The following is an 88,220-nucleotide window of genomic DNA, read 5'->3' on the forward strand; positions in this document are numbered from 1 at the left end:
GCGGTTTTTTTTGCCGGTCGGCGTCGCTGTCGTTCGGAGCTACCGGCTTCGTATCGGCGTATCCGGTGGAGATCAGTTTTTTGTCGTCCAGCTTGGCATTGTAAATGAAGTAGCGGAGTACGGACAGCGACCGGGCGTTGGACAGTCCCCAGTTATCTTTGAGCGGATTGCCGGGAGCGAGCGGCAAATTGTCCGTATGGCCCTCGATGCTCACCTTGGTATTAAGCGTCGAGATAAAGCCGGCCAGCTTGTCGAGAACCGGGTAGGCGGCCGGCTTCAGATCGGCCTTGCCGAGATCGAACAGGAGCAGGTCGTTCAGGGTGATCGCGATGCCGCGTTCCGTATTGGCCGCTTGCACCTGCATTTCCAGTTGATTTTGCTGGACGTACGACTGCACCTGCTTGAGCAGCTCTTGCAAGCTTTGCTCTTTCTTATCTTTGTCGAACTGGTTGTTCGTCGTCTTGTCGAACTGCTTCGGCATGGTCGAATTGACGCCGGTTTTGGTGCTGTCTTGCTCGGGATTCAGCTTGTTTTTGTCCACGTCGGACATCGTTTTGCCGACTTGTCCCGCGACCCCTTTGCCTTTTTGCAGTATCGAGTCGGAGTTCTGGAATTGAAAATTGAGCGCTTGCGACAGAACGGCATATTTGTCTACGTCGATTTTGCTCATTGCGTACATGATGATGAAAAAGACGAGCAGCAGCGTGATCAGGTCGGCGTAGGTAATGAGCCAGCGTTCGTGATTTTCGTGCGCTTGGTGCCTATTCTTCCTCGCCATTGGCTGCGCCCTCCTCCTGGCCCGCTTTCTTGTCGTGCAGGAACGAGGTAAGCTTCTTTTTGATCAGCTGCGGGTTCTCGCCGGCTTGCAGCGCCAAGATGCCCTCCAGCATAAGCTCCATTTCGGAAACGGTTTCTTTCGTGCGGAACTTGATCTTGTTGCTGATCGGCAAATAGATCAGGTTGGCGCTCGCAACGCCGTACAGCGTCGCCGAGAAAGCGACGGCGATGGCCGGGCCGAGGGCGGAAGGGTCGGACAAATTGCCGAGCACGTGGATAAGCCCCATGACCGTACCGATAATCCCCATCGTCGGAGCGAAGCCGCCTGCGGCTTCGAACACTTTGGCGTACACATCGTTCTTATGCTCTACGGCATCCATTTCCAGCTCGAGGATTTGCCGGGTCAGTTCGGGATCGGTGCCGTCTACGACCATCATCAGGCCGTCGCGCAAAAATGGATTGGAGTGCTCCTGAGCGCGTTGTTCGAGCGCCAGCACGCCTTCGCGGCGGGCGATCGTAGCCATGTCCACAATTTCCTCGATGACGACGACGGGATCGCGCTTCTGCTGCTTGAATGCGATGGCAAGAGCTTTCGGGAGCTCCTTGAGCACCGATGTCGGGAAGCCGATGGCGGTTGCGCCGAATGTGCCGCCGAATACGATGAGCGCGGCGCTCGGGACAAGCAAAGCGGTAATATGGCCGCCGTCCCAGGCGTAACCGATAACGAGTGAAGCGAGTCCGAGCACGATGCCTAATACTGTAGTCAAATCCACGAATGTACCACTCCCGTTGAGATGATGAAGACGCCTCGCCCGATCGTTTTTTCCGCGCAGGAAAGCCGGACCGTTTGCATGCGGAGGCGAAAACAGCTATAATGAATAAGAACACACATTCCTATTCGCGGTTTTCTGGCGCAAAATGACACCTTTTGCATATATCTCTAAGCTATATCGGCAAAACAGCTGATAAAGTTTATAGGATCGACACATTCGATCCGGACTGGGGGCTCAGGAATGAAAGATATTGTCGTCAGCGACAAGAAATTCGAGCTTATTTCCGAATACGCCCCGCAGGGGGACCAGCCGCAAGCGATATTCGAGCTGGTCAAGGGCGTGCAGGAAGGCAAGAAACACCAGACTTTGCTTGGTGCGACGGGGACGGGCAAAACGTTTACGGCGGCGCAGGTCATCTCCAAGCTGAACCGTCCGACGCTCGTTATCGCCCACAACAAGACGCTGGCCGCGCAGCTGTGCAGCGAGTTCAAGGAATTTTTTCCAAACAATGTAGTGGAATACTTTGTCAGCTACTATGACTACTATCAACCGGAGGCGTACATTCCGTCTTCGGATACTTACATTGAAAAGGATTCCAGCATCAACGAAGAGATCGACAAGCTTCGCCACGCTGCGACAAGCGCGCTGTTCGAGCGCCGGGACGTCATCATCGTCGCCAGCGTGTCGTGCATTTACGGCTTGGGTTCGCCGATCGAGTACGGCTCGCTGCTGCTTTCGCTGCGCAAAGGGATGGAGAAGTCGCGGCAAGAAATTTTGCACCGGCTCGTGGACATTCAGTACCAGCGCAACGACATCAATTTCGTGCGCGGCACGTTCCGCGTGCGGGGCGACGTGATCGAAATTTTTCCGGCGTCGCAAAGCGAGCATGCGGTGCGTGTCGAGCTGTTCGGCGACGAGATCGAGCGCATTACCGAGATCGACGTGCTGACCGGCGAAATTCTCGGCGAACGCGACCACATCGCCATTTTCCCGGCGTCCCACTTCGTTACGCGCGAAGAAACGATGAAGCGGGCGATCGTGAACATCGAGCGGGAGCTGGAGGAGCGGCTTGCCGAGCTGCGCGGACAGGGCAAGCTGCTCGAAGCGCAGCGGCTGGAGCAGCGGACGCGCTACGACATCGAGATGATGCTCGAGATGGGATTCTGCTCCGGCATCGAGAACTACTCCGGACCGCTGACGTTCCGCGAGCGCGGGGCGACTCCGTATACGCTGTTTGATTATTTCCCCGAAGATCTGTTAATCATGATTGACGAGTCGCATCAGACGCTGCCGCAGATCAGGGCGATGTACAACGGCGACCGGGCGCGCAAGGAGGTGCTCGTCGATCACGGCTTCCGCCTGCCGTCGGCGCTGGACAACCGGCCGCTGAAGTTCGAGGAATTCGAGCAAAAAATCAACCAGATCGTTTATATTAGCGCCACGCCCGGTCCATACGAGCTGGAGCATTCGGAGAAGATCGTCGAACAGATCATCCGTCCGACGGGGCTGCTCGATCCGATCGTCGAGGTGCGCCCGACGAAAGGGCAGATCGACGATCTGATCGGCGAGATCAACGACCGCATCAAGAAGGACGAACGCGTGCTCGTTACGACGCTCACGAAGAAGATGGCCGAGGATTTGACCGATTATTTGAAGGAAATCGGCATCAAGGTGCGCTATATGCACTCGGACATCAAGACGCTGGAGCGGATGCAGATTTTGCGCGACTTGCGGCTCGGCGTGTTCCACGTGCTCGTCGGCATCAACCTGCTGCGCGAAGGCCTGGACTTGCCGGAAGTGTCGCTCGTCGCCATTCTCGACGCCGACAAGGAAGGCTTCCTGCGCGCGGAGCGCTCGCTCATTCAGACGATCGGCCGTGCGGCGCGTAATGCCGAAGGCCGGGTCATCATGTACGGCGACAAAATCACGGAATCGATGGATAAAGCCATCACCGAGACGAACCGCCGCCGCGCCATTCAGGAGGAGTTCAACAGGCGGCACGGCATTACGCCGCAGACTATTGCGAAGAAAGTGCGCGACGTCATCGAGGCGACCAAGGTCGCGGAGTCGAAGACGGAATATCTCGCCGAGATCAAGACGACGAAGATGTCGAAGAAAGAGCGCGTCAAGCTGATCGAACGTCTCGAGCAGGAGATGAAGGAGGCGGCCAAAGCGCTGCAGTTCGAGCGTGCCGCCGAATTGCGCGACGCTTTGCTCGAGCTCAAGGCCGAGGATTGAGGTTGCAGTTAGGTTGCGAAAAAAGGCTGCGTTGCGGATTGGAATATGGGGTCTCCGGCTTCGTTCAAATCGGGTTCCCTCATTCACTAAGCCATGGCACGGAGGAACCGATTTGAAAGGCGCACGTTCCGCTCTCCGACCCCATATTCCTTCCTCCGCTCCGCGGTTTTAGCTTTGAGGCGGCCGCAGCTCCTTTTCGCTGGACGGACGCAACCGCAACGCCCGGCGCCAATTTAACGTAAAGGCAGGGTCAACAGTGGCTAGAGATCAAATTGTGATCAAGGGAGCGAGAGCTCACAATCTGAAAAATATCGACGTTACGATCCCAAGAGATCGGTTCGTCGTACTGACGGGGCTCAGCGGTTCCGGCAAATCGTCGCTCGCCTTCGACACGATTTACGCCGAAGGCCAGCGCCGGTACGTGGAGTCGCTGTCCGCCTATGCGAGACAGTTCCTCGGCCAGATGGACAAGCCGGACGTCGATTCGATCGAAGGCTTGTCGCCTGCCATCTCTATCGACCAGAAGACGACAAGCCGCAACCCCCGTTCGACGGTGGGAACGGTAACGGAAATATACGATTACTTGCGTCTCTTGTTCGCGCGCGTCGGCCGGCCGCACTGTCCGGAGCACGGCATCGAGATCACGTCGCAAACCGTGGAACAGATGGTCGACCGCATTATGGAATATCCGGAGCGGACCAAGCTGCAAATTTTGGCGCCGCTCGTGTCGGGCCGCAAAGGCGAGCATACGAAGCTGCTGCAGGACATTCAAAAGCAAGGGTTCGTGCGCGTGCGAGTCAACGGCGAAGTGCGCGATCTGTCCGAGAACATTGAACTCGAGAAGCAAAAGAAGCATACGATCGAAGTCGTCGTCGACCGGATCGTCGTCAAGGACGACGTGAAGACGCGGCTGGCGGATTCCCTCGAGACGGCGCTGAAGCTGGCCGACGGGCGCGTCATCGTCGACGTGATCGATCAGGAGGAGCTGCTGTTCAGCTCCAATCTGGCGTGCCCCGAGTGCGGGTTCAGCATTCAGGAGCTGGCGCCGCGCATGTTCTCCTTCAACAGCCCGTTCGGAGCGTGTCCGGAGTGCGACGGCCTCGGCAGTCAAATGATCGTCGACCCCGAGCTGCTCGTGCCGGACAAGAAGCTGACGATCGAGGAAGGCGCGTTTGAAGCGTGGGCAGGAAGCACGTCCAACTACTACCCGCAGTTTTTGGCGGCGGTGTGCGAGCATTACGGCATTCCGCGGGGCGTCCCGGTCGGCGAGCTGTCCGCCGAGCAGATGAAGACGATTTTGTACGGCACGAACGGGGAGAAGATCCGTTTTCGCTACGAGAACGATTTTGGTCATACGAAAGAAGCGCTAGTGCCGTTCGAAGGCATCGTCCGCAACCTGGAACGCCGTTACCGGGAGACGTTCTCCGACGGCATCCGCGAGCATATCGAGTCGTACATGAGCTCCAAGCCGTGTCCGAAGTGCAAGGGGCTGCGCCTCAAGCCGGAAACGCTCGCGGTGACGATTAACGGCAGCAATATCGCCTACGTCACGTCGCTTTCGATCGGCGAAGCGCAGAGCTGGTTCCAGTCGCTCAAGCTGCCGCCGAAGGAAACGTCGATCGCGCATCTGATTTTGAAAGAAATCAACGCTCGCCTCGGCTTCCTCGTCAACGTCGGCCTCGATTATTTAACGCTGCACCGGTCGGCGGGCACGCTGTCCGGCGGCGAAGCGCAGCGCATCCGGCTGGCGACGCAGATCGGCTCGAGCTTGATGGGCGTCCTGTACATTCTGGACGAACCGAGCATCGGGCTGCATCAGCGCGACAACTCGCGGCTTATCCAGACGCTGGAGCATATGCGGGATCTCGGCAACACGCTCATCGTCGTCGAACACGACGAGGACACGATGATGGCCGCCGACTACATTATCGACATCGGTCCGGGCGCAGGGATCCACGGCGGGCAGGTGATGGCTGCGGGCACGCCGGAGCAAATTATGGAAAATCCGGCGTCGCTGACCGGGCAATATTTGAGCGGGCGCAAGTTCATCCCGATTCCGCCGGCGCGCCGCAAGCAGAACGGCAAATGGATCGAGATCAAGGGCGCGAAAGAGAACAACCTGAAGGGCGTGAGCGTCAAAATCCCGCTCGGCGTGTTCACCGCCGTCACGGGCGTGTCCGGAAGCGGCAAAAGTACGCTCATCAACGAGATTTTATACAAGTCGCTCGCACGTGAGCTGAACGGGGCCAAAGTGCGTCCGGGCGAGCATAAGGAAATGCGCGGCCTCGAGCATATCGAGAAAGTAATCGACATCGACCAATCGCCGATCGGCCGCACGCCTCGCTCCAACCCGGCAACGTACACCGGCGTGTTCGACGACATCCGCGACGTGTTCTCGGCTACGTCCGAAGCCAAGGTGCGCGGCTACAAGAAAGGGCGCTTCTCCTTCAACGTCAAGGGCGGGCGATGCGAAGCGTGCCGCGGCGACGGCATCATCAAGATCGAGATGCATTTCTTGCCGGACGTGTACGTGCCTTGCGACGTCTGCAAAGGCCAGCGCTACAACCGCGAGACGCTGGAAGTACGCTACAAGGGCAAGAACATTTCCGAGATTTTGGACATGACGATCGAGGACGCGTGCGAGTTTTTCAAAAACATTCCGCGCATCGAACGCAAGGTGCAGACGCTCATGGACGTCGGGCTAGGCTACATGAAGCTCGGCCAGCCGGCGACGACCCTGTCCGGCGGCGAAGCGCAGCGCGTGAAGCTCGCGGCCGAGTTATACCGCCGCAGCACCGGCAAGACGTTTTACATTCTCGACGAGCCGACGACAGGTCTGCATATCGACGATATCGACCGGCTGCTGAAAGTGCTGCAGCGTCTCGTCGACAACGGGGACACGGTGCTTGTGATCGAGCACAATCTCGACGTCATCAAGACAGCCGATTACATTATCGACCTCGGGCCGGAAGGCGGTACGCGCGGCGGCACGATCGTCGCCACCGGCACGCCGGAAGAGGTCGTGAAGGTGAAAGATTCGTATACCGGCCAATATTTGAAGCCGGTGCTGGAGCGCGACCGGAAGCGGACGGACGATATGGCAGCGCGCCTCAAGCAGATGGAAAATCCGGCGGCGGTATAAGCCGCTGCCGGCACGCAAGCAAAAAATAAGCCGGTTTCTTGCCTGACGGCAGGAAACGGCTTATTTTTTGATGGAATCAGGATTGAGGCTGGGTTTGGGAGGTGGCCCTGCTGTAAAGATCGCTATGCTCTATCGTAAGCTTCGATGCGGCAGCTTGCTTCTTTCTGTGATACAAAACGTAGGAACCGGCAATCAAAGCGAATCCGATAAGGAAAAGCATCGATCCGCTGACGGGACCGCCTACGGCTATGCCGGAATACATGGCACCCGCCAGGTCGAACGTCAAACCGGCGTAGGCCCACTCCTTAATGCGGGGGAAGCCGGGGACGAGGATCGCCACAATGCCCAACAGTTTGGCGGCCCCGAGAAAAGGGAGCAAGTAGGTAGGGTACCCCAATTGTTGGAACAATGCGACCGCTGCGGGGTCCGACAAAAGATCGGGAACGGCCCCCAAACCCATTAAACCGACAGCAAACCAGTAACCACCCAATACGATACATTCAGTTTTTTCATAATAATCAATTCCTCCTTTAGTATGATTTGATTTTCCTCACATTTTCGCCAATTGTTCTTCGAGACGATCAAGCGTCGATTTGGCGCCCTCAATGGCCCCGTATTCCCTAACCACTTTCTCCAGGTGCGCTGCCGACTTGAAGAGCATGCGCATCGTAAGCTCGGTCTTATCGCCTGCCTCGGCAAACGTCACAGTCACTTGAAAATAGTCATCGTCAGCGCTGTCGCCATGGGTATATGCGAGCCGTTCAGGGCGTACAACCTCGTGGTAAGCGATCTTGTTGTCATAATCGATTCCGTCGGGACCGTGCATGACGAAACGCCATATGCCGCCTGGCCTGATGTCAATTTCCTGCACCGTGATCGTAAATCCTCGCGGTCCCCACCAATGCGGCAAATGCTCGGGATCCGTCCAAGCTTGATACACCAGCTCGCGGGGCGCCCGGAAGACTCGGTTGATAATGAGCTCCCGATCTTGTACGGACGTAACGGTGTCGCTCGCTGCTTTGCTTTTGGCCATGATTGCATTCCTCCAAAAAGGTTTTTTCATCATCCGGTCGTTTCATACTCCAGCTATATTTCATGATTAGAATATACCCCATAAGGAATATTCCTGTCAAGGTATATTACAAAAATTTTAACCGCAACAAAGAAGGCCTCCGCCCGGAAAGGGTGAAGGCCTTCTTGTTGACCACTGCATGACGATGCCGTTATATCAGCTCGCGCCGTTCCAGAAATTCGAGCCGGTTGCCGAACGGGTCGACAGCATAAAAGCGCGTCGCATCCGGCAGTGAATTGTCGTCGATGACTTGCACTCCATGATCTTTCAGGTGCAGCTTGAGCAGAAGCACGTTCTCAACATGAAAGGCAGGATGCGCCTTCGGCGCGCCCTCGTGATCGTCCTGGATGCCGATGTGCAGCTGATGCTGTCCCGCTTGAAACCATACTCCGCCGCGCGCCCGGAGCGCACTCGGTTTGTCCACTTCCGTAAGTCCCAGCAATTCGCCGTAAAAACGGCGCGCTTCCGCCTCGCTGCCGGCAGGCGCCGCTAATTGAACGTGATCGATGCCGATGAATTGATAGCTCATTTTGCGTCATCTCCTTTTTCCGGGATTTCCGTCGAAATGAAATACCAACCCCCTACTTCTACCTTACACAGAAAATGACGCTCGGTCAAGGCAAAAAATGCCCGTAGCGCCAGCAGTTTGGCGTAAAGCGGAGCTACCTTGCGCTATAGCGGCGATAAATCGTGCAGTTGGCTTCAAATCAAGATATTTTAGCCAATATTTCGGTCAATTTTTCCTGAAACGCAGCAAGACCGACGCAGATGTAAAATGGGTGGAACGTTTTATCGCGGCGACGGTTTTCCTTATGAAACGTCATGAGCTGCGCCAGAATGGCCCGACCTTGTTGCTTGTTAAACGGCCCTTCATAGATACAGCGGGTTTCAGGGGTGCGACTGCGAAAGACAAAATGTCGGCCAGCAATGACATGAAGGGGCGACCACCTTCGCCTCATCGGCGTGATGGTTGAGGCAATTGTTTTCCGCATAGGTTATAAATGCTGGTGGAGATGGACATTTTAATTTGTGCGGCCTATTCAAGAATTAGCGGCTAATCTTTAAAGAAATCGGCTGTTTGCCGGCCGATGCCGCACATGTCGGACAATTTGACGGCGACGGGAACAGAAAGAAACCAGTTGAGCACGTAGAATGATTTTCCGCAGGGTTGGTTATACAGGCAAAAGTGGTGACAAACTTGTTACAAGTCGCAAAAGTACTTGCATCTCCGGGGATCACAAGCTAACATGTAAGTAATGAACAATTGGAAGGACCAGAAGGAGGTTCCTCATGATTCTGGCAGCTGAAGCCGCGGCAAATACGAGCAACTTCACGGGATTCGACCCGTTTGTTATTGTATTCACGATTTTGATTGCACTCGGTCTGTACCGCATTATTCGTTCGCCGAGACGCAATCCGTTCGCCATTGCCTTTGCAAGCGTGAGCTTGCTGGTGTTCCTGTTCATGGACGCCGTTATGATTTCGGGCTGGTAACGCTCGATTTGCCGAGGCCGCATGACATGCGGCACCACCGGCTCCATCATCCTAACCATCGCAAAAAGCCGTTCGTTCACCTCGGTCGTGAGCGGGCGGTTTTTTTTATTGCCGCTATGAAGTATAACCTGTCGTCAAGGAGGCTCGTGGCAAAATGGCCTCAGGTAGTTTTAGGGCATGTTAGCCGCTCTAGCGGCTTTCCGCCTATAAGCGAAACGGCCGCAAGTGGTGTACTGTCATGTTTAATTTCAATTTACATTCGGGGTGTAATCTCGTCGATGAAGCTTACATCGGCAAGGAGTGTTGCACGAATGAGAGATAGAGAAATAACGGGAACCGATACATCCAGGCAAAACGTTACGGAGACAGGAGCGCGGCCATCCGGCGGGTTAAAGCCGTTCCTTCGCCTGCTGGCACGCATTAGGCCGTCCAGGACGCTGCTGGCGGCAGCGCTTGGCCTCAGCCTCGTCAATACGCTGGCGTCGCTGGCGATTCCGCTTCTGACGAAGCGGCTTATCGACGGCTTCCATTTGTCGGCGCTCGGCAGCGGGCAAATAGCGATGATGGCCGGCGCTTTTTTGCTGCAGGCGGTCGCGGGGGGCGTATCCGTTTACTTGCTGGGGCGGATCGGCCAGCAGGTTGTCGCCCGGCTCCGCGAGTTGCTTTGGGGCAAGCTGCTGACGCTGCCGGTCGCATATTACGATGAGCGGCAGTCGGGGGAGACGGTCAGCCGCATGATGAACGACTCGGGAGTCGTCAAAGGCGTCATTACGGAGCATTTGGCCGGCTTCGTGTCCGGGATCATCTCCATGGCCGGTTCGATCGTCGTCATGTTTACCCTTGACTGGAAGCTGACGCTCTTGTTGCTGGCCGGTCTTCCGCTCGCTGCGGCGGTGCTGGTGCCGCTTGGGCGAAGCATGTATAAGGTGTCGAAAGGGCTGCAGGACGAGACGGCTTCCTTTACCGGATTTCTGAACGGCGTCGTGTCGGAAATTCGGCTGCTCAAAATATCCGGAGCCGAGCCGTACGCCGCGGAGCGCGGCAGCGGCGGCATTCGCGAGCTGTACCGGTATGGGCTGAAGGAGAGCCGCATCCAGGCACTCATTTTCCCGGTGATCGGCGCCGTCATCATGCTGCTGATGGTGCTCGTCATCGGCTACGGTGGCATTCGCGTCGCGGCAGGGACGTTCACGACCGGGTCGCTCATCGCCTTCATTTTGTATTTGTTCCAGATCGTCATGCCGATTCAGCAAATTACGGCGTTCTTTACGCAGTTGCAAAAAGCGATGGGGGCGACGGCAGAAATGCTGGCGACGCTTGACTACGAGGAGGAAAACAGAACGACGGGCCGATCCGCGGAGCGCGGGCAAAAGCCGATTGCGATAGAGCGCGTCACATACGGCTACAAGCCGGAGGAGCCGGTTCTCCGCGGCGTCAGCTTTACGATCGAACCGGGGCAAGTGACGGCAATCGTCGGTCCGAGCGGCAGCGGCAAGACGACGCTGTTCGCGCTGCTGGAGCGATTTTACCTGCCGACCGAGGGGGCAATCAAGTTTGGCGATGAACCGCTGGAGACGTATTCGCTTGAGTCGTGGCGGGAACGGATCGGATATGTCTCGCAGGAAAGCCCGATTTTGGCAGGTACGATAAGGGACAATTTATGCTACGGGGTCAGACGCGAAGTAAGTGAACAGGAGCTGAGAGCGGCTGCGAAGCTGGCTTATGCCGACGGCTTCATCGAAGCTTTGCCGGACGGGTACGATACGCAAGTCGGGGAGCGGGGCATGAAGCTGTCGGGCGGCCAGCGCCAGCGTCTCGCCATCGCCCGGGCGCTGCTGCGCGATCCGCAGCTGCTGCTTCTCGACGAAGCTACGTCGAGTCTGGACAGCCAGTCGGAGCGCGTCGTGCAGGAAGCGCTGGACAACGTCATGAAAGGCCGTACGACGGTCGTGATTGCGCATCGACTGGCTACTGTGAAGCATGCCGACCGGATCGTGTTTCTCGATAAAGGGGTTGTGACCGGCATCGGCACGCACGACGAGCTGTATCGCACGCACAGGCTGTACCGGCAATTCGCCGATCATCAGCTGCAAACGAAGGAAAATGCGCTCCCCGCCGCGAACTTGATGGCAATGACCGCAAAGGAGCTGGTGCTGGAATGACACGTCTGTTGGTCGTGGACGACGATCCCCATATTCGGGAGCTCATTTGCGTCGTGTTGCGGGAGGAAGGCTTCGAGACGGAAGCGGCGGCGAACGGCCGTGAGGCGCTCGACCTGCTGGAGCGGACGAAGATCGAGTTCGCCATTGTCGACGTGATGATGCCTCTAATGGACGGCTGGGAGCTAGTGCGGGAGATTAGGCGGCTCGGGGAGCTGCCGGTTCTGATGCTCACAGCCAAAGGTGAGACGGCGGACAAGGTGAAAGGGTTCCGGCTCGGAGCCGACGATTATCTCGTCAAGCCGTTCGATTCGGCGGAGCTCGTCGCCCGGGTGCAAGCGCTGCTCAAACGCTACCGCATCTCGGTATCGCAGCAGGTGCAGGTCGGCGGACTCAGGATGGACCGCAAAACGTTCGAGGTCAGCGCCGCCGGGGAAAAGGTGTCTTTGCCGCTTAAGGAATTTGAGGTGCTGTTCAAGTTGGCGGCGGGAGCAGGCCGGACGCTTACGCGAGAGCAGTTGATCGAGGATGTCTGGGGCTATGATTTTGACGGCAACGAGCGGACGCTGGACGTCCATATTAACCGGCTGCGGGACAGGTTCCCCGAGGAGCGGTACGGGTTCCGCATCCGCACGATGCGCGGTCTCGGGTACCGGCTGGAGGTGACGGCGCCGTGAGCCGGAAGCAGAAGCTGAAGCGAATATGGGCGTTTGCGTGGCGGCTGCTGTCCATGAGCGCTATGTCCGTTATGTGCTGGGCCATTATGCATTTCGGCACGAGGCTGCTTTATGGCGCCCTTCATGTGGATCCGTCGGAAAGCGTCGCTTCGCTGATCACATATATTACCGGTCAGTGGCTCACGATGGTGTCCTTCATCACGGTCGGCTTCTTGCTCCGCCATAAACGGAAACAAGCGTTCGCTCCTCTGATCGAAGCGATCCGCCGTATCGGCCGCGGCGAGTTTCACGAGCCGATTCCTCTGGATGACGTACGGAGAGGCCACCCGTTCGGCGATCTGATCGACAGCATTAATACGATGGCGAGCGAGCTGTCGCAAATGGAGCGGATGCGGCAGCAGTTCATCTCCAACGTATCGCACGAGTTTCAGTCGCCCCTCACTTCGATCGGCGGATTTGCCCGCGCGCTGCGGAACGAGGAGCTAGGGGCCGAAGAGCGACACCGCTACCTGCGCATTATCGAGAAAGAATGCAGCCGTCTCTCGCGGCTGAGCGATAATTTGCTGAAGCTGACGTCGCTGGAATCGGAGCATCAGCCCGTGCATATGAAGCTGTACCGGCTGGACCGCCAGCTGCGCGCCATCGTGCTGAACGCCGAACCGCAGTGGACGGAGAAGAGGTTAGACATTGAGGCTGAGCTGGAGGAACTGACGATTGAAGCCGATGAAGAGCTGCTCAGCCAAGTGTGGATCAATTTGCTGCACAACAGCATCAAGTTTACGCCGCAGGGCGGGGCGATCCGGATCAAAGCCGTGCCCGACGGGAAAGGGGGAGCCCGGGTCGATTTCAGCGATACCGGCATCGGCATGACGGCCGAGGAGCAGACGCACGTGTTCGAGCGGTTTTACAAAGCCGATCGGGCGCGCGGGCGCGAGGCGGGCGGCAGCGGTCTCGGCCTGGCGATCGTAAAGACGATCGTCGACTTGCACGGCGGAACGGTGACGGTCTGCAGCACCCCTGGGGAGGGATCGACGTTTACGGTGCTGCTTCCGGGGCCGCGACAGGCAAACGAGGCGCCGGAGGGCAAATCTGAGGGTATGCAATAAGGATAAACGGCTTTGCTTGACCCTGTCCTCCAGTGCGACATGTGGTTTACCGGCGTTAAGCTGGGTATGAGACGTCCGGCACATTGCTCTCGAATAGCTCAAGCTTAACGCCTAGCAGCGGAAGAAGCCTCGCCGGCTTAGCGCGATCCATGGCGAAGTGCGGTTTGCCGCAGCGGAAGCAGTCTCGTCGGCTTAGCCGCTACGGATGGGGATGACGCGGGCCGTCATGGCCGGCGATCGAAAGCGAGACGAACGGCAAGCCCGCTCAGGATGGTTGCCATGAGCCAGCGCTGCACTTTGAGCCACGTTGGCCGCGTGCCGAACCATGAGGCAACTTTGCTGGCGGCAAGCACGATGAGGAAATTGACCGTAAAGCTGACGAGCAATTGGGTGAACCCTAGAACTGCGCCTTGCTGGAGCAGCGACCCGCGCGCGGGATTTTCAAACTGCGGCAGCAGGGATACGTACAAGACGGCAATTTTCGGATTCAGCAAGCTTGTCATGAACCCCATGAGAAACAGCTTGCGCGGCCGTTCCACGGGCAAGGTTTGAGGCTCGAAAACAGACGCGCCGCCGGGTTTGACCGCTTTCCAGGCGAGCCAAAGCAAATAGGCGGCGCCAGCCCATTTTACTGCCTCGTAAATATACGGGACGGCCAGGAAAAGAGCTGAAAGCCCAAGCATGGTCAAAACGATATAAACCAGGAAGCCCAGTACAATTCCGAATAAGGATATGACTCCGGCTAGCCGCCCTTGCGTGATGGAGCGGGATACCAGGTAAATCATATTAGGACCGGGGGAACAAACCATTCCAAGCGAGACGAGCGCAAATGCCGTCCATGAGCCGATACTGATCAATATCCGTTCCTCCTTTTAAAAAAGTGGAAGCCCCGCGTTTAAGGGGACTTCCACTTTTTTGACATACGATAGTACTAGACCCACCACATTTCGCCGACCGGTTCTTTAATGAGCACTTGTTGGAGGTTTTGCACCGCTCTGCTGAACCCTTCGTCGACGGACATGAGGCCGTCCTCATGCTCGATGGAGACGACGTAATCATAGCCGACCAGGCGCAGTGCGCTGATGATGTCGGCCCAGGTCTTCACGTCGTGGCCGTAGCCGACGGAGCGGAACTGCCAAGCGCGGTCGAGCATCAGCGTGTACGACTGCATGTCGGTTACGCCGTGCTTGTTGACGTTAATCGGATCGATCGTCGTATCTTTCGCGTGGAAATGGTGAATCGCGCCGGCGCGGCCGAGAATGTGCACCGCTTGCACCGGATCGATGCCTTGCCACCACATGTGGCTTGGGTCGAGGTTGGCGCCGATCACTTCGCCGACGGCGTCGCGCAGACGCAGCAACGTTGCCGGCGTATGTACCGAGAAGCCGCCGTGCAGCTCGAGGCCGATCTTGATGCCGCGGTCCTCGGCGAATTTGCCGGTTTCTTTCCAGTACGGGATCACTTTGTTTTCCCATTGCCAAGCGAGAATTTCCTGGTAGTCGTTTGGCCAAGGCGCCACCGGCCAGTTCGGATACTTGGCGTCCTCGTGGTCGCCCGGGCAGCCGGAGAAGCCGACAACGACCGGTACCTCAAGGCGCTGCGCCAGTTCGACCGTTTTGATGAAATCGTCGTGGAAGCTTTTGGCGATCTGTTTTTGCGGGTGGAGCGGGTTGCCGTGGCAGCTGAGCGCACTGATCGTAAGGCCGCGGGAATCAAACGCTTTCTTGAACGCCTTCAGCCTGCCTTCGTCGGCGAGCAGCTCATCCGGTTTGCAGTGCGCGTTGCCGGGGTAGCCGCCGGTGCCGATCTCGACCGCTTCGAGCCCTTTGGCTGCGATGTAGTCGAGCGCCTCCTCGAGCGGCTTCTGAGCGAACAAAACAGCAAATACGCCTAACTTCATAATGACACCTCCAGCGAAATTGGACATGGTAAATGGCTATGCCTGACGTCCCTGATTATACCATTTTGCCTAATTAAAATGAAGGCAGACGCAGCAGCCCCTCATAAATACGAAGCACCGTGTGCGTGTCGCCGCTGTAGACGACGACGCCGAACATGACGAGCAGCTGCGTCAAGGCGACGCGGTACCAAAAATAAGCTTTGGACACTTTTTTCTTGTTGACGGTCGACCAGTCGAAATACGACTCGATCGCGATGACGATGCCGTGGTACAACCCGTACAGCACATATAGCCACGTGAAGCCGTGCCACAAGCCCATCAGCAGCATAATGAGCAGCGACAGGCCGGCGGCCGTCAGGCGGGTCGGCGTTTTGCGGCTGAAGAAAATGAAAATGTGGTCGCGGAACCAGTCCCCGAGCGTAGCGTGCCAATTGCGCCAAAACTGCGTCAGCGACGGCGACGTGAACGGCTTTTTGAAGTTTTCCGGGATCGTGTAGCCGAGCAGCCGCCCGAAGCCGATCGCGATATCCGAATAGCCGGAGAAGTCGATGTAAATCCACAAGTAGAACCAGGCCATCAAAAACAGCGTCTCATGCGTATGCAGCGGTCCGGGCCGGTCAAGCACCAGGTGGAACGTGTAGCTCATCCCGGGGATGAGCACCATTTTCTTGAATAGGCCCAGGATGATGCGCTTGACGCAGTCTTCGAAGAGAGGAGCGTCCACGCGGTACGGCTGCTTCGTATCGGCGATGAAGTCGCGGAACTTCAAAATCGGCCCGGACGTGAACGTCGGCACGAACAGGAGATAGTTGATGTAATCGAGCGGCTTCGCTTCGCCGTCGCGTTTCAGGAAGTAAGCGAAGTACAGCGCGTCGATTACCTTGAGCACGGTATAGATGAGGCCTAGCGTAATGACGACGTCGAACAGCGGCGACTGCAGCGCGCCCATGCCGTAGAAGCGCAACATGCTGACAGCGGCGACGTTGGCGGCGATCGCGCCGATGAACGCGGTGCGCCGGTACCGGGTCAAGCGGCAGAGCGCCAGGAAGGCGACGTAATTCAGCGCCACGTAGGCGAGATTGAACACGAACAGCTTCTTGCTGTACAGCAGCAGGAAGCCGAGGTTGAACACAAGCAGCAAGTAGCGTTTGTTGTGTGGCCAGCGCCGGGTCAGCATCAGCGCGGCGATCATGCCGGCGAGGCCGACGATGGCATTCATGTGCAGGTAGAACATGCTTTGAAAGTCCTCCATGCCGGCGTCGGCCGGCAGTATTTCGGGCGCGGCCCCGGGCCCCGGGCACGGCGGTGCCGTGCGGGGCAGCCCGCCCGAGCTGGTGCGGCGGTGCGGCGGTGCTGGGTGGGGTGGCCCGGCGGCTAGCCGGTGAGGCGGCGCGAACGCAGGGCAGCCTGGCCGCCAGCCGGCGGGGCGCTGCGTAAGGTGGCCCAGTGCTAGCCGGTGCGGCGGTACAATGGCGCGATGGAAAGGCGTCCCACGGTACGGTACGCGGCAGTGCGTCAGTGAGATAGCAGGATAAGCGGCATACTTCCACGCGGGAAAAAAGTCCCCTTGTCAGGCGCCGGGACCCTCGCTTTTCCTGTTCGCGCGGCGTATGCGCGGGCAAGGCGGCGCACATGCTACAGACGAGCAGGGCAATACCAATTTGAGTGGAGGAGTTAGCGATGAGAATCGGCGCGTTTGTGCTGGGCGGTTTGGTCGGTGCAGCGGCAGTCATTTATTTGAGCGATAAAAAGAACCGTTCCATGATGCTGAATATGTTTTCGTCCCCGGCCGACTCGCTCGGCAAAATGTTTGGCAAGCCGGCGGGCAAAGCCGCCGATACCGTCATGAACATGCTCGAGTTCGGCACCGGCATGGGCAAGTCCAGAGCCGGAGCAAGCACGGCGGGTGCGGCATCCGGCGCGGGCGGTTCTGCGAATGCGCAGGGCACAACGGGAGCAGCCGGAAGAACCGGCGCTGCCGCCACTGGGACTGCCGGCGCGAACACGGCTGCGGCATCCGGCCAGGACAGTCTGGCCCAGGTGGAGAAAATCGTGAACGCGGATCCGGAGCTAAAACGCACAGTGAACGAAATTTTGACGGACAGCGGCAAAGCAGGAGCCCAGCTGCAATAACAGCCGTCCGGCCGCAAACCAGAGGCCTAGCGCTTCTGGTTTTTTTGCGTGCATTATGATGAATTTAGTGATAACATAGAGGAAAGGCTAAGCATCCATACAAGCCTGCGCCCCAGTGGGATACACCTTTTCATTTCTCCCATCATACCTTGTAAGTTAAGAGGTGTCATGTAAAGGAGGATCCTATCATGAAGATTGAACGTTTAAGCCAGGATAAGATAAGGATTTTCCTTACCTTCGACGATTTGACGGAGCGTGGCATCCAGAAGGACGACATGTGGCGGGAAATTCCGAAAGTCCACGAGCTGTTTAGCGAAATGATGGACCAGGCGTATTCCGAGCTTGGCTTCGATCCGTCAGGCCCGCTTGCCGTCGAAGTGTTCGCTCTCCCGGCGCAAGGCATGGTCGTTATCGTCACCCGCGGCAAAATGGATCTGCAGTCGTACAGCCACGACGCTACGAGGACGAAGCCGAAGAGATGTACGAAATGGAAGTGACGATGGAGCAAAGCGACGAAATCGCCTACGCTTTCAGCGACTTCGAAGATTTGCTGCGCGTCGCCAAAATCGTTAACCCGCTGCTGATCGATGGCGGTACGTTGTATTCGTATAAGGGCCGGTACATTTTGCGGCTGGAGCCGATCGACATGGAAGAGCAGCGCTATCAGGCGCTCATCGCCGTGCTGTCGGAGTACGGGGAAGCGACTTCCGTCACCGACGCTGTACTGGACGAATATGGCAACAAAATTATTGCCGACGACGCCGTCAAGGTGCTTTGCCGGTATTTCACATAAAAGGCGCAGGCTCGGCGTCGGATAGGCCCGGGCTTTACAAAAGAAGCATCTGCAAAAACGTCACGTTTTTGAAGGATGCTTTCTTTTTGCTGTGTCCGAACTTGGCCGGGGCGCGAGCATAGAAACCGGCGCGCAAGCACACGCTAAAAAAACCTAATGCGTCCGGTAGTTGTTCCGATTAATTCCACGAGGTGGTCCTTTTGGCTAATCCAGTTGAAAATGTTAACGTGCTGCACGCCACGCAAGTTGTGATCGAAGAAGCGCTCAAGCGCCTCGGCTTTTCCGAAGAAATGTACGAGCTGCTGAAAGAGCCGCTGCGGCTGCTGACCGTTCGGATCCCGGTGCGGATGGACGACGGCAAGGTGAAAGTGTTCACCGGCTACCGGGCGCAGCATAACGATGCGGTCGGACCGACGAAGGGCGGCGTTCGCTTCCATCCGGACGTGAACGAAGACGAAGTGAAGGCTTTATCCATGTGGATGAGCATCAAATGCGGCATCGTGGATCTTCCGTACGGCGGCGGCAAAGGCGGGATTATTTGCGATCCGCGGCAAATGTCGTTCCGCGAGCTGGAGCGGCTGAGCCGCGGCTACGTCCGCGCCATTTCGCAGCTCGTGGGGCCGACGAAAGACATTCCGGCGCCGGACGTCATGACCAACTCGCAAATTATGGCGTGGATGATGGACGAGTACAGCCGCATTCGCGAATTCGACGCGCCCGGCTTCATTACCGGCAAGCCGCTCGTGCTCGGCGGCTCGCACGGGCGCGAGACGGCTACGGCCAAAGGCGTGACGATTGCGATCAATAAGGCGTTGGAGAAGCAAGGCATCCCCCTGGAAGGGGCGAAAGTGGTCATTCAAGGGTTCGGCAATGCCGGCAGCTACTTGTCCAAATTCATGCATGAGAGCGGCGCCAAAGTGGTCGGCATTTCCGACGTTCACGGCGGATTGTACGACCCGGACGGGCTCGATATCGAATATTTGCTCGACCGCCGCGATTCGTTCGGCGCTGTCACGAATTTGTTCCAGAACCGGCTGCCCGGCAAGGAGATTCTCGAGCAGGAATGCGATATTCTCGTGCCGGCGGCGGTTGAGAACCAAATCACAAGCGAAAACGCCGGCCGCATCCGCGCCAAAATTATCGTCGAAGCGGCGAACGGCCCGACGACGCTGGAAGCTACGAAAATATTGACGGAGCGCGGCGTGTTCCTCGTTCCGGACGTACTCGCCAACGCCGGCGGAGTCGTCGTCTCTTATTTCGAATGGGTGCAAAACAACCAGGGCTATTACTGGACGGAAGACGAAGTTCATGCCAAGCTGCAAGATGTCATGGAAATGGCGTTCGAGAACGTCTATAATGTTCATATTACCCGAAGCGTCGACATGCGCCTGGCGGCTTATATGATCGGCGTGCGCAAAATGGCGGAAGCCGCCCGTTTCCGCGGCTGGGTGTAATTATTTTTGGTTTCGTGGACGCCGATAAAACTACGGAAAGATGTTGGGAGGGCTCATGTTGACGATTGTACCTGTGTTGATGGCCGCCATCGCGCCGGGCATCGCTCTGCTCTCCTATTTTTATTTGAAAGACAAGTATGAGACGGAGCCGATTCATCTGGTGGCCAAAATGTTTTTGCTCGGCATGCTGCTCGTCTTGCCGGCGATGGTCATCCAGCACGGCGTCGGCTACGAATTCGGCAACGGAAACTTCGTGCTTTCGTTCGTCTCTTCGGCCGGGCTGGAGGAGAGCTTGAAATGGTTCGTGCTCGTCCAGCTCATTTACCGCCACGCTTCGTTCGACGAGCCGTACGACGGCATCGTGTACGCAACCGCCGTCAGCCTCGGCTTCGCCACGCTGGAGAACGTATTTTACGCTTTCCTCGGCTTGCCCTCGTTCGCCGCTTTGCTGTACCGCGCGTTCTTGCCCGTATCCGGGCACGCGCTGTTCGGGGTGATGATGGGCTACTATCTCGGCAAAGCCAAGTTCAAGCCGGAAAAAGCGGGCTTGTATTTGACGCTTTCGCTTGCGCTGCCGATCGTTTGGCACGGCGTGTTCGACTACATTTTGCTGCTGTCGAACTGGATATGGCTGATGGTTCCGCTCATGGGGTATTTGTGGATCCGCTCGCTCGGGCGCATATCCCGGGCCAACGATCGCTCGCCTCTGCGCGCTCTCGGTTCCGAAGAAGAGATTAAAGCGTAAAAGTTTTGTCCATACTAGGCGTTAAGCTGGCAGTGAGACGCCCTGCATATTGCTCGCCGTTACTCCCCCAGCTTAACGCCATGGCGTTAAGCTGGCAGTGAGACGCCCTGCATATTGTTCGCTGTTACTCCTCCAGCTTAACGCTTAATAGGCAGAAGAGCGACATGGAGGAGAGCATGGACAGCAACCGGGTCAAAGTTACCATTCGCTGCAAGCAGTGCGGCGAACGGTTCATTCTCAAGGGTCGGCGCGACAAGGGACGCATCGACACCGGCTTCAAGCAGTGCATTTGCAACAACGAGAACGATTTTGATATCGAAACCCAGGACTATTGACGAAGAGGCCTTTCCGCATAGGCGCGGAGAGGCCTCTTTTTCGCGGGCGGACGGTGCTGCCGGTGCATAAACGCACTGCCTCGGGCAGAAACTACTGGCAAGCATGGCTGACGAAAGGAGACTCGACCGAAACATGTACAGCAGACTAAGCATGGTGCTGATGCCAATATTGGCTGTAGCGCTCATAGGCGCGGGTTATTGGGGGTATCAGGAGCACAGGGAAAAGAACGCGATATTGATCAAAGCGGAAAATCAGTATCAGCGGGCGTTCCACGACTTATCGTTCCATATCGACAAGCTGCAGACCGAGCTCGGGAACACGTTGACCGCGAGTTCGACGTCGCACGACGTATACCGGCGGGGCCTGGCCAACGTATGGCGGCTGACGAGCCAGGCGCAGAGCGAGATAAACCAGCTGCCGCTGACGCTGATGCCGTTCAACCATACGGAACAGTTCCTTGCCAACCTGGCGAATTTCTCTTATCGCACCGCCGTCCGCGACATGACGAAGCAGCCGCTGTCCGAGCAGGAGATGACGACGCTGAGCCAGCTGTACACTCATGCGCAGGACATCCGCAATCAGCTGCGCGATACGCAAGGCAAAGTCATCGCCAACAATTTGCGCTGGATGGACGTGGAGACGGCGCTCGCGACACAGAAGGAGCCAAGGGACAACACGATCATCGACGGCTTCCAAACGGTGGACAAGAAGATCGGCAAATATTCGGAAGTGAACTGGGGACCGACGGCGCTGGCTGTCCACGACGAGCATAAGCGCGTGCAAATGCTGGCCGGACGCCCGGAGACGCCGCCCGATGAAATCAAGAAAAAAGCGGCCCGATTCGTTCCGTATGTCGACCCGAACGCGATGCAAGTGACCGACAACGGAAAAGGGACCGATTTTCCGACGTATTCGGTTCGCGTTGCGCGCGGGAAAAACGCGGAAGACATTCATATGGACTTCACGAAGCAGGGCGGTCACCTGCTGGCGTTTGCCGCGCCGCGGACCGTAGCTTCCGCCCGGCTCGGAGTGCGGGAAGCCCGCGACATCGCCGCGCAATATTTGGACGAGCACGGGTATCCGAACATGAACGCCGTCAGCTACGACCGGTACGACCACGTGGCTACGATTACATTTGCGCGCCGCCAGAACGACGTGCTCGTCTATCCGGAGAAGGCGGCGGTGCGGGTCGCGCTCGATAACGGCGAAGTGCTCGGTCTCGTTGCTTCAGACTACGTCTTCGAGCATAAGGACAGGCAGATTGCAGCTCCGAAGCTCAGCGCGGAGGAAGCGAAGAAGACGCTCAATCCGAAGCTCGATGTCGCGAGCCAGTCGCTGGCTCTCATTCGCAACGAGCTCGATCAGGAAGTGCTCTGCCATGAATTCATCGGCAAGCTGAACGGCTCGACATACCGGATATTCATCAACGCCGATAACGGAACGGAAGAGCGCATCGACACGGTGAAAGCGGAAGATCAGCAGGCGGAACAGAAAGCGTAGGCGGGCGGGCCGGCTTCCCGGGAGGAGCCGGCTTTTGCGCGCGCTGCGGCGGCGGACGCAGCTTGCCGCATTTGGGCTTCCTAATTTAGCAGGGCATGCTATAATCGGATAAGGTAACCCCGCAATCGGCTGCGATTGCACCGCCCAAAAGCTGGGAATACTCGCAAGTAGCGTGAAGATGGACAAGAATGGAGGGACGAAGAATCGCCTTTTTTTCTCGGCCGGGTTCACGCCAACCTTACGTAACAGATAAGGGGCGGAGCGTTATGTCGGAAGAACCGTATCGGGACGAATACGAGAAGCTTTTCGTTACGTTTTGCGGACGGGTCGAACGGTTATTGGTGCGAGGCATCGCGCTTGCGCTGGCGCTGCTGTTCGCCATGCAGGCACTGCTGCAAATACCGGCCGTGCGGAACTTGCTAACGCGCGTCGATGCGCTGGAGGGGGTGCCCTACCGGCACGGGGCCGAGGTCGCGAGCGCAGCGGGCGGGCAGGCGAAGCAGCCGCGGCCGCTCGAGCGAAAATAGCAAGCTACAAACTTTTGCATTTGCGTCTTGGCCTATGGTATAATTTAGACGAGAGCAGGCGCCTGCCTGCTTTTTTGTTCCTGCATCGGGAAGTATTAGCTCCGCCTATATCCACGCTATTCCGCTGCTAGGCGTTAAGCTGGAGGAGTAACGGCGAGCAACATGCAGGGCGTCGCACAAGCAAGCTTAACGCCGGGAAACGCGTTCGTCCTATCGGACGGCGCAAACCGTTTCTTCTTGCTGCGTCAGAGAGTATGCAAGGTTTGTTAGGAGGAGCACCGCTTGGAAAAGTACAACATCGCCATCGACGGACCAGCCGGAGCCGGGAAAAGCACGATCGCCAGACGCGTAGCCGATGCACTCGGCTTCGTTTATGTCGATACCGGAGCCATGTACCGGGCCGTGACGTGGCGGGTATTGCAGCAGGGCATTTCTCCAGCGGACACCGAACGCGTGGCCGACATTTCGCGCAATCTTCGGCTCGAGCTGCGGCCTGGACCGGAAGGACAGCAAGTATATGCGAATGGGGAAGACATAACCGGGCTCATTCGCACGCCGGAAGTCAACGCGAACGTATCCGATGTGGCCAAAATTCGCGAGGTGCGCGAGCAGCTGGTGCGCAAGCAGAAAGAGATGACGGCAGCCAAAGGCGTCGTTATGGACGGCCGCGATATCGGCACGCATGTGATCCCGGATGCGGAAGTAAAAGTGTTTTTGACGGCTTCGCCGCGGGTGCGCGCCGAGCGCCGTTTTCACGAAATGAAAGATAGCCAGCCCGGACTGACGATCGAACAGCTCGAGCAAGATATCGCCAGACGCGACAAAATCGACGAAGAACGCGAAGTGTCGCCGCTCATGCGGGCCCCCGACGCCGTGCTGATCGACAGCACGAACTTGACGATCCCGGAAGTGGTCGAGCGAATCTTGGAGCTTTGCAGGGCAAAAGCGCCGGGAGGGACATGACGATGTGGTTTTACCGGTTCGGGCAATTCGTTTGCGATACCGTCTTCAGTCTGGTGTTCCGGCTGCGAACCGTCGGGGTGGACAACATACCCAAGTCGGGGCCGGTCATGCTATGCTCCAATCATATCAGCAACCTGGATCCGCCTCTGATCGGCACCCGCGTGCCGCGCAAACTTCACTTCATGGCAAAGGCGGAGCTGTTCGACATCCCGCTCTTTGCCTCGCTCATTCGCGTGCTCGGCGCGTTTCCGGTCAAGCGCGGAGGCGTCAGCAAGGAGTCGATCCGCACCGCCATTCAGCTGCTGAAGGACGGCAACGTCATCTGCATTTTTCCGGAAGGAACGCGCAACAATTTGGAGGCGGTAGGCAAAAGAGGAGCAGCCGCCATCGCCCTCAAGGCGGGAGCCGTCGTCATACCGGTCGCGATTGTCGGCACATACCGGCCTTTTCGGCGCATGACGATCGTGTACGGCAAACCGCTCGATTTAAGCGATTTTGACGGCAGCACGTCGGAGCAGACGGAGCTTGCTACGGAGCGGATTATGAACGCCATCCGCACTTTGCTGGCAGAAGGCCCGGACAAAGCCAAATGAGGTATGGAATGGACAGCCCGGAATCATACTATGCGTAATGCCAATAGCAACGCTGCGTAATTCTTTATATGATTATGCAGATGAAATAAATAAGAGCAGTGGAACCAAGGAGGCCTAACCCAATGTCAGATGAAGTGAAAGTACAAGAAAACGAAGAACAGCAAGCCGCCGCCCAAGCAGCCAGCGACGAAGACGCGAAGCAGGCGATGGCGAACGTATCCGCGCTGAAAAAAGGCGACACCGTCCGCGGTAAAATCATCAAAGTGGACGCCGACCAAGCGATCGTTGATGTCGGCTATAAATACGATGGGGTCATCCCTGTGCGCGAGCTTTCCTCCGTATCGCTCGACAACGCCGCTCAAGCGGTCGAAGTTGGCCAGGAAGTGGAGCTGCGCGTCGTGAGCAACAACGATGCGAAAGAGCAGCTTATTTTGTCCAAACGCGCTATCGACAGCGAGAAAGCTTGGGAACGCCTGCAGAAAGCGATGGAAGACAAAGAAATTCTCGAAGCGACCGTCGCCGAAGTGGTGAAAGGCGGCCTGGTCGTCGACGTGGGCATGCGCGGCTTCGTTCCGGCATCGATGGTCGAGCGCCATTTTGTCGAGGACTTCAGCGACTATAAAGGGCGCGCGCTGCGCCTGCGCGTGAAGGAAATGGACCGCGAGAAAAACAAGGTCATCCTTTCGCAAAAAGACGTGCTGGACGAAGAATACGAGCAGAAGAAGCAAGAGATTATGGGCAATCTGCAAGTCGGGCAAGTGCTGGAAGGCACCGTGCAGCGCCTCACTCCGTTCGGCGCGTTCGTCGACATCGGCGGCATCGACGGTCTCGTGCACATTTCCGAAATGGCATGGCACCATGTGGAGAAAGCGTCGGACGTCGTCAAGGAAGGCGACAAAGTGAAAGTGCAAGTGCTGAAGCTCGATCCCGAGAAGGAAAAAATTTCGCTCAGCATTAAAGCGACGCAGGAAGGCCCGTGGGACCAAGCGGCCGCATCGTTCAAGAGCGGCGATATCGTGACCGGCACCGTGAAGCGCCTCGCTTCGTTCGGCGCCTTCGTCGAAATCGCGCCTGGCGTCGAAGGGCTCGTACACATTTCGCAAATTGCCCACCGCCATATCGGCACTCCGCATGAGGTGTTGAAGGAAGGCCAGCAGGTGAACGTCAAAATTCTCGACCTGAACGCGGCCGAGAAGCGCGCATCGCTCTCGATCAAGGAGACAGAAGAAGCTCCGGCGCAAGAAGCGAGAGCCGAGCGCGAACCGCGCGAGCGCAGATCCCGCGGCGACCGCGATCACGCGAATTTGGCGAAAGACATCGCCGGCAACGAGAACGTTTCGCTGAGCCGCGAAGGCCTTAGCATGACGCTCGGCGAACGGTTCGGAGATAAGCTGTCGAAATTCAAATAAACGGTTTGCGGCACTATGGAAGGAGGCGGCTCCGTGCGAATGTCGCGCAAAATGGAGCACGTCCGCTACGCCCTCGATTTGGGCGCCAGCGGCCGGAACGGGCTTAAAGATATACGTCTCGTTCACAATTGTTTGCCCGACGCCTCGACGGATTCCATCGCACTCTCGACTCGAATCGGCGATCTCAATTTGAGCTCGCCGATTTTTATTAATGCGATGACCGGAGGCGCTGCGGAAACCGAGGCGATCAACCGCGAGCTGGCGGTGGTGGCCCGCGAGAAGGGACTGGCGATGGCCGTCGGCTCGCAAATGTCGGCGCTCAAAAACAAAGAAGTGGCTCCCAGCTATAAAATCGTCCGCAAGATGAATCCGGACGGCATCGTTTTCGCCAACCTGGGCAGCGAGGCGACGGTCGACCAGGCGCGCGAAGCGGTGGACATGCTGGAGGCGAACGCGCTGCAAATTCACTTGAACGTTATGCAGGAGCTTATTATGCCGGAAGGCGACCGCGATTTCCGCCGCGCTTTGGAACGCATCGCGGCGATTGTCGAGCGGCTGGCCGTTCCCGTTATCGTCAAAGAGGTCGGCTTCGGCATTATGGCTGAAGGCGCGGCGAAGCTGAAAGCGGCCGGCGTGCCGATCGTCGACGTCGCGGGCTCCGGGGGGACGAACTTTGCTGCGATCGAGAACGCCCGCCGCGCTAGCAGCCTGGACTGGCTCAACGATTGGGGCCACCCGACAAGCGTCGCGCTGCTCGAGACGCTGACGGTGTACGAGCCCGGCAGCGTCATCGCCTCAGGCGGCATCGCCACAAGCGAGGACATCGTTCGCGCGCTATGCCTCGGCGCATCGGCCGTAGGCGTCGCCGGCGCGTTTTTGCGCGTGCTGCAAATGGACGGCACGGAGGCTGCTTTGCGCCGCGCCGATGAGCTGCATGATGGTCTGAAGCTCATGATGACGGCGCTCGGCGCAAGCACCGTGCCGGAGCTGTGGCGGCGGCCGGTTGTCGTCGGCGGCGAAACCGCGGCTTGGTGTGCGGCACGCGGCATCGATACCGCGGCGTACGCGAGAAGAGGACAGTAGCCGCACCGTCTGGGGCAATGGGCGAAAGAGCGGTTCACATGTACTAAAAATTAAAAATGCCGCCATACTAAGGGACAGCGACATAGTGCCGTAGTAGGGGGATGCGCCCATGAATCCCGGCTTTCTCTCGCTCATCCTTCTGGTCATTGCCCTTATACTCCTGTCAAGCGGCTGGAAGGACGTGCTTCTAAGAAGTATATCGCACAAGGGGATACTTCTTTTTTTTATCGCCTGGGTCGGGTTAAGCAAATGGACGGTTACGGTTCAGCATTTCAAACTGAGCGGGCCGTTCCTGCTCGTGTCCGCGCTTGCCGTCTGTTTATGGCTCGGCACCGAAGGGGCGGCGGCCAAGCTGCATGCGTTATCGATCGGGCTGCTCCTCGGCTCGTTTCACTTTTTGCTGCAGGAGCTGTTCGAGATCGATCCGATCTTGATCGTCTCCCGGGCCGACGTCGATATTGCCGTTCTGGTCGGTCTTATAACGCTTGTGCTGCAGCGCAGCGTGTCGCTGCAGCTGGCATGCCTTTCGATCGGTTTGGCGACGGGAACGCTATATGGTGTGCTGTTCCGCCATAAGACCGGCATAATGACGCTGGGCGGGCCTTCGTTCCAGGATCAATGGTGGACCGCTGTGTTCGTCTCTCGCTGCGCGACCGTTCTGATGCAGGAAGCGGCTAACGGCGTCAAAGTGCTTTCGCAGCTATGGGCCGACAAAAGAAAGGGGTGGCGCAAATAATGACCTGGCACTATTTGACGGAGAGCCATACGCTCGGAGTCATCATCGGCATTTTCTTCGGCGTCTTGGCCAGGATCATTATGCTGCAGACGGATTATCATCAATATCCGTCCTACCCGCACGGCACCATTATCCATATTTCGCTCGGCGTTATCGCCGCCGGCCTCGGGGCGGTCGCCGTACCGGCGCTGCTTGATAAAAACTATACCGCAGTGACGTTTCTCGGCGTTGCGGCGCAGCAATTTCGCGACGTGCGCAACATGGAGCGGCAAAGCTTGGCCAAAATCGACGAAATGGAGCTTGTTCCGCGCGGCGCGACGTACATCGAAGGGATAGCGATGGTGTTCGAGGGCCGCAACTATTTGGTTATTTTCGCAGCTTTCCTCTCCGCGTCGTTCGCGATCGTAGCCGCTTGGTATTGGGGAATCGCGGTAGGCCTCGTCACTCTGTTTATTTCGCTGCGCTTCAAATCGGGCAAGCATTTGGGCCAAATCGCCGACATCGAGCCGGCGGAAGTCAGGATTGACGGTCCGGACCTGTATGTAGGCGACATTTATATTATGAACGTCGGGCTCAAGTCGGACCGTGAAGCGATCGCGAAACACGGAGTCGGTCTCATGATCAAGCCGAAAAACCGCGGGGCGCGAATTACGATCGCCAATCCCGGACAGCGCCAGGCGCTGCTGCACGATATTTCGTCCGTCCTGGGCATTTACAAGGATGAAGGGGAGCCGGCGCTGCTTCCGATGGCGCGGCTCAATATGAACGACGGCCGGATGGGCGTGTTTTTGCTGCCGCAGCAGCACGATCCGCGCAAGGCGCAAATTGCCGCACAGCGTGTGCCGGTGCTGGAAAACGCCGTCCGGCTGCCGAAGGAATCGAAGGCGAATGGCGCAGAGGCGGGGGGACAGGCATGAGCAAGATCGTCGCGGTCATCACGGTCGACAAAGAACAAATTGCCGGCGGTGCGCCGATTTTTATTGTGCGGTCGCGAGAGGAGCAAGAGCAGGTGGCGTTCGCGCTCGAGAAAATTATGAACGCCAACGCTCACGATTTGAAGAACGGGCTCATGGTTATCATCGACCACGCCGCCAGCGGTTAAAGCCCTATAACGGGGAACGCCGTCTTTACGTGCGGGCGGCGAAACTGAAGCTGCGCGGCGGCGCGCCGGCGAATGCGATTCGCGATGGCGAAGCTGCCGTTTTTTTGCTATGATGGTCATTGTGCATCGTACGCACGTAGAAGGAAAGTTCGGGTTCGTACGCGGGAAAGCCGCGACAATTGAGCAGGGAGTGAGCTTTACGATGGGCAGACCTATCGTAGCTATCGTCGGTCGTCCGAATGTGGGAAAATCCACGATTTTCAACCGGATCATCGGCGACCGGTTGGCTATTGTTGAAGATAAGCCGGGAATTACGCGCGACCGGATATACGGCATCGGCGAATGGCTGGACCAAGAGTTCAGCATTATCGACACAGGAGGCATCGAAATCGACGGCGAAGACCAGATTATGCGTTCCGTGCGGATGCAGGCTGAACTCGCCATCGAAGAGGCGGATGTGATCATCTTTATGGTTGACGCCAAAGCCGGCGTCACCTCCGCCGATCAGGAAGTGGCGCAGCTGCTGTTCCGCTCGAAGAAGCCGGTCGTGCTTGCCGTAAACAAGGTTGACAATCTGCAGCGGCAAGACGAAATTTACGAATTTTACGCGCTTGGCTTCGGCGATCCGGTGCCTATTTCCGGCGCGCACGGGATCGGCATCGGCGACATGCTGGAAGCGGCGGCGCGCCATTTTCCCGACATCGAGGACGAGGAGTACGGCGAAGAAGTGATCAAGGTGGCGCTGATCGGCGCCCGAACGTCGGCAAGTCGTCGCTTGTCAACGCCATTCTCGGCGAGGAACGCGTCATCGTCAGCGAAGTGGCCGGCACGACGCGCGACGCGATCGACACGCCGTTCGAGAAAGACGGACAGAAATACGTCATTATCGATACGGCGGGGATGCGCAAGCGCGGCAAAGTGTACGAGACGACGGAAAAGTACAGCGTCATGCGGGCGATGAAAGCGATCGAACGGGCCGACGTCGTGCTTGTCGTCATCAATGGGGAAGAGGGCATTATCGAGCAGGACAAGCATATCGCCGGATACGCGCACGATGCCGGCAAGGCGTCGGTGTTCGTCGTCAACAAATGGGACGTCGTCGACAAAGACGACAAGACGATGCAGCAGTTCACGCGGAATATCCGGGACCATTTCCTGTTCATGTCTTATGCCCCGATCGTGTACGTATCGGCCAAAACGCATCAGAAGCTGCACCGGCTTCTTCCCGTCGTGTGTCAAGTCGCCGAGCAGCATGCGATGCGCGTGCAGACGCATCTGCTCAACGACGTCATCTCCGATGCCGTCGCCATGACGCCGCCGCCGACGGACCGCGGCAAGCGGCTGCGCATCAACTACGCGACGCAAGTATCGGTCAAGCCGCCGAGCTTCGTGTTCTTCGTCAATGAACCGGATTTGATGCATTTCTCCTACGAGCGGTATTTGGAGAACAAAATTCGTGCCGCCTTCGGCTTCGAAGGAACGCCGGTCCGACTGTTTACACGCCGCAAATCCGACGACGATTGATCGCTCGGAATCTGGATCAGGAGGCGCATACATATGTTCATTGCAATCAGCTTACTCGTTTCCTACTTGATCGGCGCCATCAATTTCAGCTTCCTGTACGGCAAGCTGGTGCGCGGCATCGACATTCGCGAGCACGGCAGCGGCAATGCCGGAGCGACTAATACGCTGCGCGTGCTGGGCAAAGGGCCGGGCATCATGGTGCTTGTGCTCGATGTGTTAAAAGGCGTAGCCGCCGTTGCCGTCGGCGATTGGGCGGCTTCGCCGCAGCAAGGGTGGGTGCCGGTGGCGTGCGGGCTCTTGGCGATCGTCGGCCATAACTGGCCGGTCTATTTCGGCTTTCGCGGCGGCAAGGGAGTGGCGACTACGATCGGCGCGATGGCCATGCTCGCTTTCGTGCCGACGCTGATCGCCTGCGCGATCGCCGTCGCCGCCATCGCCATATCGCGCTTCGTCTCGCTCGGCTCGCTGCTCATCGTGCTGGCGTTGCCGGTTTTGCTGCTCATCATGCACCGCCCGCCGGAAATTTTTTGGGCCAGCGTCGTTCTTTGCCTGTTCGTCTTCATCCGCCATCGTTCCAACATCGTAAAATTATGGAACGGCAAAGAAAACAAGCTCGGTGCCAAAAAGCGGCAAAGTTCATAACGTCATGATCGGAGGTGCCGCAATGTCCAAATCGGTCGCTGTGCTCGTCGCCGGCTCTTGGGGCACGGCGCTCGCCACCGTGCTGGCGCATAACGGCCACCGCGTCAAGCTGTGGACGCGGAACCCGGAGCAGGCTGCGGAAATGAGAGAACGCCGCCGCAACCCCCGCTTCCTGCCGGAAGTAGAACTGCCGGACGGCATCGAGCCGACGGCGTCGCTCGCGGATGCCGCCGGCGGCGCAGACGCTATCGTTGTGGTTGCGCCGTCTTCCGGCATGCGCGAGGTCGCCCGGCTGCTGCGCCCGCATCTGCGGCCTGAAGCTTTGGTCGTGCATGCGACGAAAGGATTCGAAACGGGAACTTTGCAGCGCATGACCGATGTGCTCGCCGAAGAGCTCCCGCAGGCCGACCCGGCGCGCCTCGTCGTGCTGTCGGGACCGAGCCATGCCGAAGAGGTGGTGCAGCGTTGCCCGACGACCGTCGTCGTCGCCGCGCAGCAGCTGGAAGCCGCGGAAATGGCGCAAGATTTGTTCATGAACTCGTTCTTCCGCGTATATACGAATCCCGACGTGGTCGGCGTTGAGGTCGGCGGGGCGCTCAAAAACATTATCGCTCTCGGCGCAGGCTTGTCCGACGGCCTCGGTTTCGGCGACAACGCCAAAGCGGCTTTGCTGACGAGAGGGCTGGCGGAGATCGCCCGGCTCGGCGTCGCTATGGGGGCCAATCCGCTCACGTTCTCCGGTCTGGCGGGGATCGGCGACCTGGTCGTCACCTGCACGAGCCGGCACAGCCGCAATTGGCGCGCGGGCTCGATGCTGGCGCAAGGCTTGTCGCCGGACGAAGTGCTGGCCAAAATGGGAATGGTCGTCGAAGGCGTGCGCACGACGCAAGCGGCCGTGCTGCTGGCGCAGCGCTACAGCGTCACGATGCCGATTGCCGAGCAGCTCAACGCCGTTTTGTTCGAAGGAAAAACGCCGCAAGCCGCGGTGCTCGATCTGATGGGGCGCGTCCGCACCCACGAGATCGAGGAGCTGGCGCTGGCTCCATGGACGCCCGGCGGTGCCGAACATGGGCGTAACTAGCCCGCACCGCTTGCCGCAGCCGTACATACGATACCTTAGTTAGGGTGTACAACAACCTAAGTAAGGAGGCTGCATAATGGCGAACAAGGATTTGACCAAAGACGTGCTGAATACAGTCAAAAATCGAACCGGCAAAACCGTTACGCCGAAAGACATCCAGAAGCTGGCAAGCGGTGTGAATCCGTCAACGATGCAAAACGAAGCGCAGCTGCGGCAGCTGATCAAGCAAGTATCGTCGCTGGTCGGCGTAAACGTGTCTGAGCAGACGATTAAGGACATCGTAAATGCGGTCAAGAGCAGCAAATTGGACGCAAACAATATGCAGCAGCTCATGAGCGCAATGCTCGGCAAAAAATAGTCGCATCCGTGTCGTAACGGCAAGGCGGAAGCGTCCGGAACGCGGGCTTCCGTCTTTTTGTTGCACCGCGCAGCCCGTTTGGCAACGGCAAGGGCGGGTGGTATAATGTCGATAATGCATTCCTCGAAAAGTGACGCGGCTATAGACCGAATACCAACCGGGGATACCGTATACCTCGCCTAGGAGAATTGAGACAATGAGCAGCTTGGATAAAATGTGGGCGTCGTTCGTGGCGATGGGCCTCATGGCCGTTGCCTCCCTGCTAATTACGTTCGCCCGTGCGAAAACGACCGGGTGGCTGCGGGCCGTGCTGTCTGCGGTCGCCTTTTTGCTGTTTGTGCCGATTTTGATTTATATGTTATTCTCGATGATTTGATTTTTGCAAAGGAAGGTACCGGAACAGTGCTGGAGCTGAAAGGACGCAAAGTACATAAAACGATGGAGCCCGAAACGGGACTTACGATTCTGGATCATGCGCTGAAAGCGGAGGCCGATTGGGGCTTCTCCTGTACGCGAGGCACGTGCGCGCGCTGCCGCTCGCTCGTCACGGAAGGGATGGAGCTGCTGGCGCCGCCGACGGAGGCGGAAGAGCTGCGGCTCGAGCCGGAGGAGCTGGAGCGCGGCTTTCGGCTTGCCTGTCAGGCAAAAGTAAAACAAGCCGGCACAATCGTCGTGCTGCATCGGCCTTATTTTTAGAAGCGGAGAAGGGGAGCCAAATGAACGTAGCGCTAAGCGCATCGCTGCGCCAAGCTCTGCTTCTGCTGCAGAAGCAGCTTGACGGCTGCAGCCGGCCGTGGCTCGTCGGCGGCAGCTGCGGCTTGCTGCTGCAAGGCGTTTCCGTGGCGAACCCGCCCCGCGATATCGACATGTATGCGGATAGCGACGACGCCGACGAGTTGCATCAGAGGCTGCAGCTTTACACGGTCGATGAACCGGCCTACAGCGAGACGCCGATTTACCGCTCAACGCTGAGCCATTACGACCTTCACGGCCATACGCTGGAGCTGGTAGGCGGATTTGTCGTCGAGGCGCTCGGCTGCAAGTACGCCGTCGACGTCGCGCTGCTGCAGCCTTATGCGGCTTCCGCTGCCGTCGGGGCCGGCGGCGCAATACGGCTCATGCCGCTTGCCCATGAGCTTTTGTTCAACGTGCTGCGCGGTCGTCCCGACCGCTACGAGGCGGTCGCCGCAGCGATGCGGCGCGAGCCTGAGCGCCACCTGCCGGTTTTGCGCCAGCTGCTCGCGCGCGGCAGCTGGTCCGCTGAAGTGAGCGCCACCGTTCGGGAGCTTCTGAAGGAGTGAACAGCTTGGGACCGAAAGTTACGTTTGCACCGAGCGGCCGCACGATTGCCGTGCGCCCCGGCACGTCGCTGCTCGACGCTGCCGGCCGCGCCAAAGTGCCGATTCGCGTGCGCTGCGGCGGGAAAGCGTCTTGCCTTATGTGCAAAGTGAAAGTGCCGGATCAAAGCGGCCTGGCGCCGATGAATCACAACGAGCGTCTCAAGCTCGGGACGCTGGCTGACGAGGGCATCCGGCTCGCCTGCCAAGCGAGAGTCAAAGGAGACGTGACCGCCATCATCCCGGAAGACCCGCTGAAAGCGGCGATTCGGGCTCAGCTCGCCAAGCAGCGCGAGGAAGAATAGTAGCATGGACGTACGACAACATGACGGAGGGGGATGGAAGATGCGGAGCGGTCGAATCGGCAAATCGCTCTACGCCGCAGCCGTGCTCGCCCTGCTGACGGTGCTGGCAGCCGGCTGCATGTACCCGAACGAGCTGCGCAAGCAAAATACGGCGAACCCGGCCGAATTTATCCCGGTTGTGCAAGGTGCGGTGGACCGGTTCCACGCGAAAACCGGCGTGCTTCCGATCAAGAACAGCGAGGAAGATACGCCGATTTACGAGAAATATATGATCGACTTCAAAAAGCTGCAGGAGCACGGGCTTATTTCGACTCCCCCGGTCAATTCGTTTGAGAGCGGGGGGCTCTTCCTGTATGTGCTCGTCCATCCGGAGACGAAGCCGGAGGTCAAGCTGCTGGAGCTGTCCACATATCAGAGCGCGGGCGACGTGCAAAACTGGGTGAACGATTATAAGAAGAAAAACGGCGGCCAGCTCCCGAAGGGCGAGCAGATCGCGCCGTATTTTTACTACGTCGACTTCGGCAAGCTCGGCAAAAAGCCGCCGCAGGTGAAGAGCGTCTATAACCGCAACTCTTTCATCAATTATATCGTTCACGAATCGGGCCAGGTGGCGATCGACTATGCGCCGGATCTGATGCTCTATATCAAGGCCAAAGGCGGAGAAGGCGCCCTGAAGCCGGACGAAGATTTGCGAGAGTTGCTCGTGCAAGATTCGCTGTTCGTGCCGGGCAAATCGTTCCCGTACCGCTGGGAGAACGGGCAGCCGATCCCGTATTTGCCGGGGACTTAGGCTCCGCCTTCTAGCAGTATGAACTTAAAGCTAGAATTCGAAAGACCGCAGCAGCGGTCTTTTTTCGTTTTTCCGAATATCGCTGCAGGCGGTCTCATATATTGCTAAAGGCTGCGGGTGTGCCCGGCCATATGCGCACGCATTGCGGGGACGAAGGGGGATGCTGGCGGTGAACGCAAACTAAATAAACCCGCTGACATATTTCTAGCAAAGCCACATATATTCTTACTAGTCCAAAAGGAATGTACGAGTTCTGACCTGGGAGGGATTACGCTTGGAGAAAGTGGATATTTTTAAAGACATTGCCGAGCGCACCGGCGGCGACATTTACCTGGGGGTCGTGGGTGCGGTCCGGACCGGAAAATCGACCTTTATCAAACGTTTTATGGAATCCGTCGTGCTGCCCAACATCCAAAACGAGTCGGATCGCATCCGCGCTACGGATGAGCTGCCGCAAAGCGCCGCGGGCAGGACGATCATGACGACCGAGCCGAAATTCGTGCCGAACCATGCGGTGCAAATTTCCGTGGCCGAAGGGCTCAATGTGAACGTCCGTCTCGTCGACTGCGTCGGCTATGCCGTCGAAGGAGCCAAAGGCTACGAGGACGAGAACGGTCCGCGCATGATCAATACGCCTTGGTTCGACGAGCCGATTCCGTTCCAGGAAGCGGCCGAAATCGGCACGCGCAAAGTGATCCAGGAGCATTCGACACTCGGCATCGTCGTCACAACCGACGGTTCGATTTCGGACATTCCGCGTTCCTCGTACGTACAGGCCGAAGAGCGTGTCATTGAAGAGCTGAAAGAGGTCGGCAAGCCGTTCGTCGTCATCATCAATACGATGAAGCCGGCCAGCGAGCCGGCGCAGGAGCTGCGCTCCGAGCTGCAGGCGAAGTACGACGTGCCCGTCGTGGCGATGAGCGTCGCGTCGATGGGCGAGGACGAAATGACGCAAGTGCTGCGCGAGGTGCTTTACGAGTTCCCCGTGCACGAAGTGAACGTCAATTTGCCGAGCTGGGTTATGGTGATGGACGAGAAGCATTGGCTGCGCAGCCAATTCGAAACTTCGGTGCGCGATACGGTGCAAAACATTCGCCGCCTGCGCGACATCGAGCGCGTCGTCGGCGCTTTCGGCGAGTACGAGTTCATCGAGCGCGCGGCGCTGGCCGGCATGGACATGGGCCACGGCATCGCCGAAATCGATCTGCATGCGCCTGACGAGCTGTACGACAAAATTTTGATGGAAGTCGTCGGCGTGGAAATTCGCGGCAAAGACCATTTGCTGCAGCTCATGCAGGAGTTTACGCATGCGAAGCGCGAGTACGACCAGTTTGCCGAAGCGCTCGAAATGGTGAAGACGACCGGCTACGGCATCGCTGCGCCGACGCTGGCCGAAATGTCGCTCGACGAGCCGGAGCTCATCCGCCAAGGCTCCCGCTTCGGCGTGAGGCTGAAGGCGACGGCGCCGTCCATCCATATGATCCGCGTCGACGTCGAGTCCGAGTTTTCGCCGATCATCGGCACGGAGAAGCAGAGCGAAGAGCTGATGCGCTATCTGATGCAAGATTTCGAAGACAATCCGCAAAAAATTTGGGAGTCCGACATATTCGGACGCTCGCTGCACTCGATCGTCCGCGAGGGCATTCAGGGCAAGCTTGCGATGATGCCCGACAACGCCCGCTACAAGCTGCAGGAAACGCTCGGGCGCATTATAAACGAAGGCTCGGGCGGCTTGATCGCAATCATCTTGTAGGCAAAGATGCTGCGGGGCGGCACGGAACGAGACCGAAAAAACACTCGGGAGAGTGTTTTTTCGCGTCATCAGAAAGTATAGGCCGCGCTTATGCCTGGCTGACTCCGTGCGAGAACCGGGGGCACGCCTAGAGACGCTGCGGCCGCCGTCCCGGACGAATTTGTTTGTTTTGCCGCCGCTTACGTATAAAATGCGGGGAAACGGTAAAAACAGGAAGTAGAAGCGCTGCGCACTCCAGTTCAGAGGGAGGTGAAATGGCATGAACAAATCCGATCTGATCAATAAAGTGGCGGAAGTGTCCGAACTGTCCAAGAAGGATGCGACCAAGGCGGTGGATGCCGTTTTCGATGCAATTTCCGAGGCGCTGCAAAGCGGCGACAAGGTACAGCTGGTGGGCTTCGGCAACTTTGAAGTGCGGGAGCGTTCCGCCCGCAAAGGCCGCAACCCGCAAACCGGCGAAGAAATCGACATTCCGGCAAGCAAAATCCCGGCGTTCAAACCGGGCAAGTCGCTTCGCGATCTGTGCACGAAATAATGCATAGGTAGTCAGCCATACAACCGCTCTCCAATGTACAAGGGTTTATCGAAGCATGCGAAAACGTCCGAACGTTCAGTTCGGGCGTTTTTCGCTATGAAAGCAAGCTCTGCATCAAGTTATTCGCAAATATGTTTTGTCATATTTATGTCATCAATCTCTGGTATAATTGTGTAAAACCTTGGAGGAGGGAGGCTATCCATTTTTCCTTGCCTTATATTCTCGGTAAAAATGCGTGGGAGCATGGAGACATTGAAGAAACGAAGCCGGACCCCGGATTTGCCCGTTACCTGGCCATGTCGGGGCCGCACGATACGGAAATAAACGTAAAAGAAGTGATGGACCGTTTGCTGCAAAACCAAAATGGGAAGAGCGCTTAGCCAAATAACGACAGATGCGATGGCAGAGCAGTGGTAACATGGAGTTGTAACAAAAAGGAGCGATATGATGGCGAAAAAACACCCGTTTTATGGCCACACTTTGACGAACGATCCGCTGCCGCAGCAAAATCATCCGTTATCACTTCGCGGGCCGGTAGTTCATGTAAAGGCTGTCATCAAAAGAGTAGAAGAAGATGCTGAAGGTGCCGGCGCAATGCACCAACACTTCCTGATCGATCAAATCCAGGTGCTTGATATCCGCGGCGCTGATCCTTCCATTGTAACGGGAGAGGCGTTCGTTGCTATTCGCTATGGAGACGGTGAAGGACTGGAGCAGCCGATCCCGTATTTAGCCGAAGGGGAGCCTATTGAATTGCAAGGCGAATATATCGATGTTAACCACGCGTACCCGACGGTCGGAAACCCGGGTGATCCTGTTATTCATTTTACTCATCATCCTATCGGGTTTGTTGTCTATCAAGGAGTTCGATACGATTAAAGTCGGATTAACAGCAGCTTTTATTCTTTGAGTTTAAGGGAATGCCGATTAGCAAACATCTCCGGCAATTAAAATGGCTTTTTGATGTTTGATTATTAAAAAGAAAACACCTCTAATTGAGATGTTTTATATCTTGATATCTAAATTACCGCCTAGATAGGGTTGGACGCTTTGTTGCATCATTTGAATAAGAACTTGATTCTGTTCGGTGGCTGCATCCATTGATTGTTTAAGGATACTGATTCCAACAGATTGTTGTAGGCCAGATTGAGATAGAGAAGTGGAAACTGCTGCAATGTCCATAAGATAGCTCCCCATGTGGTATAGAGATAGTGTAGCATGGAATTTAAGGGAATGTCACTCTCAAATGGAGTGGCTTTTTTTTGCGTGAAAATTCTCATTTCAAGTTAAATCAAAAGGCCGCACCAAATTTGAAAAATGGTGCGGGCTCTTCTGATTCTCATATTGTTTTCTCATTGAAAATCGTATTGAACAGTTACGTTTGTAGTGATTTTTAACTCTCCTGGTGAGATAGAGGTCGCAGCACTAGACGCTGTTGCTTGGTTCATTGCCTTAACTCCTACATTATCAATTCGAATTGGTACACTGGAATTGCCTGTTTGAGTAACATTAATTATACCGTTTAACCGTTTACCCGCATCTTTAGCAATCGCTTTTGCTTTGTTTTCTGCATTGTTCATGGCCGCATCGATTGCTAAAATTTCATAGTCTTGACGCTTCTCCGTATCAAATTGAACACCATTAATTTGATTTACACCTGCACCTGATGCGGCATCCAATAGCGCACCTATCTTATCCAAATCTCTATAAGTTACTTGTACTGTTTGTGTAGCCGTATAACCGGTTATTTTGGGTTCTTTATCTGCGTAAGAATAGACAGGTTGAACTTGAAATCCAGTTGTCTTCACGTCTTTTTTATCTAATTTGTAATTGTCGTAAAGTACTTTTTCAAGATTAGCGTAGCTTTGAGCGTTTTGGGTTTGGGCACTATTGGCACTATCCGCTCTTGTGACGATTCCCAGTGTTACATAAGCAACATCCGGAGATGCCATAAGTTCACCTACACCATTAACCGTTATGGCGTGTTTGTTGGCGGCGTTGGATTGATCCGCTGCGTATACCGTACTTGGCTTGGAGGAATTGGAAAATGTGTAAGCCGAGATTGTCAATAATGCGACGGCGGTTATTCCTCCTAAAAGCCAGTTCTTTGCACTGAGCTTCATAAACAGATCGTCTCCTTTGATCATTTACCATTATGACGATAATGTGAGGCGTAATGTTGCTGCTAAGGCTGACAATTGGGTAAGACGACAATGGTTCAATTTAGAAAAAACGTTATATGGAATCATTAAATGCCGCTGAAGAAAGTCGGAGATTGCTTGTCCAAAGGTTAACGCATATAATGACCGTATCTGAGTAGGTTTTTGTAATAATGTATTTTGTGTAAACCACAAGCAGAACGTAGAGCATTCATGAGGTTATGATTGAAATATCAAACATATTATTTATCGGAGGAAGCATTAGATGATTTACATAGGAGCAAGTGCAACAAACGAACATGCCAAAAACGTACTCAATAGTTATAAAAAGTGGACTGGTAGAAAGTTGATTGATATCAATGAAAAAGATGACTGTTTTGATCAACTTTTTCAGGCACCAATCGTTGTTCTATCTCATGGATTAGAGATCGATCCCATTTTAAATTTTGGCAATCAACAAGCACTAAAATTGTGGGAGATGGACTGGGACACCTTTATTCAGACACCTTCAAGATTAACTGCTGAGCCAATGGAGCGGGAAGAACGCGATAGATTTTTTAAGATAGTTACGGAAAAAGGTTTTGTAGATAACTACACGGGGATTCGTATATCAAGTAAAGGTACAAGATTTTATATCATAAATGCGACTGTCTGGAATATTGTCGACGACGAAGGGCAATATCGGGGGCAGGCAGCAGCATTTAATGAGTACAAATTTATTGGACATTAAGCGGAGTGATCTACGAAGAAATAGTAATGGCTCGCAAATGGCTTATAAACGGGAGGGCAATACATTGGATAATCAAGTGCGAGACGATAATTTAAAGGGTAAGGACTATGAAAGTCGAATCAACCAACTAGTCGATGATTTTCAAAAACAAATTCATAATCATATTGAAGAAGAGTATGTAAGGAAGACAAAATGGTCTGATAAATTAGCCGATAAAATTGCTGAGTTTGGTGGCAGTTGGAAATTTATTAACCTCTTTTTTGCCTTATTGGTGTTATGGATTTTATTTAATAGTTTGTCATTTACAAAAATTATTCATTTTGATGAACCGCCATTTATTCTTTTAAATTTGGTTTTGTCATTTATAGCAGGATTTCAAGCTCCTATCATTATGATGAGCCAGAACCGTCAAGCGGCTAGAGATAAGCAAGAGGCCGTTATCGATTTTGCTATTAATTATAAAGCTGAACAAGAAGTAGATGATATGCAAGGACATTTGCACCGAATTGAAGATGATTTTGCGAATTTTAGAAATGAAGTAAGGGAAGAATTAGCAGTGATAAAGAAGTTGTTATTGAATAGGTAAAAGCAAATAATGTTCGCATTAAATGTTAATAGCTGCAATTACAAGTGAATGAAGTTTATCTTAGGGGCTTGAAACGCACGTTAAAAAGCAAAATGTGGACGTTTGGGAGGACGGAGGAGTGTGCTCATATGTTTTGCATGGATGCACTCCTATACAGATAATTACACCCGTACCGGACAAGAGGTACATGAAATGATGCGTTTAACATCCGTCATCCCTGATCTCAAAATCTCCCCTTGCATCGTTACCTGCCATTCGCTATAATAACAAACGTCCCCTTTTTTTCGGGGCGCCGTGCAAGCGGCTTGTCGGGGTATAGCGCAGTTGGTAGCGCGCATCCTTGGGGTGGATGAGGTCGTGGGTTCAAATCCCGCTACTCCGATCAATAGCAAACCGTGCTTCAAACCCAAAACCACTTCCTTTGTCGTATGCAAATGCGCTGGGGGAAGTGGTTTTGCATATATATTGGAACAGGAGCGTGACACCGCAATGAAACTGCAAACCGCCCGACTTGAGATCAGGGATTTTGTGCCGAATGACGCCGCGGATGTGCATCGCTACGCATCCGATCCGCAGGTGACCGCCTATATGATCTGGGGGCCGAACACGGAGCAGGAGACGGCGGATTTCATCGTGCGGGCAATCGGCATGCAGCGGCGGCAGCCCCGCCTCGACTATGAGCTGGCCTTAACGTTAAGGGAAAGCGGCCGCTTGATCGGCGGGTGCGGCATTCACGTCTCCGAACCGGAGCAAGGCGAGATCGGTTACTGCATAGACCGGGCGCATTGGCGGCAAGGCTATGCATCAGAAGCGGCTGCGGCGTTGCTTCGTTTCGGCTTCGAGGAGCTCGGCTTGCACCGCATATATGCTACCTGCCGCCCTGGCAACATCGGCTCCGCAGCCGTCATGAAAAAAATCGGAATGACGTACGAGGGCCATATGAGAGAGCACATGCGGCATAAAGGCGGATGGCACGATTCGTACCAATATTCGATCTTGCGGCGCGAATATATGAAAGGTCAGATGAAGTAGGCCCCGGCATAGTCCGAAGGCTTCGCGCGGTTGTGTATGAGGCTAACGAAATAGTCGGTTTTTTGTTAAAAAAATGTGAAGCGCAAGCGGCGCTTTTTTGCTATACTAGCGATGGCGTAAAATCCGTTTACTAGACTTACAGCATAGATCAAGGGGGAGCTTGTTTGAACCGCAATCGCCTGCAACAAATAATACAGGGCCAAGACTGGACGATGTACGGCATCATCGTTTCGATTTTTCTTGTCTGGCGCATCGGCACTGTCGGCGGCTGGACGAAGGAATGCTGGATTCTGCTGCTTATTTGCCTGATGGGCGTGCGCCGCGATCAGGTCGATGTGGAGTGGAAACGATTTTTCCTGTTCGCTATTCCGCTGCTCGGCGTCTTTTATTACTTTTACGGCTCGGGCAACGGCTTCTGGTGGAAAATCGCCAACTGGATGTTCGAGAACAACCGCCACGTGCTGCGCTGGGACGATATGATGAATTCGATTCCGCTCAATTCCGCCGGCTGGGTGCGGACGATCAAGACGCCCGGACTCGACAAGGCGATGATGTGGATTTACAACTACGGCTTCGTCCTATCGCTGTGGATTTGCATTTTGCGCGCGTTTTGGACGCGAAGCATCAAAAAGATGCTGTCCTACGCCTTATCCGGCCATTTGCTGCAATTTCCGCTCATTTTGCCGTTTTACAACTTGATTTTGCTTCATGAGGTATGGTATGTGAAGCATCAGCCCGATCTGCTGCACCGTACGTTCGCCAGCGAGAACGAGCTGCTCGTGAACGTCATGAACTGCTTCCCGAGCATGCATACGTCGATCTCGTTCGCGATGCTGCTGCTCGCCTTGCGCGAGAAGGACCGCATTTTCAAGACGATCATGGTGACGTACTGCGCCTCGATTATTTTCTCCACGATGTACTTGCAAATTCACTGGGTTCTCGACGTGATCGCCGGCCTGCTGTTCGCATGGGGCGTCGTCAAGCTGGCCGACCTGATTTTGTATCTCGGGAGCACGAAGCTGCTGCCGTCCAAGTTCAAGATGTTTTACCGCGGCAGCAAGCAAAAGCTCGCGTCGGACACAATAACCGCGTAAGGCAAAATGGTACCGCCCCCACGCGTTGACAACAGAACCATTTTGCCGCATCATAATGGTACAACAAACGCACAGGGGGATTCCCGCAATGTCGGATGCGACGCAAGGCGAATATTTTGTCATCAAGGCGAAGGAGAACGGCGTGCATGTGATCGGCCTTACCCGCGGCCAGGACACTCGCTTTCATCATACGGAGAAGCTCGATAAAGGCGAGGTTATGATCGCGCAATTTACGGAGCATACGTCGGCTATCAAGGTACGGGGCAAAGCGACGATTATGACGAAGCACGGTTCGATCGATACGGATGCATAGCCGGCCGCTAGCAATTCGGAAAAGCAGGCATAGCCTGCTTTTTTCTTATGTACAATGGTGGTAAGCCGTCCCTCGGACGAATTCCCAGGAGGTGCGATCCCACCGTGGCTGCCATCCCCCGGTTGCTGTTAGTCGGCGTTCTGTCAGCTGCCATAGCTTTGACGCTCGCCCTTGTTCCGCAGCTGCAAGAAGCTTGGCTCAGTTCCAAGGAAACTTCCTCCGCGTTCGGCTCCGCAGGCGGCCGGCAGCTGACCGAAAGCAACGTCGTCGATGTGCTGGTGCAGGTGCCGCTGCAGCTGCGCATCCGCAAAGTGGAGCTGACGAGCTCGACGCTCTCGGTCGATCTCAATTTGCCGCGCAGCGCCGACGAAGAGGTAGTCATTCGCGATCTGTACACGATCGCGCAGCGGCTGTTCGCTTCGACTTCGAACGTCGGCGAAGTGTTCGTACGGGTTATGGATTACAGCGCGACGTCGCGCAGTTCGGGAGGCAAGCTGCTGCTCGCATTGGATGCGGTGCGCGAGCGGGGGAAAGATATGGCTGCGCCGGGCGAACATGAAAGCGTCGCTGTGCTCGAACAATATTTGCGGCAGCATTTTCAAATGACGTACACGGATAAGTGGCGCGAACGATATCCGTTCTAGCCTGCAAGGATGGCCGCATGGCATGCGGCGGGCGGCCCTGCGCTGGCCAGCTGCAAGTTGTCGTGCGAGCCGCCCCGAGATATGCTATACTTAGTAGGATGAAGCGTTGTCCCAGGTTAATGCACGGAGGCTCCCATGAATTACCGAATTCCGGAAATCGCCAAGAAATATACCGAATACGATATGATCCAGAAGCATACCGAGCTTCCCGACTTCCCGGATTTTCGGACACGGCTTCTGTTCGCTTTCCTGAACCGGCACGACCGGCTGAAAGCGACGAGCGAGCTGTATGCGCTCGTCACTTCGCTCGTGCAGCTTGGCCTCGATACGCACGATATGGTGGCGGACACGAACGATGCCAAGGAGAAGAAGGCGGCCCGCTCGCGGCAACTGAAAGTGCTGGCGGGGGACTATTTTTCCTCGCGCTTTTACCATCTGCTGTCGCAGGCGGGGCAAATCGAGCTGATCCGGGTGCTCTCCGGCGCGATTTGCGAAGTGAACCGGCTGAAGATGAATCTGTACATGATGATGAAACAGCTGAAGGTGACCGCGGAGGATTATATTCAGCAGTCCGTGGCGATCCGGTCGCGGCTGTTTTTGTCGTTCGGGTCGATGATGGAGGAAGTGTACCAAAGCGTGTGGCCGGAAGTGCTGAGCTGCTTTACGCGCTGCGAAGTGCTGTTCGAGGAGCTGTTCAAGGCGGAGTCGGTGGAGCGTTTCCGCGGCAGCTGGGGCTACTGGCACATTATGCAGCACGGGACGAAAGAAGACCGCAAGGCGCTGCAGTCGGGCGACGTCGACGCTGGCAAGCTGCGCATGCTCGTACTCAAACACAACGTTCCCGTTCATTTGCACCAGCTGCTCGAGGCGGCGCTGGCGCAGCTGCATGCGAAGGTAGGCTTGATCGACTCGGACAAACTGACGGACGAACTGTTCTCGTGCAGCGAACCGTTCGTACGGCTGTTGAACAAGCCGAAGGTACTGGAAGAAATTTGAGGTGACAGGCAGCATGACGACGCGCGAGGCGAAGACGAAGGAGCAGTTCGTGCACGAGGTGTTCGAAAGCATTGCTCCCAAATACGATAAAATGAACGACATCTTGAGCTTTCGCCGCCATAAGGCGTGGCGCAAATTCACGATGAACAAAATGAGCGTGAAGCCGGGAACGGCCGCGATCGACGTATGCTGCGGCATCTTGCGATTGGGCTATCGCTTGGCCGAAGCGAGCGGCAGCGGGCGCATCGTCGGGCTCGACTTCAGCCAAAACATGCTGGACTACGGGGCGGCCAAAATCGGGCGGCTCGGCCTGGAGGGCCAAATCGAACTGGTGCGCGGCAACGCGATGAGCCTGCCGTACGAAGACAACACGTTCGATTACGCCACGATCGGATTTGCGCTCCGCAACGTGCCCGACCTCGTCAAAGTAATCGAGGAGATGCGGCGCGTCGTGAAGCCGGGTGGAATGGTCGTTTCGCTCGAATTGTCCAAGCCTACGTGGCAGCCGTTCAAAGGACTTTATTATTTTTACTTCAGGCAAGTGCTGCCGTTTCTGGGCAAGCTGCTTGCAGGCCGTTACGAACAGTACAAATGGCTGCCGGAATCGCTCGTGCAATTTCCCGATCATAAGCAGCTCGCCGAAATTTTCCGCAGGACGGGGCTGCGGGACGTGAAGGCGTACCCGCTCACCGGCGGCATCGCGGCGCTGCATATCGGCGTCAAACCGCATAACGATGAGGGAGTGAACCGCCTTGTTTAACAAAATTCGCATCTTCCTCGAAATGATCAAATTCGAGCATACGTTGTTTGCGTTGCCGTTCGCCTTTATGGGAGCGATCCTCGGTTCCGTCGTGCTGAACGACCGGCTGCCGACATGGCCGCAGATCGGCTGGATCGTGCTGGCGATGGTCGGCGCCCGGACGGCGGCCATGTCGCTGAACCGGCTCATCGACCGGGCCATCGACAAAAAAAATCCGCGCACGGCCGGCCGCGCCATTCCGGCCGGACTGCTGTCCGTCGGCGAAGTGTACGTGTATATTGCGATTTCGTTCGGACTTTTGTTATGGGCAACGGCTAATTTGAACAGACTGGCTATGGAGCTGCTTCCGATTGCTGTCTTCTTCCTTGTATTTTATTCGTACACGAAGCGGTTTACATGGGCTTGCCACATCGTGCTCGGCATCACGCTCGGCCTTGCGCCGCTCGGCGGCTGGGTGGCAATTACGGGCAGCGTGACGTGGGCGTCGCTCGTCTTTTTCGCCACGATCGTTTTCTGGTCGGCCGGCTTCGATATTATTTACGCATGCCAGGATATCGAGTTCGACCGCAAGGAAGGGCTCCATTCCATCCCGAGCCGATTCGGCCTTGCCGGCGCCCTCTGGACGGCGCGCGTGTTCCACATGCTGACGGCGGTAGGACTGGTCGCGCTGTTTTTCATGACGCATTTGAGCTGGATGTATTTGATCGGCCTTGCGATCGCTTATTTGATTTTGTTTTATGAGCATCGTCTCGTATCGCCTAACGATTTGTCGAAGCTGAATACCGCCTTTTTCACGATGAACGGCATCTTAAGCTGCGTCATGTTCGCCTTCACGTTCGTTGACATATGGATTAGCCGGTTTTAAACAGCTTGAAGCGATGGAAGGCAGCGCAATTCTGTATCTCTGACGGGGAGAACTTGCAATGACAAATATAGACAACAATGGCATAATCCGTATAGGGAAAATTAAGTTTACGAACGTCTGGCCGCTATTTTATTATTTTCCGCTGCAGCGTCCGGAATTTCATAACAAGGTTTCTTTCGAAGAACAGGTGCCGACGCAGCTGAACCGCGCCATCGCGGAAGGCTCGATCGATATGGGGCCGATTTCCTCGTTCGAGTACGGAGCCAACTTCCGGGATTATTTGCTCTATCCCGATATGTCGGTCAGCGCGCACGGCACGGTTCGTTCGCTGCTGCTGTTTCACCGTGAGCCGCTGGACAAAGTTGCGAACGGCAGCGTGTCGCTGCCGACGACGTCGGCGACGACGGTCAATTTGCTGAAAATTATTTTGGAGAAGTTTTACGGCGGCAAGCCGGCTTACACGTATGCCGCTCCTTCCCTGGGCGACATGATGAATCAGACGGATGCTGCGCTGCTCATCGGAGACGATGCGATTCGGGCTTCCTGGGAGAAGCACGGGTACTTGGTCACCGATCTCGGCGAGGAATGGCTGCGCCAGACGGGCAAATGGATGTCGTTCGCCGTATGGGCGGTCCGGAAGCAAACGGTAGAGCGCTATCCGGAGCTGGTCAAGCGAGTTTTTGACGGATTTATGGAGAGTAAAAGCAAATCGCTGGCCGACCCGAGCGGCATGATCGGCGAAGCGGTGGCTGCCATCGGCGGCGAGGAAAGCTATTGGCGCACTTATTTCGGCGGCCTGTGCTACGACTTCGGAAGGGTGCAGTGGGAAGGGCTGCAGCTGTATTACGATTACGCCTGGGAGATGGGCTTTTTGCCGGAGCGGGTTCCTTTGCAAATATGGAGCGAATCCGGCGCATATCGGCCCGATCTGTCGGCGGCGCGGGTGAACGAATGAAATTACAAGATATTTACGCTCGAAAAAAGAAAGATATATCGGCCATCGAGAAGGAGCTGGAGCGCAGCGTCTATATCGATCACGCGATGCTTCGCGAGACGTCGGTGCATTTGCTCAAAGCCGGGGGGAAACGGATCCGCCCGGTGTTCGTGCTGCTGGCCGGCGAATTTGGCACGTACGATCTGGAACGGATGAAGCATGTCGCTGTGCCGATGGAGCTCATTCATATGTCGTCGCTCGTGCATGACGATGTGATCGATGACGCGAATACGCGCCGCGGGCAATTGACCGTCCGGTCGAAATGGGACAACCGGGTGGCGATGTATACGGGCGACTACATTTTTGCGCGTGCGCTGGAAATTATTACGAAAATTTCCAACCCAACCGTTCATCAAATCATGTCAAAAGCGATCGTGCAAATGGTCGTCGGCGAGATGGAACAAATTCGCTTCTTCTTCCAGACGGAGCAGACGATCCGCGATTACATGCTGCGCATCAAGCGCAAAACGGCGCTGCTCATCGCCATTTCCTGCCAGCTCGGAGCTCTCGCCGCAGGCGCGCCGGAGCCGCTCGCGAACCGGCTGTACGCGTTCGGCTACAACGTCGGCATGGCGTTCCAGATCCGCGACGACATCCTTGATCTGCGCGGCACCGAGAAGGAGCTCGGCAAGCCGCCGGGCAGCGACGTGAAGCAGGGCAACATTACGCTGCCGGTCATTTACGCGCTGCAGCAGGCTGAGCTGCGGGACCGCATCTTGCAGGAGCTGGCCCGCATCCAGGCGTCGGACGGCCAGACGGACGCGACGCCGCTGATCGAAACGATTCGCCGCAGCGGCGGCATCGAGCGGGCGGAAGAGCTGTCCGGCCGCTACATCGACAAGGCGATAGCCGCGCTGCGCCAGCTGCCGGACGTACAGGCGAAGCAGGATTTGATCGACATCGCGTACTTTATCGGCGACCGCAATTATTGACAGGCCCGGCATGAACCGGGGCGCCAAGCCCGCCGCTTGAGAACGGCTGCGCAAATCGGGTACAATGGTAGGGCTACCATTTACTCGGAAAGCGGGGCATATACATATGGAGAGAACGTTCCTGATGGTTAAGCCGGACGGCGTCCAACGCGGTCTCATCGGAGAAATCGTGAGACGGCTGGAACGCAAAGGGTTCCAGCTCGCGGCTGCGAAGCTGATGCGCATCACACCGGAGCTGGCGGAAATTCATTACGCCGAACATAAAGGCAAAGATTTTTACGCTCCTCTTGTCGAGTTCATCACCTCCGGGCCGGTATTCGCCATGGTGTGGGAGGGCGACCAAGTGATTGCGCTGTCGCGCGCGCTCATGGGCAAGACGAACTGCCTCGAGGCGATCCCGGGCACGATCCGCGGCGATTTCGCCTCGCATACGCGCTTCAATCTCATACACGGCTCCGATTCGCCGGAAAGCGCCGAACGCGAAATCGGCATCTTCTTCAAACCTGAAGAGTTCGTAGTCTACGATCGCGCCATACAGACCTGGATTTAATGCGAATACGCGCAAAACGCGCAGAAAAAAAGCGATGAGGCCCGAGGGTATTGGGCGTCATCGCTTTTTTTGGTCGGCAGCATCCGATGATCGCTCAGTGCCGAGTTGGGCGATCTTTCGTTAAGGCTGTTACAAATTGTTTCGCCTCCAAAACGAGGGCAGGCCAGTCTTCCTGAAAGCCCGGTCCGACTGCAACCCATTCTTTCATCCTACGGCCGCGTCCCATCTCGCAATGTTCGCCTCGTCCCGCGGATACCAACATATCCACACGCTGTTTTGGAAGTTTGACGATAATCCGGCCTTTAGCGAGAAAGGCGAACAATTTTCCCGCAAGCTTCAATCCGCCGTTCATGCCGAATCGTCTTATTGCAGAAGCCGGATCCGAGCTGACTTCCGGATCTTGGGCAAGCATCACTAAAGAATCGTATTGTGCTTATGATCGAGAAAATTGGAGTTCATCTGATCTAACGAACTCCAGCGTCGTTAATGAGTCAAAATGCAGAGAAAATGCAACCACGCGTCGGAAATAACGCTCCTTGAGTTCGCAAACCAATCAAAACCACTATTTTTGATCAATTAACGATTACTGAGTTCGTAAGACGTACGTTCGATAGCGCTGTTTGCCGCTAGCAACAAACAGAAGCTTAAGGTCAACTAATTTGTGTAGAATTCGCCTGGCATGCTGATCCGTGATTCGAAGGTGGATTGCCAATTCCGATGGTGCAAAAGGACGAAATCGTCGTCTCGCATATCGGATGGTCTCGGCTTCAAGCCAACCCAAATGCTTGGGTACATCCGTAGTAATGAACTTGCCGATAAAGGAAAGAACAAGCTGCTGGCAGCGTTTGGGCTCATCAGCAATGGAAAGATAAGCAATCGGCAGAAAGATCCAATCATCCAGCGCTAATAAGCAATGCCGCCAACATAAGTCCTTAAAACGTCTCACATCGAGATCTCTTGCGTGAGGCCCGTATCCCTGAATTTCGATTCCGCCCTTTACATCGCCGCCAGGCATATAAGCCAGATCCAGATAGCGATAGCTATTGTTGAAATCACGCACTTCCCATTCAGGGTAAAGATAGTCGAAGTTTCTTACAACGGGAAACCAAACGGTACGCAAAAATTCACGTGTGCCGTGGCCGAGCCCTTTTTCGAGCAATTCACGCCTTCTTTGATTTTGTTCTTGGGCAATGGCAGTCTTTAACCACTCCTCATAAGCCAGATCAAATTTTAAAATAGCTCTTCACATCCTTGGTTTGCATAATTGGTTGTGTAAAATAAAAGGCCGCCTCGACACCAGGCCCTCTACAGCGGGGCAGCGTGTGTCAAAGCGGCGTGTGCTTCACGACCGATAGTATATCGCTAGTATAACAGGAATGGAAAATATTTCAACAGCCCACAAACGCGTATTCTCGGTGTATCAGATGAAAGCCCAACTTCCCTGGGCCGCAATTCGACAAAATTCTTCACCCCGCTCCGACTTTGGAAGGATTTTGCGCTTCGGCATGGAATGTATCCTATAGAATGGCTTAGACGATTTAGTTTGCAAAAGGGGTTTGAAGTAATGTCCGACGATCAGGATTACGCGCTGTTTATCAAAAAAGTAAAGGACTATTCGTCGATCGATTTGTCCCAATACAAAGAGGCGCAGATGAAGCGGCGCCTGACGACGCTTTGGTCGAAAAAAGGCTTCACTTCGTTCGTTTCCTTTTTTGACGGCTTGATGAAGGACAAGGCGCTGTTCCACGAGTTTCTCGACCGGATGACGATCAACGTCTCGGAGTTTTGGCGCAATCCGAACCGGTGGGAGCTGGTGGAGCAAAAATATATCCCCGAGATGCTGCGCAAAAACCGCAAGCTCAAAATATGGAGCGCCGCCTGCTCCACAGGCGAGGAACCGTACACGATCGCCATGATTTTGTCCAAGCAAGGAGCGCTCGAGGGCACGCAGTTGCTGGCCACCGACATTGACGACGGGGCGCTCGAGAAAGCGAGGAAGGGCGTTTATGTGGACCGCTCCTTGCGCGACGTGCCGGACAGCTATATTAAAACGTACTTCCGCCAGGACGGCGTCACCTACCACGTTGCCGACGAGCTGAAGCGGGCCGTCAAGTTTCAGAAAGGGAACTTGCTGCTCGACAAATTCGATACCGGCTTCGATCTGATCGTGTGCCGCAACGTCATCATTTATTTTACGGAAGAAGCGAAGCACCTGCTTTACCAAAAGTTTGCGAACGCGCTAAAGCCCGGCGGCCTGCTGTTCGTCGGCAGCACCGAGCAAATATTTTCCCCGGCCCAATACGGGCTCGAGCCTGCCGAGACGTTTTTCTACCGCAAAAAAGCGTAAACGTTCGAAGTATAACTGCTGGCAAAAGTTCCTATACTATGGATACCGCATAGAGATTCCAGGTAAGGAAGGGTGCCTATGGATAAACGCAAAGTCATTTCCGCGTACCGCCGCGGCTTCATTACAATCCAGGAATGCGCGCAAATATTGGGGATCGACTCGGTGCAAATTATGGGCCTCATGAATGACCCGCAGCTTGCCGAGCCGCCGCGCGCGCTGAAGCCGACCTCGGCGCACGGATAACGGCGCGAGGTCAAGGCGGTTCCATAGCAGGGCGAACGAAACACGCTTTGCCGCAGCAGCGGCGGGGGCGTGTTTTTTGCGCTTCGCGGTTGTCAAACCGGAGGAGCTATACTATAATGAGCAGAAGAATAATTAGCACTTGAAAGCGCTAAAGCGTTTGGAAGGATTGTGACCAGATGAGATATTTGACCGCAGGGGAAACGCACGGACCGCAGCTTACGGCCATTATTGAAGGTTTTCCGAGCAATGTGACGATCGACGCAGACGCCGTCAATTTTCAGCTGGCGCGCCGGCAAAAAGGGCACGGCCGCGGACGCCGGATGCAGATCGAGAAAGATACGGCCCGTTTCGTCGGCGGCGTGCGCCACGGCAAAACGACGGGCGCTCCGATCGCGCTCGTCGTCGATAACAACGACTGGAAAAACTGGACGAAAATTATGGGGATCGAGCCGGTAGAGGAAGAGGAAGCGAAACGCCGCGTCAACCGCCCCCGTCCGGGACATGCCGACTTGAACGGCGGCCTCAAATACAACCAGCGCGATTTGCGCAACATTTTGGAGCGGTCCAGCGCCCGCGAGACGACGGTGCGCGTCGCTATCGGCGGTGTCGCCCGCGAGCTGTTGAAGCAGTTCGGCATTACGGTGGCCGGGCAAGTGCTGCGCATCGGCGACGTGGAAGCGCAGCGCGCGGATTTGCCGCTTGACGAACTGATTCGCATTACGGAGGAGTCCCCGGTGCGTGTCGTAGACAAGGATGCGGAAGCGCGCATGATCGCTGCGATCGACGCGGCGAAGGAAGACGGCGACACGCTCGGCGGCGTCGTCGAAGTGATCGTCGAGGGCGTGCCGGTAGGCCTCGGCAGCCATGTGCAGTGGGACCGCAAGCTGGACGGGCGCATTGCGCAAGCGGTGCTGTCGATTCAAGCGTTCAAGGGCGTGGAGTTCGGCATCGGCTTTGAGGCGGCGCGTCTGCGCGGCTCGAAGGTGCACGACGAGATTTTGTATGAGGACGGCAGCTTCAGCCGCGCCACGAACCGGGCCGGCGGCTTCGAAGGCGGCATGACGACCGGCGCCCCGATCGTCGTGCGCGGCGTCATGAAGCCGATCTCGACGCTCTACAAGCCGCTGCAAAGCGTCGACATCGACACGAAGGAAGCGTTCACCGCCCAGGTGGAGCGTTCCGATACGTGCGCGGTTCCGGCGGCAAGCGTCATTATGGAGAACGTCATCGCCTGGGAAGTGGCGAATGCGTTTCTGGATAAGTTCGGCGGCGATTCGCTGGAGGAAATTCGCCGCAATTACGAGGGCTATTTGCAGCAAGTGCGCGACTATTAATACGCGTCTCGGGCGGGAGAGGAGCGGCATTCGATGAAACAATTGACGGTGGAGCTTGGCGAACGCTCTTATCCGATTTACATCGGCGACGGCCTGCTCGCGCAAGCGGCCGAGCTGTTCGCGCAGCGCGGCATCAGCGCAAAGTCGCCGCTGCTGATCGTCACCGATACGGCGGTCGGACCGCATTACCTAGAGCCGCTGGCGGCCGCGCTGCGCGCAGGCGGCTATACGGTTGCCGCGCACACGGTCGAGTCGGGGGAGAAGTCCAAATCGCTCGCCGTGCTGCAAGATATCGTCGCCACCGCGCTGGAGGCCGGCCTTGACCGCAAATCGGCGATCGTCGCCCTCGGCGGCGGCGTCGTCGGCGATGTGGCCGGTTTTGCCGCCGCCTCGTATATGCGGGGCGTCAAGTTCGTGCAGGTGCCGACGACGATTCTCGCCCACGACAGTGCGGTCGGCGGCAAAGTAGCCGTCAACCACCCGCTGGCCAAAAACATTATCGGCGCCTTCCATCAGCCGGAGCTGGTGCTGTACGATACCGCCACGCTGCGCACGCTGCCGCCGCGCGAAGTGCGGGCTGGGCTCGCCGAGATGGTCAAGCACGGCCTTATTTGGGACGCCTCGTTCGTCGCTTGGCTGGACGAGAACGCTCAGCGCCTGCTCGCACTCGAGCCGGAAGCGCTTCAATACGGGCTGTTCGAAGGCTGCAAAGTGAAAGCGCACGTCGTCTCTGCCGACGAGCGCGAGGACGATCTGCGCGCCATCCTCAATCTCGGCCATACGATCGGCCACGCGCTGGAAGCGGTCGCCGGCTACGGCGAGCTGCTGCACGGGGAAGCGATTTCGATCGGCATGATCGGCGCGGCGAAGTTGGCTTTGCGGCTCGGCTGCGATCCGGAGATTTATACAGTCACCAAGAGGCTCCTGCAGCATTTCGAGCTGCCGACGCGGATGCCGCCGCATCTCGACACGGATGCGATCATGACGGCTATGAGCCATGACAAGAAGTTCAAGGAAGGCCGCATGGTGTACATCGTCCCGACCGCCATCGGCCGGGTCGAGATCAACAAATCGGTGCAGGCCGAGCTGGTGCGGGATATTGTGAACGAACTGAAGGAGGAGGCGTAAGCCATGTACGTACGCGGCATTCGCGGCGCCACGACGGTGGAAGCGAACGAAGAGAACCAAATTTTGGACGCCACACTCGAATTGCTGACGGAGATCGTCGCCCAAAACGAGTTCCGGCCTGAAGATATCGCCAGCTTGTTCATCACGGTGACGCACGATTTGACGGCGACGTTCCCGGCGAAAGTGATCCGGCAAATGTCCGGCTGGGAGCTCGTGCCGCTGATGTGCTCGGTGGAGATTCCGGTCGAAGGCAGCTTGCCGATGTGCATTCGCCTGATGCTGCAGGTGAATACCGACAAGCGGCAGGACGAGGTGCGGCACGTATACTTGAAACGTGCGATGAGCCTTCGTCCGGATATTGTGAAATTGACAAACGCTTAAGAATGGCTTTATACTGGTAAGTAGATGAGTGAGTTTTAGTTTTAGCGAGTAGAGCATGAGCAAGAGATGAGCCTAGTGGAGACGAGTCGAGAAGAGAGGTCCGTTAGCGGCGTATTTGCCTGTAATTTGCAGGCCGGAATCGCTGCAGCGAGGCGCTGTCTTTGTTCGAATTCGGAATGATCCATATGCTGTCTGTCATGCCTCTACGCGACGTAGAGGCTTTTTTATTTGCTCACGTGCCTACCAATCGAGAGGAGAGTGCGGTTAGATGGCGAACCCCGAGCTTGAGCAGGTCATTCGGCTGGCCCGCGAGTACAATTTGATCCCGATCGTGCGCCACGTTCTGGCCGATATGGAGACACCGATCCGCGTGTTCCAGCAGTTTTACGAGGAGAAGCGGGCGTTCCTGCTGGAAAGCGTCGAGGGCGGAGTCAAATGGGCCCGGTACTCGTTCATCGGCACCGACCCGTTCTTGCAAATCCGCGCCAAAAACGGCATCGTCAGCATCGAAACGGGGCAGGAAACGATCACCTCGCGCGAGAAGCCGGTCGAACTGCTGAAGGCGTACCTGCGCTCCTACTCGAGCCCGGCGCTGTCGGATTTGCCGCGCTTCACCGGCGGGGCGGTCGGATTTTTCGGCTACGATCTGCTGCAATATTACGAGAAGCTGCCGAAGCACCGGGTCGACGACTTGCAGATGGACGACGTCAAATTCATGTTTTGCGACCAGGTCATCGCCTTCGATCACGTCAAGCAGCAGCTGAAGGTGATCGCCAACGTGCACATCGCGCCGCAGGCAACGGACCGCGACATCGAACGGGCCTACCTGGCCACATGCGCGAAGATCGAAGCGACGATCGAGCGGCTGAAGCGGCCGCTGCCGATCGAGGTCATGCGCGGGACGCCTGCAGCTGAGGCGGATATCGGCGAGCTGCGCTCGAACTTGACAAAGGAGCAGTATATGGCGAATGTCGAGGCGGCGAAGGCATACATTCGCGCCGGAGACGTTTTCCAGGTGGTGCTGTCGCAGCGGTTCGAGGTCGAGACGGACGTATCTCCGCTTCACGTGTACCGCGTGCTGCGGACGCTTAACCCGTCGCCGTACATGTACGTGCTGAAAATGGACGACGAGGTCATCGTCGGCACGTCGCCGGAGCTGCTCGTGCGCGTCGAAGATTTAAAAGTAGAGACGAGGCCGATCGCAGGTACGCGGCCGCGCGGCAAGACGGAGGCGGAGGACGCGGCGCTGGAAGCGGAGCTGCTCGCCGACGAAAAGGAGCGGGCGGAGCATCTGATGCTCGTCGATCTCGGCCGCAACGATCTCGGGCGCGTGTCGGAGTTCGGCACCGTCAAATGCGACACGTTCATGCAGGTGGAACGGTATTCGCACGTCATGCACATCGTGTCTAACGTTTCGGGGCAGCTGGCGCACGATAAAGATTTTTTTCGACGCGTTTCTGTCGTGCTTGCCGGCCGGCACCGTATCCGGGGCGCCGAAGCTGCGGGCGATGGAAATTATCGCCGAGCTGGAAAACGAAGCGCGCGCCGCTTACGCCGGGGCGATCGGCTATCTCGGCTTCTCGGGAAACCTCGATACGTGCATTACGATCCGCACGATCATTTTCAAGCGGGGCAAGGCGTACGTGCAGGCGGGGCGGCATTGTGTGGATTCGGTACCGGAGAAGGAATACGAAGAAACGGTCAACAAAGCGAAAGGGATGCTGAAAGCGATCCGCATGGCGGAGCAAATGTTCGGCGTGCGGGAGAAAGCGGCAGCTTCGGTCATTAATCAAGATTATTATTTGAATCCGCAGCCGTAAGGCCGATTCGATTGGGGGAGGGGACGAAAATGACAACGGCGATTACGATACAGCAGGCTATAGGCAAACTGCTCGGCGGTCAGGCGCTTGACCGGCAGGAGGCGCGCAGCGTCATGACGGAAGTGATGGAAGGGGCGGCGACTCCGGCGCAAATCGGCTCGCTGCTGACGGCTTTGCGAATAAAGGGCGAGACCGAAGAGGAGATTACCGGCTTCGCGGAAATTATGCGGCAAATGGCGACGCCCGTGCGCACCGAGAGCACGAATCTGCTTGATACGTGCGGTACGGGAGCCGACGGAGCGGACACGATCAACGTTTCGACGGCGGCGGCGATCGTCGCCGCCGCCGGCGGGGTGCGTGTCGCCAAGCACGGCAATCGCGCCGCCTCAAGCAAATGCGGCAGCGCCGACGTTCTGGAGGCGCTCGGCGTAACGATCGCACTGTCGCCGGAGCAGGCAAGGGAATGTCTGGAACGGATCGGCATCTGCTTCATGTTCGCTCAAGTTTACCATCAATCGATGAAGCATGCGGCCGGGCCGCGCCGCGACCTCGGTTTCCGCACCGTTTTCAACCTGCTCGGGCCGCTGACGAACCCGGCCGGTGCCGACAGGCAGCTGCTCGGCGTGTTTGACCGCGCCAAGACGGAGACGCTGGCCGCCGTGCTGCGCGAGCTGAACGTGAAGCGCGCGCTTGTCGTGGCGAGTCTCGACGGACTGGACGAAATTAGCGTATCGGCTCCGACGAAAGTAACTGAGCTGAAAAACGGCGACATTCGCACGTTCGAGCTGACGCCGGCCGATCTCGGCCTGGCCGAGTCGCCGCTCGCCGCCGTAAAAGGCGGCGACGCCGCGCACAATGCGGCGGTCATCCGCCGCGTGCTGCAAGGGGAGAAAGGGGCGTGCCGCGACATCGTCGTCGCCAACTCCGCCGCCAGCTTTTACGTAACCGGCAAAACGGACACCATGCGCGAAGGAGCCGAGCTGGCGGCGCGCGTTATCGATTCGGGCGAGGCGCTGGCGAAGCTGGAGCAGCTTATACAAGTGACGGGAGAGCTGAATCATGTTTTTAGATAAAATCGTTGCCACGAAGCAGCGTGAAGTTGCCGCGCTGAAAGAGCGGCTCACGCTCGCTGCGGCGGAGCGGGACATCGCCGGAATGGCGCCTTGCCTCGGCTTCGAGCGGGCTTTGACGGAGCGCCGGCGGCGGCCGGTAGGGCTGATCGCCGAGGTGAAGAAGGCGTCGCCTTCCAAAGGTTTGATCCGCGCCGACTTCGACCCGGTTGCGCTGGCCGAGGCTTATGAGCGGGCGCAGGCCGACTGCGTGTCGGTGCTGACCGATACGGATTATTTTCAGGGCAGCAACGAGTACTTGAAGGCGGTGCGCGAGGCGGTGTCGCTGCCGCTATTGCGCAAAGATTTTACGATCGACGTGCATCAAATCTATGAAGCGCGCCTGATCGGGGCTGACGCGATACTGCTCATCGCGGCGATTTTGACGACTGCGCAGATGAAGGAATTTTTGCGCGAGGCGCGCGCGCTCGGCATGGACGCGCTCGTCGAAGTGCACGACCGCGCGGAGCTGGAGCGCGCGCTGGAGCTGGATGCGACGCTGATCGGCATCAACAACCGTAACCTGCATACGTTCGTCACCGACCTCGATACGACGCGGCAGCTGATCGAGCACGTGCCGGCGGGACGCACGGTCGTGAGCGAGAGCGGCATTTCGTCGCCGGCGCATATGGCCGAGCTGCAGGCAGCGGGAGCGAAGGCGGTGCTCATCGGCGAACACTTTATGCGCCAGCCTTCCGTCGAGCAGGCGGTGCGCGATTTGATGGACGGACTGCGGGGGTGAACGGGAGCGTGAACGTACGGGAGAGCGGTTCAGGCCCGCTGACGGCCGTTAAAATTTGTGGAGTGCGCACATCGGACGTGATACAATCGTTGAAGCCGCTATCGGTAACGCACGTCGGCTTCGTATTTGCGAAGAGCAAGCGCCAGGTGACGCCGCAGCAGGCGGGACAGCTCATTCGCGAGCTGCGCGCCGGCGCTGACGCAGCCGGGCGCCCCGCACCGCTTGCTGTCGGCGTATTCGTCGATCCGTCTTTGGACGAGCTGGCTGCCGTGCTGGCGGAAGCTCCGCTCGACGTTGTGCAGCTGCATGGCAAGGAATCGCCGGAGCTGTGCGCGGCTGTCCGCGAGCGGTTCGGCGTGCAGCTGTTTAAGGCCGTTTCGATCGCCCGCGATTCGGATGCTGTGCCTGCCGATGCCGATGTCGCCGCCCAGTTGGACCGCTATCGCGGCACAGTGGACGCGATCCTGCTCGATACGCACGATCCCGTGTATGGCGGCGGGTCGGGTACGACGTTCGCCTGGGATTGCATCCCGCCTTACCGGCGCTGGGCGCGCGAGGCGGGGGTGCAGCTGCTCGTCGCCGGCGGGCTGACGGCGGACAACGTCGCATCGCTCGTAGCGGACTATCGCCCCGACGGCGTGGACGTATCGAGCGGCGTCGAAACGGACGGCATGAAGGACATCGCCAAAATTCAAGCTTTTGTCGAAAGGGTGGCTTCAGTTGACCATACAAGTGCCTGACATACACGGAAGGTTCGGCAAGTTCGGCGGCCGGTACGTGCCGGAGACGCTCATGAACGCGCTGATCGAGCTGGAGGAAGCGTATCGCCGCTACTCGCAGGACCCCGAATTTATCGCCGAAGTCCAATATTTGCTCAAACAGTACAGCGGCCGTCCGACGCCGCTTTATTACGCGGAGCGTCTGACCGAAAAGCTCGGCGGCGCGAAAATATACTTGAAGCGCGAAGATTTGAACCATACCGGCGCGCACAAAATCAACAACACGATCGGCCAAGCGGTGCTGGCAAAGCGGATGGGCAAAAAGAAGGTAATCGCGGAAACCGGCGCCGGCCAGCACGGCGTCGCGACCGCCACGGTGGCGGCATTGCTCGGGCTCGAATGCAAAGTGTTCATGGGCGAAATCGATACGCAGCGCCAGCAGCTCAACGTATTCCGCATGAAGCTGCTCGGCTCCGAAGTCGTGCCTGTCGTCTCCGGCTCGCGCACGCTCAAGGACGCCGGCAACGAGGCGCTGCGCTACTGGGTCAGCCATGTTGACGACACGTTTTACATTCTCGGCTCCGTCGTCGGCCCGCATCCGTATCCGATGATGGTGCGCGACTTCCAGCGCGTCATCGGCGACGAAGCGCGGGCGCAAATGCTGGAGGCGGAAGGCCGGCTCCCGGACGCGGTCATTGCCTGCGTCGGGGGCGCAGCAACGCGATGGGCATTTTTTACCCGTTCGTGCGCGACGAAGCCGTACGTTTGATCGGCGTCGAAGCGGCAGGGAAGGGAGTCGATACGGAGGAGCATGCGGCCTCGATTACGAAAGGCAGCATCGGCGTGTTCCAAGGCTCGATGAGCTATTTGCTGCAGGACGAGTACGGCCAAGTGCAGGAGGCGCACTCGATTTCGGCGGGCCTCGATTATCCCGGCATCGGGCCGGAGCATTCGTATTTGCACGAGACGAAGCGGGCCGAGTACGTGCCGATTAGCGACGCCGAAGCGCTGGAGGCGTTGCAGCTGCTCAGCCGCACCGAAGGCATCATTCCGGCGCTGGAAAGCGCGCACGCCATCGCGCAGGCGATGAAAGTGGCGCCGGCGATGAGCCGCGACCAGATTATCGTCGTCAACTTGTCCGGACGCGGCGACAAAGACGTTGAAGCGATCATGAAATATTTGGGGATGGGGGGCGCTGACGCATGAATCTCATCGACCAGAAATTCGCCGAACTGAAGTCGTCCGGCCAAACGGCGCTCATCCCGTTCCTGACTGTAGGCGACCCAAGCCTCGAGCTTACCGTGCACATTTTGAAGGAGCTGGAAGCTGGCGGCGCCGATATCGTCGAGCTCGGCGTGCCGTATTCCGATCCGCTCGCCGATGGCCCGGTCATCCAAAGCTCGTCGCAGCGGGCGCTGCGGCGCCAGATTACGATCCGGAGCTGCATCGAAGTCGCCCGCGAAGCGCGCAATGCCGGCGTTACGCTGCCGTTCATCCTGTTTACGTACTATAACCCCGTTTTGCAGCTCGGTTTGGAGCGGACGTTCGCTTTGCTGAACGAAAACGGCATCAGCGGACTGATCGTCCCGGATTTGCCGATGGAGGAAAACGAAGAAGTGCGCCGCCTCGCCGAGCGGCACGGCGTGCATTTGATCCCGCTCGTGGCGCCGACGTCGAACGCGCGCATCCGCAGCATCGTTACCCAGGCCAAAGGCTTCGTATATTGCGTCTCCTCGCTCGGGGTAACCGGCGTCAGATCGGAGTTCCACTCCGGCATCGACGAGTTTCTGCATACGGTCAAATCCGCCGCCGACGTGCCGATCGCCATCGGCTTCGGCATCTCAAGCCGCGAGCAAGTGGCCAAGTTCGAATCCGTCTGCGACGGCGTCGTCGTCGGCTCGGCGCTCGTGCGCCGCATCGAGGAAGCGGAAGCGCTGCTGGAAAACGAAGCGACGCGGGAGCAGGGGCTGCGGCAAATTCGCGAGTTCATCCGGCAATTGAAGGGGAACTGATCTGACTGCCCGAGAGAGAGTGGGGCGGCACTGCGGACCTAAGCATGTGGGTCGCCGGCTTCATTGAACTCGCGTTCCTATGAATTTGCAAGCAAGGTTGGAACGCGAGTTCAATGGCTTATGCTTACGAAGCGAGTTTTGCTACGCAAAACTTGTAGCTCCAAGGCTTACATTCCCATCCTCCGTTCCGCCTGTCCCGGGCAGCATGAACCGATCCATTGAAAAGATAAGCCTCCGTCAGGCGGCAGCCTGGCGGGGGCTCGCGTCATCGCGGCGAAAAAAACGCATGGAAATCGGCGACTTTCTGATATACAATAGGGAAAGCGTCGATAAATTGCTGCTTTAACGCTGTAACGAACATGAAGAGGTGTATTCGCTCATGCAGCCGAAACGTACGATTGTCCATTTGCCGGTATATCAGCCGGGCAAACCGATTGAAGAAGTGAAGCGCGAGCTTGGCCTTACGGAAGTCATTAAGCTGGCCTCGAACGAAAATCCGTTCGGCTGCTCGCCGAAAGTGAAAGAAGCGATCGTCAAAGAGCTCGAGAACATTTCGCTCTACCCGGACGGCGGCAGCGTCGAGCTGTCGGGCGTATTGGCCAAATTTCTCGGCGTAGAGACGGACCAGCTCATTTACGGCGCCGGTTCGGACGAAATTATTCTCATGATCGCGCGCGCCTATCTGGTTCCTGGCGACGAGACGGTTATGGCGACGCATACGTTCCCGCAATACAAGCACAACTGCGAGATCGAAGGCGCCGTATGCATCGAAGTGCCGCTAAAGGAAGGAACGCACGATTTGCCGGCGATGCTGGCGGTCGTCAACGAACGGACGAAAGTGATCTGGCTGTGCAATCCGAACAACCCGACGGGCACAATGGTGACCCACGACGAGGTCGAGCGCTTCCTTGAGGCCGTTCCGTCCTCGGTGCTGGTCGTTTTGGACGAGGCTTATTGCGAGTACAACACGACCGGCAAATATCCGCGCAGCCTGGAGCTGCTGAAGCAATACCCGAACGTCATCATTTTGCGTACTTTTTCCAAAATTTACGGTCTTGCCGCGCTGCGCGAAGGCTACGGCGTCGGCCATCCCGACGTCATCCGCACGATCAATCAGGTGCGCGAGCCGTTCAATACGAGCCGGTTCGGCCAGTCGGCGGCGATCGCCGCCATTCAGGACCAGGAGTTCATCGCCATGTGCCGCGACCGCAACGCCGAAGGCATCGCCTACATCAGCGGCGAGCTCGATCGTCTCGGCTTGAGCGCTTATCCGGCGCACGGCAACTTCATGCTTATCGATGTGGGTCGTCCCGCGAAGCTCGTGTTCGAAGCGCTGCTGCGCAAAGGCATTATCGTCCGCGGCGGACATGCGCTCGGTTTTCCGACGTCAATCCGCGTTACGATCGGCAGCCGCGAACAGAACGAGAAGTTCGTCGCCGCCCTCGAGCAAGTGCTCGGCGAAGTGGGAGCCGGCGCATAACGCGCCGGCTTTTTCTTCATCGTTTCCAGATTTTACAGTAAAGGTTGAATGCAATTGACAACTATCGCCATTTTCGGCGTCGGCCTGATCGGCGGCTCGCTCGCCCTATGCTTCAAGGGCAAGCCCGGCATTCGGGTCATCGGCCATTCGAACCGTCCCGAATCTGTGGACAAATATGTGAAGCGGGGCGTCGTCGACGACGCGACGACTTCGATGCAGGAGGCGGCGGAGGCGGCGGACGTCATTTTCGTCTGCGTTCCCGTAGGGCTGCTGGAATCGTATTTGGCGCAGCTGCAGCAATATAAGCTGAAGCCCGGCTGCATCATTACGGACGTCGGCAGCACCAAAGCGTCCGTCGTGGCCGCTGCAGGCAAGCTGATGGGCAGCGATATCTATTTCATCGGCGGCCATCCGATGGCCGGCTCCGAGCGTTCCGGCGTCGAAGCCGCGTCTTCGCATTTGTTCGAGAACGCCTATTACGTGCTGACGCCGCAGCCCGGTACGCCGCCCGAAATCGTGCAAAAGCTCGAAGCGCTGCTCAAGCATACGAAAGCCCACATCGTGAAAATGGACTCCCGTCAGCACGACGACATTGTCGGCGCCATCAGCCATTTGCCGCACGTGATCGCCGTCGCGCTCGTCAATCAAATTCGCCGCTACAACGACGGCAATGCGATGTATCAGCAGCTGGCGGCGGGGGGGTTCCGCGACATTACCCGCATCGCTTCCAGCGAGCCGACGATATGGCGCGACATCCTGATCAATAACCGCGATGTGCTGTTGCGGCTGCTCGCCGACTGGAACGGCGAGATCGAGCGGTTTATCTCCATGCTGCAGGACGGCGACGCCGCCGGCATCGAGCGGGAGTTCGCCGAAGCGGGGCAATTCCGCAAGGAGCTGCCCGAGCGGCGGAAAGGGATCATTACGCCGCTGTACGATTTGTACGTCGACGTGCCGGACCATCCCGGCGTCATCGGCCATATCGCTTCGCTGCTGGGCGGCGAACGCATCAACTTGAGCAACATCCAGATTATCGAGAGCCGCGAGGACGTGCCCGGCGTACTTCGGCTGTCGTTTCGCAACGAGCGGGACGTGGACATGGCGGCGCAGCTGCTGCGCGCTCACCATTACGCCGTGAACGTGTAGCCGGACAAAAAAAGGGGGGATCCCCCGAAACAACCGCTTTCAAAATCCGATAAAACGTTTTCAAAAAGTTGTTGACAAAATGAAAACGGATTCATATAATAAAAGTACAGTATGGTTTCTCTCCACTCCTATCCGATATTGCACTATGTGCGGCCGCTGATACGTCGGGCGGTATTTTTTTTGGATTCCGGGCCGATGTAGCCGAGATCAGCAGAGGGGAGGGCGCGGCGTGTACAAAATCATCATCGTCGACGACGACGAAGAAGTACGAGAAGGCATTATCGAGTGTATCGATTGGAATTCCCACGGCTTTGAAGTCGCAGCGGAGTGCTCCGACGGTTCGGAAGCGCTGGCGGCAGCCCGGAAGCATAAACCCGACTTGATTTTGTCCGATATTTGCATGCCGTATATGGACGGGATCGAGCTTGCGCGGCAAATCCAGACCGTTTCTCCTCATACGAAAGTGATCATTTTGACGGGATATGACGATTTTGACTATGCCCAGCAGGCGCTGCGGCTCAAAGTGTACGACTTTATCGTCAAACCGATGACCGCCGGCGAGCTTAGAGCAATGCTCGATAAAGTGAAGCTGGATATGGACCGCGAGGCCGCTAGCCGCCTCAGCTTGCAGCAGCTCAGCGCGAAGCTTCACCAGAGCATGCCGCTGCTCAAGGAACGGTTTCTCGAGCGGCTCATGAACGAACCGGTAAGCGAGGACGAGGTCCTAAGCAACCTGCACGATTTCGGGCTTCCGCCGGTTTGCCCGCCTTGCCTCGTGCTGACGGTCCATATCGACGATTTGGACAAGCTGCGGCAGGAAAGGTGGCGCAGCGGCCTGGACCTGCCCTGCTTCGCCGCCTACAACGTGGCGCTCGATGTTGCGGAAGAAAAGCAGGCGGTCGTTTTCCGGACGAGAGAAGAAACGATCGCCGTTCTGCTCTTCGGGATGGAGGAGACGCCGCTCTATGAGATGGCCTTTCACGTAGCCGAGGAGCTGCGCCGCTGCACGGAAACGTTCCTCAAATTCACCGTCACCATAGGGATCGGCGAAGTTTGCGCCAAGCTCGGCGATTTGCCCCGTTCCTACCAAAGCTCCGCCGCTGCCGCCGGTTACCGTTTCGTGCTCGGCAAAAACCGCATCATCAGCATCCGCGACATGGAAGGCGCGAGCACCGCGCCGAAGCAGCCGAATCAGGATTGGGGCAACAAGTTTGCCGCGTTGTTAAAAACAGGCACGTCCGAGGAAGCCGAAGCTCTTGTCGGGCAATTTATCGCCGATCTGAGAAGCACTTTGCTTCCTGCCGACGGATGCTGCCTCCACATTCAAGCCGTCATCATTGCCATGATGAACATCATGCGCGAGCTTTGCCAAAGCGACACCCCGTTGTTCGCACACCTCGAACAGACTCTCGCCGACATTCATCGTTTCACGACACTTCACGATACGGAGCTCTGGCTAAAGGATCTATGCTGTGAAGCGGTCTCGCAGCTCTCCGGGCAGCGGGGCGATTTTGCCCAGGCCGGGGTGCGCAGCGCCATCGCCTACATCGAAGAGCATTTTGCAGACGAGCATTTTTCGGTGCGGCAAGTGTGCCGTCACGTTCATTTGAGCAAAAGCTACTTGAGCACCATTTTCAAACAGCAAACGGATCAAACGATTATGGAATTTGCGACGCGGCTTAGGATGGAGAAGGCGAAAGAGCTTTTGCTCGCCCCGCTCAAGTCGTATGAGGTTGCCGCCAAAGTAGGCTACAGCGATCCGCAATATTTCAGCGTGCAGTTCAAGAAGCAAACCGGCCTGAGCCCGACCGAATTCCGCGACAGGCTGACGAAGGCAAGGCGGTGATGGCCATCGACCGCAAAGCTCTTCCCGGTTTGTTCAAATTCAAGAGCATTCAGTCGAGCATTTCCGTCTCGTTCTCCTGCCTCATTTTGCTGTCGATTACGGTCATCAGCTTCATCTCCTACCGGTTGTCGGCGGATGCGGTGGAAACGAACTCGGAGCGCTACATTTCGGAAATTATCCAGCAGGTTGGGATGAACATTCAGTCGTACGTAACGAACATGGAGAACATCTCTACGCTGGCGCTGACGAACAAAGACGTGAAATATTACATATCCGGCACCAGCTTCGTCAGCGAGACGGACCGGAGGCCGTACGAAAAGCGTATTTCCGATCTGTTTCAGTCGATTCTCATTACGCGTACCGACATTGCCTCCATCATGGTGTTCGGCTATAACGGCCGCTTCGTCTCCGACCGGAGAATTACAAGCTTGAATCCGAATGCAAAGCTCGAAGATCAGCCGTGGTACAAAAATGCGCGGAAAGAGAGCGGCAAATCGGTCATCTCCGCGCCCCACGTGCAAAATATCATCCAGAACGAATACCGCTGGGTCGTTTCGCTAAGCCGCGAGCTGAAAAGCGCGGACGGCATTGCGGGCGAAGGGATTTTGCTAGTCGACTTGAACTTGAAGGTCATCAACGACATTTGCAGCCATATCAAGCTCGGCAAGCGCGGCTACGTGTTCATCGTCGACCGCGACGGGAATATCGTTTACCATCCGCGGCAGCAGCTCATCTACAGCAATCTCGAGACCGAATCGATCGAATGGCTGCAGAACAAAAGCAGCGGCAGCTTCATTACGAGCGACGGAGGAGAGAAGCGGATCTACACGTTCCGGGACACTCCGTTCGGCTGGAAAATCGTCGGCGTCGCCTATGCGAGCGAGCTGATCGCGAATCAGACGCAGTTTAAGCTGTCCTATTTATTTTGGTGCGTGCTCGGGGTGGCGGTCGCGCTGCTGCTTTCCTTTACGCTGTCGCGGCGCCTTTCCATGCCGATCAGGCAGCTGCAGGGCAGCATGAAGCAGCTCGAGAAGGGGAACCTCGACATCCGCTCGGACATTCACAGCACCGACGAAATCGGGCAGCTCGGCCGCACGTTCAACATTATGGTCGGCAAAATCAGAGAGCTGATGGAGCAAATTATCGCCGGCGAGGAGCTGAAGCGCAGAAGCGAGATGAAGCTGCTGCAGGCGCAAATCAACCCGCATTTTCTGTACAACACGCTGGACTCGATCATTTGGATGGCGGAGCGGCAAAAGAGCGCCGAGGTCGTGCAAATGACGTCGTCGTTATCCAAGCTGTTTCGCGCCATCATCAACAAGAGCGAGGACATGATCCCGATTCGCCTCGAGCTCGAGCACGTGTCCAACTATTTGCTCATCCAGAAGATGCGGTACAAAAACAAGCTCGACTACCGGATCGATGTGGATCCGCGCATATGGCATTGCAAAGTTTCGAAAATTGTGCTGCAGCCGCTCGTCGAAAACGCCATTTACCACGGCATCAAAAACAAGCCCGGCCTCGGCGAAATCACCATCAGCGGCCACGAGGCGGAAGGGGTTATCGTGCTGAAAGTAACCGATAACGGCATCGGTATTCCCCCGGACAAGCTGGAGCAAATGGGCAAGCGGCAGGCGAACCCGAGCGGCGGCATCGGCGTGCCGAACGTAGGCGAGCGAATCAGGCTGCTCGGAGACGATTACGGCGTCGCGGTCAAGAGCGAGGCGGGAATAGGGACCGAAGTGACGCTCGTGCTCCCCAAGTGCGAATAGAAAGGAGCTTCGGGCATGCACAAAAGAACATTGCTCATCTCCGTGCTGCTCGTCCTCGCGGCGGGACTGTTTGCCGTATACGGCGTAGAAACGCTGCGCATGTCGGGTGGCAAAACGCGGCAAATTGCCGTCATTATGAAATCGGGCGACATCCGGTCGGAGTTTTGGCAAACGTTCGGCGAAGGGGTGAAAGCCGCAGCGAAACGGTTCGATGTGAACGCCGAAATCGCTGGCCCGCTGTCGGAGAGCGATGCCGACGGGCAAATCAAAGCCGTGAACGAAGCGATTGCCAAAAAGCCCGACGCCATCGTCCTCGCCGCAACCGACGAAGCGAAGCTGAAGCCGTCCGTGGACAAAATCAAAAAAGCCGGAATCAAGCTCGTCTCGGTCGATACGGCGTCGAACGCCGGTGCAACCGAGAGCGTTATCGCCACCGATCAGACCGAAGCCGGCAAACGAGCCGGGCTCCATCTGGCCGGGCAACTGACGGCAAACGCCTCGAAAGCGTTCATTTTGAAAAGCGCGAACGGTGCCGCAGAAGCGGCGGAGCGGGAAGAAGGCGTTAGAGCCGCCCTCAGCGGCTCGCCGCAAGCCGAGTACATCGGCACCTTCACGAGCGAAGGAACGGAAGACCGTGCGTACGAGACGGCCAAGCTGCTTCTGGCATCGCACTCCGACGTCAAAGGCATCGTTTGCTTGAACGAGAAAATGACTTTGGGGGCAGCACGGGCGATCAAGGAAAAAGCTTTGACGGGCGAAATCAAGCTCATCGGCTTCGACAGCTCCATCTATATCGTCAAGCTGCTGGAAGAGGGAGTCGTGCAGGCAACGGTCGTACAGAAGCCCTTTAATATGGGGTTCCTGTCGATCAAGTCGGCCGTGCAGCTGCTGAGCGGGATCAAGGCGAATCCGAAGCAGTACGTCGAATCTCTCGTCATTACGAAAGACAACATGTACTCGCAGCAAAACCAGCAGCTGCTCTTTCCGATTGTCGAAAGGTAAGCGGGGGGGAGACTGATCATATGAACAAGGGCAAGCTGGCGCTTGGCATCGCGGCGCTTCTCCTCTTGGCCGCTCAGCTCGGCGGATGCATCGGGGTTCAGGAGCAAGATGGACCCCCTCGCGATGCCGCCAAACGGGTCATTTCGTTCGTCGTGCCGGAATACAGTACGGCGACCAAGCCGCAGTTCGAAAGCTTGGTGAAAGATTTCGAGGCCATTCATCCCGATGTGGAAATCGCGCTGCAGGTCATCAACTGGGACTTTCTCGACAGCGCTTATAACACGATGATCAGCAAAAATCAGCCGCCGGACTTGCTGATCACGAACGTGTACGCTCATTTTGCGAGAGACGGCTTGCTGAGCAGCATGGAGGATATCGTGTCGCCGGCGCTCAAAAGCCGCTTTTATCCCGTTCTGCTGAATAACGGGACGATGGGCGGAGTGTTGTATGCGCTCCCGTACGTAGCCTCCACCCGGGAAATGTATTACAACAAAGATATTTTCGACGAGCTGGGCATTGCGGAGCCGCCGCGGACGTGGACCGAGCTGGAGGAAACCGCGCGGAAAATTAAAGAGCTGAAGCGCGAGGACGGCTTCGGGCTCGATTTTACGGACAACGAAATTTGGGCTTATTTGTCCTACTTTTTTATCGGCGCGGGCGGCGGGTGGATGAAGGACGGCAAATGGACGATCAATTCCCCGGAAAACGTCGAAGGCCTCACTTTCCTCCTGAATCTGTACGAGAAAGGGCTGACGGACGCGGAGCCGACGGTGACGACGCGCGACGAGAAGCAGCGCATTCTCGGCAACGGCAAGCTCGGCATGATGATATCCGGCAACTATTTTACCGCGGTCGTTCCGCGCGAATTTCCCGGCTTAAAATGGCGCCTCGGGCCGATTCCCGTGAAAAAAGGGATACCTCCGTTCGTATTCGGCGTTCAGGACATGCTGATGGCGTTCAAGACCGATCATACGGACAAGAAGGCGCTGTCCCAGTTTCTCGATTTTTTGTACGAGGACGGCCGCTACGAGGACGTTATTTTGCGGGAAGGGCTTCTTCCGGTTACCCGCACGGTCGGCGGGAAGCTGGCGGCCCAGGATAGCTCTCTGAAGCAAACGCTGGACTCGCTGCAGACCGCCAAGTTTTATCCGTACAGCGTCCCGGCGTGGTCCGCCGTGCTGGATGCGACGCGGAATATGGGGCAATCCGTCCTGCTCGGCCAGCTGACGCCGCAGCAGGCGCTCGATCAGCTGCAGCAAATCGCCGTCGCCAAAAGCCGCTGAGCTGGAAGTCCCAGGTTGCCGGAGAAAGGCGGAGCGGAGGATGGGAATGTGGGGCGGAGAACGTAGCGTGCGCCTTTGAAATCGTGTTCCCACCATGGTTTCGAACTCAAAGGAACACGATTTCAACGAAGCCGGAGACCCGCATTCTTAGGTCCGCAGCGCAGCCATACTTTCTCGGGCAGCCTGAAGTTGCGGTTCAAATTCAGAACTTTTTTCAACATTTGCAGTACCATATTCCATGTTCGCTTGCGGACCGAATCGCTATGATGGGGATGGGTGACATAACCATTATTTGGGAGGGGCCGCAATGGCACGAGTGTCCAGAACATGGATGACATGGAGTATGGTGCTGTTTGTAATTTTTGCGCTGGCGGGCTGCGGAGGCGGCGCGGATAAACCGGCCGCGGGAGGGACGCCCGCGAAGCAGGGAGATGCGTCCAAGCCGGCGGACGCGAAGCCTGCGGACTCGAAACCGGCGGACACGAAGCCCGCCGACGCGAAGCCGGCCGAAGAGCCGAAGCTGAGCGGCGACTTCGAGATTCAATATTTTGTCGGCGGCTACGGCGATACGTGGTGGAAGCAGGTCATTTCCGAGTTCCAGAAGCTGCACCCGGATTTGAAAATCAAAGAATCCGCAGGCCCGAAAATTAACGACCAGATGAAGCCGCGCTGGATCCAGGGCAATCCGCCCGACTTCGTCTATATCGACGGAGCGGGCTCAAACACGAGACAAATGGTTATCGACGATCAGCTGATGGACATTACGGATTGGCTGAAAGGCGCGAAGAACGTCGACGGCAAACCGATTCTCGACCTGCTGATCGCGAAGCCGGAAGAATACCAAGCGGGCAAGTATCACGCCGTGCCGCTCGTCTTCGGCTCGTGGGGCACATTTTACGACAAGGCGCTGTTTGCGAAGAACGGCTGGGACGCGCCGAAGGATTGGGACAGCTTCCTCGCGGTAGGCGATAAAATTAAAGCCGCAGGCGGCATGAGCGTCTACATTCATACGGGCGTATATCCGTACTATATAAACGGCGCCCTGCTCGATCCGGCGACGGTAGCGTTCAACAACTACGACGGCTCGATCATTAAACGGATCAATGCGCTGGAAAAAGGCGTATTCAAGAGCGAGCCGGTCATGAAGGCGCTGGGCGAAATTGTGCAGATGCGCGATAAAGGGTTTATCGACAAAGCTTCGCCGGCGCTGAACCATACCGATTCCCAGTCGCAATGGCTGCAGCATAAAGCGGCGTTCATTCCGACCGGCATCTGGGTCGAGGGCGAGATGGCGAAAGACATACCGCAAGGCTTCGAGTTCGGCTTCGTTCCTTCGATCGGCCAGCCGAGCGGCGGCAAATTTGTCGCCAATCCGTACACGTCGACGGTCGCCGTTGCGAAGAAAGCGAAAAATCCGGCAGCGGCCAAAGCGTTCCTGCAATACATCTTTACGGAAAAACAAGCGAAGCAATGGGCCGAAATGTCCAAAGCGCCGTCCAACATCAAGGCGGATCTGGCCGGCACGAAAGCGACCGCTCTGACGATCGAAGCGGCCAAATACTACAGTTCGCCGAACACGGTCGTCGCTCCCGAAGTGACGATTCCGGAAGACCTTGTCAAAGTGAGGAACGACGCGACGCTCGCGCTGACCAAGGGCGAGATTACCCCGGAGCAATGGGCGGACCGCATGGAGACGGCAGCCGATAAGGCTCGCGCCAAAGTAAATAAGTAAGCTGCCGAACAGGCGGCGGGACAATAGGGGAATGGACAATTCCCCTATTGCGTTCTCTACATTTTATAGGCTGGAAGGACGCTGTGCCATGAAAGGAAACGACTTTGCCGGAAAGAGCCGCATGAAGCGCAACCTCTTCATCGCTTCCTTCATCGTTCCGACGCTTGCGCTTTATGCGGTTTTTGCCGTTTACCCGATGTTCAAAGGTATTTACCTCAGCCTGTTCGACTGGTCGGGCGGCTCGGAATCGTACAATTTTATCGGACTCGGCAATTTTAAAGAGATGCTGCACGACGACGTGCTGCCGAAAGCGATACGCAACGATTACATTTTGGTTGCCGGGAAAGTTATCGGCTTCATGATTTTGTCTCTCTTCTTCGCGGTGGCGTTAACCCGGTTGAACGTAAAAGGTTCGGGCTTTTACCGCACCGTCTTTTTCTTTCCGAACGTTCTGTCGGTCGTCGTCGTCGGGGTGCTGTGGCGGTATGTGTACAATCCGAACGTCGGCTTTTTGAATTCGTTTATTTCGCTGTTTACGAAGCAGCCTTTCGATTACGCCTGGCTGGGCGGCAAATGGTCCATCTTCGCCTTGCTGCCGCCTTCCATCTGGGCCGGAATCGGATTTTCCGTCATTTTGCTGGTGGCAGGCATAATGAGCGTTCCGGAGTCGCTGTACGAATCGGCCCATCTTGACGGCGCGACGCAGTGGCAGCAATTTTGGAAAGTTACGCTGCCTCTCGTATGGGAGCAAGTGCAGACGTCGGTCATCTGGATCGTCGTAACGACGTTGAACGGCTCGTTCGTCATCGTCACGATCATGACGTTCGAAGGCGGCGCGGACAATGCGACGCAGGTGATGGGCTCCTATCTGTATTTCAACGCCTTCAAATACGGAAAGTTCAGCTACGGTTCGGCCATCGGCGTCCTCATCCTCGTGCTGTCGCTCATTACGACGGTTGCCTTGCAGCGTCTTATGAAGCGCGACGCGATAGAACTTTCGTAGAAGGGGAATGCGTATGATGCGCGGCGTAAAAAATCCGTTTTGGCGGTTGTTTGTGAACGTTTCTTTGGTCGGATGGGCGATCTGCGTCATTTATCCGCTTGTATGGACCGTGCTTGACTCGCTGAAGGACAATCAGCAGTTTTTGCTCGGGAAGCCGTGGGATGCGCCGAAGCTTCCGCTCCTTTGGTCGAATTTTTCCAGTGTATGGATGAAGTACCATTTCGGCAGCTATTTCGTCAATTCGTTCGTTGTGACGGCGGCCAGCACCGTTCTTGCTGTTTTATTGTCGGCGATGACCGCTTATATCATTGCCCGCTTTGCGTTTGCGGGGCGAGGCTTGCTGTACTATTCCTATTTGATGTATTTAATGATTCCGACGTTTCTCGGCATAATCCCGCTGTTCTTTTTGCTGAACGATTTTCATTTGACGAACAGCTTGCTCGGACTCGTTATCGTGTACACGGTTGCGGCCGTGCCGTTTAACGTCTTTGTGCTCGTCGGCTTCTTCCGGACGCTGCCCGGCGAGCTGCAGGAAGCGGCGGCGATCGACGGCGCGTCCCACTACGCTGTATTTTTCCGCGTCATGCTGCCGCTCGCCCGACCGGGTCTCATTTCCGTCGCAATCGTGACGGTGCTGAACATATGGAACGAATATATTTTTGCGCTCGTGCTCGTAAACGATCCCGCGAAATATACGATACCGGTGGCGGTCGCCGTCATGCAGGGGGAGATGCAGTACAGGACGGAGTGGGGGCCGCTGTTCGCCGCGCTGCTTGTTTCCATGGGACCGGTGCTCGTCTTTTACACGTTGTTCCAGAAACGGATTACGGGCGGCCTTACGGCTGGTGCAGTGAAAGGGTAAACGGCCAAAAAAGGCTATATACAAGAAAAAATCAAGCATAATCGCGCTTCGGCGGCATTATGCTTGATTTTTTTTGCGCATCGTGACCCATTAAGCGATTGCTGTGCTACAATATAGGCGTCGGTTCCAAATTTAACCAAACGAACGCCATCAGATGACATAGTCGAGTACTGCAAGCTCTTCAGGGACGTAAATCTTCATGCCGGCTATAGGCGGCGCATACAGATGAAGCGAAACGGTGCGCCCGTTCCCGCTGCTTCGCATTTGGTGAATTTGGCCATGCGGCGCAAAAACGTGCTTGCCGGCAGCGACGGTCACCGCTCCCGTCTCGGCAGCCATGCCATAATCCGATTTCCGATAAATCGCGTTGCAAAGCTCGCCTTCCACAACTTTGGCGCAGCCGACGGAATCCCCGTGATCGTGAACCGATGTTGCAGCCCCGGGCGGCAGATGAACGACGATAGCTTCAACATGATTCGATCTGTACAGCACGTTGCGTCCGTACGCACGTCCCGCCTCCGGTTCCGTAACGAAGGCAGCGAGGTCCTCCTTCGTGCAGGGTGCCGCTTGCAGCGCGGCGAACAGCTCGGCTGCCGTCGGTGCGCGCAGCGCATCCAGTTCTTTTTGTAGCCGATTGAGCCATTGCATTGGACATTCTCCTTTGCGCGGTGCAGACGGACAGCCATGACAGCGAATCCGCGCTGCCGCATTTTATTAATAAAACTTGGCTGATGAATAAGAAATTCTGATAAATAGTACGGCGAAACGATACGTCTATCGGTATAGTATGTGACGAATGCCTACCCGGTGCTTGTGCTTTTGCTCCAAAAACGGTGTCGAAAAAAGAGGATTTTCGCGGCTTGCACCGAATCTTTAAATCTGGATATGATGCGCGAAAGCGATTTCGGACGAGTACCGGCAACGTTTTCGACGGGCCGGCGCAAAAAATCGGAAAATGAGCCGCAACTTTTTCCTCCTGGCGAAGTAAAACTTGTGTAGCTGGGAGGCAGACCTTGCGTCAAGGAGGGTCGCCTCGTAATGACCGATTCCCAGTTGATCCGCGAAATCAAGGATGGCAACGTTCAAGCCTATAACGAGCTCATGCGTCGTTACGAACGGAAGATCCTTGCTTTCATATACCATATGCTGAAAAGCTCGCAGCTTGAGGCGATTGCGGAAGATCTGTGCAATGAGACGTTCTATAAAGCGTATCGCAGCCTGGGCTCGTTCCGCGAAGTGGAGGCGTCGTTCTCGACATGGCTCTACACGATCGCGCGCAATACGGTGCTGAGCGAGCTGCGCAAGCATAAAAGCCAGCAAGTATCGCTCGACCAGAGCGGCCACACGCCGCTGGCGCCGGACGGCGCCATGCCGGAGCAAACCGTGCTGCGCAACGAGAAAGTGAGCAAAGTTCGCGACGCGATCAACGGCTTGCCGGAGAAGCAGCGGTCGGCGCTCATTTTGCGCGAATACGATCAGCTCGATTACCAGGAAATCGCCAACATTTTGGGACAGACGGTGAGTTCGGTCAAGTCGCTTCTGTTCCGGGCCCGGGCGAGCGTGAAGCTGCAGCTCGAGCCTTATTTCGAGGAACCGATATTGCAAGAGTACGAAGGGATGAAGCGATGATGAAGTGCAGCGAAATTCAGGAGTTATTTGGTCTCTATTGGGATCTTCCAAATGATGACCTGAGGCGGCAGGCGGTCGACAAGCATATCGATCACTGCAGCGCATGCGCGGAGGAGTTTCAATTCTGGAAAGAAACGGGGGACCTGATCCGGATGGCGACGACAGACGACGTACCGGAAGAGCCGTACCCGATTTCCCGCAAAGTGATGGACCGGATTTACGAAGATGAAACGTGGCGCATACCGGTTGCCGAGCGGATGTATGCGATATCGTTCAAAATGCGCCGCAATTTGACGGCGGTAATCGCCTTTTGCCTCGCGTTGTTCATGTTCAGCTTCCTGTTCTCGCTCGTCTACGAGGACCGCTCGGCGCCGCAAGCGGGCGATACGCCCGTATTCGGCTTGCAGGCGCCGCAGGTCATATCGGCCAGCGCCAAGTCGAGCTCGATGGACGGCCATACGATGACGGCGATGGCGAGCATCGGCCAGCCGATGATCGAACCGCTCAAATATCACGTCGGCCCGATCGATTCGTACTCGCACTACTTGCTGGCGCTGTCCATACTCGGCATCATCTGCACGATGCTGATCATGAACTGGTTTTCGCGTACGAAAGCGTAATACTGTGATGCAACGCTTGCGAAGAAGCCGCCCCGACCGAGGGGCGTCTTTCTTTTCTGCGGGCAAACTGCCACCGAAGGAGTCGAACGCACATGATATTGGGATTCGTCAGACACGGCACAACCGAATGGAACAAGGCCGGAAGAATGCAGGGCCAGCTCGATACCGATTTGACGGACGAAGGGCGCGAGCAGGCGGCCAGGCTGGGGAAGGCGCTGCGCGGCACGCCTTGGACAGGCATCGTCAGCAGCGATTTGCGGCGCGCGCGGGAGACGGCCGAGCTGATCGCCGCGCATGCCGGCATACCGCTGCTCACAACAGACGCCAGACTGCGGGAAAAAAGCTTCGGCGAGCTCGAGGGCACGACCGTCGCCGAGCGTCTGGAGCGCTGGGGCGAGAATTGGCGCGCGCTGGCGCCGGGGCAGGAGAGCGATGAAGCGGTGTGGCGCGTTGGCTCGATTTTTACGAGCACGTTATTTTGCGGCAACATGCCGGGCGGCAGCTGCTTGTCGTCTCCCACGGCGCGTTCATCGGCCGCGTGCTGCAATTCAAAGGGCTGGAGCAGGCGCACGATCCGCTCGTAAACGGTTCGCTCACGGTGCTGCGGCATAGCGGGGAGCGGTGGGAGACGGTCGTGTACAACGACGTCGGCCATTTGCAGTTGTAGCTGCGGCCGGCCGGGTATAATCGCTTCCTCATTTTCCCATAATGGGAAGTGAGGTGACCTACGATGAATCTCGCCGATATGCTGAGCTACGCCGACATCGGCCAGCTGAGCCGCATCGCCAGAACGTACGACTGCGAATGCAACGGGCATTCCAAGCACGAGCTGATCCAATCGATTTTGTCCAAGGTCGGGCGCCGCGACGTGTTCGAAGAGCAGGTGGAATCGCTGTCTGTGGAAGATATCCGCTTCCTCAATTCGCTGCTGTTCGACGCGCGCAGCTCGTTCAGCCTGGAGGAGCTCGTCGCCCGCGTGCAGCAAACGAAGTTTGTGCGCGGCGAAGAAGAGGACGGCTGGAATCCGCGCGACATGATTACCCGCTTCAAGCAGCTGGGCTGGCTGTTCAACGGGTACTCGCAGCAGACGAAATATTTGTTTCAGGTGCCCTCCGATTTGAAAAAACGGTTCAGCGACGTGCTGGCCAAAAAGTTTCAGACCGGCCTGGACGCAATCGACGGCGAACCGGGCGTGTACCGCGACGAACAAAAGCTGATCGTGGAAGACATCGTGCACTTTTTGCGCTTTGTGCGCGAGCGGGACGTGCCGCTCACGGACGCGGGCAGCATGTACAAGCGTACGCTCGGGCAAGTGCTCGACAGCATGTCGGTGCGCGAAGAGCCGCTCGGCAAGACGGCGTTTCGTTTCGGCTACGGCCGCATGTTCAAGGAATACCCGAACCGGTTTTCGCTCATTTACGACTATTGCTATTATAACGGGCTCATCGCCGAGGACGGAGGCCTATTGACGCTCACCGAAACCGGCAGCGGGCAGGCGGAAAGCGGCATGCCAGGCGAGCTTCCGGCGGTATACCGGTTCTGGCTGCGGCTGTACAAAAATCCGATTCCCAATATCCAATCGATCGTGCAATGGGTCGAACGGCTCGCCCGCGCCTGGGTCACGGCCGATTCGCTCGGCAATACGCTCTGTCCGCTCATTCGGCCGTTTTATTTCGACTCTTCCGAGTCGATCTTCGAGCAGCGCATCGTGCAGATGATGATGCATCTGGGCCTGCTGCGCATCGGGGAAGACGACCGCCGCGGGCGGGTCGTACAAATGACGAAGCTCGGCTCTTCCATTATACAGGGCACGTATGTCGACGAGGAAGACCGCATCCCGCTCTCGGTTGAGCCGTAGCGGGCAGCCGGCGTGCGTGCATGCGCCATGCGGCGCCGCAATCCCGACCGATGCGCTGGGTGAATGCACATTCGCATGGCAACGGGCGGGTGTCGCGCGCGCCGCTGCCGCTGCTGAATATGTTTGTAGTAAAGAAACCTCGCCACTCGCCGGAGTGCAAGGTGTAGCGAAGCTTGGAGCCATGCGGAGGTAAATCCTATGGGAAAATCGAACGCCACGAGTGACGCGCTGCTCAGTCTTTACGCGGAAATGATTTGGGATGAGGCCATTCGAAAATACAAAGAACAGCATCTTTATCAGGAGATCGACAGCGCTTTAGCGAAGGGAGACCAACTGACGTTCCTAGCGTTGACGAACGAACTGAAATCGCTCCAATCCCCGGGCATATGAACGCATGTTTCATATGTCTTTTTTTTATGGTACAGTGGGGCGTGGGAGGTCGAGATACCGATGAAATTTAGCGAAATCGCCAAAGACCAGTGGGCGGAGCTGCAGCCTTACCTGGATACGTGCCTGCTGCCGATCACCGGCTTGACCGGATCGGAATCGCCGTGGGAAGCGGGGGACCGGCTGGAGGAGCTGCGCGACGCGCTCGATCTTATCGAGATTCCGTACCGCGGCAGAGTCGTGACGTACCCTGCGGTTCAATATGTGCCCGGACAAGCCGGCGAGCGCATTCTCGACGACGTCTGCCACGCATTGAAGGAAGCCGGGTTCCGGTACGTGGTGGCGATCACAGCCGCAGCCCGCGTAAGCGGCATGCTGCCGGCGGCGGCCGATTTGCAGCTGTACGTCGATCCCGCATCGCTGCAAGCTTCGCCGGACGATGCGAGGCGCTCTGTCACGGCGCAAATCCAGTCGCTGTGGACGAGGGAAAACGGCGCGTAATTCGGCGTATGTTTGCCAAGGCAATTGCTCACTATAATACATAGCTGCTGGCAAAATGGAATGTGACAATTTCGTTAAAATTTGCGAAGCGCCGGCGTTTTCGCCGCATGAGCGGACGGGCGCTATCCTTGACGCCCCTATAGCCGTAGCTATTATATTAATGTCCTAGTAACAGTGTAACGTATTGTCGAATGCGACGTGAACATAGGTGTGCCTAGGGGGGTAGAACGCGAAATGAGTGACCACAACAAGCAGGCTGGGCAGCACGGCGAGAAGCCGGTGAAGCGGGAAATGTCCCGGCGCCAATTCCTCTCTTACACCCTCGGCGGGGCGGGCGGTTTCATGGCGGCCGGCATCATTATTCCGATGCTGCGCTTTGCTATCGATCCGGTGCTGGAGCCGAAGGCGAAGGCGGACTGGATCAAGGTTGTCGAGGAAGCACAGATCGGCACCGAGCCGAAAGCTTTCCAATTCAAAATGCATCAGGTGGACGGCTGGTACGAGAGCGATGTCGAGCTGACCGCCTGGATCGCCAAGGACAGCAAAGGCCAAGTATTTGCGCTGAATCCGACCTGTAAGCATTTAGGCTGTACGGTAAGCTTCGATGCGCCTTCGCACGAGTATCATTGTCCTTGCCACGGGGCCAAATATACGGCCGACGGCAAAAACCTCGTCGTTGCGCCGCTGCCGCTGGACGAATATTCCGTTAAAGTGGAGCAGGGCTTCGTGTACGTTGGCCAGCTGCATCCTAACTCGAGAGTGAAATAAGGAGGCGTCACGGTCGGATGTTTAAATCGATGTACAATTGGATCGACGAACGTCTGGATATTACGCCGATGTGGCGGGATGTAGCCGACCACGAAGTTCCGGAGCACGTCAACCCGGCTCACCACTTTTCGGCGTTCGTCTACTGTTTCGGCGGTCTGACGTTTTTCATTACCGTCATTCAAATTTTGTCCGGCATGTTTTTGACGATGTATTACACGCCGGATATCATTAACGCTTACGCGAGCGTCGATTACTTGTCCCACAAAGTCGCGTTCGGGGTTATCGTGCGCGGTATGCATCACTGGGGCGCAAGTCTCGTTATCGTGATGATGTTCCTGCACACGCTGCGCGTCTTCTTTACAGGCTCTTACAAGGCGCCGCGCGAAATGAACTGGGTCGTCGGGATGATGATTTTCGGCGTCATGCTCGGCCTCGGCTTTACCGGTTATTTGCTGCCGTGGGACAACAAGGCGTATTTCGCAACGCAAGTAGGGATCAAGATTGCGGCATCGGTGCCGTTCATTGGCGACTACATAAAGACGCTGCTGCAAGGCGGCGAGGTGGTAGGCGCAGTAACCCTTACCCGGTTTTTCGCGATCCACGTTTTCTTCTTGCCGGCGGTTCTGCTTGCCCTGCTTGCAGGACACTTCTTCATGATCCGTAAGCAAGGCATTTCCGGACCGCTATAATCGAAAGGAGGACCTAGACGTGGCGCATGATCGCAAGCCAGGTGAAAAAGTAGTATTCGTCGGGGATTCCCGCGTTCGGCTTAAGACCGAAAGGTTGAAGCAGCCCGATTATTCCGCTTACCCGGGCAAATCGGAGGCGTTCATTCCGAACTTCCTGCTGAAAGAATGGATGGTTGGGGTCGTCGTGCTCGTCGGCATCCTAGCCTTGGTCATGTCCGAACCGGCTCCGCTCGGCTATCCGGCTGATCCGACCAATACGGCATTCATTCCGATGCCGGACTGGTATTTCTTGTTCCTTTATCAGTTCCTGAAATACCCGTATACGTCCGATCATTATGTCGTTTTCGGTACGGTGCTCGTCCCGGGGCTCGCGTTCCTCGGCCTGATGCTCGTGCCGTTCCTTGATCTGAGCCCGGAACGTCGGTTCTACCGTCGTCCGGTTACTTCGGCGCTAATGATCGTGACGCTGCTTGCAATGGGATACTTGACCTATACGTCTTGGCACCATTACAAAGAAGAGCTGAAAGAAAAGAATATTATACCCGAAGACGTGAAACGGGAAGAAGAATTGAGAGCGGCCAAAGGGGCAGGCAAAGCAGCGCCTTCTCCGAGCGCCGGTGCAGCTAAAAAAGTGGCGATGGTCGCTCCTGACGATCCGGGGGCCGCAGTTTTCAAAAAGGCCACTTGCGTCGCTTGCCACGGCGGCGAGCTGAAGGGCATGCCGTCTTCCGGAATCCCGGCGCTGCTTGGCATCGGCGATACACTTTCGAAGGACGACATCCTCGGCATTATTAAAAACGGCAAAGGCAACATGCCGGCTCAGTACAAAGACAACATCGGCAAAGGCTTGACGGATGCCGACATCGATAAGCTGGCGAACTGGCTCTCGATGCAGAAATCGAAGTAAGATGAGCAGCGCGAACATCCCGGTCGGAAGGCCGGGATGTTTGCTTTTTTGGCCGTTTTCCCTATACTGAGAATAGATTTTGACGCTTGGGAGGAGCCGTATTTGCGAAGCGCCGTATCACTGTCCTTTTTCTGGAGTCGTTCTTTCCTCATGAATCGCTTTTTGCTGTGGAGCTTGTTCTGGATCAACTTGCTCGGCACGATTTACGGCTATTTTTGGTATGGCGATCAGTTGAAATTGACGCTGCACACCGAGCCGCTCTGGTATTTGCCGTTCGTGCCCGACAGCCCGACGGCCAGCCTGTTTTTTACGATGTCCACCCTGTACTTGTTATACGAAGGGAAATTCGGCTGGTCGGCGGGAAAGGCGGCTAGCCGCATTCGCGGCTTTATCGAGGCGTTTGCCTTGATCACATCGTTCAAATACGGCATCTGGGCCGTATCGATGATCGGCGCTTCGGCGGCGCTCGGCAATGCGCTGGACTGGCAAGACTATATGCTTTCCACGTCCCATCTCGGCATGGCGGCGGAAGCGCTGTTGTTCGCTCGGCTATACCGGTTCAGGCTTGTCGATATCGCCCTGGTCGCATGCTGGTCGTTCGCCAACGACTATATGGATTATGGAAAATTGACGTATCCTTGGCTGCCTGACGTGCTCAATGAACGGCTGCACGGGGTTGAGGAGTTCACTGTCGGCCTCAGCGTCGCCAGCATATTGACCGCGCTGCTGTGTTTGCCGTTCAACCGCGCGTCGCGGGAGCGGAAGAACGGGTAATGCGCCGCCGGCTAAACGGTTCTAAAACGGGACAGCCCTCCATAAGTTAGGAGCAGGAGGGATGTCCCATGTTTTCGCTTAAGGCAAGGGCTTCGGTGCTGGTTGCGATCGCGATCGGCCTGCTTGCTGTGCTCGCCGCGGCTTGCGGGGAATCGCAGCAGCGGGCCGGCGCGGAAATGAAGCCGCAACCGCCGCAGACAACTCCGGCGGCTCCGGCCGACGCTCCGAAGCTGGAACAGCTCGGCCGGCTTGCCGACGACATGTATAAGCTGACGATGAGCGGAAGCTACCTGGAGGCGAGGGCGCGGCTGCTCGACATGAGCGCGCTCGCAACACATATTTCGTATGCCGGCGTAACGACGGTCGAAGGGATGCAAGCGTTCGCCGAGACGATGACGGAAGCGAAGCGCGCGTTCAACGCGGTGAAGCTCGATATGGAACAAACAAAGCTGAGTGCGGCGAAAGTGAAGCTTGCTGTCGATGCAATAACGCATAAGAACGACCCGATGTGGCTGCAATACGAGCGCTTGCTTCAGGAAGACGCGCAGGCGCTCGATAAAGGAATACGAACGAAGGATGCGAAGGCGGTGCAATACGCGGTGGCCGGCCTTAAAGCGCATTACGCCATCATCCGCCCGGCTGTGCTCATTTCGCGCGAGCCGCAGCTAAACGAAAAGATGGAATCGCTGCTCGCGTTTTTGGCGGGCCAGAGCCGCGCAACCCCGCTGCCGGCGGGCAATCTGGAGCAGGGCGCGAGCCATTTGCGCGATATGCTGAACGAGCTGTTCGGACGGGAAGACAAAAGCGCTTACGCGCCTATCGTCGATAATCGCCGGCCGATCATATGGACGATCGTGATCGGCTCGGTCATCACCGCAATATTGGCCTATGCCGCGTGGCAAATGTTCCGCGACGGACGCGGCGCTGTGCCGATACGGAAAAAAGAACAAGGGTGAAGCTGCGGCTTCCCCCTTGTTCTTTTTTTTAAGGCGGCGCTATTCCTCGCGGAATCCTTCGCCGAGCACGTCGTGAACGTCGCTGATTATGATGAAGGCGCGGGGATCGATGGAGCGGATGAGCTGCTTCAGACGCCGCACTTCGCTGCGCGAGACGACGCAGTAGACGATGTTTTTCGCTTGCTTGGAGTAAGCGCCTCGCGCCGGAACGAGGGTGACGCCGCGGTCGAGCTCATGCGTAATCGCATCGGCCATCGGTTCGGCGTAGTCGGTCATGACCTGGAAGGCGATCGCCGACTGGGCGCCTTCGATAATGTAATCGACAATCCGGGAAGTGATGTATACCGCAACGAGCGTATACAGCACTTTTTCTTTCGGGATATACAGCAGCGAAGTACCGATGACGGCGACGTCGATGAACAGGATGACCTGGCCCATCCTCCAGCCGCGGTGCTTGTAGCCGATGCGGGCGACGATATCCGAACCGCCGGTCGTGCCGCCAAAGCGGAATACGAGACCGAGCCCTGCGCCCGACGTAACTCCTGCGTACAAGGTGGCCAGAATGAAATCGTGGGTCGTGCGGAACGGCACGATCCAGCCGAGCCGAATAAGCGCTTCCACCACCCACAGGAAGAAGGAAAGCGAGACGGTGCCGAAAATCGTGTAAGCCATGCCGCGTCCACCGAAAGCCCGCCAACCGATAATAAACAGCGGAACGTTCAGAACAAGCGTCGTCACCGACGGGGAGATGCCCAGCGCATAGTTGAGCAGCAGGGCGATGCCGGTAATGCCGCCTTCCATCAGCTCGTTGGAGATGACGAAATAATGCAGGCCGAAGGCGTAAATCGCCGTGCCCAATGCGATCATGAGCAGATTGCGGGCTTCGCCGAGACGAGACGTGAACGGCATAAAAACGAATCCCTCCTAAGCGGTAAAAAACGTCGTTGGGCAGACGAGAGTTGTCCAATATAAGGTAGTGTAACCTCTGCAAAAAAATTTGTCATCCGGTGCGCTTTGGTTTAACATGGAATGGATGGACATGCAGAATTATGCGCAAAGGGGCGAAAGGAAGGGTCGAAATGTCGCAACGTTCGCTGCAGCACATTCAAGCGGAGGTTCATGACTATATTTCGCAGTTCAAGGAAGGGTATTTCAGCCCGATGGAGCTGCTTGCCCGGTTGACGGAAGAGGTCGGCGAGCTGGCGAGGGAAGTGATGCACGAATACGGTCCGAAAAAGAAAAAGAAAAGCGAAGCGGAAAGTTCGATCGAGCTGGAGCTTGGCGATATTATGTATGTGACGATATGTCTCGCCAATTCGCTCGGCATCGATTTGACGGAAGCGCATGACAAAGTGATGCACAAGTTCAAGACGCGGGACGCGAACCGTTGGACGAAAATCAACACCGAACCGTCTTGACGTTCATATGCTGTACCAACCCGGTGGCCGCTTACAGGCAGGCGCGGTCCTGCCGGTTGTCGGAAACCCGGCGGCTCAGCAGGCAGGCGCGGTCCTGCCGGTTGCCCGGAACCCGATGGCCGCTGACAAGAAGCCACGGGGCGGGAGGGGGACAGGTATGATGGACGGCAAAACGCAGCTGCAAAAGGCGTACAAGGCGATACTCAACAACGATTTCGAGCGGGCTGCGGAATGGTTCGAGCGGGCGATCGACGCCGAGCCGAACAACGCGGACTATCATTACCGGCTGTCCATTACGTATGCCCGCAGCAACAAGCTGCCGAAGGCGGTAGAGCATGCCGAGACGGCGGTTCGGCTCGCGCCGGACGCCAAGCAATATCGGTTCCATCTGTCGACGCTGCAGGCGCGGGAGCTGCTCGTCCGCGCGGGACGGGCTATCGACGGCACGGAGACGAACCCGTACCTCGCAATAGCGCTGCTGCAGCAGGCGATTGCGCTCGATCCGCTCAGCGTCGAGGCGCATTTGCTGCTTGCTGTTGCGGCCGACGCCGTCGGCGATGCGGCGCAGGCGATGCAAGCCGTCAACGATGCGCTCCGGCTTGCTCCGGAGAGCGACATGGTGCTGTCGCTGCTGCCGTCGTACGAGCAAAAGCTGAAACGTTTTTTGGGGACGGACGCCGCGCGGAAGCCGCTGTAAACATAGATCGCAGGACTACAACGTACAAGGGCAGGTGCTACAACATATGACTGAACGAATTCGCGTCGCGGTGGCGGGAGCGAGCGGCCGCATGGGCAGGGAAGTCGTCAAGCTGGTGCTGACCGATCCCGAGCTGGAGCTGGCGGCTGCGGTCGCCCGCTCGGCGGGTCCGGTAGACGCCGGCAAAATGGTTGGGCTGGAGGAATGCGGCGTACGCGTCGCAGCCGAGCTGGAGGAGGCGCTCGCCGCCGCGAAGCCGGACGTGCTTGTCGATTTTACGACGCCGCAAACGGCGGTCCGGCATACGGAGCTATCGATTTTGTACGGCGCGCGGCCGGTCATCGGCACAACCGGCTTCACGCCGGAGCAGATCGCCGAGCTGGACAAGCAGTGCCGGCAGCGGGGCATCGGCGGCCTCATCGCTCCCAACTTCTCGATCGGGGCGATTTTGATGATGCGCTTTGCGGCGCAGGCGGCGAAATATTTTCCGCATGTGGAGATTATCGAGTATCATGGCGACCAGAAGCTGGACGCCCCGTCCGGAACGTCGATCAAAACGGCCGAGCTCATTGCCCAAAACCGGCAGGAGCTGAAGCAGGGCAACCCGAACGAGCACGAGACGCTGCAAGGAGCGCGCGGCGGCTACTACGACGGCTTCCGCATCCACAGCGTGCGGCTGCCCGGCGTGTTTGCGCAGCAGGAAGTCATTTTCGGTGCGTTCGGACAAACGCTCAAAATCCGCCACGACTCGTATGAACGGGCCGGCTACATGCCCGGAGTAAAGGTCGCCATCCGCAAAGTGATGGAGACGTCGGGCCTCGTATACGGTTTCGAGCATTTTCTCGACTAGGACAAGGAGTAGGTGACTCTCATGAGCATACATATCGCATTGATTGCCCACGACCGCAAAAAGGAAGAAATGGTCGATTTCGTCATCGCTTACGAGCATGTGCTTGCCGGCAACCAGCTGTACGCCACCGGTACGACAGGCCAGCGGATCATGGATAATACGAGCCTCAAGGTGCATCGTTTCATGTCCGGACCGATGGGCGGCGACCAGCAAATCGGCGCGCTCATCGCCGTCAATCAGATGGATCTGATCGTCTTCCTTCGCGACCCGCTTATGGCCCAGCCGCACGAGCCGGACATTACCGCGCTGCTCCGTCTGGCCGACGTGCACGGCATACCGGTGGCAACGAATTTGGCGACGGCCGAGCTGCTGATCAAAGCGCTGGAGCGGGGCGATTTCGGCTGGCGCGAACTCGTCGAAAAGCATAAGCCCGATCTCGGACCGGCGTAACGGAATACGAAGCGAAAGACGCTCGGAAGGAGGAAGCTGTCATGAACGGTAGCGAAACGCTGGACGTGCTGGCGTTCGGAGCGCATCCGGACGATGTCGAAATCGGCATGGGCGGCACGGTGGCGAAGCATGCGGCGGCAGGAGATAAAGTCGGCATTTGCGATCTCACTTATGCGGAGCTGTCTTCGAACGGGACGCCGCTGCTGCGCCAGCAAGAGGCGGCAGCGGCCGCGGAAGTGCTAGGCATTGCGGTGCGGTCGAACTTGGGAATGCCAGACAGGGGACTGACCGGAGAGGCGGCGCAGGTGAGCGCGATCGTGAGAGAGCTGCGCCTTCGGCGGCCGCGGATCGTTTTTGCGCCGTATTGGCACGACCGGCATCCCGACCATGTGCGCTGCTCGCAGCTTGTGCAGGAGGCGCTGTTCAACGCCAAGCTGCGCAAATATTTGCCGGAGCTGCCGGCATGGAACGTTGAACATGTGTATTATTATTTTATCAACGATGTGTACGAGGCTGACGTGATGGTCGACGTTTCGGCTGTGTACGAGCAAAAGCTCGCCTCACTGCGCGCGTACCGCTCGCAGTTCGACGCGACGGGCCCGGATTCGGTGCGGACGCCGCTCAATCAAGGTTACGTGGAGCGGGTGGAGGCGAGGGACCGGCTGCTCGGACAAAAGCGGCTTGTGCCGTACGCCGAAGGCTTCGTCTCCAAGCTGCCGCTGCTCGTCGAGAAGTTTTAGCGGCGTCGGCACGTTGACGGATGCAAGGCCGGGGAAGGGGGAAGCAGCGTTGGGAGACAGATTGAAAATCGGAATTACGTGCTATCCGACGCTCGGAGGATCGGGGGTCGTCGCGACCGAGCTCGGCAAAATACTTGCCGAACGCGGCCACGAAGTACATTTCATTACGCATAGCATGCCGTTTCGGCTCGGCAGGTTTGATAAAAACATTTTTTACCACGAGGTGGAAGTCAGCGACTATTACGTATTCCGCTACCCGCCTTACGACTTGTCGCTGGCGAGCAAGCAAGCGCAGGTGGCGCAAATGCAAAATCTCGACCTGCTCCACGTCCATTACGCGATTCCGCATGCCGTATGCGCTCTGCTCGCCAAGCAGATGGTCGGCGACCATCTCAAGGTGGTCACGACGCTGCACGGCACCGACATTACGGTGCTGGCGCAGGACGAGTCGATCAGCGATCTGATCCGCTACGCGATTAACCGCAGCGATGCGGTGACAGCGGTTTCGCAAGATTTGATCAACGAAACGGTGCGCTCGCTCGGCATTACGAGGCCGATCGATCTGGCGTACAATTTCGTCGACAAAAGAGTATACTATCCGCGCGAGTCGGCGGCGCTGCGGCTCGATTACGCACGGCCGGACGAAAAGCTGCTCATTCACATTTCCAATTTTCGTCCGGTGAAGCGGGTCACGGATGTCGTCGACGTGTTTGCGCGCGTGAAGCAGGCGATGCCGGCCAAGCTGCTGTTCGTCGGCGAAGGGCCGGAGCTGTCCAAAGTGATGATGAAGGTGCGCGAGATGGGGCTGGCGGACAGCGTCATTTTTGCCGGCAAGCAGGACGACGTGGCGCAAGTTATTTCCATGGCCGACCTGATGGTGCTGCCGTCGGAGAAAGAAAGCTTCGGCCTCGTCGCGCTGGAGGCGATGGCGTGCGGCGTGCCTACGGTCGCTTCGAACGCCGGCGGCATACCGGAGCTTGTGACGCACGGCGAGACGGGATATTTGGCGGATGTCGGCAATACGGCGGCCATGGCCGAGCACGCCATCGCGCTGCTGAGCGATGAAGTGCTGTATCGGCGCGTACGGGAAGCTTGCTTGCACCGGGCCCGGTTTACGTTTTGCAACGATGCGATCACGAGGCAGTATGAGGAAATTTATTACCGGGTGCTGAATCGTGAGCTGCCCGACTCGATCCGGGAGCGGCAAATTGAGTGCTAGGTCTTGGGGATGGAACGGCGAGCGCTGTGACAAACGTCTCGCAGGCAGGTTACCGCTGGGAGTTTGAGAGCGGTATTGAGAGCGAAATGGAGCGAGAAGCCCGAGCGGTGCTGCGAACGTTGACCGAGGCCGGTTACGAAGCGTACTTTGTCGGCGGCTGCGTGCGAGACCGGCTGCTCGGCGTTCCGGTAAAAGATATGGACATCGCGACATCCGCTCTGCCGGCGCAGGTGATGTCGCTTTTTGTCCGTACGGTGCCGACGGGGCTGCAGCACGGGACGGTTACGGTCATTTTGGAAGGGCATACGTTCGAGGTGACAACGTTCCGCACCGAGTCCGGCTACGTGGATTACCGGCGGCCGCAAACGGTGGAGTATGTGACGAGCCTGGAGGAGGATCTCCGGCGCCGCGATTTCACAATGAACGCGATGGCGATGGATGCTGAAGGGAATGTTTGCGATCCGTTCGGGGGCCGTGAAGATTTGGCGCGCGGCGTGCTGCGCTGCGTCGGCGAGGCGGAGCAGCGCTTCGGCGAAGACGCGCTGCGCATGCTGCGCTGCATCCGGTTCGCGGCCGCGTACGGCCTCGAGGTCGAGGCAGGGACGTGGGCCGCGTTGCGTGAGCAGGCGCCGCTGCTGCGCCACATCGCGATGGAGCGGTGCCGCGCCGAGCTCGAGCGGATGGTGGAAGGCCCGGCCCCGGTGCGGGCGTTGCGGCTGCTCGCGGACAGCGGCCTATGGCGGCACTTCAAGGTGCGACCGGTGTCGATTGGGGCCGCTGGAGCGAGATTGCCGGCGAGGCGGCGGCGCTGGAGCCGCGCTGGACGGCGCTGTGGGAGCCCGAGCTGCGCTGGGCTCTGCTGTGGACGCTGCTTGGCGTGGACGAGTCCGCCGCGCTCGGCGCGATGCGGGGCGCTCGTCTTCGCCAAGAGGCGCATGGGGGGATGTCGCAGCCGTGCTCGGCTGCGACGCCTGGCTCGCGCAGCGAGCAGCCGCCGGCGGCGGCGAGGCGCGGCGTCAAGCGGCGGCAGCGGCGGAACGAACACGGTGATCGTCCATTCCGGCGGAGGCGGCGGGATCGGCTGGGACGACCTGCTGCTGTACC

Annotated in this window: 94 protein-coding genes, 1 tRNA gene and 5 pseudogenes (1 of these 100 cut by a window edge); 85 read left to right on the plus strand and 15 right to left on the minus strand. The window is 57.1% G+C overall.

The window, feature by feature from the left end:
- A protein-coding gene (locus SD70_RS06430; protein WP_231571072.1) for a flagellar motor protein MotB crosses the window boundary here: on the minus strand, positions 1 to 778 show its 5' portion. It extends 74 nt beyond the left edge of the window; only the first 778 of its 852 coding nucleotides appear in the window; its start codon is at positions 776 to 778; the stop codon falls past the left edge of the window.
- Entirely contained in the window at positions 762 to 1,550 is a 789-nt protein-coding gene (locus SD70_RS06435; RefSeq protein ID WP_041046796.1) for a flagellar motor protein, read from the minus strand. The genes SD70_RS06430 and SD70_RS06435 overlap by 17 nt, the downstream gene beginning before the upstream one ends.
- A 240-nt stretch (positions 1,551 to 1,790) precedes the next feature.
- On the opposite strand from SD70_RS06435, the gene uvrB reads away from it, so the two are divergent.
- Positions 1,791 to 3,788 (plus strand): excinuclease ABC subunit UvrB, encoded by a 1,998-nt coding sequence (gene uvrB, locus SD70_RS06440; RefSeq protein WP_041046797.1) that lies wholly within the window; start codon positions 1,791 to 1,793, stop codon positions 3,786 to 3,788.
- A gap of 256 nt (positions 3,789 to 4,044) precedes the next feature.
- Entirely contained in the window at positions 4,045 to 6,930 is a 2,886-nt protein-coding gene (gene uvrA, locus SD70_RS06445) for an excinuclease ABC subunit UvrA (RefSeq protein ID WP_041046798.1), read from the plus strand.
- Between the two features lie 76 nt (positions 6,931 to 7,006).
- Here uvrA and SD70_RS06450 read toward each other — a convergent pair whose 3' ends face one another.
- The 4 genes from SD70_RS06450 to SD70_RS35820 form a co-directional block, all read right to left on the minus strand.
- The gene (locus tag SD70_RS06450; protein ID WP_231571073.1) at positions 7,007 to 7,339 is read right to left on the minus strand and encodes a DoxX family protein; all 333 of its coding nucleotides are present in this window, start codon (positions 7,337 to 7,339) and stop codon (positions 7,007 to 7,009) included.
- Between the two features lie 141 nt (positions 7,340 to 7,480).
- Positions 7,481 to 7,963, minus strand: coding sequence for an SRPBCC family protein (locus SD70_RS06455; protein ID WP_041046799.1), 483 nt, complete (start codon positions 7,961 to 7,963; stop codon positions 7,481 to 7,483).
- Positions 7,964 to 8,153: 190 nt separating this feature from the next.
- A complete protein-coding gene (locus SD70_RS06460) occupies positions 8,154 to 8,531 on the minus strand; it encodes a VOC family protein (RefSeq protein WP_041046800.1) in 378 nt (125 codons plus the stop codon).
- 178 nt (positions 8,532 to 8,709) lie between these two features.
- Positions 8,710 to 8,994 carry a hypothetical protein gene (locus SD70_RS35820; RefSeq protein WP_156157912.1) on the minus strand — a complete coding sequence of 95 codons (285 nt, stop codon included), beginning with the start codon at positions 8,992 to 8,994 and terminating at the stop codon, positions 8,710 to 8,712.
- Positions 8,995 to 9,292: 298 nt separating this feature from the next.
- Here SD70_RS35820 and SD70_RS06465 point away from each other — a divergent pair, with 298 nt between their 5' ends.
- The 4 genes from SD70_RS06465 to SD70_RS06480 all read left to right on the plus strand — a co-directional run bounded on the left by SD70_RS06465 (position 9,293) and on the right by SD70_RS06480 (position 13,438).
- Positions 9,293 to 9,496, plus strand: a complete 204-nt coding sequence (locus tag SD70_RS06465) for a hypothetical protein (protein WP_041046801.1) — start codon at positions 9,293 to 9,295, stop codon at positions 9,494 to 9,496.
- Between the two features lie 311 nt (positions 9,497 to 9,807).
- Positions 9,808 to 11,658 carry an ABC transporter ATP-binding protein gene (locus tag SD70_RS06470; protein ID WP_082053176.1) on the plus strand — a complete coding sequence of 617 codons (1,851 nt, stop codon included), beginning with the start codon at positions 9,808 to 9,810 and terminating at the stop codon, positions 11,656 to 11,658.
- Positions 11,655 to 12,332 carry a response regulator transcription factor gene (locus tag SD70_RS06475; protein WP_041046802.1) on the plus strand — a complete coding sequence of 226 codons (678 nt, stop codon included), beginning with the start codon at positions 11,655 to 11,657 and terminating at the stop codon, positions 12,330 to 12,332. The genes SD70_RS06470 and SD70_RS06475 overlap by 4 nt, the downstream gene beginning before the upstream one ends.
- On the plus strand, positions 12,329 to 13,438 hold the full coding sequence (locus SD70_RS06480) for a sensor histidine kinase (RefSeq protein ID WP_231571074.1): 1,110 nt from the start codon (positions 12,329 to 12,331) through the stop codon (positions 13,436 to 13,438). The genes SD70_RS06475 and SD70_RS06480 overlap by 4 nt, the downstream gene beginning before the upstream one ends.
- Positions 13,439 to 13,662: 224 nt before the next feature.
- On the opposite strand, the gene SD70_RS06485 is transcribed toward SD70_RS06480, so the two are convergent.
- From SD70_RS06485 to SD70_RS06495, 3 genes are all read right to left on the minus strand, one after another.
- Positions 13,663 to 14,247 (minus strand): LysE family translocator, encoded by a 585-nt coding sequence (locus SD70_RS06485; protein WP_394297944.1) that lies wholly within the window; start codon positions 14,245 to 14,247, stop codon positions 13,663 to 13,665.
- 122 nt (positions 14,248 to 14,369) lie between these two features.
- On the minus strand, positions 14,370 to 15,338 hold the full coding sequence (locus tag SD70_RS06490) for a sugar phosphate isomerase/epimerase family protein (protein WP_041046804.1): 969 nt from the start codon (positions 15,336 to 15,338) through the stop codon (positions 14,370 to 14,372).
- A 73-nt stretch (positions 15,339 to 15,411) separates the two neighbouring features.
- On the minus strand, positions 15,412 to 16,572 hold the full coding sequence (locus SD70_RS06495; RefSeq protein ID WP_041046805.1) for an MBOAT family O-acyltransferase: 1,161 nt from the start codon (positions 16,570 to 16,572) through the stop codon (positions 15,412 to 15,414).
- A gap of 446 nt (positions 16,573 to 17,018) precedes the next feature.
- On the opposite strand from SD70_RS06495, the gene SD70_RS06500 reads away from it, so the two are divergent.
- The 27 genes and pseudogenes from SD70_RS06500 (at position 17,019) to SD70_RS06620 (ending at position 37,916) form a co-directional block, all read left to right on the plus strand.
- Positions 17,019 to 17,471, plus strand: coding sequence for a hypothetical protein (locus tag SD70_RS06500; RefSeq protein WP_041046806.1), 453 nt, complete (start codon positions 17,019 to 17,021; stop codon positions 17,469 to 17,471).
- A gap of 188 nt (positions 17,472 to 17,659) precedes the next feature.
- Positions 17,660 to 18,264: pseudogene (locus SD70_RS06505) on the plus strand (genetic competence negative regulator).
- A 200-nt stretch (positions 18,265 to 18,464) separates the two neighbouring features.
- Complete coding sequence (locus tag SD70_RS06510; RefSeq protein WP_041046807.1) at positions 18,465 to 19,718, plus strand: Glu/Leu/Phe/Val family dehydrogenase; 1,254 nt, start codon at positions 18,465 to 18,467, stop codon at positions 19,716 to 19,718.
- Positions 19,719 to 19,776: 58 nt separating this feature from the next.
- Entirely contained in the window at positions 19,777 to 20,463 is a 687-nt protein-coding gene (gene prsW, locus SD70_RS06515) for a glutamic-type intramembrane protease PrsW (protein WP_041046876.1), read from the plus strand.
- 164 nt (positions 20,464 to 20,627) lie between these two features.
- Positions 20,628 to 20,798: a hypothetical protein gene (locus SD70_RS35825; protein WP_156157913.1), complete on the plus strand. Its 171-nt coding sequence runs from the start codon at positions 20,628 to 20,630 to the stop codon at positions 20,796 to 20,798.
- A 133-nt stretch (positions 20,799 to 20,931) separates the two neighbouring features.
- Entirely contained in the window at positions 20,932 to 22,299 is a 1,368-nt protein-coding gene (ypeB, locus tag SD70_RS06520; RefSeq protein WP_041046808.1) for a germination protein YpeB, read from the plus strand.
- Positions 22,300 to 22,565: 266 nt separating this feature from the next.
- The gene (locus SD70_RS06525) at positions 22,566 to 22,826 is read left to right on the plus strand and encodes a hypothetical protein (protein WP_052487115.1); all 261 of its coding nucleotides are present in this window, start codon (positions 22,566 to 22,568) and stop codon (positions 22,824 to 22,826) included.
- A 282-nt stretch (positions 22,827 to 23,108) separates the two neighbouring features.
- Positions 23,109 to 23,789 carry a (d)CMP kinase gene (cmk, locus tag SD70_RS06530; RefSeq protein ID WP_041046809.1) on the plus strand — a complete coding sequence of 227 codons (681 nt, stop codon included), beginning with the start codon at positions 23,109 to 23,111 and terminating at the stop codon, positions 23,787 to 23,789.
- A gap of 2 nt (positions 23,790 to 23,791) precedes the next feature.
- On the plus strand, positions 23,792 to 24,382 hold the full coding sequence (locus tag SD70_RS06535; RefSeq protein ID WP_041046810.1) for a lysophospholipid acyltransferase family protein: 591 nt from the start codon (positions 23,792 to 23,794) through the stop codon (positions 24,380 to 24,382).
- A gap of 122 nt (positions 24,383 to 24,504) precedes the next feature.
- Entirely contained in the window at positions 24,505 to 25,791 is a 1,287-nt protein-coding gene (rpsA, locus tag SD70_RS06540; protein WP_041046811.1) for a 30S ribosomal protein S1, read from the plus strand.
- Positions 25,792 to 25,830: 39 nt separating this feature from the next.
- Positions 25,831 to 26,874 (plus strand): type 2 isopentenyl-diphosphate Delta-isomerase, encoded by a 1,044-nt coding sequence (gene fni / locus SD70_RS06545; protein ID WP_269432432.1) that lies wholly within the window; start codon positions 25,831 to 25,833, stop codon positions 26,872 to 26,874.
- Positions 26,875 to 26,983: 109 nt separating this feature from the next.
- Positions 26,984 to 27,610, plus strand: coding sequence for a YphA family membrane protein (locus SD70_RS06550; protein WP_052487116.1), 627 nt, complete (start codon positions 26,984 to 26,986; stop codon positions 27,608 to 27,610).
- Complete coding sequence (locus SD70_RS06555; RefSeq protein WP_041046813.1) at positions 27,610 to 28,527, plus strand: YIEGIA family protein; 918 nt, start codon at positions 27,610 to 27,612, stop codon at positions 28,525 to 28,527. Before SD70_RS06550 ends, SD70_RS06555 begins: the two co-directional genes overlap by 1 nt.
- A complete protein-coding gene (locus SD70_RS06560; RefSeq protein WP_041046814.1) occupies positions 28,524 to 28,712 on the plus strand; it encodes a capping complex subunit for YIEGIA in 189 nt (62 codons plus the stop codon). Before SD70_RS06555 ends, SD70_RS06560 begins: the two co-directional genes overlap by 4 nt.
- 202 nt (positions 28,713 to 28,914) lie before the next feature.
- Positions 28,915 to 30,236 (plus strand): annotated as a pseudogene (der, locus tag SD70_RS06565) (ribosome biogenesis GTPase Der).
- Positions 30,237 to 30,269: 33 nt separating this feature from the next.
- On the plus strand, positions 30,270 to 30,878 hold the full coding sequence (gene plsY, locus SD70_RS06570; RefSeq protein WP_041046815.1) for a glycerol-3-phosphate 1-O-acyltransferase PlsY: 609 nt from the start codon (positions 30,270 to 30,272) through the stop codon (positions 30,876 to 30,878).
- Positions 30,879 to 30,900: 22 nt separating this feature from the next.
- Positions 30,901 to 31,959, plus strand: coding sequence for an NAD(P)H-dependent glycerol-3-phosphate dehydrogenase (locus tag SD70_RS06575; RefSeq protein WP_041046816.1), 1,059 nt, complete (start codon positions 30,901 to 30,903; stop codon positions 31,957 to 31,959).
- A 76-nt stretch (positions 31,960 to 32,035) separates the two neighbouring features.
- Positions 32,036 to 32,317, plus strand: a complete 282-nt coding sequence (locus SD70_RS06580) for a stage VI sporulation protein F (protein ID WP_041046817.1) — start codon at positions 32,036 to 32,038, stop codon at positions 32,315 to 32,317.
- Between the two features lie 196 nt (positions 32,318 to 32,513).
- Complete coding sequence (locus SD70_RS06585) at positions 32,514 to 32,693, plus strand: DUF2768 family protein (protein WP_041046818.1); 180 nt, start codon at positions 32,514 to 32,516, stop codon at positions 32,691 to 32,693.
- A 26-nt stretch (positions 32,694 to 32,719) separates the two neighbouring features.
- Entirely contained in the window at positions 32,720 to 33,013 is a 294-nt protein-coding gene (locus SD70_RS06590; protein WP_041046819.1) for a 2Fe-2S iron-sulfur cluster-binding protein, read from the plus strand.
- 20 nt (positions 33,014 to 33,033) lie between these two features.
- The gene (locus SD70_RS06595) at positions 33,034 to 33,618 is read left to right on the plus strand and encodes a hypothetical protein (protein WP_052487117.1); all 585 of its coding nucleotides are present in this window, start codon (positions 33,034 to 33,036) and stop codon (positions 33,616 to 33,618) included.
- A gap of 5 nt (positions 33,619 to 33,623) precedes the next feature.
- Positions 33,624 to 33,959, plus strand: a complete 336-nt coding sequence (locus tag SD70_RS06600) for a 2Fe-2S iron-sulfur cluster-binding protein (RefSeq protein ID WP_197080955.1) — start codon at positions 33,624 to 33,626, stop codon at positions 33,957 to 33,959.
- 40 nt (positions 33,960 to 33,999) lie between these two features.
- Positions 34,000 to 34,749, plus strand: coding sequence for a hypothetical protein (locus tag SD70_RS06605; protein WP_052487118.1), 750 nt, complete (start codon positions 34,000 to 34,002; stop codon positions 34,747 to 34,749).
- Positions 34,750 to 35,023: 274 nt separating this feature from the next.
- A complete protein-coding gene (gene spoIVA, locus SD70_RS06610) occupies positions 35,024 to 36,502 on the plus strand; it encodes a stage IV sporulation protein A (protein WP_041046821.1) in 1,479 nt (492 codons plus the stop codon).
- Positions 36,503 to 36,761: 259 nt separating this feature from the next.
- Positions 36,762 to 37,037, plus strand: coding sequence for an HU family DNA-binding protein (locus SD70_RS06615; RefSeq protein ID WP_041046822.1), 276 nt, complete (start codon positions 36,762 to 36,764; stop codon positions 37,035 to 37,037).
- A 209-nt stretch (positions 37,038 to 37,246) separates the two neighbouring features.
- On the plus strand, positions 37,247 to 37,417 hold the full coding sequence (locus tag SD70_RS35830; RefSeq protein ID WP_156157914.1) for a hypothetical protein: 171 nt from the start codon (positions 37,247 to 37,249) through the stop codon (positions 37,415 to 37,417).
- A 67-nt stretch (positions 37,418 to 37,484) separates the two neighbouring features.
- Positions 37,485 to 37,916, plus strand: a complete 432-nt coding sequence (locus tag SD70_RS06620; RefSeq protein ID WP_082053177.1) for a hypothetical protein — start codon at positions 37,485 to 37,487, stop codon at positions 37,914 to 37,916.
- 126 nt (positions 37,917 to 38,042) lie between these two features.
- On the opposite strand, the gene SD70_RS34605 is transcribed toward SD70_RS06620, so the two are convergent.
- The gene (locus SD70_RS34605; protein WP_082053178.1) at positions 38,043 to 38,219 is read right to left on the minus strand and encodes a YjfB family protein; all 177 of its coding nucleotides are present in this window, start codon (positions 38,217 to 38,219) and stop codon (positions 38,043 to 38,045) included.
- 170 nt (positions 38,220 to 38,389) lie between these two features.
- Entirely contained in the window at positions 38,390 to 39,160 is a 771-nt protein-coding gene (locus tag SD70_RS06625) for an SIMPL domain-containing protein (protein WP_041046823.1), read from the minus strand.
- A 301-nt stretch (positions 39,161 to 39,461) separates the two neighbouring features.
- On the opposite strand from SD70_RS06625, the gene SD70_RS06630 reads away from it, so the two are divergent.
- From SD70_RS06630 to ndk, 13 genes are all read left to right on the plus strand, one after another.
- Positions 39,462 to 39,926, plus strand: a complete 465-nt coding sequence (locus tag SD70_RS06630; RefSeq protein ID WP_041046824.1) for an MEKHLA domain-containing protein — start codon at positions 39,462 to 39,464, stop codon at positions 39,924 to 39,926.
- A 64-nt stretch (positions 39,927 to 39,990) separates the two neighbouring features.
- On the plus strand, positions 39,991 to 40,512 hold the full coding sequence (locus tag SD70_RS06635; protein WP_231571077.1) for a DUF1003 domain-containing protein: 522 nt from the start codon (positions 39,991 to 39,993) through the stop codon (positions 40,510 to 40,512).
- A gap of 309 nt (positions 40,513 to 40,821) precedes the next feature.
- Positions 40,822 to 40,894: transfer RNA gene (locus SD70_RS06640), tRNA-Pro, on the plus strand.
- Positions 40,895 to 41,001: 107 nt separating this feature from the next.
- Entirely contained in the window at positions 41,002 to 41,544 is a 543-nt protein-coding gene (locus SD70_RS06645; RefSeq protein WP_041046826.1) for a GNAT family N-acetyltransferase, read from the plus strand.
- A gap of 164 nt (positions 41,545 to 41,708) precedes the next feature.
- Positions 41,709 to 42,638, plus strand: coding sequence for a phosphatase PAP2 family protein (locus SD70_RS06650; RefSeq protein WP_052487120.1), 930 nt, complete (start codon positions 41,709 to 41,711; stop codon positions 42,636 to 42,638).
- Positions 42,639 to 42,726: 88 nt separating this feature from the next.
- Positions 42,727 to 42,951: a trp RNA-binding attenuation protein MtrB gene (gene mtrB / locus SD70_RS06655; protein WP_041046827.1), complete on the plus strand. Its 225-nt coding sequence runs from the start codon at positions 42,727 to 42,729 to the stop codon at positions 42,949 to 42,951.
- Between the two features lie 104 nt (positions 42,952 to 43,055).
- Positions 43,056 to 43,595 (plus strand): hypothetical protein, encoded by a 540-nt coding sequence (locus tag SD70_RS06660; protein WP_041046828.1) that lies wholly within the window; start codon positions 43,056 to 43,058, stop codon positions 43,593 to 43,595.
- 135 nt (positions 43,596 to 43,730) lie between these two features.
- Positions 43,731 to 44,591 carry a heptaprenyl diphosphate synthase component 1 gene (locus tag SD70_RS06665; protein WP_041046829.1) on the plus strand — a complete coding sequence of 287 codons (861 nt, stop codon included), beginning with the start codon at positions 43,731 to 43,733 and terminating at the stop codon, positions 44,589 to 44,591.
- A 13-nt stretch (positions 44,592 to 44,604) separates the two neighbouring features.
- On the plus strand, positions 44,605 to 45,351 hold the full coding sequence (locus tag SD70_RS06670) for a demethylmenaquinone methyltransferase (RefSeq protein ID WP_041046883.1): 747 nt from the start codon (positions 44,605 to 44,607) through the stop codon (positions 45,349 to 45,351).
- Positions 45,344 to 46,216 carry a UbiA-like polyprenyltransferase gene (locus tag SD70_RS06675; RefSeq protein WP_041046830.1) on the plus strand — a complete coding sequence of 291 codons (873 nt, stop codon included), beginning with the start codon at positions 45,344 to 45,346 and terminating at the stop codon, positions 46,214 to 46,216. Before SD70_RS06670 ends, SD70_RS06675 begins: the two co-directional genes overlap by 8 nt.
- A 58-nt stretch (positions 46,217 to 46,274) precedes the next feature.
- Entirely contained in the window at positions 46,275 to 47,171 is an 897-nt protein-coding gene (locus SD70_RS06680; RefSeq protein WP_052487121.1) for a menaquinone biosynthetic enzyme MqnA/MqnD family protein, read from the plus strand.
- Complete coding sequence (gene hepT, locus SD70_RS06685) at positions 47,168 to 48,142, plus strand: heptaprenyl diphosphate synthase component II (RefSeq protein ID WP_041046831.1); 975 nt, start codon at positions 47,168 to 47,170, stop codon at positions 48,140 to 48,142. Before SD70_RS06680 ends, hepT begins: the two co-directional genes overlap by 4 nt.
- Before the next feature lie 106 nt (positions 48,143 to 48,248).
- Positions 48,249 to 48,692: a nucleoside-diphosphate kinase gene (gene ndk / locus SD70_RS06690; RefSeq protein WP_041046832.1), complete on the plus strand. Its 444-nt coding sequence runs from the start codon at positions 48,249 to 48,251 to the stop codon at positions 48,690 to 48,692.
- A gap of 94 nt (positions 48,693 to 48,786) precedes the next feature.
- Here ndk and SD70_RS32910 read toward each other — a convergent pair whose 3' ends face one another.
- The gene (locus SD70_RS32910; RefSeq protein WP_156157915.1) at positions 48,787 to 49,044 is read right to left on the minus strand and encodes a hypothetical protein; all 258 of its coding nucleotides are present in this window, start codon (positions 49,042 to 49,044) and stop codon (positions 48,787 to 48,789) included.
- Between the two features lie 231 nt (positions 49,045 to 49,275).
- Positions 49,276 to 49,929, minus strand: a complete 654-nt coding sequence (locus SD70_RS06700) for a hypothetical protein (protein ID WP_041046833.1) — start codon at positions 49,927 to 49,929, stop codon at positions 49,276 to 49,278.
- A gap of 327 nt (positions 49,930 to 50,256) precedes the next feature.
- Here SD70_RS06700 and SD70_RS06705 point away from each other — a divergent pair, with 327 nt between their 5' ends.
- From SD70_RS06705 to SD70_RS06795, 20 genes and pseudogenes are all read left to right on the plus strand, one after another.
- Positions 50,257 to 51,039, plus strand: a complete 783-nt coding sequence (locus tag SD70_RS06705) for a CheR family methyltransferase (protein ID WP_041046834.1) — start codon at positions 50,257 to 50,259, stop codon at positions 51,037 to 51,039.
- A 78-nt stretch (positions 51,040 to 51,117) separates the two neighbouring features.
- Positions 51,118 to 51,282, plus strand: coding sequence for a hypothetical protein (locus SD70_RS36805; protein ID WP_197080956.1), 165 nt, complete (start codon positions 51,118 to 51,120; stop codon positions 51,280 to 51,282).
- Positions 51,283 to 51,458: 176 nt separating this feature from the next.
- Positions 51,459 to 52,616 carry a chorismate synthase gene (gene aroC / locus SD70_RS06710; RefSeq protein ID WP_041046835.1) on the plus strand — a complete coding sequence of 386 codons (1,158 nt, stop codon included), beginning with the start codon at positions 51,459 to 51,461 and terminating at the stop codon, positions 52,614 to 52,616.
- Positions 52,617 to 52,649: 33 nt separating this feature from the next.
- Positions 52,650 to 53,744: a 3-dehydroquinate synthase gene (gene aroB, locus SD70_RS06715; protein WP_041046836.1), complete on the plus strand. Its 1,095-nt coding sequence runs from the start codon at positions 52,650 to 52,652 to the stop codon at positions 53,742 to 53,744.
- Between the two features lie 3 nt (positions 53,745 to 53,747).
- On the plus strand, positions 53,748 to 54,125 hold the full coding sequence (gene aroH, locus SD70_RS06720; protein WP_041046837.1) for a chorismate mutase: 378 nt from the start codon (positions 53,748 to 53,750) through the stop codon (positions 54,123 to 54,125).
- Positions 54,126 to 54,393: 268 nt separating this feature from the next.
- A pseudogene (trpE, locus tag SD70_RS06725) lies at positions 54,394 to 55,945 on the plus strand (anthranilate synthase component I).
- Positions 55,946 to 55,974: 29 nt separating this feature from the next.
- Complete coding sequence (gene trpD, locus SD70_RS06730) at positions 55,975 to 57,018, plus strand: anthranilate phosphoribosyltransferase (protein WP_041046886.1); 1,044 nt, start codon at positions 55,975 to 55,977, stop codon at positions 57,016 to 57,018.
- The gene (gene trpC / locus SD70_RS06735) at positions 57,005 to 57,796 is read left to right on the plus strand and encodes an indole-3-glycerol phosphate synthase TrpC (RefSeq protein WP_041046838.1); all 792 of its coding nucleotides are present in this window, start codon (positions 57,005 to 57,007) and stop codon (positions 57,794 to 57,796) included. Before trpD ends, trpC begins: the two co-directional genes overlap by 14 nt.
- A gap of 38 nt (positions 57,797 to 57,834) precedes the next feature.
- The gene (locus SD70_RS06740; RefSeq protein ID WP_041046887.1) at positions 57,835 to 58,536 is read left to right on the plus strand and encodes a phosphoribosylanthranilate isomerase; all 702 of its coding nucleotides are present in this window, start codon (positions 57,835 to 57,837) and stop codon (positions 58,534 to 58,536) included.
- Positions 58,517 to 59,721 (plus strand): annotated as a pseudogene (gene trpB, locus SD70_RS06745) (tryptophan synthase subunit beta). The gene SD70_RS06740 and the pseudogene trpB overlap by 20 nt, the downstream one beginning before the upstream one ends.
- Positions 59,718 to 60,527: a tryptophan synthase subunit alpha gene (trpA, locus tag SD70_RS06750; RefSeq protein WP_041046839.1), complete on the plus strand. Its 810-nt coding sequence runs from the start codon at positions 59,718 to 59,720 to the stop codon at positions 60,525 to 60,527. The pseudogene trpB and the gene trpA overlap by 4 nt, the downstream one beginning before the upstream one ends.
- Positions 60,528 to 60,906: 379 nt before the next feature.
- Positions 60,907 to 62,007 carry a histidinol-phosphate transaminase gene (hisC, locus tag SD70_RS06755; protein ID WP_041046840.1) on the plus strand — a complete coding sequence of 367 codons (1,101 nt, stop codon included), beginning with the start codon at positions 60,907 to 60,909 and terminating at the stop codon, positions 62,005 to 62,007.
- 54 nt (positions 62,008 to 62,061) lie between these two features.
- On the plus strand, positions 62,062 to 63,153 hold the full coding sequence (locus SD70_RS06760) for a prephenate dehydrogenase (protein ID WP_041046841.1): 1,092 nt from the start codon (positions 62,062 to 62,064) through the stop codon (positions 63,151 to 63,153).
- A gap of 229 nt (positions 63,154 to 63,382) precedes the next feature.
- Positions 63,383 to 64,999, plus strand: coding sequence for a response regulator (locus tag SD70_RS06765; protein WP_041046842.1), 1,617 nt, complete (start codon positions 63,383 to 63,385; stop codon positions 64,997 to 64,999).
- Positions 64,999 to 66,771: a cache domain-containing sensor histidine kinase gene (locus SD70_RS06770; protein WP_052487123.1), complete on the plus strand. Its 1,773-nt coding sequence runs from the start codon at positions 64,999 to 65,001 to the stop codon at positions 66,769 to 66,771. Before SD70_RS06765 ends, SD70_RS06770 begins: the two co-directional genes overlap by 1 nt.
- Positions 66,772 to 66,786: 15 nt before the next feature.
- The gene (locus SD70_RS06775) at positions 66,787 to 67,773 is read left to right on the plus strand and encodes a substrate-binding domain-containing protein (protein ID WP_041046843.1); all 987 of its coding nucleotides are present in this window, start codon (positions 66,787 to 66,789) and stop codon (positions 67,771 to 67,773) included.
- Between the two features lie 20 nt (positions 67,774 to 67,793).
- A complete protein-coding gene (locus tag SD70_RS06780) occupies positions 67,794 to 69,056 on the plus strand; it encodes an ABC transporter substrate-binding protein (protein ID WP_041046844.1) in 1,263 nt (420 codons plus the stop codon).
- A 307-nt stretch (positions 69,057 to 69,363) separates the two neighbouring features.
- Positions 69,364 to 70,788, plus strand: a complete 1,425-nt coding sequence (locus tag SD70_RS06785; RefSeq protein WP_052487124.1) for an ABC transporter substrate-binding protein — start codon at positions 69,364 to 69,366, stop codon at positions 70,786 to 70,788.
- Between the two features lie 88 nt (positions 70,789 to 70,876).
- Positions 70,877 to 71,791, plus strand: a complete 915-nt coding sequence (locus SD70_RS06790; RefSeq protein WP_041046846.1) for a carbohydrate ABC transporter permease — start codon at positions 70,877 to 70,879, stop codon at positions 71,789 to 71,791.
- A 13-nt stretch (positions 71,792 to 71,804) separates the two neighbouring features.
- Positions 71,805 to 72,653, plus strand: coding sequence for a carbohydrate ABC transporter permease (locus tag SD70_RS06795; protein ID WP_041046847.1), 849 nt, complete (start codon positions 71,805 to 71,807; stop codon positions 72,651 to 72,653).
- Between the two features lie 150 nt (positions 72,654 to 72,803).
- Here the strand turns inward: SD70_RS06795 and SD70_RS06800 are convergent, their stop codons facing one another.
- Complete coding sequence (locus tag SD70_RS06800) at positions 72,804 to 73,301, minus strand: cysteine dioxygenase (protein WP_041046848.1); 498 nt, start codon at positions 73,299 to 73,301, stop codon at positions 72,804 to 72,806.
- A 390-nt stretch (positions 73,302 to 73,691) separates the two neighbouring features.
- Here SD70_RS06800 and SD70_RS06805 point away from each other — a divergent pair, with 390 nt between their 5' ends.
- From SD70_RS06805 to SD70_RS06855, 12 genes and pseudogenes are all read left to right on the plus strand, one after another.
- Entirely contained in the window at positions 73,692 to 74,282 is a 591-nt protein-coding gene (locus SD70_RS06805; protein ID WP_041046849.1) for an RNA polymerase sigma factor, read from the plus strand.
- The gene (locus SD70_RS06810; RefSeq protein ID WP_231571078.1) at positions 74,279 to 74,902 is read left to right on the plus strand and encodes an anti-sigma factor family protein; all 624 of its coding nucleotides are present in this window, start codon (positions 74,279 to 74,281) and stop codon (positions 74,900 to 74,902) included. Before SD70_RS06805 ends, SD70_RS06810 begins: the two co-directional genes overlap by 4 nt.
- A gap of 146 nt (positions 74,903 to 75,048) precedes the next feature.
- Positions 75,049 to 75,273: pseudogene (locus tag SD70_RS39160) on the plus strand (histidine phosphatase family protein); the annotation flags it as partial.
- Positions 75,274 to 75,344: 71 nt separating this feature from the next.
- Positions 75,345 to 75,569, plus strand: a complete 225-nt coding sequence (locus SD70_RS39165; RefSeq protein WP_269432433.1) for a histidine phosphatase family protein — start codon at positions 75,345 to 75,347, stop codon at positions 75,567 to 75,569.
- 63 nt (positions 75,570 to 75,632) lie between these two features.
- Positions 75,633 to 76,760, plus strand: a complete 1,128-nt coding sequence (locus tag SD70_RS06820) for a hypothetical protein (protein WP_041046850.1) — start codon at positions 75,633 to 75,635, stop codon at positions 76,758 to 76,760.
- Positions 76,761 to 76,958: 198 nt separating this feature from the next.
- On the plus strand, positions 76,959 to 77,150 hold the full coding sequence (locus SD70_RS06825) for an IDEAL domain-containing protein (RefSeq protein ID WP_041046851.1): 192 nt from the start codon (positions 76,959 to 76,961) through the stop codon (positions 77,148 to 77,150).
- A 60-nt stretch (positions 77,151 to 77,210) separates the two neighbouring features.
- On the plus strand, positions 77,211 to 77,648 hold the full coding sequence (locus tag SD70_RS06830) for a DUF2487 family protein (RefSeq protein ID WP_041046852.1): 438 nt from the start codon (positions 77,211 to 77,213) through the stop codon (positions 77,646 to 77,648).
- A 234-nt stretch (positions 77,649 to 77,882) separates the two neighbouring features.
- The gene (locus SD70_RS06835; protein WP_041046853.1) at positions 77,883 to 78,416 is read left to right on the plus strand and encodes a ubiquinol-cytochrome c reductase iron-sulfur subunit; all 534 of its coding nucleotides are present in this window, start codon (positions 77,883 to 77,885) and stop codon (positions 78,414 to 78,416) included.
- A gap of 17 nt (positions 78,417 to 78,433) precedes the next feature.
- On the plus strand, positions 78,434 to 79,105 hold the full coding sequence (gene qcrB / locus SD70_RS06840) for a menaquinol-cytochrome c reductase cytochrome b subunit (RefSeq protein WP_041046854.1): 672 nt from the start codon (positions 78,434 to 78,436) through the stop codon (positions 79,103 to 79,105).
- A 19-nt stretch (positions 79,106 to 79,124) separates the two neighbouring features.
- Positions 79,125 to 80,012, plus strand: a complete 888-nt coding sequence (locus SD70_RS06845; RefSeq protein WP_041046855.1) for a menaquinol-cytochrome c reductase cytochrome b/c subunit — start codon at positions 79,125 to 79,127, stop codon at positions 80,010 to 80,012.
- Positions 80,013 to 80,162: 150 nt separating this feature from the next.
- Complete coding sequence (locus SD70_RS06850; RefSeq protein ID WP_231571079.1) at positions 80,163 to 80,786, plus strand: DUF1405 domain-containing protein; 624 nt, start codon at positions 80,163 to 80,165, stop codon at positions 80,784 to 80,786.
- A gap of 68 nt (positions 80,787 to 80,854) precedes the next feature.
- Complete coding sequence (locus tag SD70_RS06855; protein WP_041046856.1) at positions 80,855 to 81,742, plus strand: sporulation protein YpjB; 888 nt, start codon at positions 80,855 to 80,857, stop codon at positions 81,740 to 81,742.
- Positions 81,743 to 81,781: 39 nt separating this feature from the next.
- Here SD70_RS06855 and SD70_RS06860 read toward each other — a convergent pair whose 3' ends face one another.
- Positions 81,782 to 82,651 (minus strand): YitT family protein, encoded by an 870-nt coding sequence (locus SD70_RS06860; protein WP_041046857.1) that lies wholly within the window; start codon positions 82,649 to 82,651, stop codon positions 81,782 to 81,784.
- A gap of 170 nt (positions 82,652 to 82,821) precedes the next feature.
- Between SD70_RS06860 and SD70_RS06865 the strand changes: the two genes are divergently transcribed.
- The 7 genes from SD70_RS06865 to SD70_RS06895 all read left to right on the plus strand — a co-directional run.
- Positions 82,822 to 83,160: a nucleotide pyrophosphohydrolase gene (locus SD70_RS06865; protein ID WP_041046858.1), complete on the plus strand. Its 339-nt coding sequence runs from the start codon at positions 82,822 to 82,824 to the stop codon at positions 83,158 to 83,160.
- 157 nt (positions 83,161 to 83,317) lie between these two features.
- On the plus strand, positions 83,318 to 83,857 hold the full coding sequence (locus SD70_RS06870; RefSeq protein WP_231571080.1) for a tetratricopeptide repeat protein: 540 nt from the start codon (positions 83,318 to 83,320) through the stop codon (positions 83,855 to 83,857).
- Between the two features lie 46 nt (positions 83,858 to 83,903).
- Positions 83,904 to 84,707 (plus strand): 4-hydroxy-tetrahydrodipicolinate reductase, encoded by an 804-nt coding sequence (gene dapB / locus SD70_RS06875; RefSeq protein ID WP_041046859.1) that lies wholly within the window; start codon positions 83,904 to 83,906, stop codon positions 84,705 to 84,707.
- 21 nt (positions 84,708 to 84,728) lie between these two features.
- A complete protein-coding gene (locus SD70_RS06880; protein ID WP_041046860.1) occupies positions 84,729 to 85,157 on the plus strand; it encodes a methylglyoxal synthase in 429 nt (142 codons plus the stop codon).
- 41 nt (positions 85,158 to 85,198) lie between these two features.
- Entirely contained in the window at positions 85,199 to 85,897 is a 699-nt protein-coding gene (gene bshB1, locus SD70_RS06885) for a bacillithiol biosynthesis deacetylase BshB1 (protein ID WP_041046861.1), read from the plus strand.
- 49 nt (positions 85,898 to 85,946) lie between these two features.
- Positions 85,947 to 87,116, plus strand: a complete 1,170-nt coding sequence (gene bshA, locus SD70_RS06890) for an N-acetyl-alpha-D-glucosaminyl L-malate synthase BshA (RefSeq protein ID WP_041046862.1) — start codon at positions 85,947 to 85,949, stop codon at positions 87,114 to 87,116.
- A 107-nt stretch (positions 87,117 to 87,223) separates the two neighbouring features.
- A partial coding sequence (locus SD70_RS06895; RefSeq protein WP_394297943.1) for a CCA tRNA nucleotidyltransferase occupies positions 87,224 to 88,220 on the plus strand: 997 nt, incomplete at its 3' end.

It is taken from the genome of Gordoniibacillus kamchatkensis, from assembly GCF_000829455.1.
Lineage (GTDB): Bacteria > Bacillota > Bacilli > Paenibacillales > NBRC-103111 > Gordoniibacillus > Gordoniibacillus kamchatkensis.

Bases quoted from the DNA above. Each gene is read 5' to 3' on its own strand.
- uvrB (WP_041046797.1), top strand. From the start codon at position 1,791: ATGAAAGATATTGTCGTCAGCGACAAGAAATTCGAGCTTATTTCCGAA.
- SD70_RS06455 (WP_041046799.1), bottom strand. From the start codon at position 7,963: ATGGCCAAAAGCAAAGCAGCGAGCGACACCGTTACGTCCGTACAAGAT.
- SD70_RS06460 (WP_041046800.1), bottom strand. From the start codon at position 8,531: ATGAGCTATCAATTCATCGGCATCGATCACGTTCAATTAGCGGCGCCT.
- SD70_RS35820 (WP_156157912.1), bottom strand. From the start codon at position 8,994: ATGCGGAAAACAATTGCCTCAACCATCACGCCGATGAGGCGAAGGTGG.
- SD70_RS06465 (WP_041046801.1), top strand. From the start codon at position 9,293: ATGATTCTGGCAGCTGAAGCCGCGGCAAATACGAGCAACTTCACGGGA.
- SD70_RS06470 (WP_082053176.1), top strand. From the start codon at position 9,808: ATGAGAGATAGAGAAATAACGGGAACCGATACATCCAGGCAAAACGTT.
- SD70_RS06475 (WP_041046802.1), top strand. From the start codon at position 11,655: ATGACACGTCTGTTGGTCGTGGACGACGATCCCCATATTCGGGAGCTC.
- SD70_RS06485 (WP_394297944.1), bottom strand. From the start codon at position 14,247: ATGGTTTGTTCCCCCGGTCCTAATATGATTTACCTGGTATCCCGCTCC.
- SD70_RS06490 (WP_041046804.1), bottom strand. From the start codon at position 15,338: ATGAAGTTAGGCGTATTTGCTGTTTTGTTCGCTCAGAAGCCGCTCGAG.
- SD70_RS06495 (WP_041046805.1), bottom strand. From the start codon at position 16,572: ATGTTCTACCTGCACATGAATGCCATCGTCGGCCTCGCCGGCATGATC.
- SD70_RS06500 (WP_041046806.1), top strand. From the start codon at position 17,019: ATGAGAATCGGCGCGTTTGTGCTGGGCGGTTTGGTCGGTGCAGCGGCA.
- SD70_RS35825 (WP_156157913.1), top strand. From the start codon at position 20,628: ATGGAGGAGAGCATGGACAGCAACCGGGTCAAAGTTACCATTCGCTGC.
- ypeB (WP_041046808.1), top strand. From the start codon at position 20,932: ATGTACAGCAGACTAAGCATGGTGCTGATGCCAATATTGGCTGTAGCG.
- SD70_RS06525 (WP_052487115.1), top strand. From the start codon at position 22,566: ATGTCGGAAGAACCGTATCGGGACGAATACGAGAAGCTTTTCGTTACG.
- SD70_RS06535 (WP_041046810.1), top strand. From the start codon at position 23,792: ATGTGGTTTTACCGGTTCGGGCAATTCGTTTGCGATACCGTCTTCAGT.
- rpsA (WP_041046811.1), top strand. From the start codon at position 24,505: ATGTCAGATGAAGTGAAAGTACAAGAAAACGAAGAACAGCAAGCCGCC.
- fni (WP_269432432.1), top strand. From the start codon at position 25,831: ATGTCGCGCAAAATGGAGCACGTCCGCTACGCCCTCGATTTGGGCGCC.
- SD70_RS06550 (WP_052487116.1), top strand. From the start codon at position 26,984: ATGAATCCCGGCTTTCTCTCGCTCATCCTTCTGGTCATTGCCCTTATA.
- SD70_RS06555 (WP_041046813.1), top strand. From the start codon at position 27,610: ATGACCTGGCACTATTTGACGGAGAGCCATACGCTCGGAGTCATCATC.
- SD70_RS06560 (WP_041046814.1), top strand. From the start codon at position 28,524: ATGAGCAAGATCGTCGCGGTCATCACGGTCGACAAAGAACAAATTGCC.
- plsY (WP_041046815.1), top strand. From the start codon at position 30,270: ATGTTCATTGCAATCAGCTTACTCGTTTCCTACTTGATCGGCGCCATC.
- SD70_RS06575 (WP_041046816.1), top strand. From the start codon at position 30,901: ATGTCCAAATCGGTCGCTGTGCTCGTCGCCGGCTCTTGGGGCACGGCG.
- SD70_RS06580 (WP_041046817.1), top strand. From the start codon at position 32,036: ATGGCGAACAAGGATTTGACCAAAGACGTGCTGAATACAGTCAAAAAT.
- SD70_RS06585 (WP_041046818.1), top strand. From the start codon at position 32,514: ATGAGCAGCTTGGATAAAATGTGGGCGTCGTTCGTGGCGATGGGCCTC.
- SD70_RS06595 (WP_052487117.1), top strand. From the start codon at position 33,034: ATGAACGTAGCGCTAAGCGCATCGCTGCGCCAAGCTCTGCTTCTGCTG.
- SD70_RS06605 (WP_052487118.1), top strand. From the start codon at position 34,000: ATGCGGAGCGGTCGAATCGGCAAATCGCTCTACGCCGCAGCCGTGCTC.
- SD70_RS06615 (WP_041046822.1), top strand. From the start codon at position 36,762: ATGAACAAATCCGATCTGATCAATAAAGTGGCGGAAGTGTCCGAACTG.
- SD70_RS06620 (WP_082053177.1), top strand. From the start codon at position 37,485: ATGGCGAAAAAACACCCGTTTTATGGCCACACTTTGACGAACGATCCG.
- SD70_RS34605 (WP_082053178.1), bottom strand. From the start codon at position 38,219: ATGGACATTGCAGCAGTTTCCACTTCTCTATCTCAATCTGGCCTACAA.
- SD70_RS06625 (WP_041046823.1), bottom strand. From the start codon at position 39,160: ATGAAGCTCAGTGCAAAGAACTGGCTTTTAGGAGGAATAACCGCCGTC.
- SD70_RS06630 (WP_041046824.1), top strand. From the start codon at position 39,462: ATGATTTACATAGGAGCAAGTGCAACAAACGAACATGCCAAAAACGTA.
- SD70_RS06645 (WP_041046826.1), top strand. From the start codon at position 41,002: ATGAAACTGCAAACCGCCCGACTTGAGATCAGGGATTTTGTGCCGAAT.
- mtrB (WP_041046827.1), top strand. From the start codon at position 42,727: ATGTCGGATGCGACGCAAGGCGAATATTTTGTCATCAAGGCGAAGGAG.
- SD70_RS06665 (WP_041046829.1), top strand. From the start codon at position 43,731: ATGAATTACCGAATTCCGGAAATCGCCAAGAAATATACCGAATACGAT.
- SD70_RS06670 (WP_041046883.1), top strand. From the start codon at position 44,605: ATGACGACGCGCGAGGCGAAGACGAAGGAGCAGTTCGTGCACGAGGTG.
- SD70_RS06680 (WP_052487121.1), top strand. From the start codon at position 46,275: ATGACAAATATAGACAACAATGGCATAATCCGTATAGGGAAAATTAAG.
- hepT (WP_041046831.1), top strand. From the start codon at position 47,168: ATGAAATTACAAGATATTTACGCTCGAAAAAAGAAAGATATATCGGCC.
- ndk (WP_041046832.1), top strand. From the start codon at position 48,249: ATGGAGAGAACGTTCCTGATGGTTAAGCCGGACGGCGTCCAACGCGGT.
- SD70_RS32910 (WP_156157915.1), bottom strand. From the start codon at position 49,044: ATGAACGGCGGATTGAAGCTTGCGGGAAAATTGTTCGCCTTTCTCGCT.
- SD70_RS06705 (WP_041046834.1), top strand. From the start codon at position 50,257: ATGTCCGACGATCAGGATTACGCGCTGTTTATCAAAAAAGTAAAGGAC.
- SD70_RS36805 (WP_197080956.1), top strand. From the start codon at position 51,118: ATGGATAAACGCAAAGTCATTTCCGCGTACCGCCGCGGCTTCATTACA.
- aroC (WP_041046835.1), top strand. From the start codon at position 51,459: ATGAGATATTTGACCGCAGGGGAAACGCACGGACCGCAGCTTACGGCC.
- aroB (WP_041046836.1), top strand. From the start codon at position 52,650: ATGAAACAATTGACGGTGGAGCTTGGCGAACGCTCTTATCCGATTTAC.
- aroH (WP_041046837.1), top strand. From the start codon at position 53,748: ATGTACGTACGCGGCATTCGCGGCGCCACGACGGTGGAAGCGAACGAA.
- trpD (WP_041046886.1), top strand. From the start codon at position 55,975: ATGACAACGGCGATTACGATACAGCAGGCTATAGGCAAACTGCTCGGC.
- trpC (WP_041046838.1), top strand. From the start codon at position 57,005: ATGTTTTTAGATAAAATCGTTGCCACGAAGCAGCGTGAAGTTGCCGCG.
- trpA (WP_041046839.1), top strand. From the start codon at position 59,718: ATGAATCTCATCGACCAGAAATTCGCCGAACTGAAGTCGTCCGGCCAA.
- hisC (WP_041046840.1), top strand. From the start codon at position 60,907: ATGCAGCCGAAACGTACGATTGTCCATTTGCCGGTATATCAGCCGGGC.
- SD70_RS06770 (WP_052487123.1), top strand. From the start codon at position 64,999: ATGGCCATCGACCGCAAAGCTCTTCCCGGTTTGTTCAAATTCAAGAGC.
- SD70_RS06775 (WP_041046843.1), top strand. From the start codon at position 66,787: ATGCACAAAAGAACATTGCTCATCTCCGTGCTGCTCGTCCTCGCGGCG.
- SD70_RS06780 (WP_041046844.1), top strand. From the start codon at position 67,794: ATGAACAAGGGCAAGCTGGCGCTTGGCATCGCGGCGCTTCTCCTCTTG.
- SD70_RS06785 (WP_052487124.1), top strand. From the start codon at position 69,364: ATGGCACGAGTGTCCAGAACATGGATGACATGGAGTATGGTGCTGTTT.
- SD70_RS06790 (WP_041046846.1), top strand. From the start codon at position 70,877: ATGAAAGGAAACGACTTTGCCGGAAAGAGCCGCATGAAGCGCAACCTC.
- SD70_RS06795 (WP_041046847.1), top strand. From the start codon at position 71,805: ATGATGCGCGGCGTAAAAAATCCGTTTTGGCGGTTGTTTGTGAACGTT.
- SD70_RS06800 (WP_041046848.1), bottom strand. From the start codon at position 73,301: ATGCAATGGCTCAATCGGCTACAAAAAGAACTGGATGCGCTGCGCGCA.
- SD70_RS06805 (WP_041046849.1), top strand. From the start codon at position 73,692: ATGACCGATTCCCAGTTGATCCGCGAAATCAAGGATGGCAACGTTCAA.
- SD70_RS06810 (WP_231571078.1), top strand. From the start codon at position 74,279: ATGATGAAGTGCAGCGAAATTCAGGAGTTATTTGGTCTCTATTGGGAT.
- SD70_RS06820 (WP_041046850.1), top strand. From the start codon at position 75,633: ATGAATCTCGCCGATATGCTGAGCTACGCCGACATCGGCCAGCTGAGC.
- SD70_RS06825 (WP_041046851.1), top strand. From the start codon at position 76,959: ATGGGAAAATCGAACGCCACGAGTGACGCGCTGCTCAGTCTTTACGCG.
- SD70_RS06830 (WP_041046852.1), top strand. From the start codon at position 77,211: ATGAAATTTAGCGAAATCGCCAAAGACCAGTGGGCGGAGCTGCAGCCT.
- SD70_RS06835 (WP_041046853.1), top strand. From the start codon at position 77,883: ATGAGTGACCACAACAAGCAGGCTGGGCAGCACGGCGAGAAGCCGGTG.
- qcrB (WP_041046854.1), top strand. From the start codon at position 78,434: ATGTTTAAATCGATGTACAATTGGATCGACGAACGTCTGGATATTACG.
- SD70_RS06850 (WP_231571079.1), top strand. From the start codon at position 80,163: ATGAATCGCTTTTTGCTGTGGAGCTTGTTCTGGATCAACTTGCTCGGC.
- SD70_RS06855 (WP_041046856.1), top strand. From the start codon at position 80,855: ATGTTTTCGCTTAAGGCAAGGGCTTCGGTGCTGGTTGCGATCGCGATC.
- SD70_RS06860 (WP_041046857.1), bottom strand. From the start codon at position 82,651: ATGCCGTTCACGTCTCGTCTCGGCGAAGCCCGCAATCTGCTCATGATC.
- SD70_RS06865 (WP_041046858.1), top strand. From the start codon at position 82,822: ATGTCGCAACGTTCGCTGCAGCACATTCAAGCGGAGGTTCATGACTAT.
- SD70_RS06870 (WP_231571080.1), top strand. From the start codon at position 83,318: ATGATGGACGGCAAAACGCAGCTGCAAAAGGCGTACAAGGCGATACTC.
- dapB (WP_041046859.1), top strand. From the start codon at position 83,904: ATGACTGAACGAATTCGCGTCGCGGTGGCGGGAGCGAGCGGCCGCATG.
- SD70_RS06880 (WP_041046860.1), top strand. From the start codon at position 84,729: ATGAGCATACATATCGCATTGATTGCCCACGACCGCAAAAAGGAAGAA.
- bshB1 (WP_041046861.1), top strand. From the start codon at position 85,199: ATGAACGGTAGCGAAACGCTGGACGTGCTGGCGTTCGGAGCGCATCCG.